Genomic DNA, 96,553 nt, shown 5'->3' on the forward strand with positions numbered 1-96,553 from the left:
TCCGTTATAGTCGATAGATACTAATGGCTCTTCGCTGTATCCAAGGATACCTTTTAATTCGCCTTCAGCTGCTGCTTTGAATGCTGCGTTTACATCTTCAACTGTTACTTCTTTGTCAAGTTCAACAACTAAGTCAACAAGAGAAACGTTAGCAGTTGGAACACGTACAGCGCCACCGTTTAATTTACCTTTAAGTTCTGGTAATACTAATGCTACAGCTTTAGCTGCACCAGTAGATGTTGGGATCATGTTTTCAGCTGCTGCACGAGCACGACGTAAATCTTTGTGTGGTAAGTCTAAGATTTGTTGGTCGTTAGTGTAAGAGTGAATTGTTGTCATCATTCCGCGTTTTACGCCGAATTTTTCGTTTAATACTTTAGCGAATGGAGCTAGACAGTTTGTAGTACAAGAAGCGTTAGATACTACGTTGTGGTTAGCTGCATCGTATTGTTCATGGTTAACACCCATAACTACAGTGATATCTTCGTCAGAAGCTGGAGCTGAGATGATAACTTTCTTAACTGATCCACCTAAGTGTTTTTCAGCGTCTGATTTTTTAGTGAAACGGCCAGTAGATTCTACTACTACTTCTACTCCGTAGTCGCTCCATGGTAATTGAGCTGGGTCACGCTCAGCGATAACTTTAATTTCTTTACCGTTAACAACGATGCTGTTTTCGTTAGCAGATACTTCTGCATTTAAAGTTCCGTGAACTGTGTCATATTTTAAAAGGTGAGCTAATGTTTTAGCATCTGTTAAGTCGTTGATTGCTACTACTTCTACCTCAGAGTTGTTAAGAGCTGCGCGGAATACGTTACGTCCGATACGTCCAAATCCATTAATACCAATTTTAGTCATTTGAATTTCCTCCTTGGGGGATTATATTAAAGGGTAAAACCCTTTGTTAATTGTTTTGCTGCACCTTCATCTGTAATTAGAATTGAAGTGTGCCCTTGCTTTATTACAGCCTGTATTGCTTTTGCCTTTGAAGAACCTCCAGCGACTGCAACAACGTGAGATACATTTTGTAAATCCTCAAGTTGCATACCAACTGTTCTTACTTTATGAACAACATTTCCTTCTTCATTAAAGTAGTAACCGAAAGCTTCGCCAACTGCTTCGCTTGCCTGAATCTTTAACCAATCTGCTTCTGAAGTACTTCTGCGACGTGCCATTGTTAACGCATCACCTATTCCATGAATGACGATATTGGAAGATCGAATCAACTCAAGAACTTCTTTCACGGAAGGCTCTGTCACAATAGACGCATATGCTTCGCTACTAACATGGTCTGGAACATACAATAAGCGATAATTACTCATCGTATTTTGCGCCATCTTGGCACAAATGGTATTGGCTTCTAATTCAACACCTTCTCCAATTCCACCACGTGCTGGGACAAATAGCATATGTAAATCTTTGCAATCAAGTTGCATCATGTCCGCAGCAGCAGCTAGCGTAGTTCCTCCAGCCACAGCAACGATATTATTCGCTGTCAGACGGTCTTTTATACAAGTCACACAAGCACGGCCCATCTCCAGTTTGACCCAAGGTGATTCATCACTATCACCAGGGACAACGAAAACTTCATCCAAGTCTAATGTTTCCTTAAGTTGCTTTTCTAAAACCTTTAACCCGGAAATTTCTTTCATAAAGTCTTCCAAAGCAAGAACTAAAGCTGTTCCTTCTTCTGTCAAAGTCATTCCAGAAGAAGCGACGTGAACTAAGTTTTGTTCTTTCAAAACTTGAACTTCACTTCGCAATACTCGTTCTGTCATACCGAGGCTTGCTGATAAGTTTCTTCTTCCAATCGGCTGCATGAGCCTAATGTATTGAAGAATTTGCATTCTCGTTTGCATAACAGGTAGCAGATCAGGTAATAATTTTTTTGTGTTCTGAATCCATGAGCGCATATCTTTTCTCCTCACTACATTGGTTCATTTTTCCTTAGTGGTCACTTTACGTCCCGTAGTGACATTTTGTGTCCCACATAGGTTAAAAAAATAATCCCTGCTACGTGTATTATTGTAACAGGAGATAGAAACTTATTCAACTCTTAACTGCATTCTTTATATAGTTTATTATGACACCTTTGTGAATGTTACCATATTCTACTTGTTTTCCGTCCATTTCTACAACCGGAATCATTAAGTGATATTTTTCTAAAAGGTCATTATCTTCATATATATCTATTTCCTCGATTTGAAAAGAATATTCACATTGTACTTCCTGTAAAACTTGTTTCGCCTTCACGCAAAGGCCACAATCTTTTTTAGTATACAGTACAACTTTCATCTTCTTCACCTATCCGATCGTTTTTCGTAATGACGAAGCTGGGATATGCATTTGTTCTCTATACTTCGCCACTGTTCTTCGAGAAATAACAATTTCATGCTCTTCTTCTAATAATTTTGAAATCTTTTGATCTGAAAGTGGCTTTTTCTTATCCTCTGCCCCAATTAGCGTTTGAATAAATTGTTTTACACGTTTTGTAGAAACTGCTTCATCTTCAGTCGTCGAAACGGCATTGCTAAAGAACGATTTCATCTCAAATAAACCGTGTGGTGTTTGCACATATTTATTTCGCGTCGCACGACTAATTGTTGATTCATGCACACTTAACTCTTCCGCTACCTCTTTTAAAGCGAGAGGTCTTAAATACTCTGGACCTTTCCAGAAGAAATCACGTTGTTTTTCCATAATAATATTCATCACTTGCAGCAGCGTCTGTTTTCTCTGCTTCAAACTGCGCATAATCCACTGCACATGCTGATACTTTTCTGATACGTAAGATGCTACTTCACTTTCACTATTATTAAGAAGCGCACTATATTCAGAATGAATTTCAATTCTCGGCATATTTCTCTCATTCATTTGTAAAACGAGGCGATTGCCATCTTTTTTCACCGCCATATCAGGCACAATATAAAGTGGTTTATCTGAAGAAAACGCAAGACCTGGTTTTGGTTGTAATGACGTTATACAATTTACCGCACTCTGTAATTCCTCATTACTACATTTCAACACTTGAACGAGCTTTCGCCAATCTTTCTTCACAAAATAAGCGAAATGATCTTCTACAACCTCTTCTGCTAATCCATTCCGTCTTTGTAAGCGCTTCAATTGCAAGGTTAGACATTCCTGAATATTACGCGCCCCTACCCCTGCTGGTTCCAGTGATTGGACAAGCTCTACAGAGCGGTCGACTACATGAATATGCGCAGAAAGGAGCTCTGCTAACTCTTCATTCGTTTCTTGTAAATATCCATTTCCATCCATGTTCATAATAATGAAAGAAGCTACTTTTCGCTCTTCTTCATCTATTTTATAATACTGTATTTGATTTAATAAATGTTGCTGAATCGTTGTAGAATCCACACTGTAGATCTCCATCTGATTCTCGACTTGTTTGCTGGTACTTTTACTGTTGTTAGAGCTCTTTTTCTTCTCCCTCTCAAAACCACCTAACTCAATAAGGGGATTCTCTAACGATTGCTCATACAAAAACTCCGATAATTCTTGTACATTATACTGGAGCATTGTAATCGCTTGCCTTAACTCTTGTGTCATTGCCAAACGTAAGCTTTGTTCTTGTAAAAGACTTGCCTTCAAACTAATCTCCCCCTTGTTTCTATTGTACAATAAGTTTGGTAAAAGGAGAATGCTATCACAGACACCCATTCCAAAATATTATTAATTTATATGTATTAATGAGATTTACAACTTACAACCTAAATTTGAATAATATTGAAAGAAAATAATAAACTCAATTATTTGTTACCACATACTAATAGTAACCCTTAATTTTATATATAACAACATTAAATTTATCTCTGTTCAATTCCAAAATAAAAAGAGCAGTTTAGGTATAGTGACACTTCACTATGCCTAACTACTCTTTTACGATTCTTAATTAAGAAAGAAACCTCTTATTTAAAGCTAAGGAACTTTGATTCCTAATTACATAGGAGTCATAGAGATAATCGTTCGATTCACTAGACGCTCCTTGAATTCCTCTCATCTCTTCCACAGACAACTCAACTATTTTTTTCACGCTTCTCTCGTTATTACTATCCATCATTTTTTGTTTTCTTTTCGAAAAAAATCCCATAATTTATTCCCCCCTGCAATTAATTATTTTTTAACAATTGAATGAATTTAAGGCTCTTACCACTTCTTAATACACCTTTCGGATAGACCTTCGCTGCGAACATAGCAATTAAGCTAATGCTAGCCAGTAATACAACCATAGATGTAATAATTTCTAAACTCCCAACGGATCCATTAATAATCCTAACTACCATACTAATTGGAGCTGTAAACGGAACATATGATGTCACCCTTGATACTAGCCCTTCAGGGTTATCAAGTACTACTAATAACTCCACCACTAAGCTTCCCATCAATATAAAAGTAATCGGCATCGTTGTTCCGGATAATTCTTCTGGCCTGCTTACCATAGAACCAAACACTGCGAAAAGTGCCGCATAAACGAAGTAACCGAGAACAAAATATAACAAGAAATATGCAGCATGCTCACCTGTAATCATATTTACATCAATATTCACTCCAAAAAACGAATCCGATACCTTAAAAATTCCAGATTTAATATATAGCGCCATACTAAGGAAGAAAATAAATAACTGTGTCAAACTAGCAAGACCGACTCCTAATATCTTCCCAAAGACCATGTGAACAGGCGACACCTTCGTTACCATCACTTCCATAACACGCGACGCCTTCTCTGACGCTACCGCTGTAGCAATCGCATTTCCATACGAAGTAATTGCTAAGTACATAATCGCTACTAATAAATACACCAGTAAGAATGAGCTTGTTTCTTCGTTATTTAAGTTTTGCTTTTTCGCTTGCACGTTCATCGTCAGTGATTTCACAACCTCTTCTGATAACTGTTGTTTAACTACCGCACTTTGAAAATACTGATTTTGTACAAATACCTGCGCACTTTGAATCAACTTAGGATTATCCACCTTCATAAAGTAATCTAATACTGGTTCAGCACCCGCACCCTCTTTTAATATAAAGAGCGCTTCGACTTTCTTATCTAACAAATGTTGCTTATATTGATTTAATTTTGTTTTATCACCTAAAGACCAATCCCATTCTGGAAGAGCTTTACTAAGATTAGATTGATCCAAAGTAACATTAGGTGCTTCGGAAATAAATACAACTTTTGCTTTTTCTTTCTCTCCAGAAAACTTTTGTACTAAAGTTGGAAAGGAGAATAAGAATATCCCTCCCCCTATTAATAACAATGTCATCCCAATAAATATTTTCGTCCTCACACGATCCCAATACGTTTGCCCTAAAACAATCCAGAAATTCCTCATTACTTATGCACCCGCCTTTTCAACAAAGATTTGATATAAAGAAGGTTCTTTAATAGAAACATCTCGGATATATTGTTTAGTTTTAATGTCTTCAAGCAGCGAAAATGCATCCTCTCCATCATTAACTTTAATCATGAACGTACGATTAACTTTTTCAAAATTGAAATTTTTCTTCTTAAGAATAGGTTCAATATCCCCTTCCGTTTGCAACGTCATATATTTGTATTGATAACTTTTCTTAATATCTGACAAGGCACCCGATAATACAAGTTGACCATTTTTCATAATACAAATTTCCTCACAGAACGTTTCTACACTGTCCATTTGATGACTACAGAAGATAATCGTTTTTCTTTGCGCGATTAACTCGAGCACAACATTTTTTAACATCTCTGCATTTACAGGATCCAAGCCACTAAATGGTTCATCTAGTATGATGAATTCTGGATTATGCAATATCGCTGAAATCAATTGAATTTTTTGTTGATTTCCCTTTGACAATTCCTCTGTTTTCTTCTTTAAATGTGGTGTCATTTCTAATTTTTCTAGCCACTGTAACGCATGCCTTTTTGCAAGATTAGCTGGCATTCCTTCTAACTTGCCGAAATACACCAATTGCTCCACTACATTCATTTTCGGGTATAATCCACGCTCTTCTGGTAAATAGCCAATAGATAGGTCTTTCTTTGAAAAAGGGCGATTATTCCATAGAATTTGGCCGCTATCCGGTTTGATTAAATCTAAGATCATACGAATCGTTGTCGTCTTACCAGCACCATTTCGGCCCAGCATCCCTAAAATTCCACCTTCTTCTACACGTATATTTAAATCATTAACGGCTTTATATTCACCAAATGTTTTATTTAATCCTTGAATTTCAAATGCCATATATAACATCCCCTTTTAGCTTTTTACGAAATAAATAACCGCCATTCCTAATGCAATCCCGCCTATCATCAAAAAAAACTTTTTCATCACTATTGCCTCCTTCATTTACTTGTTAAGTTGTATCTTTATCATAGACTTCTTTCTGATGCTATTGTCCGCAATCCGTACTGTATTTACCGTAAAAAAGGCGAACCACTCTTATGTGGTTCACCGCAATTTCAACAGATGACATTGATTGTATGAAAACTTCTTAAATGTTATTATAAAAATATTCAGAAATTAAACGATATACCTACAAAGAGAGGTGTCTAAACCGTTGCAGATACAACGTAACTTCGTTTTCATTTTATGTGTAACTATCCTGTATTTTTGTTTACAAGGCTATATCTTATATAAAATAAACCAACCATATAGTGGAGTTCTTATTTCTAAAACAGACTCAACTACATACACAATAGCAAAAATTAAATCCTCCGGTTGGGCTTTTCATACGGACTTAAAAGAAGGAGATATAATCTATTCGATAAATAAAGAAAAGCCTCATTTAGGAATACTTCCTGGATACCAAAACCAATCACTAAATGCATCTGAAATACAAATTAAAAAAGACGATATCACCCAAACTTATAAAGGAACACAACATTTTATTGATTCTCGTGACAAAATTATTTCTGTATACTTTCCCTTCCTACTCGCTTTTATTTGTTTAGGGTTATCTATTTTTCTTTATACAAAGAAGCCTTTGAACCGGGAAACATTCTTTTTGATCACGTTTCTATTCATGACTTCCTCAAGTCTTCTAATCGCAGTTGAATCTGGTAAAGGTGATTTTATCGCTCTCATTATTTTAAGTATTGTATTTCAAGGTACACCTATGTCTCTCATTTTATTGTTGAATGAATTATTCAAGAAAAAGCAACTATACGTTATTTCTATGAGATTTCTAAAAATCGATATTACAATCGGCATTATTTTACTATTACTCTCTATTTTAACGATGTTCATTCCATGTCCAATAGTTAATACCGATGGATTAGAACTAATTTACCTTTCAATAAATATTATCTTTTGTATATATTTTTTAATCCGTGCCTATATCAAATATCACAGTACAGTACATAAACCATTTTTAAAATTAATGCTCACGATTCATTCCATTGCCTTCTTTCCGTTCGTTACACTCTATGCTCTTCCAGATGCAATATTCAAAACACCTATTCTCTCAGCAGATATTGGCGCTATGTTCCTAATCGCTCTTCCAATCGGGTATTTTTATTTAGTAGCGACGAAGCAGATTTTTGATATAGAGTTTGTATTTGATCGTTTACGGTATTACGCATTTCTGTCACTAATTCCAACTCTATTAATTGCAATCATTACGAGCTGGAGCATTTATTACAAAGACAATTTTCTCTCTCGACTACTGCAAAGTTTTATTATTATTTTTCCGTTAAACATTCTATTTCTCATATTAAAAGAAAGATTAGATTTTACATTCCGTAATCACCTCTTTCGGACTAAAACAAACTTATACGTAAACATTGAACAGTTTACCGCACAGCTATCATCTATTATGAAAACAGAAGAGTTAGAGAAAAAATTCACTAATGAAATCGTTTCGATGTTGAAACCTTCTTTTATTCAATTTGTTCAATATGATATGAAAGACAACACATATACACTCTGTAACGGATATCGACAAACGAAAGATTTCACACTTTCTAAAAAGAAAAAATGGAGTATGGCAGCATTACTAATTAATGATTTATTAGAGGATGATGGATGCATTGGCATTTACTTATACTCTACTAAACATATAAAACACTACATCTGGATTGGAAGAAAATTGAATAATATTAAATATAATACGCATGAAAAATCATGGTTCATCACTGTCACGACATACGTCCGTCTTATTTACGAAAACTTGTATACTATTAATGAAATTATTCATTCTCTAGAGCAGGAGAGTTTAGAATCCAAAACAAATTCTGCAAGCTTATCACGCCTACTCTTTCAAATTTCTGAACAAGAAAGGCGCCGACTCGCTTCAGATTTACACGACTCTGCATTACAAGATCAAATCGTATGGTACCGCAAACTAGACTCTTTACTAAAAAACAAATCCGTTCCACTAGAATTAAAAAATGAACTAAAAAAAATCCACTTCGGTATGCACGATGTAATACAACAAATTCGCGACACATGCAATGAATTGCGTCCATCACTTTTATCAGATGCTGGTTTAATTGGTGCATTAAGAGAATTGCTAGCCCAAACACAATTACGTGTGCAGTTTCATATTCAATTTGATCATGAATCAATTCAAGAACATCATTACGATTTTGACAAAATTTTATCTTTATATCGTATCATTCAAGAACTACTAACAAACGCAGATAAACATTCCGAGGCAACCATCGTATCGATTTTTTTATGGGAAGAGAATAACTGCATTTTCCTAGACTACCGAGACAACGGCAAAGGTTTTGATATAGACACTCCCTACTCTCCTAAGCAGCATATGGGGATTTCCGGTATAAAAGGAAGGCTTCAATCAATTGGCGGAGAAATACATATAGTATCCGAAACTAAAAAAGGACTTCAAGTAAACATTACAGTTCCGAGGTGGTAAATAATGATTCGAGTATTAATCGTAGATGATCATCAAATTGTAGGCGAAGGAACAAAGAGCATGATTGAATTAGAAGAAGATATGCAAGCAGAATATATTTTAAATGAACAGGAAGCACTTATAAAAAGTGACGCTACACCTTTTGACGTATATCTCTTGGATATGAATATGCCCAATTGTAGTGGTATTGAACTCGCCCAGAAAATATTACATATTCAAACAGATGCAAAAATCATTTTATACACAGGTTTTGAATACGTATCCCAATTTAATTTATTAATAAACTCTGGTATCAGCGGAATTATTAGTAAATCAGCTTCTCAGCAAGAGCTATTAATGGCAATTCGTGCAGCTGTAAATGGATATACTTTACTTCCTATTTCTTTATTACGTCAACTACGTACAGACGATATAACGACTCAACAACTTGAAAATAAAACCGCTCTTCTTACACAAAAAGAATTAGAAATCTTAGAATCCGTCTCTAAAGGAAGTAGCAATAAACAAATTGCTGATGAACTGTACATGAGTTCAAGAGCTGTAGAATACAACCTAACAAAAATCTTCAAAAAATTAAAAGTAGGATCACGCTCCGAAGCTTTAACAGAAGCAATGAGACAAGGCATTTTGAAAGTACACATATAAAATGAAACTTCCATCAGTTTGTTTTGTTTAACCCTTAAATAATGAGATAAATAAAAAAAGTCCTAACCTACAAAACGTAAGTTAGGACTTTTTAACGCGCCCAGAGGGATTCGAACCCCCGGCAGACGTGGTACCGGAAACCACCGCTCTATCCGACTGAGCTATGGGCGCATGATTATAGAAAACACTTCATTTTCTTCTCATAATAATAGCAATAAAATCCATCTAAATCAATAAAAATATCCCCGTAATACCTTATGCATCTTAGCTAAAAGCATATAAAATCTATTTCACCCCTAAATTTTCCAATCATAAATTCACCCCAACTCACAAATTATAATCTTTGAATTGATATTCCAAAGGGGGCTTCATTCAATGACTGTAATTACAAAATTAAAGCAGACTGTTTCTGGATTAAAAAGTGCCCAAGCTAGCTTAGAGGGATTCGCTCTTGATACGGATAACCAACAAGCTAAGCAACTTTTCCAAACAGCTGCGCAGCAAACACAAACGATTATCGATTCTTTAAACCCACGTGTTGAAGAAGTCCAACAAGAAGAACCACAATACTCACAGCAATAACGAACCAATCTTGCTGTGAAATAGAAAAAGGATGATATGCAGTCATCCTTTTTCTATCACATTACATATTGCAATAGAAATGGAATGATAATTATGCGAAAACTCGGCCTCATAACCGCATTATTTGCACTTCTATTTAGCTCTTTTACCGGATGTGATAATAGTCCTTTAGATAAAAAAGTGAAAGAAGAAGCAAAACGAACGGAGAAAGAAAAAGGTCCAAAGTTAACAAAGACGAGTACGGAATCCTTTAATCAATCTATATCACAAGGAGCGAAGAAAAGAGCTCTCGCTATGGATGAAATTATAAAAAGCACAGCAGTGAATTCAAATTTAGATCTCTACATAGCAGTTACACCTGAGCATCACGAAAGGTTTGGATTAAAGCCGTTGCGCAGCAAACTTCAAAAGCAACTAAGTGATGAGCACCCTACTTTCGATGTTCGTGTCAGTACAGATAAAAAAATCTTTATGTTACTCGAAAAACTCGAAAGAAAAATTAAGGAAAAAGAAGTATCTAAAGATGAAATTAATAAACAATTAAAATTCATTGGTAAAAAAATGGAGTCTAACACTTAACGCTTTTTAAAAGAAAAGGAAGGATTGCAATGTCTAGTAAAGATAAAAACTTAACCCCTGTACAACAGGAGTATAAAAAATTCGAACAAGAACGCGAACCGAAACGACCTGTCTTAAAAAATTGTATAAAAGCCTTTTTCGTCGGTGGTTTTATTTGCTTCATCGGACAACTCATTTCTACTTTTTACATCACATATTTTGATTTCACTGAACGCTCAGCAGGCAATCCAACAGTCGCAACGCTCATTTTCATCTCCATGTTACTAACTGGATTTGGTATATACGATCGTTTTGGACAGTTTGCCGGTGCTGGTACAGCTGTACCTGTTACTGGATTTGGTAACTCTGTTATTGCCGCATGTATTGAGCATCGAACGGAAGGATTTGTCCTTGGCGTTGGCGGCAATATGTTTAAACTAGCTGGTTCTGTTATTTTATTTGGTGTATTTTCCGCTTTCGTCATCGCACTTATTAAAACTATTCTCGTTCAATGGGGAGGGCTATAAATGTTACAAGGACACCGAACGTGGGTATTTGAAAACAAACCAGTCATTATCTCAACAGGGGTTGTCGGTGGACCATTTGAAGCAAAGGGGAACATCCCAGAAGACTTCGATATCCTTCATGAAGATTTATGGCTCGGACAAGATTCTTATGAAAAAGCACATAAGATTTTATTCGAAGAAGCTTGTAGTCGCGCTACTGAAAAAGCAGAGCTTCGTAAAGATGATATTCAATTCGTACTCGCAGGAGATTTAATTAATCAAATTACTCCAACAAGCTTTGCTTGCCGCACACTTGGGACTCCTTATCTCGGATTATTCGGGGCTTGCTCTACTTCTATGGAAGGTTTAGCACTTGGGGCAAGTATCGTAAATGCAAAAGGTGCAAAATATTTATTAACTGGAGCTTCAAGCCATAATACAGCTGTAGAAAAACAGTTCCGCTACCCTACCGAATACGGTGGACAAAAGCCGCCTACTGCACAGTGGACAGTAACCGGAGCAGGAGCCGCTATTTTAAGCGATACTGGACACGGTCCAAGAGTAACCTCTGCAACAATCGGCCGAGTGGTTGATATGGGATTAACGGATCCATTTAATATGGGAGGCGCAATGGCTCCAGCTGCAGTTGATACAATTGAAGCCCATTTACGTGAACGTCAAATTGATGCCTCTTACTACGATTTAATCGTAACAGGCGATCTCGGACATGTAGGACGCGAAATTGCTTATGACTTACTACATAAACACGGAACGAAAGTAACGAGCGAACAATTTCAAGATTGCGGAATTATCATTTATAGAGAAGGACAACCTGTCATAGCTGGTGCTAGCGGACCTGGATGTTCCGCAACAGTCGTATACGGTCATTTATTAAACCGAATGAAAAGAGGAGAGTTCAAAAAAATACTTGTCGTTGCGACAGGCGCTTTACTATCTCCACTTACATTCCAACAAGAAGAAACGATTCCGTGTATCGCTCACGCCGTTTCGATTGAATTTGGAGGTGCAACGCAATGATTTTTTTCTGGGCTTTCGTCATTGGCGGACTTATATGTGTAATCGGCCAACTTATGTTTGATGTCGGCAAACTAACACCTGCTCATACAATGGCAACACTCGTTGTTGCTGGAGCTATATTAGATGGATTTAATTTGTATGAGCCATTAATTGATTTCGCTGGAGCCGGGGCAACTGTACCTATTACAAGCTTTGGTAATGCCCTCGTTCATGGCGCAATGGAAGAAGCTGCAAAACATGGCATCGTTGGCGTTATTACCGGCATGTTTAAAGTAACGAGCGCCGGTGTATCAGCGGCTATTATTTTCGGCTTCATTGGAGCATTGTTATTCAAACCGAAAGGATAAGAGGTGTTTATATGACTGTTATCGCTAGCGTAAAAACTTGCCTTGCTAGTGTAAGGGGCGCTCAAGCAAGTTTAAGCTCCCTTTCATTAAATTCACAAGACGAAGAATCAAAACGCGTATTTCATGAATGTATGTTAGAAATGGACAGCGTCATCGCTGATTTAAAGGATAGAATTTCAGTATTAGAACGTGAAGAACCTCAATATAAAGGGTTTTAAGTAGACTGGAGGAAACGACTATGTCTCACCTGCCGGAATGGACACTTGTCATTCTTCGCTCTGTATTCATATTAATTATTTTATTCGCTATTACGAAATGGTTAGGCAAAAGACAAATCTCTCAGCTTTCCTTTTTTGAATACATAGCCGGAATGACGATTGGTGACATCGCTGCCCAAGTATCTACAGGGCTCGATTCAAAATTTTTTCACGGCGTCTTTGCGATACTCATTTTCGCTGTGGTACCTTTTTTAACAGGAATCCTCTCTTTAAAGAACAAAACAGCTCGGGACTTCTTTGAAGGGAAATCTACCGTATTAATAAAAGACGGAAAGATACTCGAAGATAACTTAAAGAAAGAAAAATATACGAGTGACGAATTACTGGAACTTCTCCGCGGAAAAAGTGCGTTCAGCGTAGCTGAAGTCGAATTTGCTGTCTTAGAACCGAGCGGAGAATTAAATGTATTATTAAAGAAAGATTCCCAGCCACTTACAGCAAAAGACATCGGTTTAAAAGTACCAAACGAGAAAGAACCACAAACTGTTATTATGGATGGAAATGTACTAGATGAACCTCTTTCAGCAAGCGGACATAACCGCGCTTGGCTACATTCAGAATTAGAAAAACTCGGTGTTGTTATTGAAAATGTCTTCCTCGGTCAAGTGGATTCATACGGACAACTTACTATCGACATTTACAATGACAAACTCCAAATGCCTTCTCCTCAAAACAAACCTTTATTATTAGCATCTTTAAAAAAATGTCATGCTGATCTTGAACTATTTTCCCTAGAAACAAAGTCGAAATCAGCAAGCGAAATGTATAGTAAAAACGCGAAACAAATCGAAAAGATTTTAAATAAAGTAACCTATCTTTTAAAAGACTAATTATCGAAAGAACGCTTCAGTTAAAAGGCGTTCTTTTCTTTTTTCTCCAGTTTTTATAACGTTTAAATTTATGTAATTCGGTTATGATGTTGAAGATACATAAGCAGGGAATTTCGAAAACATAGCGAATATTTCATGGTACAACTACATATTTTTTTGATTTAAAGTGGTTTCGTTTGACCTTTATTGACCATAATTGTATTATAAGACTAAGAAAGCTTTATAAGGAGGAAATAACAGATGAATTTAATTCCTACAGTAATTGAACAAACAAATCGTGGAGAACGCGCTTACGATATTTACTCTCGACTATTAAAAGACCGCATCATTATGCTTGGTAGTGCAATTGATGACAACGTAGCTAACTCAATCGTTTCCCAGCTTTTATTCTTGGAATCTCAAGATCCAGAAAAAGATATTCACATCTACATCAACAGCCCTGGTGGTTCTATCACAGCAGGTATGGCAATCTATGATACAATGCAGTTTATTAAGCCACAAGTATCAACAATCTGTATCGGTATGGCTGCATCTATGGGTGCATTCTTACTTGCAGCAGGTGAAAAAGGAAAACGTTATGCACTTCCAAACAGTGAAGTAATGATTCACCAACCACTTGGTGGAGCACAAGGTCAAGCGACTGAAATCGAAATCGCTGCAAAACGTATCCTATTCTTACGTGAAAAACTAAACCAAATTCTTGCTGACCGCACTGGTCAACCACTTGAAGTACTACAACGCGACACAGACCGCGACAACTTCATGACAGCAGAAAAAGCTTTAGAATACGGTTTAATCGATAAGATTTTTACAAATCGTTAATACTTAAAAGCGAAAGTGGCTCGTTTAGAATCGCAGGGCGATGGAGCCCCTGATTCCGAGGCGCTTTTTGCCTCGAATGAAGGGGCGAAACAACCGGAGATTCTAGCCGCTGGAGCTAGATATAACTAAAAGTGGAAGCGCCCTATAATTGGGCGCTTCTTTTATATATTGTTCCCCGCTCACATACCCCATCCAGTATCCCTCTAAATATATCAACGATTTTTCAATTATATCGAACAAAACTCAAATTATATCAACGATTTTTTTAATATATCAACGGTTCGACACAACATATCGATTTACCGACAATCTCCGACAAGGACAAACCAGCTAAATACCCCTCCCCGCTAATCCGCACAAACAACAAAACAAAAAAACTATCGCATATACGCGATAGCTCTTTATTGTACATATGCAGCTAATGCTTCTAAAGCCTCTTCTGCATCTGAACCTTCTGTTGTAATTGTTATCATGCTTCCAGTTCCAATTGCTAAGCTCATAATCCCCATTATGCTCTTTGCATTTACTGTCTTTCCATCTTTCTCAATAAAGATATCTGCATGAAAGCGATTTGCCTCTTGTACAAACAACGCAGCCGGACGTGCTTGTAAACCGTTTTTTAATGAAACCTGAACTCGTTTTTGAACCACAGCTCCATTTCCCCTTTAACCTCTTATTTTTTTGCTACCGTTTCCCCCGCGCGTAATTTCTCTGCAATTTCATCGATTTTACGCAAACGATGATTAATACCCGATTTACTAATTTTCCCCCCGGATACCATCTCACCTAACTCTTTCAATGTTACATCTTGATAATCTCTTCGTAGTTGCGCAATCTCTTGTAGTTTATCTGGCAATATATCAAGACCAACCGTCTCATCAATATAGCGGATATTTTCAATCTGCCTTAGCGCTGCACCAATTGTTTTATTTAAATTAGCTGTTTCGCAGTTCACTAAACGATTTACGGAATTACGCATATCACGTACGATTCGAATATCTTCAAACCTTAAAAGTGCATTATGAGCACCAATAATATTTAAAAATTCCGTAATTTTCTCCGCTTCTTTCAAATACGTAATGTACCCTTTTCTTCTTTCCAACGTCTTACTATTTAAATCAAATCCGTTCATCAGTTCACATATAGCATCATTATGTTCCTTATATAACGAAAAGATCTCTAAATGATAAGATGATGTTTCTGGGTTATTTACTGAACCACCTGCTAAAAATGCACCGCGTAAATACGATCGTTTACAACACTTCTTCTCAATCAATTCTTGTGATATATTTCGAATAAATGAAAAGTCATCTCGAACGATATGAAGATCGGCTAATATTTCGCGAGACTTTTCAACAAGCCTTACGATATATACATTATTTTTCTTCAATCGCATTTTTTTACGAACAAGTAATTCTACCGTCACATCATATCCTTTTTTCAAAAGCGTATAAATCCTTCTTGCAATTGCCGCATTTTCTGTTTGAATATCGATAGATAGACGACGGTTTGAAAAAGAAAGCGATCCGTTCATTCGAAGTAACGCCGATAATTCTGCTTTCTCACAGCATTCTTTCACTTCAAGATTCGTCAACTCTTTCTTTGTTTCTGATGCAAATGACACAGTCAACACCTCCTTATACGATTATTATGGAACAAAATTCTTGTCCTATATGAATGAGGAGCGCCACCTCAAACGAGGCAACGCACATTTATAACAATGAATATAAAATCGAAGCTAACTTTAACGTATCATGCCTTACAACACGATCATCATACTTCGCTAATCCCTCTTGAATAACATCAATATTATTTTCAGCAAAACGTTCTTCATCCACTACAACTGGTGTAGACATTTCTTCCTCATATAACTTACGTAATTCACAAGGAATCTCACGGTTATTTACAATTGCAGTATTAATAAATGGTTGCCCTAAATGATCGTGTAACGCCTGCACATGATCAAAAGCAGTATATCCCATCGTTTCACCCGCTTGTGTCATAACGTTACATACATATACCTTCTTCGCTTTTGCAGCAAGAACAGCGTCCCCAATTTTGTTAACAACTAAGTTGGGTAATATACTCGTATACAAACTTCCTGGGCCGAAAACAAGTAAATCAGCTCGTTTAATCTCAGCCAACGTTTCATGCAATGGCTCTACATCTTCTGGAGTTAAAAAGACACGATTAATCTTCTTTCCGTAATAAGGAATCTTTGATTCACCTGTTACAATTTCCCCATCTTCAAGTTCCGCATGAAGTACCGCACTTTGATTCGCTGCTGGTAATACACGTCCTCTGACATTTAATACTTTACTTGTTTCCGTAATTGCATGGAAAAAGTCTCCTGTAATCGAGGTCATACCTGCCAACAATAGATTTCCTAACGCATGACCTTTCAGTCCGTCTCCTGTTGTGAAACGGTGCTGAAATAAAGCTTCCACCAGTGGCTCTACATCCGATAACGCAACAAGTACGTTACGGATGTCACCTGGAGGTGGAATTTCTAGCTCATCACGTAATCGACCCGAACTGCCACCATCATCAGCAATTGTAACAACTGCTGTAATATCAACAGGATATTGCTTTAATCCTCTTAATAAAACAGAAAGTCCAGTCCCGCCTCCCATAATGACAATTTTAGGCTTTCTCTCTTTTTTCATCCCTTAATGGCCCTTTCTCTTCTCCACATCACGATGAGATACATGAACACTATACTCTGGTTTCAAATGTTTCCCAAGGTATTCTGTAAGCGTAACAGAACGATGCTGTCCACCTGTACATCCAATTGCAATTACAAGTTGACTTTTGCCTTCTCTTTTATAATGAGGCAGCATGAAAGTAATCAGATCCGTCAACTTCTCTAAAAACTTATGTGTCTCATTAAATTTCAGTACATAGGAAGAAACTTCTTCATCTAGTCCTGTTAATGGCTTCATATGTGGAATGTAATATGGATTTGGTAAAAAACGAACATCAAATACTAAATCTGCATCAATTGGAATACCGTACTTAAATCCAAATGACATAACATTTACACGAAATGCTTGCTCAGTTTCTGTTGAGAACAAGTGAACAATTTTTTCACGTAATTCTTTCGGTTTTAAATCCGATGTATCAAGCACAATATTTGCTCGTGCCTTCATATCTGTTAATAAATTGCGCTCTGCTTCGATTCCCTTTAACGGCAAACCAGTTGGTGCAAGTGGATGCGAACGTCTCGTTTCTTTATAACGAGTTACAAGCGTACTATCTTTCGCATCTAAAAATAAAATATGAGGAATAATCCATGTACGTTCTGATAAATCATCAAGTGCTCCCCATAAATGCTCGAAAAACTCGCGGCCACGTAAATCAATACCAAGTGCCACTTTATTCATTTTCCCTTTTGAATCCGCCATAAGCTCAATAAACTTTGGCAATAACATCGGTGGTAAATTATCTACACAAAAATATCCTAAATCTTCAAAACTTTGTAAAGCTACTGTTTTTCCAGCTCCAGACATCCCTGTAATAATTACCATTTTTATATCATTATTCTCTGTCATCGTATCCTCTCCTTGACGGTTTAACTCGGATCTAATCGATATGAAAGCAACTCAAAATCTGGGGTATATACAAATGTACCGTAGATTATGCCATTTCCTTTAATTAAATAATCAATAATGTGATAATCTCCTGGCGCCATTGCTAAATCATCAATTTTATCAAATGTATGCCAACCAATGATGCCTTCTTCGCTCTCTAGTTTGTTTTCTCCTGCAAAATCTGTCGCTAAAAAGGAGAACATCATCCATTCAGAAACAACTTTATCACCTTCTTGGATGACAAAGGTGAAGACCCCCTTTAACGCTGGGTTTTTCAAATAAATACCTGTTTCTTCGCGATATTCGCGAACAACGGAATCTCTTACAGTCTCACCACGCTCCATTTTCCCGCCTGGTGCAACCCACCAATTTCGGCGAGGTTTTTGGAGTAAGAGTACTTCATTATCTCTAATTAACACACAGTTTGTCACTCTTTGCATGTTTCTTCACCTCAGCTACTTGCAGTAAAATTTCTCACTGCATACTTCTTTCATTATACTATCAAAAACAGTTTGCTACAACGAAGGAGCCAGTCCTCTTTCGCTAAGCATATGCTACTCAACAATTTTAAAAAAGCTTTCCATAACAAGCAATGTAAATGCTTAGACTTTTAATGAATAGCATGAAAAATCCCCTTAACGATTTTTATCGCCAAGGGGATTAAAGCCCTTATTTCTTACCGAAATAAGTAACAATCGCAAATCCTAAAATAAAGGTAATAATTGAACTTATAATTGAAAATCCGCCGGTTGGAATACCAGGGAACACAATTACAATCGAACCGATAACTAGTCCAATAATTGCCGCAAATGTCATACTTTTATAACGATCTAATAAAAAACTAATGCCTTTACTACTTACAACAAATCCAACCATAACACCAGCACCGATAACCACGATTAAAGGTAAGTTAAGTGTAGTTAAAGCGTTAATTGCTGTTGGATACACACCAATAATTAATAAAATAAACGATCCACTAATCCCAGGAAGTAGCATAGCCATACTAGCCATCCATCCTGCGAAAAATAAACCAATTGCATTTAAAATTGTTAACGTCGTAATTGGATCTGCTGCCTTATCTGGTTTAAAGAAAGCTGTGATCGCAACAAGAATTGCTGCAACTATTAATAAAACAATGTGCTTACCTTTAAACGACGACTTTGCATCAGCTTCTCTCATTAACATCGGTAATATACTAATAATTAAACCGAGGAAGAAAAATTGAGTCGGTTCATAATGATTTGCAAGTAAATATTTAATAACATGACTTAACGTTAAAAACGCTGCTGCCACACCAGCTGCAAGTGGAATTAAAAACCCTAAATGTTTTTTCCATTCACGACTAAAGAATCCACTAATTGCCGCAAGCAATTGTTCATAAATCCCTAACACAACAGCGATTGTACCGCCGCTCACACCAGGAATTAAATCACTAACGCCCATACAAAATCCACGATATATATTACGCCATTCCATACTGAATAAATTCCTCATTTCTTATAGTGATTTTTTCCGTAAAGTCCAGTATATCAATAAGAAAGCTTATAATCCTTATATTTTTTGACAATACTTTGACATTTTCACACAAAAAAAGAAGAAAGCTCCTGTCGGTAGCTTTCTTCTCACAAGGTATATTATCCCTTATTTTTCTGATACAGTTTTTAATTCCTCTAATAATTCTTCTACGTAATGTTGTGCACTTTGTGCTGCAATACTACCGTCACCTGTTGCTGTTACAATTTGACGAAGCATTTTTTCACGAACATCACCAGCTGCGAAAATACCAGGGATTTTAGTTTCCATACGTTCGTTCGTTTCAAGGTAACCATTTTCATTTGTAATACCTAGTTCAACAAATGGTTTTGATAATGGTAACATACCGATGTATACGAATACGCCGTCAGTTTTGACTTCTTTCTCTTCTCCACTGTTTACGTCTACAAGTGTTACACTTCCTACTTTACCGCTTGCTTCGTTAATTTCTTTTATAGTGTGGTTCCAAATGAAATCTACTTTTTCATTTTGGAAAGCACGGTCTTGTAAAATTTTCTGTGCACGAAGCGTGTCACGACGGTGAACGATCGTTACTTTTGATGCGAAGCGCGTTAAGAACACACCCTCTTCAACAGCAGAATCTCCACCGCCAATTACGATAAGTTCTTTTCCTTTAAAGAATGCCCCATCACATACTGCACAATATGATACACCACGGCCGCCAAGTTCTGTTTCACCCGGTACACCAATTTTTTTATACTCTGCACCGCTTGCAACGATAATTGCACGTGCTTTATATTCTTTTTTACCAGCAATAATTGTTTTGTATTCTTTACCATCGATGACTTCTTTCACATCACCGTATGCATATTCAGCACCAAATTTCTTCGCATGCTCGAACATTTTATTTGATAAGTCTGGTCCTAAAATAGACTCATAACCTGGGTAGTTTTCTACATCTTCCGTGTTTGCCATTTGGCCACCCGGAATACCACGCTCAAGCATTAATGTGCTTAAATTTGCACGAGATGTATATACTGCAGCTGTCATACCAGCTGGTCCTGCACCAATAATAACGACATCATAAATTTTTTCTTCTGACACACTATTCACTCCTATCCATTCCTACACAATTAAGTTACCCTCATTATACTGTTAGCATCATTTTTTTCCCAATGATTTGCTTATCTTATGTGTGCGTACGCTTAACAGCTTGCACATACTTTCGGACAGTCGCTACAGATACATTATATACATCTCCAAGCTCCGACTGTGTCATTTTATTTCCTTGTTCGCCGCGTACAATGTATTCAATCGCAGCTGACCAGCCGTACACATTTGTAAATATGTCTCCAGATGTATATAAACGTATGAACGTACAAAACCAAAAGTGTAAACACTCTTCAATTAATTCATCATCTTTTTTCGTATAATTGTATAAGGCATCCGCGATTCTCGCGCACTGCTCAAATTGTTGTAAATCAGCTGGAATACTCTTATGACTATTAAGTAAAAAGAAGTACTTTGCAAGTTGCGATACGATGGGAACACCGTTCTTCGCTTGCGTTATATCAAAGAAGAATCCAACCTTCTCCGGCGTTGACAATTCATTCATTAAATATAAAGCTAGCATTTGTTCTTCTAGCGTCGCACTTTGCTGAAATGATTTTCGTAATTCTTCAAATAACACGTTTTGTCCTTCATCTGCTAAATTCAGCGCATTCCACGGTTCTTTTCCCTTTTTATCAGGATGCAATTCCACGACATGTTGCCACATTTTTTCAGCTAGTTGCTGATCTTTCACCATATACGCAGAATATGCAAACCAATAATAAAAACTAACGTCTCCTTCGTATCCTTGACGCTTTAATAGTTTGAACCATTTATATGCATGCTCGAAATAACCAATTGTTGCAAGTGTAGTTCCCAGTTTCAAACGATGTTCAAATGAAATCGGATATACCGAAACTAGCTGTCCCGCTAACGCTTCTACTTGTTTATGCTCTCCAATTGAATATAGAAAAATAAGCGTATTACAAAGCGCATGTATATTACCAGGATTTTTTTCTAAAATCATTTCTGTTAACTTCAGTGCTTTGTCTACATTACCCGATTGAAAATGTGCAATGGCTAAATTATTATGACCTGACCAAAATTCCGGATAATCTTTCGTAACAATTTCTAATGTAGCAATTGCTTCTTCCAATTGTCCATTACGAATATAACGATTCGCTTCTTCCTGCATAACAATTAAATCATCTTCATCTTCAATCTCTTCCGCACCCATTGCTTCTTCTTCCATAATCTCAAGAAGTTCTAATGTATCTTCTACGAATTCCTTCTCTTTTGCAACTTCTAAATAACGATCCGCATATTTCTTCGCCTGTTGAAATAACCCCATATATGCATAATTATTTGCAATAAAATAATAGCACTGTTCAAGTTCTGGATTAGATCTAACTAACTTTAAGAAGATTTGGTTCGACTCTTGATATTCACCAGCCTCAGATAATACTGTTGCTAATTGACATAAAATAAACGGCTCCTTCTCACTTTGTGCCGCTCTTCGAAAATATTTAATTGCATCTTGCAATTTTTGCCCTTTGTAAGCTCTCATCCCTTTTTTATAAAAGAAGTCCGCTAATTGATTAAAAGAGATAACTTGTCCGTTCTCCTTATATATCCTTTGATTTTTCCCCATATATCCTCCAGTTTTTTGTTTTCTTCGCTCACACATTCTTCTATCTATAAGTATAAACGATTCCGTAAAAAACAAAACAGTATATTATACTCAATTATTTCCTTTTTATTCATAAAAAAAGAGGAGAAATGTTACATTTTCACCATGAACCTTCTCTTGCGGTCATTTGCTCTTTCGTATAAATAATACGCATTGGATTTCCACCTACGAAAGCACCGCTCGGTACATCTCTATGAACAAGTGTGCCAGCTGAGACAGTCGCACCGTCTCCAATTTTCACACCTGGTAATATTGTTACATTCGCTCCAATCATCACTTCATTTCCAATGACGATTTCCCCAAGTCGATATTCACGAATTAAATATTCATGCGCTAAAAGCGTTGTGTTATAGCCAATAATCGAATTCTCTCCCACAGTTATCTTTTCCGGGAACATAATATCCGGCATTACCATAAGCGCAAATGATGTTTTCTTTCCTACTTTCATCCGTAAAAAAGTGCGGTACAACCAATTCTTCACAGATAAAACTGGCGTGTAACGCGCAATTTGGATAATAATAAAGTTTTTCATTACCTTCCAAAAAGACACTGTTTTATACACATTCCATAATGAATTTTCTCCTGAAACAGGATAGCGCGTTGTCCGTCGCACTTAGCTCGCTCCTCTACTAACTTACTTGGACCTTTATGAACGGTTCATATTAGACAAAATCGGTAGCAAATCGCTCATTTTATCTAGCATAAAGTCCGGCTTGTAAGCCTCTAAATACGCTCTACCTTTCAGCGTCCATGAAACCGCAGCTGTTTTCGTCCCCGCATTTTGACCACCGACAATATCATGATGATTATCTCCAACCATCAATGCCTCTTCTGGTTTTGCATCTAATAATTCAAGCGCTTTTTGAAGTGGCTCTGGATGTGGTTTCACATGCTCTACATCATCAATTGTCACGACAACATCAAAAAATTCATCAAGCTTTGACAACTGTAATCCCATCTCAACGGTTTGTCTCGCTTTCGTTGTAACAATACCAACTTTATAACCTTGCTTCTTCAACTCTCGAACTGTTTCATATACAGTTTCATATTCTTCTACTAATTCATCATGATGATCATGGTTAAATTCGCGATAACTTGTAATCATCTCTTCAACCTTACTTTCATCAATCTTACTGAAAGTATCATGCAAAGATGGACCGATAAATGGCAACACATCTTCACGCTTATATTGATTTGGATAATACGTATTTAAAGTATGTAAAAAAGAAGAAATAATAAGTTCGTTTGTATTAATTAAAGTTCCATCTAAATCAAATAACACTGTATTTATTCTCATTGCCTTAGTCCTTTCGCCTTCCTGAATATGAAAGAAGCAGCATCTTATAATAAGATGCTACTTTTCTCTAATTTTCCGAATATCTTTTATCAGCTTGCCCCATTTTTCGTCTCACAATAATGAAAATAATAGAAATAACAACAAGTCCAATTGACATTACTTGTGCAATACGAAGTGGTCCTAGCATTAAACTATCTGTACGTAAGCCTTCTACGAAGAAGCGTCCTACTGAATACCAAATTAAATATGTGAAGAATAATTCCCCACGGCGTAAATTCACTTTTCTTAATGCAAGTAGTAAAATTACACCTGCAAAATTCCATAATGATTCATATAAAAACGTCGGATGATAGTACACACCCTCAATATACATTTGATTAATAATGAAATCTGGTAAATGAAGACCTTCTAAAAACTGTCTCGTTACTTCATCACCATGCGCCTCTTGGTTCATAAAGTTTCCCCATCGGCCAATTGCTTGTCCTAATAAAATACTTGGTGCAGCAATATCCGCCAACTTCCAGAATGAAACCCCGCGTCGCTTTGCAAAAAGAATCCCTGTTATAACCGCTCCGATTAAACCACCATGAATCGCCAAGCCACCTTGACGAATATTAATAATTTGACTCGGGTTTTGCGCGTAATATTCCCATTCAAAAATAACATAGTACATTCTCGCAAATAGAATAGCGATCGGTACTGCAATTAATACAAGGTCAACAAATGTATCTTTTGGAATACCTAGCCTTTCTCCCTCGCGAGTTGCTAGCCAAAGACCTAATAGCACACCTGTACCGATAATAATCCCGTACCAATAAACAGGAAACGGCCCAAGTTGGACAGCTACGCGGTCAAGCTGCGGTACAGAACCTAACAGCATATGTATGACCTCCCTCTCCAATGTTTACTCCTGATTCCCTAACTCAATCGCACTCATTAATCGTTCTGAGAACTGCTGTGCTGCATTGACTCCCATACGCTTTAAACGGAAGTTCATCGCTGCTACTTCAATAATAACAGCCAAGTTTCGACCAGGACGAACTGGAAGTGTAATCTTCGTAAGTTCTGTATCAATAATTTTCATCTTCTCTTCATCAAGACCTAAGCGATCATAGTTTTTCTTTTGATCCCAAATTTCAAGATTAATAACAAGTGTAATACGCTTATAATTTCGCACTGCCCCTGCACCGAATAACGTCATAACGTTAATGATACCTAGACCACGAATTTCTAATAAATGCTCAATTAAATCTGGTGAGCTTCCTACTAATGTGTCTTCATCTTCTTGGCGAATTTCTACACTATCATCCGCAACAAGGCGGTGACCACGCTTCACAAGTTCAAGAGCTGTCTCACTTTTACCAACACCACTTTGACCTGTAATTAAAACACCAACACCGTAAATATCTACTAATACACCATGAACAGCAGTTGTTGGTGCTAGCTTACCTTCTAAATAATTAGTTAAACGACTTGATAATCTCGTTGTCGTTTGAGAAGAACGTAATAAAGGCATGCCTGATTCACGTGATGCTTGTAATAACTCATCTGGTACATCTTGATTACGAGTTATAATAATACATGGCGTCTCCTCGGTACAAAGCGCTTTCATTCTCTCTTGTTTTTGCTCTGTTGTTAACGTATCAAAGAACGTGAGCTCCGTTTTTCCAAGAAGCTGCACGCGATCAGCTGGATAATATGTAAAGAATCCTGCCATTTCAATTCCAGGTCGTGATAAATCACTTGTATCAATCGGACGATGAATTCCTTCCTCACCACTTATTAACTCCAATTGAAATTGTTCAATTAAATCTTTTGTCCTTACTTTTGGCATATGTATAAACCTCCACTCCGCTGCGGGTTCAGTCTCGTTTGATGTAAAATTCCATTCTACCGGATATTGTACCATTTTTTTCTGGAAACAAGAAATACGGTTTCTAATAAATAGAAAAAAACATTTCATACGAATAATGAAATGTTTTTCTTTTTGTCATTTTCTCTTTTTTTCATATAGAGGTTCCACAATTGCCTTCTCAATAATCATATTAAAAATTGAAATACAAATTGCCGCAACAATCGCTACACCAAATCCTGATATATTAAAAGCATCTCCTAATAATGAATCTGCTATTTTTAACGTAATCGCATTAATAACAATTAAGAAGAAGCCGAAAGTTACAACAGTAATTGGTAGCGTAATTAAAATTAAAAACGGCTTTACGAACACATTTAAAACCGCCAATATAATACTCGCAATAATTGCAGTTTGTATATTTGCTACGTAAAATGCATCTGGTGCAATCCCTTTTAAAAGCCCCGATACAGCGATTAACACAACGCTATTTACAAGAAGTGATACAATCCATCTCATTTCGTTACACATCCTTTTAAACATATATATTTCATCATACGCTAATAGATAATAAACGCAAGTATGATACAAACACTTATATCAACTTATTCTATCTTTCATGCTTGTATACCTACTAACACTTCCTCGCAAAATAAGGACCACACCACCTATGTTCATGAGTTTTTACAAAGGTCCAAGTGAAATCTTTATCTACGATATAGATATCACCTTTATACGCATCTTCTGTCTCACACAATATATCATCCATATGTAACAAACTCGCATCCTTTATTAGCAGTACCTCATCACAGTGTTGGTAGAAAATGTAGCAATCCTTTTTCACTTCATCATGAAACTCGTTTTCCGCTTCTTTACCCTCTAAACACTTCTTTTTCTCATAACTAAATATGTGCCATAGATAACCACATGCATACCTATCTCCATGAAGAAAAATATCTTCTTTTTCTTTATCACTTAAATGATTTGCAAAGTGATCCTCCCAGCGCTTTCGAAAATATACACCCCAACTTTGAAATTCTCTTACCTTCATATTTTTCTTTCTTAACACCTCTAAAAACTCCATCTTCTCCCCCTATACAATAAAAACCGAGCGTCATTTCCACTCGGTTTTCATCAATAAACTTATTGCGACAACTCTACTTCTTTTATTTTCTCTTTCATTCTTGCTTTATCACGATTTAAAATCTCTTTTAAATACTTACCTGTATACGAGCGCTCTTCTTTCACTACTTGCTCTGGCGTTCCGGAAGCAACGATTTGTCCACCTTTGTCTCCGCCCTCTGGTCCAAGGTCAACGATATAATCCGCTGTTTTTATCACATCTAAATTATGTTCAATTACAAGTACCGTCTCACCACTCTCAACAAGACGTTGCAGCACTTCTAGAAGACGTGCAATATCATGCGCATGCAACCCAGTCGTTGGCTCATCTAAAATATATAACGTACGACCTGTAGAACGACGATGTAATTCAGAAGCTAATTTCACACGCTGTGCTTCCCCACCAGATAATGTTGTTGCTGGTTGACCTAATTTCATATAACCAAGCCCAACATCTACAAGCGTTTGAAGTTTACGCTTAATTTTAGGAATATTGGCGAAGAATTCTACTCCATCTTCAATTGTCATCCCTAACACTTCAGAAATATTCTTATCTTTATATTTCACTTCTAACGTTTCACGATTATATCGTTTACCGTGACAAACTTCACACGGAACATACACATCTGGTAAGAAATGCATTTCGATTTTAATAATTCCATCACCACGGCACGCTTCACAACGGCCACCTTTTACGTTAAAGCTGAAACGTCCTTTTTGATATCCGCGCACTTTAGCTTCGTTCGTTTGTGCAAACACATCACGAATATCATCGAATACACCTGTGTACGTCGCTGGATTAGAACGTGGTGTACGACCAATTGGCGATTGATCAATATCAATTACTTTATCTAAATGTTCAAGACCTTTAATCTCTTTATGAGTACCTGGCTTCGCTTTCGCTTTATATAACTTTTGCGCTAACGATTTATATAGTACTTCATTAATCATCGTACTTTTACCTGATCCAGATACACCTGTTACCGCTACAAACGTACCGAGTGGGAATGACATTTTTGCATTCTTTAAGTTATTCTCTTTTGCGCCGACAATCTCCACTTTACGTCCGTCACCTTTACGTCTTTCAAGTGGAACTGGAATAAACTCTTTACCGCTTAAATATTTTCCTGTTAACGAATTATCATCTTGCATCACTTCAGCTGGTGTCCCTGCCGATACAACTTGCCCACCGTGAATACCTGCACCTGGTCCGATATCAAGTAAATAATCAGCAGCCATCATCGTATCTTCATCATGCTCAACAACGATTAATGTATTACCTAAATCGCGCATTTCTTGCAATGTACGAATAAGACGATCGTTATCGCGCTGGTGTAAACCAATTGAAGGCTCATCAAGAATATAAAGTACGCCAGTTAGACGAGAACCAATTTGCGTCGCTAAGCGAATACGCTGCGCCTCACCACCTGATAACGTACCAGCCGCACGACTTAGCGTTAAATAATCTAAACCAACGTTCACTAAGAATCCAACGCGCTCCTGAATTTCTCTTAAAATTAAATGAGCTATTTTTTGTTGCTTCTCCGTTAGCTCTACATTCGAAAAAAATTCTTGTACTTCTTGAACTGAATACTTCGTTACGTCAGCAATCGTTTTATCACCAACAAAAACAGCTAAGCTTTCAGGCTTTAAGCGGCCGCCTTTACACTTCGGACAAGCTTGTTCTGCCATATACTTTTCCATTTGCTCACGAATGTAATCAGAACTCGTTTCACGATAACGACGTTCAATGTTTGGAATAACACCTTCAAATAAAATCTCATTTTCCTTTACTTGACCGAATTCATTTACATAGCGGAAATAAACCTTCTCTTCCCCGCTTCCGTACAACACTTTATCAAATAAATCTTTCGGTATATCTTTCACAGGCATATCCATATCAACGCCGTAGTGATTACATACAGATTGTAAAAGTTGTGGATAGTATTGTGAACTTGTCGGTTCCCAAGGTGCAATCGCATGTTCATTTAATGATAAATCCCAGTTCGGGATAACAAGCTCTAAATCTACCTCTAGCTTTGAACCAAGTCCATCACAAGAAGGACATGCTCCGAACGGACTGTTGAATGAGAACATACGCGGCTCTAATTCTCCGATTGAAAAACCACAATGCGGACAAGCATGATGTTCACTAAATAGAAGTTCCTCTTCTCCCATTACATCGATTAACACTCGGCCTCCGCCAAGCTTTAATGCACTTTCAAGTGAATCAGCAAGACGGCTTGCGATTCCTTCTTTTACAACAATACGGTCAATTACAACTTCAATAGAATGCTTCTTATTTTTATCTAACGTAATCTCTTCAGACACATCAAGCATTTCACCATCAACACGTACACGAACATATCCTTGCTTCTTAATATCTTCAAGTACTTTCACATGTGCACCTTTACGCCCAGAAACGATAGGAGCTAACACTTGTAATTTCGTACGTTCAGGATATTCAAGAACACGGTCTACCATCTGCTCTACTGTTTGTGATGTAATTTCAATCCCATGATTTGGACAAATTGGCGTACCAATTCGCGCAAATAATAAACGTAAATAATCATAAATCTCCGTTACCGTTCCGACAGTTGAACGTGGATTACGACTCGTCGTTTTTTGATCGATTGAAATCGCTGGTGACAATCCTTCAATCGTATCTACATCCGGCTTATCCATTTGTCCTAAAAACTGGCGCGCATACGCAGATAACGATTCTACGTATCTGCGCTGCCCTTCTGCATAAATCGTATCAAATGCTAATGATGATTTCCCCGAACCAGACAATCCCGTTACAACGACAAGCTGATTTCTCGGAATGGTTACATCAATATTTTTTAAGTTATGTGCTCTAGCACCTTTTACAACGATAAAATCCTTGCTCTTACTCACTCTTTTCACCCTTCCGCTTTTAATTCTAATAGTAAATCTCTTAGTTCAGCTGCACGCTCGAAGTCTAACGCTTTTGCTGCTTCTTTCATCTCTGCTTCCATCTTCGCAATTGTCTTTTCACGCTCTTTTTTCGTCATTTTCTTAGCAGGAGTTGCTTCGTATGTTTCTGTCTCTTCAGCAGTTGTCGTTGCACGGATTACATCACGTACGCCTTTTTGAATCGTTTTCGGCGTAATACCATGCTCTTTATTGTAGGCTTCTTGTATAGTACGACGACGCTGCGTTTCTTCAATTGCAATTCCCATTGATCTTGTTATACGATCTGCGTACATAATAACGCGGCCGTTTTCATTACGCGCGGCACGACCAATTGTTTGAATTAATGAGCGCTCTGAACGTAAGAACCCTTCCTTATCAGCATCTAAAATCGCTACAAGTGATACTTCTGGAATATCTAATCCTTCTCGTAATAAGTTAATACCGACCAGTACATCAAACTTACCGAGGCGAAGATCGCGGATAATTTCAATACGTTCTAACGTTTTAATTTCAGAGTGAAGATAGTTAACTTTAATTCCTACATCTTTTAAGTAGTCCGTTAAATCCTCTGACATTTTCTTCGTTAAAGTCGTAATTAATACACGTTCATTTTTTGCAATACGATCTTGAATCTCTCCTAATAAATCGTCAATTTGCCCTTCAATAGGTCGTATATCGATTGGTGGATCTAAAAGCCCTGTTGGACGAATAATTTGTTCTATTACTTCTGGTGACTGCTCTAACTCGTACGGTCCTGGCGTCGCCGAAACGTAAATAACTTGATTTGTTTTCTCCTCAAACTCATCAAACATGAGCGGTCTATTATCTAAAGCTGACGGCAGACGGAATCCATGATCCACAAGCACTTGCTTACGTGCTTGGTCCCCGTTATACATCGCTCTTACTTGTGGCACTGATACGTGCGACTCATCCATAACAATTAAGAAATCTTCCGGGAAATAGTCCAATAACGTATACGGTGTTGCACCCGCTGGACGAAGTGTTAAATGACGGGAATAGTTTTCAATCCCTGAACAAAAGCCCATCTCGCGCATCATTTCTAAATCATAACGTGTACGTTGCTCTATACGCTGTGCTTCTAGCAACTTACCGTTATCATTTAAATCCTTTAAACGCTCTTCTAATTCTTTTTCAATATTTTCAATAGCGACCTTCATTTTCTCTTCACGTGTAACGAAGTGAGATGCTGGGAAGATTGCTACATGATCACGTTCTGCTAATACTTCACCTGTTAACGCATTTACTTCACGGATACGATCAATTTCATCGCCGAAAAATTCAATTCGAATACAATGCTCATCAAGTGATGCTGGGAAGATTTCAACTACATCTCCGCGCACACGGAATGTACCACGCTTGAAATCAATATCATTACGTCCATACTGTACATCAACAAGTTCACGAAGCAATTGATTGCGGTCCTTCTCCATACCAACTCGAAGTGATACAACTAACTCGCGATATTCTTCAGGAGAACCTAAACCATATATACACGATACACTCGCAACGATAATTACATCGTCCCGTTCAAATAATGCAGACGTTGCCGAGTGACGCAATTTATCAATTTCATCATTAATCTGCGCGTCCTTTTCAATAAACGTATCTGTTTGTGGTACATACGCTTCCGGCTGATAATAATCGTAATAACTAACAAAATACTCAACTGCATTATTCGGGAAAAAGTCTTTCAACTCACTATATAACTGTCCTGCTAACGTTTTATTGTGAGCCATAACAAGTGTTGGCTTTTGCACTTCTTTAATGACATTTGAAATCGTAAATGTCTTACCCGTTCCTGTCGCTCCAAGCAACACTTGCTTTTTCTTTCCACTATTAATTCCCTCTACAAGCTTCTCTATAGCTACCGGCTGATCACCTTGCGGGGAATACGCTGATATAATTTCAAATTGATGTTCCAAGTAAAATCCGACCTCCTCATAAAAATCTGTATTATTATTTTACCACGAATGCCTATAAAAAACCTAAAAAAACGAACAGATATTCGGTAAAGTTTTCGACAATATACACATAGAAAAAGGAAGGAGTAAATACTTCCTTCCTCTACTAATTCTATTTTTTAGGTACATATACTAAGTCATATCCATTGCGCCCAGCTTCATTCGTACAATCTATTAACCGATAAGTACTTTCTGATTCGCGCTGCTCTTTAACAATACTTTTACAACTATCTTTATGTAACCCTTTATCCTTCCCAGCAAATTTGTCTTTTCTATTATCTGAAACATAAAATATATCGTTCCCACTATACTCTAACGTTTGAAAAATCGGGTCCCCTTCAAGGGTATACTGTACAATTCTTATTTTATCAACTTCCCTTTGTTCGACATTCAAAACGAAATTTTCAAATTTATCTAGATTGGAAATCCTGGTTCCCTTTACAATGACATCGTTCTTCTTATCAATTGTAGTGTTAGATGATGAGCATGCTACTAAACTAAAGAGAAATAGACATATAAAGCTGGTTCTTTTTTCTATTGTCATCCTCTCCTATAAAAATTATTTGTATACCAGAAAAGCTACTTTCAACTATGAAAGTAGCTTTTCTTTTCCTTTCTCCTTCTTCGGAAAAACCACATATGAAAATGAAATCGCTGTATCAACTAAAAATATAATTGCCCACACTTGGCTCACGCGACTTGCAGCTTTATTTAAAACGATTCCCGATTCTAACCAATTACCCCATTGTTCAAATGGAATAAATCCATACGCGAAGAAAAAGAATATGTGCACACCAACGAATAAAACAAGATGTAATACCCAATTTTTTATTTCCTGCTTTGCATAGGCCATACCTGTTGATTCTACCTGTTCTTCAATAATAGGCGCCGGTTCATTACGCCATTTCGCAACTAGCTTTTGCGCAAATATATCAAGCTTCTTCAAATCCTTTTTCCCGTAGAAAACCGCATACAGTAAAATAATTACAGTAATGATTTGAAAATTAGAGAACTTTCCTGTTTGATAATAGTCCACTGCCCCTAATGTTAAAATAAACACTTCATTTACGAGGAGTACAATCCCCATAATAAAGCTCGCCTTCTTCAAACGGAATCCGTAACGGAGTAAAAAGAAACCGATAGCCGATAACCAAAATACGATCTCTGCTCCAATTAAAAAATACCAACGATATTCTGCGAGTATGCTCATTTATCCTTCTCCCTTTCATCATAAATACGAAAAGCTTCATCCATATATAATAAAAACTCTTCTTCAATTGGATACATGCTCATTTTCTGTGAATCTTCCTTTGATTTTCTAACTTCCCATAACTTATCTAAAAACGCTTCGTCACCATTAGCCATTTCTAAACACTTCTGCATTAATCTCTTCATTGCCCTTTGTACTTCATCACTAGTGGCTTCTTTACCCTCTTTCATAAAAATACGTAATTGCTTTAATAAATCTACCCATTCTAAAACATTCGGATCTTCCTCACTCATATTCGGCAAATTATGAAGCAACTTTTGTTCTTCCTTTGAAAATACTTCATTTTGAAATATTTCACGTATACGAGGAGACTGTTTTGAAAGCTGAATAAGTTCAAACATAACTTTCCAATCAAGTTCTCCCTCTACATCTACCGAATAAACAACCGCTTGTAAAACACGCTCCATTCGATTGAACTTCTTTTGCTCTTCTTGTACAAATCGAAGTTGGTTTTCAAGTGATTTTTTCAAATCCAGCTCACCTTTTACTAACATATTCGCAACTTCTTTTAATGAAAATCCCATTTCTTTTAAAAATAAAATTTGTTGCAAACGAATAACGTCATTTTCACTATATAACCGATGCCCACCCTCTGTTTTTCCGCTCGGCTTTAATAAATCTATTTGATCATAATAACGTAGTGTACGTACTGTAACCCCTGTTTCTCTCGTCAATTCTTGTATTGAAATCACTACCATCACCTCTTCCCCCTCATTATAGAAGATAACGTTACGTAACTTTCAAGTGTTTTGTAAAAAAAATACAAAAAGCTGTTTATACAAAGTGTATAAACAGCTTTTATGGAAATAACCCCTTTTGTATGGCGCGCCCACAAAATAAAATAAGTGCTCCAACAACAACACTCGTTGCCGTTTTATGATAATGGGCTAATAATAATAAATAATACGATAAACCTACAGTACCAATCATAATACAAATACTCGGCACTGGATTACGAGAAAAATTTTGCATTCCCCAAAGAAGCGCAAATATAGCTGTAGCGACACATAACACCGGTAATCCCATCCCAGTTCCCCTTTTTCTATCTATTATTCTTTGTTGCTAACACGCTCGTTGATGCGATACTTATTAATACACCAAAAATAGCAATATATAATAGCTCAGTTACATGTACTGCTTGCCTATCTAAATACTTATTTACACAAAGATACATAATGAACAAGAAAACGAAGCTTGTAATACAAATCATAAAATATGACTTCATCTTGTTCACAACTCGCTCATCAATCGATGGTACTCCCTCTTCTTTCAAACGCTTCTGCTCTTTATATTCCGAAATTCCATATAAAATGACTAGCGCTACATTCGATATAAAAATAGTTCCCCACGAAATACTTAAAATCATTAAACTCGTATTTAAAAGAATTCCTGCTACAAGCAAACTCCCTACGAATCTCATGACCTCTCTCTTACTCATACATGATCAGCCTCTTTTCGATTTCTATATTTCCACTTCGGCCAATAGTTCACAAGAAAATACACCCACTGCCCTAGTACAAATAAAACAAACGGCATACCAGCATTTCCATCAACAATTAAATTATATAAACTCCATATCGCTAAACTAATCGTAAAAAATAACCCTACATATTTAAACGCTTTATCTGACTGAAATCTCTCAAACTCATCCTGCATTTTTTATTCCCCCTATCGCTATGCTCGTTTTCCTACCATTTCTCTCCCCTTACTCCAGCGTAAAGATTTCCTCCACCTTCACTCCAAAATACTTGGCGATTTTTAAGGATAACTCTAGACTCGGATTGTAATGATGATTTTCAATCGCCACTATCGTCTGCCGCGTCACCTGCATCGCCTTTGCCATTTCAACTTGTGTTATATGATTTTGCTTTCTTAACTCTTTTATTTTATTTTTCACACCCATAGGATCCACCTTCAAAAGTAAAGATATCTTTACTTAAATTATAAATATTTTCCAGTTACAAGTAAAGATATCTTTACAAATTTTAGAAAAACATTTCACTGCATATCTTCTCTAACAAAGTACAAGAGTAATTCAATTTATATCAGCGCAACTTAAAATATATCGGCGATTTTGCAAATATATCAGCGCAACTCCATTTATATCGGCGATTTCCCAAATATATCGACATCAGTAACACCATAAGCATAAGAAAGAAGCTGCCCCAAAATATCTTTTGGAACAGCTTCTTTCTTATGCTTATATAAATCCTAATCCCCATACAAGAACGTATCCAAGAACCGATAAGCAAACCGAGCCAATCAGCCCTGCCACGAATGCTTTACTTCCTAATTTACGAAAAGTTTTAAACTCTACATTTAAACCGAGCCCTGCCATCGCCATTGCGATTAGCATATAAGCAATGACAACAATGTATCCCGCAACAACTTCTGGAATAATCCCAAGCGAATGCACTGCACTCATTGCTAAAAACCCGAAGATGAACCACGGAATTGGAAGGTCGCGCCATGATCTTTTTTCCTCGCTACCTTCACTCTTACCAAACCATAATCCGATTAAAATCGCTACTGGTACAAGCATTGCAACGCGCGTTAGTTTCACGATAACTGCGATATCTACAGCCGTGCTTCCTCCTGGCGCCGCAGCCGCAATTACGTGAGCAATTTCATGCAGTGTCGCCCCTGAGAACACTCCATATCCGTATGGAGATAGGCCAAGCACTGGATATAATAACGTATAAATAAGCGTAAATATTGTACCTAAAATTGCAATGATCGCCGCTCCAACTGCTGTTTCGTCATCTTTTGCTTTCACTTGCGGTGCAATTGCCACGACCGCGGCCGCGCCGCAAATTGCCGTACCGCATGCTGTTAAAATCCCAAGTTTCTTTTCTACTTTAAATACTTTCGTTAGTCCGTATACAACAAAAATAGTAAATGTAATAACAACCGCCGCGATGACCAATACTTTCGGCCCCGCCTTCGCAATATCAACAAGATTTAATCGCATTCCAAGTAAGATGATCCCAAAGCGCAGTAACTTCTTACTCGCAAAGTTCGTTCCTGCAATCGCATCATGAGGAACTCCAATTGCAGCGCGCCAAACCATCCCAATTAGAATAGCAATTACTAATTGTCCCATAATATTTAAAAATGGAAGCTCCGCTAAATATTTCGCGGCAATTGCGATTAATAATGTAATCCCAATTCCTTGCGAAAATCCAAAGCCCTTCTTCTTTTGTATAACAAGTGTTTGTTCCACCTTGTACCACCCCAATAATCGTATTGGAACATGCATGTTCTTTCTACTTACATTATAAGAGAGTTTCTATAATAAGTTTAATACCAATACCGAATCTCTATCATCAGAAATACTTATGATAAGATGATAGAAAAGAAAGGAGCCCATTATATGAACGTAGACATTTTAAAAATTTTTGTTACTGTCGTTGAACAGAAACACTTCTCCCGTGCAGCAGAATTATTAAACCTTTCACAGCCCGGAGTAAGTATGCATATACGCAACTTAGAAAACGAATTTGGCACTACACTTATTCAACGCTCCCCGAAGCATGTCCAAGTTACGGAAGCTGGAAACATATTATATATACATGCAAAGCAAATGCTCTCTCTTTACGAAGATGCTAAGCAAGAAATTAATGAACTACATAACGTTGTAACAGGAACACTTCGCATCGGTGCTAGTTTTACAATTGGCGAATACTTACTTCCAAAAATACTCGCTAACTATGCGAATGAAAATCCACGCGTCGAAGTGCATACCTTTATCTCAAATACAGAAGAAGTTTTGCAAAGTCTTCGCTCTAATCAAATTGATATCGGCTTAGTGGAAGGGCAAGTCGTATACGCTGATGTTAACGTTGAAACATTTATGCAAGATGAAATGAAGCTCGTCGTTCCGCCAAATCATCCATTGCTCCGCACAAAGGAAATAAATGAAAGCACACTCCAAGATCAAGTATGGGTACTAAGAGAAAGTGGTTCTGGTACACGCGCTTATAGTGACCGCTTTATTCATCAACACCATTTAAAAATGAAACGATTCTTTACATTCAGTAGTATCCAAAGCGTAAAGGAAGCTGTTAGTGCCGGTCTTGGCATCGCTATACTTTCTGATTGGACTGTACGGAAAGAGCTACTAGCAAAAGAACTATTCCACGTCGAAGTTCCAAATGAACAACTAATCCGTCCGTTCTCTATCGTTCGCGGCAAATATTTCATTCCATCTAAAGCCATTCAAGTGTTCTTAAATCATGTAAATTCTTTTGCGAAAAAACAGCATTGACCTTCACATTAGTGTGAAGGTTTACAATACATGTAAAAGGAGTGAAACACATTGCGAATTGGAGAATTATCAAAAGAAACTGGCGTTAGTGAAAGATCACTAAGACATTACGAAGAAAAGGGATTACTCCCTTCTAAGCGCCTCGCAAATGGCTACCGTGATTTTGATGAAAGTGCCATCAGAAAAGTGGAGCTTATTCAAATGTACTTACAAATTGGCTTAAATTTAGAAGAGACGGCAAGGATGCTGCGCTGCCTTGAAATTGAACCGCACCTGTACGACAATCCGTGCAGCAGTATCCTTACGCTTTACGAAGATAAACTCAATGAAGTAACAAAGCAAATCACATTACTTTCCAACATCCAAACGAATTTGCAAAAACACGTTTCACTCCTAAAACAAGCAAAAGAAAAGGGATGATTACATGTTTGTTATACATGGCAGTTCAAGACAAAACGGAAATACGGAAGCTTTAACACATATGATGATTGATGGAATTGAAACAGAACAAATTTATTTACGTGATCACACAGTCTATCCTATTACAGATAAGCGTCATGATGCAGAAGGATTCCAACCTGTAAATGATGACTACGAGCAGTTAACGAAACGCATGTTAGCGCACGACACAATTATCTTTGCTACACCATTATATTGGTACGGAATGAGTGGACATATGAAAAACTTTGTTGATCGCTGGTCACAAAGCTTGCGCGATACATCTCTTCATTTCAAAGAGAAAATGAAAGATAAAAAGATGTATGTTGTCATCGTTGGCGGGGATAATCCAAAGCTAAAAGCATTACCGCTTATTGCTCAATTCCAATATATCTTTGATTTTGTTGGTTCTTCATTTGAAGGTTATGTTATTGGAGATGCGAATGGGTTAGATGAAATTCAAAATGATGCTGAGGCGATAGCTAAGGCACAAGTTTATAATAACGAATTCAAAAATCACAAGCTGAAATAAGTTTGACAAACTATTTAGACTTAGCGACGCAAGAAGAATTAGAAATCATGTTACAAGAATACCCTGGTACAATACTTTTCATTAGCCATGATCGTGCCTTTATTCGCTCTGTTGCAGACCATATTCTACAAGTAGACGAGAGTGAACCAAGGGTATTCCACGGTAATTACGAACAATACACAAAAAGAACAACGGGGGATTCTGTAAACGTTACTGAACAAGAACTATTACGATTACAAACAAAACTAACAGAAATCATTGGCCGAGTTTCCATACAAAATCATCACGATGACATCACATCTCTCAACCAAGAATACGAAACATTATTAGTTCAAATACGGAAATGTAAAGAAGCGCTCTAATGTCTTCCCTATATATCGACGGGACCTTCCGCATTTCCCAAGAAATATTGAAACTTCGACATATAAAGTAAAAAGCCATGCATCAGCACGGCTTTTTACTTTATCCCGCATTAACGGGCAGTAAGACTCCCACCTCAAAATTCGGTTAAGGCAAAGAAGGTAGATGGGAGACCAACTGCCCGTAAATGCCCGATTGGTTCAACTAATAATCAGTGGGGAACAAACACCCCCACTGATTAAAGTTTCACTTTATATACGAACAGCAGTCCCGCTCACAGCAACCATTAGCATCCCTTCGCGAACTACCTCGTAATCCACGTCGATACCAACAATTGCATTTGCATTTTTTTGTCTTGCGAAAGTTTTCATCTCTTCCATTGCGATGTCACGTGCTTCTTTTAATTTACTTTCATAAGCACCCGCACGACCGCCGACAACGTCACGGACAGAAGCGAAGAGGTCACGAACGATATTCGCGCCCATAATCGCTTCTCCATTGACGATATCGATATACTCAATAATTTCTTTTCCTTGAATTGTAGACGTTGTTGTTACAATCATACTCTATAGCCTCCCATATGAGATTTTTACCTACTTATGGTGCACTAATTCAGTACAAATTATATTTACGAACTAAACTGAGCTTCGTATAACCTACTGTATCCTCCGCCTTGCTCAATTAATTCATCATGTGAACCTTGTTCTGCAATACCGTCTTTATTTACAACGACAATTCGATCTGCATTTTTAATCGTTGCAAGTCTGTGAGCGATAACTAACGTTGTACGGCCAGCTGCTAATTCAGCAAGTGATTTTTGAATTGCAAGTTCCGTCTCAGTATCTAGTGCGGAAGTAGCTTCATCTAGTATTAAAATTGGCGGGTTTTTCAAGAACATACGAGCAATTGCTAGACGCTGCTTCTGTCCACCAGAAAGTTTTACACCACGCTCACCGATAACAGTATCTAAACCGTCTGGTTGTGAGTAAATTAAGTCTTCTAACTGCGCACGTTTTACTGCCTGCCAAATTTCAGCTTCTGACGCCTTTAAGTTCCCGTAAGCAATATTTTCACGAATTGTTCCTGAGAATAAGAACACATCTTGCTGCACAATTCCAATTTGCTTACGAAGTGAAGATAATGTCATATCTTTCGTATCAATACCATCAATTTGAATTGATCCAGATGATTGCTCATAAAAACGTGGTAACAGGCTACATAACGTCGTTTTCCCTGCTCCTGATGGTCCAACGAACGCAACCGTTTCACCTGCATGTATGTTCAAACTAATATCATTTAAAATCGGTTCTTTATTTTCATATCCGAACGTAATGTTGTTATATTGAATATCACCATGTACCTGTTTAACTTCCATTGCATCTTTAGAGTCTACAATGTCAGGCTCTGTTTCAAGAAGCTCTACATACCTTTTAAAACCAGCGATTCCTTTCGGATAGCTTTCGATTACCGCGTTAATTTTTTCAATTGGACGGAAGAAAATATTCGTTAATAGAACGAATCCGATAAATCCACCGTATGTTAATTCTCCTTGCAGAACAAACCATGTACCGCATATTAATACGAAGAGCGTTACGAGACGCATGAGCATATAACTAATCGATGAATTTAAAGACATAATTTTATACGCCATTAATTTCGTTGTACGGAAACGAGCGTTGTTCACAGCGAATTGCTCTTTCTCAAACTTTTCATTTCCGAATGCTTGTACAACGCGAATACCACCAACGTTGTTCTCAATACATGCATTGAAATCAGCAACGTCTGAGAATAAACGTCTAAATGTACCTGTCATTTTTTTATTGAAGTAAAGTGCTAACCATAATAGGAATGGAATGACGAAGAACGTTAATAACGCTAACTTCCAGTTGATCATCATCATAAATGAGAATGCCCCAACTAAAGTCATTACGGCGATAAATAAATCTTCTGGTCCATGGTGAGCAATTTCCCCAATTTCCATTAAATCGTTTGTAAGGCGCGAAATTAAATGACCTGTTTTATTATTATCAAAAAATCTGAATGATAGCTTTTGAATATGATCAAATAATTTCTGCCTCATATCTGTTTCAATGTTAACACCAAGCATATGTCCCCAATATGTAACGACATATTGTAAGCCTGCATTTAACATATAAACTGCGAGTAAACCGAAACAAGCCCATAAAATAAGCGTCCAGTTTTGCCCTGGCAATAACTTATCAATAAATTGATTTACGATAAGCGGGAAGCCGAGTTCTAATAATCCTGCGACAACCGCACAAGAAAAGTCGAGTATAAATAAACCTTTATACGGTTTATAATACGAGAAAAATTTACGCAGCATATCTTACCTCCATTTTCCAAAATTAAAAAGACTCCCTAAATGATAACCATTATCAAATAATTATTCAAGTTATCCGTCTATGAAACTGAAAATAAGCTTTGCGATAGCTGTCGTTTTTGGCCGGAAAGTCGATATATTCGAATAATCGCCGATATATTTCGAGTTACGCTGATATATTTGCAAAATCGCCGATATAAATTTCATTTACTAACTACCCTCCCCAAAAAAACAAAAAAAGGTACCACCACAAGGTGATACCATTCCTTCTATTACATCGCTTCTGAATCCCACTCATGCTCCTGTTCAACGAATACAATACCTAATTCGTGATGTCCACCAGCATATAATGCAGTTTGTGCAAGACGAAGCTCACCATTTGTATCTAATACTTCTAATTTACAAAATGCTCCTGTCGTCTTCGTTTGAAGCGCATCATAAAATTCCTCGGCGCTTTTTGGAATGACTCCATTTACTTTCGTAATAATTTCTCCAGGCAGTAATTTCAGCTCTGCTCCAATTGTATTTGGAATTGTATCTAGTACAACGAGCCCATCATTGCGTGCAGCAAAATACGCTGGTCTTGTTTCATCGGCAATTTTCTCTTGCATCGAAATTGTGAAACGCCCAAGCATCGCGACTCCCATCGCGATAATTGCAAGTACGTGCCACCAGTAACTTGCGATTCCTAAAACGAGCACAAGTCCTGCTAATCCATAAACACGTCTTCCTGTAAATAATAAAGCTTCCGTCGGCTCATAACTTTTAATCTTTCTCATAAATCCAATTAAAAATGGAACGAGGAATAGAGAATATGTATTTGAACCTATTGAAACGACAGGCCACCATGAAATAAACTGCGTTACCGCATCACCCGGTACAAGAATAAAAATAGGAACGATCCATAAACGCTTTGATTCGTGTAAACCAATCTTTAATCCACGCTTCCCCTTCCTAATCTTCGGTGTAGAGCATCCTACCGCGTTTTTAGAAATCAATAAGCCTTCTACAATAAGCATAACGCCTAGTAAAATAGCAAGGGATACGATGGTATTCTCTTCACCTTCTCGAAGCTGTAAGAAGGAAACTGGTAGCTTAGAAGATAATAGAACACATACAATCGCAATGCTAAATGTATAAGCTGCCGATAAATATCGATACATAGCCGTTAATCCAAATAGTAATGTCCAAATTAAAATAGCCCATAAGCTTGCTTTAGAAACAACAAGTCCAAGCCCAATCGTAATAATAGATACTACTAATCCGTATCCAATCCCTGCAAATAGAGAGGTTCGCAGTTCAAACCAAATATCATAAACTTTAAAAGAAAAATCTTTTCGTTCTCTTAACATACGTAAGTATCCAACGAAGATACTACTTATTACAAATATATAGACAGCAGGGTGTAAGAAAAAACGTCCAACTGCCCGCATTATTTCAAAAATCCACGCCTCCACGAACTCATTCACCACCATTTATATCATTCTTTCTTTTTATATTATCACAACTAAACAAACGTTTGTTTAACACAAAAAAATACAGGCAGCAAACTGCCTGTATTTCTTCTTATTTTGCCATTAACTTTAATGCTGACTGTAATTGTAAATCATTTTCTCCAGAACGGATTTTTTCGATAATTTTAGTTTGAATCGCTTCAGCTGTCTTTTTATCAAGCTGTCCTGTCGCTTCCATCTCATTCGCATTTTGGAATGCTTTCAGCGCCGATTCTGTCTCTTTACTAAAGTATCCATCTTCACGACCTGGTACATACCCTAAGCTCTTAAGCATTTCTTGAGCATGTTTTACTTGTACATCATTTGAATTGTATGAAAGTGTTTTTTCAATTTGAATTGGTGTCGCATGATAATAATTTGGTTGCTTCACTTCTACTGTTGGTGCGATTCCTTTTTTATGAATCCAGTTCCCATCCGGTGTTAACCATTTAAACATTGTTAATTTAATGTTGCTGCCGTCTTTAAATGGAACAGCTTGCTGGACAGTACCTTTACCAAATGTTTTTTCACCAATTAAATCGTATCCTTCTCCTTCTTTCAGCGCACCCGCTAAAATCTCTGAAGCAGAAGCACTTCCATTATCAATTAATACTGAAATTGGATATGGTTTTCTCTCTTTCAGTTCCGTAGAGAATTTCTTCTTCTCACCATTTCGCTGCTCTACTTGTAGCATTGGCTTTTTATTCGTCATAATTTCCCCTAGTATATCTTCTACACTATTTAAATAGCCACCAGGATTACCACGCACGTCAATAACTAAGCCTTTTATATTTTTCTTCTCTAACTCTTTTAACTGATCCTTAAATTCCTTCGCTGTATTCTCAGCAAAAGAAGTGATTTGCATATAACCGATATCTTTTCCACTCTCTTGCTTCACAGAACTAAACACTGTAAAGATTGGAATCTTTTCACGCTTAATTTTAAATACAATCGGATCAGTTACTCCCGCACGTTTAATTTCAATTGCGACAGTCGTTCCCTTTTTACCACGAATTTTTAATACCGCTTCTTCACGTGATAAGTCTTTCACACTGTTTCCATCTACAGATAAAATTTGGTCATTCGGTTTAATTCCTATCTTTTCTGCTGGTGAACCTTTAATTGGCGATACGATAATAAGCTTATCGTCCGTCTTGTTCACCTCAGCCCCAATCCCCTCTAATTCAGGATCAAGCGATTCACTAAACTGTTTGGCTGTTTCTTTATCCATATACGTGGAATAAGGGTCCTTCAGCGTAGACAACATACCTTGTATTGCACCTTCAACTAACTTTTCATCTTTCACGTCTTCCACATAACGTGAATCAATTAGTGCATACGCCTCATTAATTTTTGCCAAATTCCCTTGCGCAGTGCTAGCATTCCCACTCGAAATTGTTTGCGTTACTTCTGCTGGGGTAACCCCAAATACAGACATGCCTGCAAACATTCCGCCAGCACCAATTAAAAATGCAACAACCATTCCAATAATTGCAACTCTACGTTTCAATGCGGAATTCCCCTTTCCAAAACACACAGGTGGTGTAGCAAAAGGCATCACACAGTGTGTGATGCCTTTACCTATTTCTACTATATGATAAGCTTGTACGAATTATGTTTGCAACTTTTTATACTTTTAAGAAGCGACGAATTGACATTACACTTCCCCACATACCGATTAAAGCACCGATTAACACTAGTAAACCAGCTAATTGGAATACGAAAGGACTGTATGGTAGAAGCTCGAAAATTGTTCCGCCAAGTTTTTCGTTAAACACACCTTGCAACGAATTATACGTAACTAGAATTAGGCCAATTGGAATAATTGATCCTAATACTCCTAAGAATAATCCCTCTAGCAAGAATGGCCAACGAATAAACCAGTTTGTTGCACCAACAAGTTTCATAATTTCAATTTCTGTACTACGAGCATAAATTGTAATTTTAATTGTATTAGAGATTAAGAACATCGCTGTGAATAAAAGACCAGCAATTAACGCAATCCCAATGTTACGACCAGTTTTTACAGTATCAAATAATCGTTCAACTTGCCCTTTTCCGTACTGAACATTACTGACAAACTGCATTTTTTCAACTTTCTTCGCGATTGTCGCTGTATCTGTTGGTTCTTTTGCTTTTACAACGAATACGTTTTTAAGTGGGTTATCTTGTTCAAATAACTCAAACGTTTTTCCACTATCACCTAAACTTTTAATTAAACGTTTTAACTCTTCTTCTTTAGAAGAATATTTAATAGAATCTACTTTTGCAATCTTACTCATATCTTCTTCTAATTTCTTTTGATCCGCTTCTTTTGCAGCTGGATCAATGTGTACACGAATCTCTACATCTTGCTCTACTTTCGTCGCAAAATGGTTCATATTCATAATCGCTGTTAAAAAGACACCTACAAGTAATAATGTAACTGTTACTGCACTAACAGAAGCAAATGTCATCCATCCGTTACGTGATAGATTCTTTACACCTTCTCGCAAATGTCGACTAAGGGTCTTAGCCTTCATATCCGTATCCTCCCTCAATCTCATCTCGAACAATTTTTCCGCCTTCAATCGCGATTACACGATGACGGATTGTATTTACGATATCTGCATTATGCGTCGCCATAACGATCGTTGTGCCGCGCTCATTAATGCGAGTAAAAATATTCATAATATCAAGAGCTGTTTCAATATCTAAGTTACCTGTTGGCTCATCGGCAATTACAACCTTTGGTCTATTTACAATTGCTCTTGCAATAGCCACACGTTGTTGCTCCCCGCCCGAAAGCTCACTTGGAAGTGCGTCTGCACGATCTTCAAGGCCTACAAGACCTAGAACTTCTGTTACACGCTCACGAATTGCATCCGGTTCTTCTTCAATTACTTCTAAAGCAAACGCAACATTCTCATATACCGTTAATTTAGGTAGCAATTTAAAATCTTGGAAAATTACGCCTAATTGACGACGAAAATACGGAACGTCTCTTTCTGCCAATGTTTCGATAGTAAGTCCATTTACATTAATAGATCCTGTAGATGGTTTCTCTTCACGATACATCATTTTAATAAATGTAGATTTTCCGGCTCCACTCGGTCCAACTACGTATACGAATTCACCTTGTTTAATGTTAACTGTAAGACCAGCAATGGCTTTCATACCATTCGGGTACTCCTTATAAACATTCGTCATTTTTATCATTATTTATCACCCAATACTTAATGATTTTTTTCGAAATACTTTTCTGTACATCTGAAAATAAAAGACATCCTTCATTTTCACTTATTCATCCTTGTTGAAGGTAGTTTACTTATGCTTTCTCATAAGCAATACCACTCTATGTAATATATTTCAGCAAAATTCTACAAACCCCATTGTAACATCAAACGGTTTCCAATTTGGATACATTTTTGTTACAGTTATGTTACATTCCAGAAAAAGGAAAACGAGTTGAATATATTATCAACTCGTCCATTTCACCTTTTTTATTTATGTTCTGCTAACCATTCAGATACTTTTTTCGCATCTTCACCTTGAATAAGTCCTGGTGACATTGAACCGCGGCCTTTTTTAATAATCTCTTCGATATCTGCGGCGTCGTACTTACCGCCCACTTTTCTTAAATCAGGTCCAGTTGCCCCTGATAAATCTGTTGCGTGACATCCAGCACAACTTCTTTGGAAAATTTGTTCTGCGCTGTCTGTGCTTGCAGACTGTTTCGAAGACTTACTCTCTTCTTTATTTCCGCATGCTCCTAAAGTAAAAACAACCGATGTCCCTAGCGCAATAGCCAACAATTTCTTTTTCACTTCTATCGCTCCCCATTGTTGATATTCTTTTTATTCCTAACACACTCATTTTCATTATAAGCATTATCTTTATATAGAAAAACTAAGGTGTATTTCATATTCCTCAAAAATACAGTGAGAACCTTGATAAAATAAAGCTTTCATAAGTTGTTTCAATTCTGTGAACAACTTAAAAAACTTCTATAAAGAATCCTTTTTAAAAGGAAAATTAGAAAAGTTCTATATAAATCTTCACCCTATTACCGCTCTATTTTACTATTCTCTACTTTTTACAAAACAATATACAGCATTGTAATCTACATATAATCCCATCAAAAAGAGAAGTTGTCGTTTCCAACTTCTCTTCCTCTTTACTTCATCTATAAAAATAAAATCAAATGCCTTATATCCTCTATATCCTCAGCATGCGCCAACAATTTTGTTGGCTTTTTTTCGCTTATTAGATGCGAGAACGTAAGTAAGCATCAATAAATGGATCAATCTCTCCATCCATAACTGCTTGTACGTTACCAACCTCCGTATTTGTACGGTGGTCTTTTACAAGAGAATACGGGTGGAATACGTAAGAACGGATTTGGCTACCCCATCCGATTTCTTTTTGTTCCCCACGGATTTCATCTAATTGTGCCTGTTGCTCTTCTAGTTTCTTTTGATATAATTTCGCTTTTAACATCTTCATCGCATGCTCACGGTTTTTAATTTGTGAACGCTCTGACTGACACGTTACAACTGTATTTGTCGGTGTATGTGTAATACGAACTGCTGAATCTGTCGTATTTACGTGCTGCCCACCCGCTCCACTTGCACGGTACGTATCAATTTTTAAATCTTCTGTACGTACTTCGATTTCAACTTCATCATTGAACTCTGGTACAACTTCACAAGATACAAATGATGTATGACGACGACCTGAAGAATCGAATGGTGAAATACGTACAAGACGATGTACACCTTTCTCTGCTTTTAAGTAACCGTAAGCGTTATGACCTTTAATTAATAAAGTTACACTCTTAATACCAGCTTCATCACCTGGTAAATAGTCAACCGTTTCTACTTTAAATCCACGTTTTTCAGCCCAACGTGTATACATACGTAATAACATAGAACCCCAGTCTTGTGACTCAGTTCCACCTGCACCTGGATGTAATTCTAAAATCGCATTATTTTTATCATAAGGATCACTTAATAGTAACTGAAGCTCATACTCATTCATTTCTTGAATTAAGCCTTTTACTTCTGATTCTAATTCCTCATGTAAATCTTCATCATATTCTTCTTTTAAAAGCTCATGCGTTACTTCTAAATTTTCGAACGTCTCATCTAACTGACGGAAACTTCCAACCATATCTTTTAACGCATTCGCTTCATTAATTACAACTTGTGCGCCTTGTTGGTCATCCCAAAATCCTGCGCCCATCATTTTTTCTTCTAATTCTGCAATTTGATTCTCCTTAGTAGGGAGGTCAAAGAGACCCCCTAAAAGCCGCTAATCGCTTAGCCATTTTCTCTAATTCCTGTCTAATTTCTACTAATTCCATTTCCTTCACCTCTATGTAATTGCTGTTACTTTCGTATGAAAACAAGGGAAACTCTCTCCACTTATTACGGAGAGAGTTTAATTCTTCTTAATTATACATTTTTGATATAAAAGTTTGCAAAGCAGCCAAAGCTACCGCCCTATATTACTGAACAATACCACAGCAGTTTTTATATTTTTTACCGCTACCACATTTACATAAATCGTTGCGGCCCACTTGGTCACCTTTTACAACTGGCTTTTTCTTCGCTTCTTCGCCATCGCTAGATGGATGAACAGCTTCACCTTGAACAACTTCTTGACGTTCTAAGTTTTGTTCAATTTCAGCTTTCATAATGTAACGAGAAATTTCCTCTTCAATAGAAGCAACCATTGACTCGAACATCGCGAATCCTTCCATTTGGTACTCACGAAGTGGATCAATTTGACCGTAAGCACGTAAATGAATACCTTCACGAAGGTGATCCATCGCATCAATATGCTCTGTCCATTTCGTATCTACAACGCGGAATACAACAACCTTCTCAAACTCACGCATTTGCTCTTCTGGCATAAGCTTTTCTTTGTCATTATAACGCTCTATTAATTTCGCGATAATCGGTTCGCTCATTTCCTCAGGAGCAAGGCGACGTAATTCTTCTTCTTTTATGTCTCCTTCTTGAAGAAGGTTTGTATTTAAGTAGTCAACAAGACCTTTAATGTTCCAATCCTCTTCAATTTCCTCTTGTGTATGAAGCGCAACAGCACGTTCTACTGTAGATTTCATCATACCTTCAATAATGCCACGTAAGTTTTCCGATTCCATTACTTCTTGACGTTGCTTATAAATAACTTCACGTTGCTGACGAAGTACATCATCGTATTGTAATAACTGCTTACGTGCATCATAGTTATTTCCTTCAACACGTTTTTGTGCAGACTCTACCGCACGAGAAACCATTTTACTTTCAATTGGCTGAGAATCATCCATACCAAGACGATCCATCATTGCTTTCATATTATCTGAACCAAATCGGCGCATTAATTCATCTTCCATTGATAAGTAGAACTGCGTCACACCAGGGTCCCCTTGACGACCAGCACGACCACGTAACTGATTATCAATACGACGGCTTTCATGACGTTCTGTACCGATAACTGCTAGACCGAAGATTTTCACATCATCTCCAAGCTTAATATCTGTACCACGACCAGCCATATTCGTTGCAATCGTTACAGCACCTTTCATACCGGCTTCTGCAATGATATCTGCTTCACGCGCATGGTTTTTCGCATTTAAAATGTTATGACGTACACCTTTACGTGTTAACATTTTTGAAATAAGCTCTGAAGTTTCAATTGCAACTGTACCTACAAGAACAGGTTGCCCTTGTTTATGACGATTTACAATATCCTCAACAACAGCATTGAACTTACCTTCCATTGATTTAAAGATTAAATCAGCACGATCATCACGAATAATCGGTTTGTTTGTTGGAATTACAATAACGTTCATATTGTAAATGTTACGGAATTCCTCTTCCTCTGTTTTCGCTGTACCAGTCATACCAGATAATTTTTCATACATACGGAAGTAGTTCTGGAATGTAATTGTCGCAAGCGTCATACTCTCATTTTGAATTTCTACACCTTCTTTTGCTTCAATCGCTTGGTGTAATCCTTCGCTATAACGACGACCTTTCATAAGACGACCAGTAAATTGGTCTACAATTACGATTTCGCCTTCTTGTACAACATAATCTGTATCACGGTGCATAACAACGTGTGCACGAAGCGCCTGATTAATATGGTGAAGAAGTGCTACATGTTTTAAATCGAATAAGTTTTCAATATGGAAAGCTTTCTCTGCTTTCGTAATACCATCTTCTGTTAACATTACATTTTTCGTTTTCACATCAAATGAATACTCTTTTTCATTTTCTAACGTACGAACGAATGCATTTGCAAACATGTATAGCTCTGTTGATTTTTGAGCTTGTCCCGAAATAATAAGCGGCGTACGCGCTTCATCGACTAAAATAGAATCGACTTCATCGATAATAGCAAAGTGAAGTGGACGTTGAACGCACTGCTCTTTATATAAAACCATGTTGTCACGTAAGTAATCGAATCCAAGCTCATTATTTGTGCTATACGTAATATCAGCAGCATAAGCCTCTTGTTTCTCTTCGCGTGACATATGGTTTAAGTTAATTCCTACCGTTAAGCCAAGGAACTCATGAAGTTGTCCCATTTCGTTCGCATCACGTTGTGCTAAGTATTCATTGACTGTAACAACGTGAACACCTTTTCCTGTTAAAGCATTTAAATATACAGGTAATGTAGATGTTAACGTTTTACCTTCACCCGTTTTCATCTCAGAAATATTCCCTTCATGTAAGGCAATACCACCCATTAACTGTACGCCATATGGACGCATTCCAAGAACACGAGTTGCCGCTTCGCGAACAACTGCAAAAGCTTCAGGTAGTAGATCATCTACTGTTTCACCTTTTGTTAGACGTTCTTTAAATTCAAGCGTCTTTCCTTTTAATTGTTCATCAGTTAGTGGCTTAATAGATGACTCTAATGCATCAATTTGCTCAACTGTCTTTTGCATACGTTTAATTTGGCGTTGGTTTACATCAAACACCTTTTTTAAAATACCGATCATAGGAAATACGCTCCTCTTTTATTAAAATAAAACTTCCGATTGTTTTTCTTTTTCTCTATTACAATCAGTCGTTGTAAAAATCAAATGTATGTTATGCCAATTTTTCTCCTAATTAAAAAAACTAAAATGTATATACCTAATGATAATTGTAACACTTGTCTTATAACTATGACAACAATCGGCCGAATGTCAGGCCTTATATTCAAAAAAGTTTTCATTTCATTTGTTCCAACAAACTAATATGTCTTTTCTCTATCCCTCTATTGCAAATTCCGTATTAAATATCCCACTTTAAAAGAGGATAATCGAAGGAAATCTATTAGTTTTAAATGAACAATTACAAAAAGTCGGAAATTCCGCAGGTGCAGCATCCATAGATACTTACACCTGCGAAACAACTCCGACTTTAAACGATACTGTTATGTTGCAAAATCTACTCAACCACAGCAAAAAACACCCTTAAAATATATCTGGATCAATCACGAATTTTATTAATTTATTGGTATTTCTAATTCATGATATTTCCCTTTCTTATCCTTCATAAAAGAAATAAATTTCACCTTAGTTGATTCATTTGAAAAGTTTTTATAATTTTTATAAGGGTCATCTCCTATAAAATAATTTGTCCCTATATATCCTCGTACTGTTTTACCAGCAGGTATTACAGGATCAAACTGATATTGTTTAGGTAACTCCATTGCATACGGAATTACATTATAAAACTCGCCTATTTTAGAATAAAACAATGTATCGGAAATAGACTCATTACTAAGCAAGTTAATATCCAGATTTGTTGTATTTGTAATATTTAAAGGTAAAACATACGTCACTACTTCACGGTCTTCATAAGGATCATAAACTTTTGTAGGATCAAGAGGATCAAGAGCATGAAACGTAACTCCTTGTCCATCTTCAAAAGTTCTATTAGATAAAAATTCATCTTTTACCACTTTATAAGATTCATTATTTAGATTTAATGTTTTAAATCTAAATAAACTAGCAAATATACATAGCAACAGACACAATCCAATGATTATTAAGACATGATTTCTTGTCACTCTTAATCTACCAACTTTCCATTATTAACATGTACAATGCGATCTACTATACCATTATCCAGGACATGCACATCATGACTAGCTACTATAATAGTCGTTCCTTTAGATTTTTCTACTTCCAAAATATCTAAAACATCTTTTATCCCATCACTATCTAAAGCATTAGTTGGCTCGTCTAATAACAATAATTTTGGTTGTTCCATTAAAGCTTGCGCTATCCCTAAACGTTGTTTCATACCTAAAGAGTATCTTTTATACTTTCTCTTATCTGTTTTATCAAGTCCAACCCTCTGAATAATATTATAAATTTCCTCATCAGAAATTTTATTATTAATCGATGATAAAAATTTCAAGTTCTGAAAACCAGTATACGCTGGAATAAAACTTGGATATTCAATCAATATCCCCATAGAATCAGGGAATTGCCTTTGTTTTCCAATTATTTCATTATCTACATAAACAACTCCAGAATTCAAACGCATTAACCCTGATATAGCGCGTAAAATCATCGTTTTACCAGAGCCATTATGCCCCTTCAAAACTAAAAATTCGCCTTTTTTTACTGACAAATTAATATTATCTAACACAATATTTCCTTTTAATCTTTTCGTCATACATTCACATTTAATATAATTGTCCATAAATTATTCACCTATCACATCTAGTTTTTTAAAACAAAAACTACCTAATAAAATCATTACAACAACAATTACTACCCCTATTAGGAGTAAATCATTCCATTGAATAGATTGATTATTACCTAAAGTCAATTGAATTGAACTGTGATCAACAAAATACCAACGATTTGGCATAACAAAAGAGCCTAAAAAATAAATACTATGAAAGAAAATAGACAAAAACAGGTACAACAACATTAGTACAAAAACAATAGTTATTGGTATATAAAACGTTAAAAACTCAAAAATCAAAGCTAATAAAAAGCTTATAATTATTTGAATTAGCATAGTACCTAATATTTTATAAGAAAATTGACTATATAAAGAACTCTCGCCAAAAGTAAGCAAATAGTACACCGTAAACCAAATAAAATACATAACAACCCAAATACAAACTATGTAAAAAAACAAAGATAGCATTTTCGTTAACCACAGAAAATGCTTCTTCTTAACACGAGGAAATAAATAAACACCATTCTGTTGAATATCTGAAAAAGCAAAATTCCCTACAAGCAACAAAGGAGTGATTTGAAAGAATATCCAATAAAAAGGAATAGAAAATCGCCCCTCCTTATAAAAATAAGATAAATCCACAAAGTCTACTCCATGAAAAAATCGATAAAAGGTAACATCTACTAATACAGATTCTTTACCATTACTAAGAGGCTGATTGTATAAAAAAGCAATTGCAATAATAGCGTAAATTAAGAATAAAAAAGCCATTATCTTGATGGAATCTCGAAACCTTACATGTAAATCTCTTTTTAACAAATAATATAAGATCATAATGTAAACTAGATCACCTCTGTCTCATCATTCATAGAAATATAACTTTTTTTAGATAAAATCCATACACTTATAAAAAAGATAAAAAAACAGCCAAATAAGCGTATAAATAAACCAGTAGCATCTTCAAACACATTTATATAAAAAGCATTTGTAAATAAAAATCCATGTAATATAAATCTATCTAATAAAACAGCAGTAATCATACATATTATTACAAGTAAACTAGGTAAAAATAATTGCAATAAAGCACTTATCATACATATAAAAACACTCGCAAATAATTGAATGCAAAATAATAATGGATAATTTACATCAACACTAGTTATAGCCATCCTATTTGACATCAAAAACAACTGTAAAATCATACTCCCAGCAAAAAAGGAAACAAAAACGAATAACTTTATATAATATATGGAAACTAATTTCAATACATTATTCACTCTGTAAACAACATAAATACTAAAAAAATTCGACATAGAATATACAGAAAAAACAATTGTTAAAGGAATAAATATAGTCGACAAATTATAAAACGACATAACCTTATACAAAGTTTCCAATTCGTTCATTTTCTCTTTTACAATGCCCTGTTCAAAATAATTGAACAAGCAACCAATGATACTAACATTAAGTAAAAAGAGAATACTTAACCCAACATATTTCATCCTTATAGTTTCTTTCATTACATTATAAAAGAACATGCTTCCTACTCCCCCGTAAATAAAGAACTACAGAACAAAACCAAATACATAACAGGACACTAAGAAAAATTTGCAATTCAAAAAAGCCAAAATCTTTAATTAAATAATCTTTAGGATTGAGAATCCCTTTTCCAATACCAAGCCAAAAAATATGTAAAACAAATGGAACTAAATAAATAAAATAAACTCGTTTTATAAAAAACGAAATTGATAAAGCCAAACTCGAAAAAACCGCACCGTATAAACTATTTAAAAATACATACATTAGAAAATATAAAGTAGGATACTCATAATAAACCGTATTAAATTGAGCTGTTGGTGAAACAGTAGCCGCCATATAATTTAATATCGGATGCGGAGCAACTGTCGGATAAGTCATCGCATATAAATAAAAATGAAATAGTAAAGGGACACTTATAATAAAAAAAGATACTATAAAATTAATACAATAAAGTAATCTAAAATAATGACGCGTTCCCATCTTAGAAATGACAGGATAAATAAATCCATAATTTTTATCAATTCTATAAATCCCAGCTACAGCCATTGCAGAAATCATAGGAAATATAAGTAGATAAAATTCACTATAAAATGGTAGTCTATTAAAATGTAAAATGTTAGATAAATATGGAGATACCTTTATAATCCCAGCATCATTAAATCCTTTCGTTGTTACACACATAGCAATATATTGAGCAATGACAATTACTAACATAATAAATACAGACAACCAAAACATCCTACCTTTTAAAATCCTTCCTAAAAAGTAACTCATCTACAACTCCTCCATAAACCATTAATGAAATTTAAATCTTTTTTAATATGAAAAGTTGATCCGCAACACCATAACATTTATTTTCTTTATTTAACCAAATGTAACGAAAAGAAACATTTGCTCTCTCTCCTTCAAATTTAGGAAACTCAACTTCATACTGATAAACATCATTTGTACCTTTTCTTTTTACACTCTTAACTTCTTGTTTCCACTGAATTATTTTTCCATCAATTTGTTCAATCCGTCCCAAAAGATACGTTGGTTTTTTCTTATTCGTCACACCCGTTAAAAAAACATAATAATTTTCTGGTATAACTCCTGACTTTAATTTTTTATTTGAAAGCTTATCCTCTATTAAGCTATCATTTCTTTCTATTTGACCTTGAAAGAAATCATGACCATTTTCACTTTTTAAAAACACTTGTTCAACAATAGTATTTTTCTTAATTTCTTGTAACTGAATACTTTTCAAATTATCTTTTTCCGTTAAAGTATCTTCAATATTTACAATCGGTTCATCTACTTTCTTTTGACAAGAAACTAAGAAACTAATACTCAATATAAAAAAACAAACTAAAATATATCTTGAGATAAACCTCATTACAACTCCTCCTATTTTAAAAATGAAATAGCAGGAAAAGCCGTATAATCAAGACTCGGAACTATACGACTTTTTCTAGTACTACACAATAAATAATTTCAATTTATAATTTCTAAATCAATATTCAGTGTAAGGTCCACTCGGTCTTACACTATCAGGACTCCAAGCAGTAGGATAAGCATTATTTTCTCTAGAATAACCACCAAATCTCACAGGTACATTTTTCCCATAGTTTTCATATGCGTAATTTTGGAAAAGATACGTTTTACCTGGTTTCACCGTTCCTTCATGCTTACCCGACTCACCTGAAACATTTACCCAATCTCTATTACCTTTACCTTTATTTTTATCAGCTTCTGTCCAAACGTTAAAAGAACCACCGCCCTTCTCACTACTCTTTACACGCATATACATAGAAGTAGGTGTCTCTTTAGGACGTGCATTAGTAAAATCATATGCATTCCAAAGTCTAAAGGTAAATTCTACATGATCATCCTTTGTATCAGCCTTAGCAGGTTCGGTTAAAGCAAAAGTACTAGCTAAAATACCTAACGATAAAACAGATCCAAACATAAAACGACTTTTTTTCTTAATGCTCACTAAAAGCACCTCCGATAATTTGTAGCATTATATCGATTTTATTTTTTTACTAAAGAAACAAAGTAAATCTATATAATGCAATTTAAAGATAACAAAAGCAAAATACACTATCAATTGATTCCAGAAAACTTAATATTTTATTTACAATTATAAAATATTGTTAAATTAAACAAAATTAGTATACTCCTAACAAGTACATACTTATGGAGATAATCACATTCAAAATCTCAATACAAAAAAGCGCAGCCATTTCGGCTGCGCTTTTGAATTATTATTTAGTTTCGATTAAACCGTATTTCCCATCTTTACGGCCATATACAACATTAGTTTCATTTGTATCAGCATTTGTGAAGACGAAGAAATTATGTCCTAGCATATCCATTTGTAGGATCGCTTCTTCAACGTCCATCGGTTTTAAATCGAATCGTTTTGTACGTACAAGTTCTAATTCATCCTCTTCTACCGCATCCAGAACAGCTACTGCTTCTGGAAGGATAAAGTTCGTTTTCACAGAACCTTTCTCACGTAACTTACGATTTACCTTTGTTTTATGTTTACGAATTTGTCGCTCAAGTTTATCAACTACTAAATCGATAGCAGCGTACATATCGCTATTAGTTTCTTCTGCACGAAGTAATAAATCAGTAAATGGTATTGTTACCTCGACACGTTGCTTGTCAGAGTATACTTTTAAATTAACTTTAATCTCTGGGAATGTATCAAAATAACGCTCTAACTTACTTAGTTTTTTCTCTACATATTCCTTTAATGCTGGAGTTACTTCAATATTTTCACCACGAATGTTGAATTTCATAGATGAATTCCTCCTTTCAAGCCTATGTACTATAATTTCGACACTGGCTTAAAAACTCCTTCTAACTTTTTTAAAAAAATTAGTGGAATTGCGATTTTTTTATCGTTTTTTGTTGAAATGAAAAGATGCATCGTTTCTATCTTTATTTTATCCTATTAACATCGTGAATAACGAATATAACTGTGGACAATTCGTTACAGAAAAGAAACAACTTTTTGACAACTTACCCTATAACAAAAAACCCCTTGCGAAAAACAAGAGGTTCTACTACATATATATAACGTTGCCACAAACGCAGCTTTCTCTTCCCAAAACAATATCCCCTACAGTTTCACAACATTAGCTGCTTGTGGTCCACGTGCTCCATCTACAATGTCAAACTCTACTTGTTGCCCTTCTTCTAATGACTTATACCCATCTTGTTGAATAGCAGAAAAATGGACAAATACATCGTCACCATCTTCACGCTCAATAAACCCAAATCCCTTTTCTGCATTGAACCATTTCACTCTTCCTTGCATGTTCATTCCATTCCCTTCACTCTAAAAATCAGGGCATTCGCCCCATATTTTGACTATAACGAATGACAACATATGAAGTCAAAGAAGACTTATCGCCTTTTTATTATCCCTTTCGACACTGCCATATTAACTTCTACAAAGTGTCAAACTAGATACTTCCCTTGCCCCTCTTTCATATAACAAACTTCCGATTTGCCTAACTGTAATTCCAGTCGTATACACATCATCAACGAGTAAAATATGTTGCCCAGAAAACATCTCTTCTCCCTGAAAATAAAAAGGATTGCTTCCTGACACCCTTTCTTTACGTGTCTTCTTACTTTGCTTTTCTGTTTCCCTTCTTCTTAATGATGGATAAGAAATTTTGACAGGTAAACAAGTTGCTAATAACTCAGCTTGATTAAAACCACGTTCAACTGCCCTTTCCTTACTAAGCGGAACAGCGATAACGGTTGAAACATTAGCAAAATACTTTTGAAATAAACTTCGAAAAGGACGATAAAAAATGCGCACTAACTCTGCATCCCCCCGAAACTTAAACTGCGCTACTATTTCTTTCATCTCATCATCATACATATATAACGAACGGTTTTTAAAAGAACGATACTTCGCCTCTTTCATCCACCTTAGACAATCTATACAAATACCGTCTTCTTGAAATGAGGCAGGAACATATTCTAAAGGCCGCCCACACTCCATGCAAATTTCTCCTATAATATAGGAAAGTTTCTGCTCACATCTATCACATATATATTTTCTATGACACTTTACAAAAAAATTGTACCAACTAACCGTTTCTACAAAACACTCATCACAAAGTAAACAATGCATTAATCGATCAATCCTTGTTCTTTCGCATTTTTATTCATACCTTGAATATGTTTTTTCGCGCGCACCATCGCCTCTGTCTTACCATAGTGAAAATAAACGACCTCTCCATACGGTGCTTCAAAGCTCCGCCCTGCTCGGCCCGCAATTTGTACGAGTGCACTTTCTGAGAATATTTCTTCTTCCGCCCCTAAAACCGCTACTTGCAAATTTTTTACTGTTACGCCTCGCTCTAAAATTGTCGTTGTAACTAATAATGGGATTTCTCCTTTTCTGAAAGCCGCTACTTTTTCTTTTCTACCCGGATCTTCTGCATGTACACCTTCAATTCGCTTGTTTAATGACTTTAACAACAGGCTTATCTCTTCTATATATCGCACATGGGGAACAAATAAAAAAATAGGATATTTTTTATTTAAGTACGTTTGTAACCACTGTAGTAAAACTCGAGGAATTCTTTTATGAATGAGGCTTTTTTTCCAATTCCCGCACCAACAAAACAAAGGAACTGGCAAAGGATGACGGTGATATCGTCCAGAAACAATAACACCTTTTTGTTCACCTCTTCTAAATTTTCGCTTCCACGTTTCATCTGGAGTCGCAGTTAAATAAATACGCGCCGCTCTTTCTTTCATCGCTTGTTTTACCGCATACTGTAACATTTGATCTGCACAATATGGAAAAGCATCTATCTCATCTACAACCATGACATGAAACGCCCTATAATAACGCAATAATTGATGCGTGGTTGCAACGACTAGTACTGCATCTTTTTCTTTATCCACACTCCCTCCATATAAAGCCGCTACCTTTATATATGGAAATACTTCTTGTAATCTCGGTGCTAATTCCAGAACAACATCCGTTCGCGGCGTTGCGATACAAACTCTTTCTCCTTTTTGAAGCGCTTCGTTAATACCGTAAAACAACATCTCTGTTTTCCCAGCCCCGCATACAGCCCAAATAAAAAATGATTCTTTTCGCTTAATAGCCTCTATAACTCCTTGCGCCGCCAAATTCTGACCAGTAGACAACGTTCCGCTCCACCGTAACAAGTTTAAATTCTTTTCTCTCTTTCTTTCAGCAATCCCGCGAACAAGTAAAGCACATTCACTTACCCTCCCCATCGTTATACACTTCCGGCAATATGTGCACACTTTACTGCACCTTTTACATAAAAACGACGCAAATAGCCGCTGTTCTATATTTCCACAACGCTGACATACATATTTAGAAGCCTTCTTTTTTACACCTTGTACACACACGACCTCTCCCTTCTTTTTCAAATCATTTAATTCCCTCTGTAAATCTGAAGAAAGTTCGTCTAATAGCAACTGTTTCCCCGGTAGCATCGACAATCACCTCCAGCACTACTATAAACCCTTCTTCAAATCCCGTAAAAACTCAAAAAAGCCGATAACCTACTTATAAAATAGTAAGCTATCGACTTTATACACGTTTTTTATTCTTTTATAAATCCTAGAATCGACCGTAACCTAAGAAATGTTTTTGGTTATATGAGCTGTTAATATCACCGTACGCAATTCCTTTATCACTAGCATGAATCATTTGGCCATTACCAACGTAAATACCGATGTGAGATGGACCTGCTTTATAAGTACCTTGGAAGAATACTAAATCTCCTGGTTGTGGGCTACCTACTTTAGAAACTGAGTTCCAGTAACCTGCAACGTCTTGACGACCTACACCAAAAATGTAAGAAATGAATCCACTACAATCAAAACCACCGTTTGATGGAGATGCACTTCCCCAAACATATGGTAAACCTAAGTAGCTTTGCGCTTTACCAATTACGCCACCCACATTTGGAGCTGGCTTTTTCTCTTCTTGTTTAGGTGCTTCTTTCTTAGGCTCTTCTTTTTTTGGTTCCTCTTTTTTAGGTTCTTCTTTTTTAGGCTCTTCTTTTTGAGCTTGTCCACCATTGTTTGCTGGTGCAGCTTGCTCTGCAGGTGCTTGTGCTGGCTGAGCTTGCGCAGCTTTAGCAGCTTGCTCTGCTTGTTTTTGAGCAGCAGCTTCTTGTGCAGCTTTTGCTTGTGCTTCTTCTTCTGCAATACGTTGTAATTGTAACGCTTGTTTTTCAAGCTCTTTCAATTGACCTTCTGTACTTGTCATTGTAGTTACAACTGTATCCATTTTACCGCTTAAATCGTTTACCGCTGTTGCTTTTTTCTCTTTTTCAGCGTCAAGTTCTTTCTTAGCAGTTTCAATTTGAGTTTGTGCTTCTTTTAATTCTTTTTGTTTCTCTTTTACCGTTGCAACATCTTTTTTCACACTAGCTTGGTCTTCTTGCTGTGTTTTCATGATATCTTCATCAGACTCAAGAATTTTAGAGACAGAAGTTAAACGATCAACTAAATCTGCAACGTTTTTAGAGTTTACAAGAACTTCTGTTACAACGTTCGTATTTGGTTGTTCTTGAAGTGCAACTAAACGCTTTCTTAATAACTCTTCACGTTTTGCAATCTTCGTTTGTAATTCTGCAATATCTTTATTTTTCTTTTCAATTAATTGCTCAGTATCAGAAACTTTTTTCGTTGTTTCATCAAGCTTTGCAGCATTCTCTTGAACAGACTTATCTAAACCTTGAATTGTTTTGTTTAATTCATTCATTTGTTTTTGTAATTCATCACGTTCTTGTTGTTGTTTATGTAAAGTGTCATTTTGTGTATTAATTTGTGATTTCACGTCAGAAATTTTATCTTCTGCAAATACATTTGGTGTTAGCCCTGAAAACATTAACCCTGCAACTAATGCGCAAGATGCCATTTTTAGCTTTTTCATTTTATTTTTTACACCGCTTTCTTTTTTCTTTTTCCGTATATAACCTATAAAATTTATACCATAATTCGGGATTTTTTTTGCTAATGTTACGTTTTTGTAAAACAAATGTAATATTATATGTAGCTCTAGCGCAAAATTCGTATATTTTTGTATGTGTGTGTAGAAATTTATATACTTTTCTTAATTCTATAAACAAAGAAAAAACGTAAGGAATCCCTTACGTTTTATTAAATATACGAATACAAATGAAATGCTACTTCATCCATTTCTCAGCCCAATTTTGGACCTCATCCATAACACTTTCTAACGCTTTTCCCTTGTCAGTTAAGCCATACTCGATTCGAACTGGTACTTCTGGATAGACATTACGAACTACAATGCCCTCGCTTTCCAATTCCTTCAAACGCTCTGACAACATACGATCGCTCATATTTGGGATAATATCTGCGATTTCTCTAAAACGTTTCGACTCTTCAAGCAAAGATTTAATAATTAAGCCAGTCCACTTCTTACTAAGCAGAGTAAAAGCTGACTCAAACTTTGGACATAAACAAGAATTATGCTCCATATGTTTCACCTCTCTTCTATTATAATATAGTTTCTTGTAAAAAGTAAGTTATAAAACTTTCCTCATTATTTTATTTTACGTACATTTTACCATTTCCAAATATTAACTTGTCAACTAAACGTAACATACCCGTAAAAAAACCCTCTTAAAAAGAGAGCTTTTTATATCTTTATTACTTCGTATACCATCCAAGACCTAATGCACCTTCACCTAAGTGCGTACCAATTACAGCTCCAAAATAACCTGTACGAATTGTGACGTGAGGATATTTTGCTTCTAATTCTTTCTTCCATTCATTCGCTTCCTCTTCACGTTGCGCATGAATGATAACTGCTTCCATAGGTACACCTTTACTTGCTTGCTCATCAAAAATTTCAATGATACGTTTTAATGCTTTTTTACGTGTACGAATCTTTTCAAACGGAATAATGATTTTATCTCTAAAATATAAAACTGGCTTCACTTGTAACAGACTGCCGATGAAAGCTTGCGCGCTATTTAATCGACCACCACGTTGTAAATGATGTAAATCATCAACTACAAAATAGGCGTCCATCGTTTTCTTCATTTCATCAAAACGAGCAATAATCTCTTTTGGACTCTTTCCTTCACTTGCTAACCTTGCACCTTCACGCACATAAAATCCTTGTACTTCACAACTAATTTCAGAGTCATACGTGTATACATCAATACCCTCTACCATCTGTCCAGCTGTCGTTGATGTTTGATATGTACCACTAATTCCACTTGATAGGTGAATACTAATAACTGCATCATAATCTTTAGCTAGTTCTTCATATAGCTCAACAAACTTTCCGATTGCTGGTTGAGAAGTTTTTGGAAGTTCCTCTTGTTCACGTACTTTCACATAAAAATCATCTGCTGAAATTTCAGCTTCTTCTTGATAAGATTCTGTTCCAAACACAACGTTTAATGGAATCATATATATATTGAGTTCATCACGGATTTGCTTCGGTATATATGCTGTACTATCAGTAACAATAGCTATTTTCATTTTCGTACCTGCCTTATAAAAAGTTTTATTTCCTAATTTTACACGAAAACTACAAATGGTGCATCCATACAGGGAAATGCCGGTTGAAATTATACTCACCATCTCGACAAATTACAACAAAAAGATAAAATACTCACCAAAAACTTCAGCCTATTTAGAAAAAATGTTTGAATATAAAAAGGCTCGCTTTTAAAATGGAAAGTACTAGTCATTTTGATAGATAGGGGCGTATACAAGTGCTATTACAATATTTAACAATCAAAGACTACGGCGAACACGAAATCGTCATTCAAAAATCAAGATTTATTTGTTATATTAGCCGAGCAACGACTGAGGAAGAGGCTCAAGAATTTATACAAAAAATAAAAAAACAGCATTGGAATGCAACACATAATTGTTCCGCTTATTTAATTGGCGAACAAGATCATATTCAAAAAGCAAATGATGACGGCGAGCCTAGCGGTACAGCTGGCGTACCAATGCTAGAAGTACTAAAAAAACGTGGGCTAAAAGATACCGTCGTTGTCGTAACACGCTATTTTGGTGGCATTAAACTTGGCGCAGGTGGATTAATTCGTGCATATGGAAAGTGTACAAGCGAAGGCATTAATCATGTCGGTGTCGTCCAGCGAAAACTAATGCGTGTGATGCAAACCGAGATTGATTACACATTACTTGGCAAAGTAGAAAATGAATTACGTAATTCAAAATATGCCATTAAAGATATACATTATCTAGAAAATGTCACATTTGATACTTATGTAGAAGAAGACGGCAAACAAGCATTTACAAATTGGATGATTGAATTAACAAACGGGAAATGTACAATTACAGAAGGAGATATGTTGTACTTAGAACAAGATGTTATCTAAGCATAACTCTTTTATCACCTTCAAAGATTAATGTAGTGAATTACTTCCCTACAAATGAACTAACGAACTAAGGAGATTATATATGGAAGAACGTTATTATCATCTCCAAAATAGCAGAATAAAAAAGAAGCGAAGAAGGAAACTTTTCTTCTTCCTTATTTTCGCATTTTTATTTGGCAGCATAGGAGTTTATGTGTTAAATTCTTACTCTTCTCTTATGGGGATGTATAGTGGTTTTACTCGTGAAAAATCGGATTTAAGAAACAAAGATGTAGAAATTACAAAGGAACCTTTTACAATTCTCATTATGGGTATAGAAGATTATGCGACAGACGGTCAAAATGGTCGTACAGACTCATTAATGTTTGCAACAGTCAATCCGAAAACTCAAAAGATTTCACTTATGAGTATTCCTCGTGATTCTCGAGTTAAAATTGTTGGTAAAAATAAGGAAGACAAAATTAACGCTGCCCATGCTTACGGCGGAGAAGAAATGGCAATCAAAACTGTCGAAGGCTTTCTAAAAGTTCCTGTAGACCATTATCTTAAAATTGATTTCCAAGGCTTTAAAGGTATCGTTGATGCTGTCGGCGGCGTTACGGTTGACGTACCCTTCGATTTCTGGGAGCGCTCTGACGTAGATTACTACAAAAAAATTCAATTTAAGCAAGGACAGCAAAACTTAAACGGTGAAGAAGCACTTGCTTACGTCCGTATGCGAAAACAAGATCCAAATGGCGATTATGGTCGAGCTGCTAGACAAAGACAATTACTAGCCGCTGTTGCCCAAAAGCTAAACTCCACCTCTACTGTATTTAAAATTAAAGATTTAACAGCTGTCGTTGGAAAATATATAAAAACCGACATTCCTATTTCAGACGGACTTGCTCTTTACAATAAACTTTCTGCATTTGATCCTTCTACAATGCAAACGTTAAAGCTTGAAGGCGAAGACAAAAAGATAGGCGGTATTTATTACTTCCTTCCAGATCCAATCAGTGTAGAAACGGTGCGTAACGAAATTGAAAAAGAATTAGGAGAAAAAGCAAAAAATCCAACTACAAAAAACAACTCAAATCCTGATTCAAATTCAAGTTCTAACTCTAACGAACAAGCAAAAAAAGAAACAAACAAAAATAAAACACCAACTGATCCGCCACCTTCTACAAATGCTCATGCAGAGTGGATTATGCGCAATCAGCCGTAACAAAAAGGCCCAATCTATCCGATTGGGCCTTTTTTATTTACTTATTAAAGTGTTGTAAAATCGCTTCTACAATGCGCTCTGATGCACGACCATCACCGTAAGGGTTAGATGCTTTCGCCATCTTATCATGAGCTTCTTTATCTGATAACAACTCATCTGCAAGACCAAAGATTGTCTCTTCGTCTGTTCCTGCTAATTTCAGCGTACCTGCTTCAATACCTTCAGGGCGCTCTGTTGTATCACGAAGAACAAGAACTGGTACCCCAAGTGATGGAGCTTCTTCTTGTACACCACCAGAATCCGTTAACATTAAGTATGAACGAGCTGCAACATTGTGGAAATCAATTACATCTAGCGGCTCAATTAAATGAATACGATTATGTTCACCTAAAATTTCATTTGCTATTTCACGAACAACAGGGTTCATATGAACAGGATACACAACTTGTACATCTTCATGCTTATCAACAAGACGCTTAATTGCACGGAACATATTACGCATCGGTTCACCTAAGTTTTCACGACGGTGAGCTGTCATAAGTACAAGACGATCATTTCCAAGTTTCTCTAGTACAGGATGACTATATGTTTCTTTTACAGTCGTTTGCAGCGCGTCAATCGCTGTATTTCCTGTGATGAAAATACGTGACTCATCTTTATTTTCCTTCTGTAAGTTCGTTGCTGATTTTGCTGTTGGTGAGAAATGAAGATCCGCCATTACACCTGTTAATTGACGATTCATCTCTTCTGGGTATGGAGAATACTTATCCCACGTACGAAGACCCGCCTCAACATGGCCTACTGGAATTTGATTATAAAAAGCAGCTAAGCTTGCAATAAATGTTGTTGTTGTATCACCATGTACAAGTACAATATCCGGCTTCGCTTCTTTCATTACTTTATCCAAACCTTCTAAACCGCGCGTTGTAACATCAATTAAAGTTTGGCGGTCTTTCATGATATTTAAATCGAAATCTGGCGTAATTCCAAAGATATTTAATACTTGATCTAACATTTGGCGATGCTGTGCTGTTACAGTCACAATCGATTCAATTTTTTCTGGGTGTTTTTGCAACTCTAATACAAGAGGTGCCATTTTAATTGCTTCTGGACGTGTCCCGAAAATTGTCATTACTTTTAAACGTTCAGTCATGTGATTGCCTCTTTTCTTTCACTAATTACAGCTTCTATTATGACATATAAAAATATGCATGAGTACATCCCTTTTTAACGCATAACAGAAACTTTTCTATTACAAATACTTTTTCTTCCCACCGAGTAATAATCTATCTTTTGTTTCTTAACATCTTCATCAGTATAACAATTTCTCCCATCGAATAAAATAGGCTCTCTCATAAGTTGTACGTACTTTTCTAACGGGTACACTCGAATAGCTTCCCATTCTGTTACGATAAAAGCCGCACTCGCATCTCGAATCGATTCATCTATACATCTACTATATTGTATAGCATCTCCAAATATATTTTTCACATATTGAATTGCTTTTGGGTCGTACAGAACAATTTCTGCACCTATATTAAGTAATGCTTCTATTATAATAAGAGATGATGCCTCTCTAATATCATCCGTATTCGGTTTAAATGACGCGCCAAGAACTGCAATCCGCTTTTTATTCATGTTCATAACTTTTTTCGCTTTTCCAATCAATAGCAGCTGTTGCTTATTATTTACTTCAATAACCGCTTTTAACAAACGAAAATCATGAGCAACATTTCCCGCAATTTGCACCAGTGCTTTCGTATCTTTCGGGAAACACGATCCCCCGTATCCAATGCCCGCATTTAAAAAAGATGCACCAATTCTCTTATCCATTCCCATCCCTTTGGCAACATCCAATACATTTGCGCCTACCTTCTCACATATATTTGAAATTTCATTAATGAAACTAATCTTTGTAGCTAAAAAGGCATTCGATGCGTATTTAATCATCTCTGCACTTTTAATATCTGTAACATACGTTTCTAAGCATAATTGGCTATACAAACTCTCTACTCTTCTTGCTACTTCCTCACTATCCGCTCCAATTACAATACGATCTCCATGAAAGAAATCATAAATACCTGAACCTTCACGCAAAAACTCTGGATTCGATACGATATGTACTGTATGCCTCCCTTTTAAATTCCCCTCAATCCATCCCTTCATTACATCATTTGTACCTACTGGAACTGTACTTTTCGTAACAACAATAATATCGTTTGTCGCATATAATCCAATATCGTTACAAGCACTCTGAATATACGTTAAATCCGCCGTCCCATCTAATAAAGATGGTGTTCCAACTGCAATAAATATAAACTCTACATCATCAAATGCCTCTTCTTTATTTGATGTAAAAGTTAAAGCATTATTCTCATATGCATAATTTATTAATTCATGTAATCTAACCTCATAAATAGGTAAATCCCCTTGTTTTATCCGTTCAATTTTTTCATCATCTATATCAAAACATGTAACTGAATGCCCCAACTTTGCCAATCCTACTCCTGTAATCAATCCAACATATCCAGTACCTATTATCGTAATTTTCATTTCCTTTTCGCACAGGAATTTACAATAGAAAAGATATGAAATACAGAATTCTCCCTGTGCTTCCCCCTCTCACATTAAAAATGAGAAAACCCTTTTCCTTCTTCATTATATGAATTACTTCCCTCATTCTTTTTAAAGTTTTTGTAAAATTAAATGCACTATAATATAAAGTGAAACTTTAATCAGTGGGGCTTTTACGGGCAGTTGATCCCCACCTAACTTCTTTGCTTCGCTGAATTTTGAGGTGGGGGTCTTACTGCCCGTTAATGCGGGATAAAGTAAAACTTTAATTAGTAGGAATGGGGCTACTAGTTGACGCGAGATAAATTCCCACATTTTAACATGAAACTTACTCATTTCTACGTGTAACACTTATAATACTGAACTAAAAGTATTCACTATCGAAGAAAAAAGGAAATGTCATATTCCAAAGTCCAGTACGATTAACCTTCTCATATGATGCAACATTCTATATACAATTGTCATATATTCTATCCGCTTCCATTAACCGTAAAGAGAAAAAAAGATTGAATTCTAATCTTTTTGTGATACCATATGTTATGAGCCTGTAAATAAACATCATAATTTTCAGATAAATATATTTTCAAAAAAAAAATTACGTTAGAATATAAAGGGTGGGGTATTAATGGACTCACAAGTGATTTATGCCATTTTGGCATCTTTCATCACTGTACTCGTCGTTACTCCTTTAGTTATTAAATTAGCTTTTAAAATAGGAGCGACAGATAAGCCAAACGCACGTAAAGTGCACCAAAAGATTATGCCACGTCTTGGCGGGTTAGCAATATTTATTGGTGTAGCTGTAGGATTTGTTGTCGGCGGCTTATATGAGCAAAGAATGTTATCGATAACACTAGGTGCGATTATCATTGTAATCATCGGAATTTTAGATGATATGTACGAGTTATCTGCGAAAGTAAAATTCGGTGGACAACTGTTAGTTGCCATTATGATTGTAAAAAGTGGATTATTAGTGCAAGTATTATATATCCCATTCCTTGGGGATACTGAACTTGGATGGCTTGCTTATCCAATTACAGTATTTTGGCTTGTAGGTATTACGAATGCAATCAACTTAATTGACGGCTTAGATGGATTATCTGCTGGTATTTCATCTATCGTACTTGCAACGCTAGCATATATGGCCTTCACTAGCCCATGGGGTACTGGAACAGCTATTATCTTGCCACTCGCATTAATTATATTAGCAAGTACAATTGGATTTTTATTCTTCAACTTCCATCCAGCAAAAATTTTCATGGGAGATACAGGAGCACTATTTTTAGGATACTGTATTTCTGTTATATCGTTACTTGGATTATACAAAAGTGTAACGTTATTCAGTTTTATCGTTCCAATTATCATTTTAGGTGTACCTATATTTGATACGATATTTGCAATCATCCGTCGTATCGTAAATAAAAAACCTATTTCAGCACCAGATAAATCGCATTTACATCACCGCTTACTTGCAATGGGATTCTCTCATCGTAAAACGGTACTAATTATATACGCATTCGGTATTTTCTTTAGTGTAAATGCCATTATTTTCACTAGTGCAACGTTATGGTTATCCATTATTCTTCTTTTCGCTTTGATTTTCTTCACAGAAATCATTGCTGAAATAATCGGTCTTGTACATGAACGTTACAAACCACTTATTTCCTTTTATAAAAAAGTGAAAAAACGCGAAGACTAATTGTAGTATAGCCTTTACCATTATGAAATATTCAAATAGCATCCTTTAGGATGCTATTTTTTATTCCTTATTTTATATTTCCAAAATATAGATTGTTTGAGAGTTCCTCTATTGGAGAAAGATATACATAATAAGAAAAGTATCAAGTTTTTTTACATCTTGATTGTCAAACTGAGGGTGAATGTTATGATCAAGCGAGTATTTCAATGTATTATTTTATTCTTAACAATTACTATGTACGCATCATCTAATACTGAAGCAACAACCGTTATTCCTGCTGAACATCATCCAAATACTGAAACAACTTCTCCTACACAAAAAATTGCGTACTTAACATTTGATGACGGTCCAAACAAATATACTACACAAATTTTAAACATCTTAAAAGAAAAGAACGGAAAAGCAACTTTCTTTGTTATTGGCGGAAAAGTGCCGCATTACAGAAAAACGATGCAACGATTAATTAAAGAAGGACATTATATCGGGCTCCATAGCATGTCACATGATGTAAAACGCCTTTACACTGGTGACCCTTCCACTTTAATTGCAGAAATGGAACAAACACAAAGCATTGTCCAGCAAGTTACGAAATTAAATACACATCTCGTTCGCGTTCCATATGGTAGTATGCCTTACTTAAAAAAGAATTACCGTGACGCACTTGTATCAGCCCAGTATAAAATGTGGGATTGGACGATCGATACTTATGACTGGAAAAGCTATGATAATCCTTCTGCCATACTCGAAAGAGTGCGTAATCAAAGTGATGAACAAGTCGAAGTTATTTTAATGCATGATTCGAGTGTGACCGTACAAATACTGCCAAAAGTAATTGATTATTTACAGTCACAAGGATACAAACTTCTTCCCTATAATCCATCTTCTCATCTCGAGGTAAATTTTTGGAAAGACACAAGATTGTAACAGCTTTAGTACTTCTAGACTAAAGCTGTTTTATTTTTCTCTTCCCACCCTTCCCATTTTTGTGTAAACTTTTAAATAGTGATGAAGTTTCGAGGTGAATGGAAATGAAACGAATAGATCTCATTTTTAATGCAATACAAGAAGGAAATTATACAGAAGGTGTAACCGCATCAGAACTCGCTACATTTCTACAACTAGATCGCGCCAATGTAAGTAGCGACTTAAACAAACTTGTAAAAGATAAACGGTTATTAAAAACAAATACGCGACCTGTTCGTTTTTACATAGAAACGAACACTTCGTTGGAAACGCATTCAAAAGACATAACTTCATTAGATACATTTGCAATTGAAAATACGAGCCTTAAAATCGCAATTGAAAAAGCGAAAGCTTCTATTCTCTACCCTCCAAACGGTATGCATACTTTACTACTGGGAGAAACAGGGGTCGGAAAGTCTATGTTTGCTTCTTTAATGCACGAATATGCAATTGAAGTTGAACAGCTTCCCAAAAATGCACCATTTATCGTCTTTAACTGTGCTGATTACGCAAACAATCCACAACTACTACTTGGACAGTTATTTGGGATTAAAAAAGGAGCTTACACAGGAGCAAGTGATCAAAAAGGGTTAATTGAAAAAGCACATGAAGGAATTCTTTTCTTAGATGAAGTACATCGCCTACCTCCAGAGGGACAAGAAATGCTTTTCACCTTTATTGACCGCGGAGTGTACCGCCGCCTTGGAGAAACAGAGAACGAACGTAAAGCACAAGTATTAATCATTACTGCAACAACAGAAGAACCAAATTCCTTTTTATTAAAAACATTTACAAGACGTATACCGATGACTGTTACGCTGCCACCACTTCGTGAGCGTACACATAAAGAGCGCTTTGCTTTACTACAGCTATTTTTCACAAATGAAGCAATTCGTCTGCGAAAAGACATTCACGTTAGCCCAAATGCAATGCGTGCTTTCGTCTTTTACAATTGTCCCAATAACATTGGTCAATTAAAAACAGATGTTCAAATTGCCTGTGCGAAAGCCTATTCTGATTTGGTCACAAAGAAACGTGATTCTGTCTATGTTTCAAGTACAGATTTACCTTGGTATATGAAAGAAGGGTTGTTCATTGAAAGGAAGAGCCGTCACTTATACCAAATACCAAATGAAACATTTGTATTTACAGGTGAGGAAGGTTGGAGTAATCATAAAACAGAAGATGAAAAACGCTCTTCTATTTACGATTATATTGACTATAAATACGAAGAACTTCAAGCACGTGGTATTGAAGAGGAAGAATTAGAATTACTAATAGAAAATGATGTTCAAAGCTTTTTCGTACAATATTTTAACCAAATATCAAAAAAAACAAGCCATGAAAATGTTTTTAAAATTGTGGATCGTAATATCGTTTCCGTATGTGAAAAAATAGCGGAACTTGCTGAAAAGCATTTATCTAAGACGTTTGATGAAAAAGTATTTCTCGCTTTAAGTTTACATGTACAGACAACTCTACAACGTTTACAAAGCGGAAAACAAATACATCACCCACAATTAAATCAAATTCGTACGAAATATAAAGAAGCTTTTTCTGTATCTATGCAATGCATTCAACTACTGGAGGAAGAATTACAAATAACAATGCCTATTGATGAAGCTGGCTTTTTAACAATGTTCTTCGTTGTTGATCCAATTCCTGCCTCACAAACAGAAGTAAAAGTATTAATATTAGCACACGGTAATGGCATCGCAACTGAAATGGCAAACGTTGCAAACGAACTTCTCGGCATTGAGGAAGTAACCGGTATTGATATGCCGTTACACGAATCACCGAAAGATTTCTTGGAACGTGTGAAAGTGTATATGCAAACACTACAAAATGTAAATGGGCTTCTCTTACTTGTCGATATGGGGTCACTTGCTTATATCGGTGACATATTAGAAACGGAGTTCAAAATCCCTGTACGTGTTCTCTCGATGACGAGCACACCACATGCACTAGAAGCAGCTCGAAAAGCTCAGCTCGGTTATTCATTAGATGCGCTATATGAAACAGTAAAAAATTTAACACCATTTTACTTAAACGTACAAGAAGAAAAGAAAAAACCTCTCTCTCCAATGAAATCTGTTATTTTAACAGCTTGTTTAACTGGTGAAGGAAGTGCTTTAGCTATTCAAAAAATGTTAGAGAACTATTTACGATTTGATAAAGACTTAATTGAAATTATTCCGATTAGTATCGTCCATGAAAAAGATTTAACGAAAATGATCGAGAACATAAAAAAAGAGCGTAACATCATTTGTATCGTTACGAATTTCGATGTGCAAGTACCATGCTTAACATATCATTTCCAAGACATCGTAAACTACACAGCGATTCAGCCCATTCAAGAATTAATTACGTATGAAGAAACATATGCAAAAATGGCGGATATTCTTGAACAACAAATGCAGCGTAACGATGGGGCATTACTTATTAAAACAATTCGTTACGCATTAAATACAATTCAGGAATTAATTTCCTTACAGCTAACTCCTGATAGCTTAATGGGTGTTATTCTGCATATGAGCTGTATGGTTGACCGTCTTCAAAAAGGAGAAAGCCTTCTTCCTCACCCTGATAAAGAGAAAAGAAGACAAGATGAATACTGGATGTATATGAAAGTAAAAAAAGCATTGCAACCAATTGAAAATACATTTGAAATACAAATACCTGATGACGAAGTATTTTACGTTATGGACTTCTTTATTAAAAATCAACCTGTGAAAAATTAATCGAGGCAATTTTTAAAAATATCGACCGTAACGCAAGTTATATCAGCGATTATTGAAATATATCGGCGTAACGCGAGTTATATCAGCGATTTTCAAAATATATCGATTTACCGACAATAATCGCTAAAACTAGCACCTTATATAATGAGAAAAGGCTGTTCCAACATATGGACAGCCTTTTCCTCTACTTCTTTACTTTTCTAACTCGCCCTCTTATTTCTCCTCTTTTTTGTGATTTCGTATGAACATTAACATATACGTTTGCTTGAATAATTTCTTGAAGTAAATGTACAAATGATTTCCCTTGTAAAGGTCCCTCAAAATCCTCCACATTCACTACACCAGTAATACTTCCCTCGTTCAAGCTAATCCCTTGCTCCAGTGGACCATACAAATATAAAACAACAGGACCAATTTGAGTAGACTTCCCTAAATGAATTTGACACGATGTAACCTTTTCTATATTTTTTAGTATTACTCTGTAATGCAATTTCGTTAAATCATCACTAAAAATAAACTCTGCTACCCCAAAAGCTTCTGTATTTACAGGAGGCACTTCCCTCTTACCTGTTAACCTGGCAAAGAAATGTGTTGTCATAAGGCATTCTCCTTATATAAATTTCCCAGCACTACTTCTACTACTTTATGGTTTAGACATAATCATTTATGACTTTTTCAATTTTAATTACAAAGAAAAGATTCACAAAATCTTTACATTAGATTTGTTCCTTTTGCTTTACCACTTCTTGTATAATGCACATAGCAAAAACATTCTAGGAGGTTATTTTGAAAAAAAACAAACACACCTTTCACACATTATTAGAGATTTTTCTCGTCTCATTTAAATTAGGACTTACTTCATTCGGCGGTCCTGTCGCTCATCTCGGCTATTTTCACCACGAATACGTGCAAAAAAGAAAATGGATGGATGAACGAAGCTATGGAGATTTAGTAGCGCTATGTCAATTCCTTCCTGGTCCTGCCAGCAGTCAAGTCGGTATGGGGGTTGGATTATTAAGAGGTGGGCTTTTAGGAGCTATTATTTCATGGATTGGATTCACTTTACCGTCTGTACTTGTTTTAGTTTTCTTCGCCTCATTCCTTAATCAGTTCGATCTTGGGAGTGCTGGCTGGATTCATGGACTAAAACTTGTAGCAGTCGCTATTGTCGCTCACGCCATATGGGGAATGGCGCAAAAGTTAACTCCAGATCGCAACCGTGCGACGATTGCGATTGTAACTGCCGCAATCGCCTTATTATGGCCAAGTAGCTGGACGCAAGTGATCCTCATTATAATATGTGGCTTTATCGGCTGGTTTTTATATCGCAACCAACCAATTAGCCAATCTCAGCATATAAAAGTACCTATTTCAAAAAAGATAGCAGTTTCTTGTCTCGTCTTATTCTTTGGACTCTTACTACTGCTACCAATATTAAGACCTTTCTCTTATTACATCGCTTTATTTGATAGTTTCTATCGCTCTGGCGCACTTGTATTTGGAGGAGGACACGTCGTGCTGCCCCTTCTTGAAGGTGAGTTCGTACAAAACGGCATGATGACGAAAGAACAGTTCCTAGCTGGATACGGATTAACACAAGCAGTACCAGGACCACTATTTACATTCGCCTCGTATATAGGAGCAGTGTTAAACGGGACGCTTGGGGCAATACTCGCAACAATTGCGATTTTCCTCCCTGCTTTCTTACTCGTTATTGGTGTTTTACCATTTTGGAACAGTGTGAGAAAAATATCATTCATACAAGGCGCACTACTTGGTGTTAACGCCGCAGTTGTTGGTATTTTAATTGCCGCTTTTTACGATCCCATTTGGACGAGTACAATTATAAATGCTTCAGATTTCGTTTTCGCTTCGCTTCTTTTTTGCTTACTAGCTTTTTGGAAAACACCACCTTGGGTTATCGTTATACTCGGAGCCTTTGGCGGATATATTCTGTCCATTTTATAAATAGAAAAAACGACGGCATGATGTAGCCGTCGTTTTTCTATTAGAACTTCACAAGCTCTATTCCTTCTGGCAACTCACTCTCTGTTAAAATACGCAATTCCTTCACACGATCCATTACGTAAGAAGAACGCTTCACAAGCTCTGGATCAATATAAGCTGGATGAACCATAATTTCTACCGTTTGTTCACCTTGTACTCTTTCTTTTAACTTCACAAAGTAATCTTCCGTCACACCATCCGCATAAAAGTCACTGTAAAACACATCAGAAAATGGATGCACCGCTCTATCTTCCTCACAACGACGAATCGGAACATTATATTTAGCCGCTAATCTCTCAAGAACATCATGTAAAATCGGTAAACCATGCACATGATGATGACTATCTAAATGAGTTGGTGTTAATCCGTAAGATAAAAACTTCTCAATTTGAGCAGTCCATTCTCTCTCAACTTCTTCTGGATTTATATTCCCTTCCCTTACAACACTTTGTTTATGAAACGATCCGTCGCTACCTACAAGTGATGGTACGTCTCCAAGAAGTGGTTCCCCTGCTGTTAATACGAGATGTACGCCTACTCCGAGTAGGTTGTACTCTTTCGCTAAGCGTACGGCATGCTCTGTTCCTGGCATATTCATCATCATCGTCGTTGAATTTACAAGTCCATTTATATGCCCATCAATAATGCCGTAATTTGTACCTTCTGTAAGACCGAAATCATCTGCATTTACAATTAACTTAATCATCATAATACCTCCTAATAGAATAAAAAAAGCGGGCTAAATAGCGCCGCTTTTACTTCTCTACCTTTTTAAAGAACTGTGGAAGATACTCTTTATGTGCTTCCAACATTTCATCTAAAATTTGTTTTGCAACTTTATCTGATGGTACAAGTGGATTGATTGTCATAGCAAGCAGCGCCTTATGATAATCCCCTGTAACAGCAGCTTCAATTGTTGTGCGCTCGAATGATTTAATTTGTTGTACTAAACCGCGAACTGGTACTGGAAGGTCTCCAACTGCAATTGGTTTTGGGCCTTCTTTCGTAATAATACAGTTCACTTCAACAGCTGAATCATGTGGTAAGCTTGCAATTGTTCCGTTGTTTCGTGTATTAACAGGCTGGATATCACCTTTATTATTGTAAATAGACGTAATTAAGCTACATGCTGCATCACTATAATAAGCTCCGCCACGTTTTTCTAATTGTGGTGGTTTAATATCTAAGTTCGGGTCTTTATATAACTCAAATAAATCATTTTCTAATTGTTTTACTACTTCTGCACGTGTACCTTTTTCAACAGAAGCTTCTTTCTCTTCTTCTAACATTTCACGTGTTTTGTAGTAGTAACGATGGTATGGACATGGAATTGCACGAAGTCCGCGAATAAAGTCTGGTTCCCAGTTAAGCGCTGCGATATTTTCCATCGTAATTTGTTTTTCTGGATCTGTCACAAGCTCTAACACACGGTCCATTACACTTACACCATCTAAGTATACATCTAGTCCGTATACCATATGATTTAAACCTGCGAAATCAACGTGAACACGACTCGCATCTACTTCAAGTAATCTTGCAAGACCCATACGAATTCCGATTGGAACGTTACATAGACCAACTACTCTTTGAATATTTGTATAACGAAGGACAGCCTCTGTTACCATACCAGCTGGATTTGCAAAGTTAATTAACCATGCATTCGGACAGAGCTCCTCCATATCCTTACAAATATCTAAAATAACAGGAATCGTTCTCAACGCTTTGAATAAACCACCAGGACCATTCGTTTCCTGACCGATTACATCATACTTTAACGGAATTGCTTCATCTTTTGCACGTGCTTCTAATAAACCAACGCGAAGTTGTGTTGTTACGAAGTCAGCATCTTTTAATGCTTCACGGCGATCAAGTGTTAAATGTACCTCGATTGGTAAGCCTGATTTTTTCACCATACGTTTCGCTAAGTTACCAACGATTTCTAACTTTTCTTTTCCTGCCTCAATATCTACTAACCAAATTTCACGAACAGGAAGCTCATCATAACGCTTAATAAATCCTTCAATTAACTCTGGTGTATAACTAGATCCACCGCCGATTGTAGCAATTTTAATTCCAGTCATGCTTTATTCCCCTTTCGCTTCAAGCTTTTTATAAAGATCGATAAACTCTGCTGCTAATTCTTTCACTGTAATCGCATTCATTAAATGGTCTTGTGCGTGAATTAAAAGAACACTAATCTCTGTTTTTTCTCCTCTTGCTTCTGATTGTATGAGCTCTGTTTGGAAATGATGCGCTTCATTAATCGCTTCTTTCGCCTTTACCATCGCTTCATCTGCTTCTGCCATTTTCCCCTGTTTGGCAAATTGAAGTGCCTCCATCGCAAAGCTTCGTGCGTTACCACTATTTAAAATCAATTGGAATGGAATTTGTTCTGCTGTAGTCATCATAATTACCGCCCTCTCTATAAGGTTCAACCGATTTAAATACCCCTTCAGTTTGAACATCTCTATTAAAGTTTTAATTTATTAATGATAGTTTGGTGTTCTTGCAGATGTGTTTCATCTTTTTGAACATGATATAAAGGTGATTGTTCTCACAGACACCGTTGTCTGCGAGAACAATCTCTATGTTACATAGGTACAGAGTTGTTGTTTCCTTGCGCTGCTTCTTTTTCAGTACGAACAACTGAACGGTCACATAATACAACGAATGGATAATAGATTACCATCGCAATTACAAAGTTGAATAACTGTAGAATTGCACCTGAAAGATGTCCACCTGTTACAAGATAACCACTAATAATTGGTGGTGTTGCCCATGGGATCATCGCAACTGTTTTTGGTACCCAGCCAATAGATATAGCTGTATAAGAAGTGATTACTAATACAATTGGTGTTATGATAAACGGTAAGAATAAAACTGGATTTAAAATAATTGGTGTACCAAATATTACCGGTTCATTAATATTGAATGCACCTGGTCCAATCGATAAGCGAGATACACCGCGTAACTGTGCACTTTTTGCTACAAGTAATACCACTACCAAGAATGCTAATGTTGCACCAGAACCACCAAGATATACGAAAGTATCAAAGAATGGTTTTGTAATAATGTTTGGAACATCAAATGCAGATGTACCACCTTGGAATAACTTCATGTTTTTCTCTAATGCCGGTAAGTATAATGGCTCAATAATACCACCAACGATATTTGGACCATGTAAGCCGAAGAACCAAAGAAGATGAACAAGGAGTACAATGACAATTGCACTTGGTAATGTCCCTGCTAAACTTTGTAGTGGTGATTGAATCGTATTAAAGATAAATTCATGAACACTTGTACCAGCTAATTTCACTGCTAATTGAATACCTGCAACTACTGTTAAGATAACAAATGCTGGAACTATAGCTGCGAAAGATCTTAAAACTGCTGGTGGTACTCCATCAGGCATTTTAAAAGTAATGTTTCTTTGTACAAAGAAACGGAATACTTCAGTAACAAGGAGTGCCACGATAATTGCTACAAATAACCCTTGTGCACCTGTCCAAGCTAAGTTCAATCCGCCTTCTTTCGGTGTTGTTGGCGTAAGAATAATTAACGCACCAAATGAAATAATACCTGCTGACAAACCATCAACGCCGTAAGATTTTGCTAAGTTATAACTTGTTGTAAATGCTATGATTAGTGCTAGAATCGCGAAAGAACCAGTCCACATTCCACCGCCGACTTGTTTCCACGTTTCACCAAACATACCTTTCATGAAATCTTGGAAAGCTTCAGACGGAAAACCATTAATTAGTGATGCCAGTGCACCAACTAAAATAAGTGGCATAACTGCAATAAATCCGTCACGGATTGCAGCTAAGTGACGTTGCGATCCGATTTTACCAGCGACAGGAACAATATATTTCTCCATAAATGCAATAAACTTTTGCATTTCGCTTCCCCCCTAATTATTTTTTAAGTGTTAATGCGTGATCTAAAACTGCTTCCCCATTCATCATGCCGTAGTGCATTGGATTGATAACGTCGATTCCAACGTTTCTCTCGTCAGCAAGCGTTTTCATTGAAGAGAGCATGTAACGAACTTGTGGTCCTAGTAATAATACATCTGCTTGATCGATATTCGTTTTTACTGCATCCCCAGATACAGCCCAAATCTTGCCTTCTAAACCGCGAGCTTTTGCAGCCGCTTCCATTTTTGTAACTAGTAAACTTGTAGACATCCCTGCTGAGCAACATAATAAAATATTCATTTGAAAATCCCCCTTGTGTAGTATAAAAAATTTATGTTTATTTATTTTTCTTTACGCTATTTATTAATGCAATTAGCGTGCCAACTTTTTAAAACCACTAAAATCAGTGCTTTTTCGAGCATTTTCTTTGTGTGTTAACGCTTTCAATTAGTGTGTCGTCCAAAAAACACACAGTGTGTTATAAAACAACACGCTTTTAACACATAACTGTATGAAAATAGATTAGTGTTTAGTTGTCTAGTTATGTTTAATATGAAAAAAACACTAAAAAAATTTTTTTATCGTAGAAATCTAGTAAAAAACAACATTTTCTTGAGCTCAGTCTTCTATCTATTCTATTGTCCAAGCACACTCTACTAAATTACATAAAATAAAATAGAATAAAATAACACAATTCGAAAGGGGATTCCTATGCCAAAACATAGAAAACAAAGCAAAATAAAGATTTATAGAATAACAAGCTATAAAAAGGACAAGCGTTCTGAATTAGACTCTGACAAATTTGAACTAGAACAGCAGGACAAGCATGATACACAAGACAAACAAGACAAACAAGATAAACAGGACAAACAGAATGAGCAGAATAAGCAAGATAAGCAAGTACAATCGGAAAATGTAATTATAGTACCTACAGATTCACACAGCTTAGATGTGTGGGATGAAATTTCTCTAAAGGAAATACAAGCTGGTGAACATACGAACCTATTTGAAGAAAAGAGTAATTATCAAAATATTAATTTAGTCCAAGTTAACGATGTTCGCTTATACTTGGACAAGCAACTTCAATTTAGTTCCGTTGATGAGCAAATTTATCATGAAGCACTTGTACATCCAATTATGTCAAAAGTAATTGATCCAAAACGTGTTCTCATATTAGGTGGTGGCGATGGTCTTGCCTTACGAGAAGTTTTGAAATATGAAACTGTGCTACATGTAGACCTTGTTGATTTAGACGAGGCGATGATTAATATGGCACGTAATGTTCCAGAAATAGTATCTTTAAACAAAAATGCTTTTTTTGATAATCGAGTGAACGTGCACGTATGCGATGCAAAAGAATTTCTAAATTCACCTTCATCTTTATACGATGTAATCATTATTGATTTTCCAGACCCAGCGACAAAGTTGTTAAGTACTTTATATACAAGCGAACTATTTGCTCGTATAGCTACATTCTTAACAGAAGATGGTGCTTTCGTCTGTCAATCTAATTCACCTGCTGATGCACCTCTAGTATATTGGAGTATCGGTAATACAATTGAACACGCTGGATTAACTGTGAAAAGTTATCATACAATAGTTCCTTCTTTCGGAACTGACTGGGGATTTCATCTTGCTACTAATTCTGCACATATACTCGATCAAATTGAACAATTATATGTAGTACCAAATCCTCGAACATTGCCTTCTCTTCTTTTTCCTTTATTCCAATTTAAAGAAGAACATCTAGAACAACGTAACCTCGCTCTCTTAAATTCAGAATCAAATCTTATCTTACATCAATGCTACAAACAGGAAATGAAGTTTTGACGATATTAATAGTAAGGAGTGCTGCCCTATGGAATACTCTACCTTTGGCAAGCATATAATAGTAGATTTGTGGGGAGTGGACTTTTCCCTATTAGATGATATGCACTTTTTAGAATATCATCTAGTTACAGCTGCAGATTACTCTGGTGCCCATGTTTTAAACGTAAGTAAAAAAGAGTTCCAGCCATATGGTGTTACTGTATTAGTGCTATTATCAGAAAGCCATCTTTCCATTCACACTTACCCGGAACAAAATTTTGCAGCTATTGACTGTTATACTTGCGGTACAACCGTTGAACCACAAATAGCGATTGATTATATCGTAAATATATTAAAACCGGAACGGATGCATATAAAAAGATTAATTCGTGGTATAGGAGAAATTGTTACTGCCGATTAATTATAACTCTTACTCATCCGAAAAAAGGAGGATTGTAAAATACCATCAGTGGGATGAACATTCCACTGATGGTACAGGCACATACATAAAATGAAATTTTAATTAGTGGGAGTTTTACTGCCCGTTAATTCTAGATAAAAAAACCTTGCATAAGCAAGGTTCATTCATCCACCGACATCTTCCTATATAACTCTACAAACTCACTCGCTAATTCTTTCACCGTAATTGCATTCATTAAATGGTCTTGTGCGTGTACCATTAAAAGAGTAACTTCGGTCTTTTCACCACCAGCTTCTTTCTGGATAAGCTCCGTTTGTACACGGTGCGCCTCTTTTAATTCCTCTAGTGCTTCTTGTAATTTAGCTTCAGCTTCTGTAAACTCCCCACGCTTCGCACAATCAATTGCTTCCATTGAACAACTTCTCGCGTTTCCCCCATGCAAGATTAAATGAAAAGCTTTCGTCTCTATCGTATCCATTTTAGTTCTTTACTCCCCCTTTTCTTCCGCCAGTTTTTGTTTATCCCATATTTTTAAGAACGGTAAATAAATGAAGAATGCTAGCGCAAAGTTAACAAGTTGCAAAATAACACCTGAAATTTTCCCGCCCGATCCTAAATATCCACTAAAAAGAATAGGTGTCGTCCAAGGTACAGCGGCCCCACTCGGACGTGCGACCCATCCCCATTCCATTGCAAAGTAAGAAACAATTGTTAACACAACTGGAACTAATATAAATGGAATTAGTAAAAGTGGGTTCATTACAATCGGCATACCAAAAGTTACCATCTCATTAATATTAAATATACCAGGTGCAATTGACAATCTCCCTAAACTTTTTAATTGTTGACTTCGTGCAAATAGTAACATTCCGACAACTAGAGCAAGCGTTGCACCAGAACCGCCCATATAAATCCATAAGTCAAAAAACTGTGCCGTAATTGTATTTGGTACATCTTGCCCAGCTTGAAAAGCAACTCGGTTTTGATCCATTAACGACAACCAAACGGGGCTCATTACACCACCAACAATAGTAGCACCATGAATTCCACACGACCAAAGAACATGAACGAGAATAACTGCTATTATTGCGCCCCAAAGACTAGCACCAAGTACACTAAGTGGTTCCTGTAAAATTTGTCCTACGATATTATGGATACTGCCAAAAGAAGTATTTTCTATAATTAAGCGTAAAATCCAAATAACTGTTACAACAATAAATCCTGGAACAAGTGCGGCAAATGAACGCGTGACAGCTGGTGGAACTGTCTCTGGCATCTTTATAATTATCTTTTTTTGTACAATAAACCGATAAAGTTCAGTAGATATAAGTGCAATAATCATTGCTACAAATAACCCTTGGCTTCCCATTAATGCAGCTGGGATAGCGCCTTCTACAAGTACACTTTCTTTTGTACTTGGTATAATATATGCAACTTGAAATGGAGTCGCAAGTAAAAACGTCACAAGCGACAATGCCCCGGATGCTAAAGCATCTACTTTATAATACTCTCCAAGTCTGTAAGCGATTCCAAAAACAGCTATTAAAGCCATTATATTAAAAGTTGCACTAACTGGATACCCTAAAGCTCTCTGCCAATTCTCACCAAACAAACCTGCCATAAACTCGTTATATCCAGGTATCGGCAGTGCACTAATAATGAGGAAAAACGATCCAATAATTAAGAAAGGCATCGTTAAAATAATTCCATCTCGAATTGCTTGCAAATGCCTCTGCTCTGCAACCTTCCCTGCTACCGGCATCACGTACTTCTCTAAAAACCGTATCATCTATCCCACTCTCCTCATGGTTTCATTGACAAAGCTGCTTGCAAGATAGCTTCTCCATTACAAAGTCCGTAATGAACGGATTGAATGACATCAACAGGTATCCCTTTATCCTTACATAATTCTTTCATTTTCGGTAATAAATAACGTACTTGCGGTCCAAGTAAAAGGACATCAGCTTTATCAATATGACTATTCACTTCAGAACCTGATACTGCCCAGATTTTTACTTCTATCCCTCTTGCCTCTGCTGCTTTCTCCATCTTTGTAACAATCAAACTGGAAGACATTCCCGCTGCACAGCAAAGTAAAATATTCATTCCGCTTCCCTCCCCCTTTTTCTAAACCTAAGTTATGGTGCATCCCTTGCCACCACTAGGTTACAAATATATATGTCTAGATTTCCTGCTGTATGCCGAGCTTAAAAACAAAAATTTCTTGGTTTTCACGCTATTCCATTTATCCGTATTCTCCTAGTAAAGAGGACTCTAACTCGCTATAATGATTCAGTATGATTTTTTTAATTGATAGGAGGATATATTTATGAAGGCATATCGCTTTCCACTTATTTTATTATCTTCTATCCTAATTGGTGGTTTCATTGGTTATTTCATGGGTGCCGATGCAGTTGCTTTAAAGCCGCTTGGTGATATTTTCTTAAACTTAATGTTTACGATTGTTGTACCTCTAGTGTTCTTTAGCATCGCATCGTCTATTGCTAATATGGATGGATTAAAACGTTTCGGTAAAATTATGTCTAGTATGGCTGGGACTTTCTTATTTACAAGTATTTTAGCTGCTATTTTTATGATTATTGTCGTGAAAGTATTCCCGCCAGCACAAGGTGTTGTACTAGAACTAACACAACCTGACAAAGCCGGCAAAGCTGTTAGTGTTGCAGATCAAATCGTCGGTATTTTAACAGTATCTGACTTCTCGAAGTTACTATCTCGTGAAAATATGTTAGCTCTTATTTTCTTCTCTATCTTAATGGGAATTGCAACTTCAGCAGTTGGCGAAAAAGGAAAGCCATTCGCTACATTCCTACAAGCTGGTGCAGAGATTTCAATGAAGGTTGTATCTTTCATTATGTACTACGCTCCAATCGGACTTGCTGCTTACTTCGCAGCATTAGTTGGTGAATTCGGACCACAACTTCTTGGAACTTACTTCCGAGCGGCAATGGTATACTATCCAGCTTCTCTAATTTATTTCTTTGTATTCTTCACATTCTATGCATACCTTGCAGGTCGCAAGCAAGGTGTACAAGTATTTTGGAAGAACATGGTCTCCCCTACAGTTACATCACTTGCAACTTGTAGTAGTGCCGCAAGTATTCCAGCGAACTTAGAAGCAACGAAGAAAATGGGTATTTCTTCAGACGTTCGTGAAACAGTTGTCCTTCTTGGTTCTACACTTCATAAAGACGGATCTGTTTTAGGTGGCGTATTAAAAATTGCTTTCTTATTCGGTATTTTCAACATGGAATTCGAAGGACCGAAAACATTAGCAATCGCACTTGTTGTTTCTTTATTAGTAGGAACAGTAATGGGTGCTATTCCAGGCGGTGGTATGATTGGTGAAATGTTAATCGTATCTCTATACGGTTTCCCGCCAGAAGCACTGCCAATTATCGCAGCAATTAGTACAATCATTGATCCACCTGCAACGATGTTAAACGTAACAGCAGATAACGCTTGTGCGGTAATGACAGCTCGCCTTGTAGAAGGTAAGAATTGGATCAAAAACAAATTTGCTTAATAGCTAGAAAGAGGATGCTCTAAACGAGCATCCTCTTTTTGTCGTTATTTGTTGATAAGTTGATATTTCCTCTCGCCACAAATTTGTTAAAATCTTCACAAATATTCCACATTCATTATCCATTCTCCGTACTATAATCATGTATGGAAAAGGAGATGGAAATAATGACACAAAGCGCACCTGAATTTAAAGTTTTGCAAAGCATTGCATTTCTCGCTGTCGTTTTGCAAAGTTCCTTATTATATACAATGAAGCAAGGAAATGTCTTACTTGAGCAATCCCTCATTATGGGCATGCTATTTAATCTTGCAAAATTCTCAGCACCAGCATTCATATTTATCGTTGGATTTCACTTAATTCGTCACTATACGAAGCAATTAGTATATAAAGAATATATTTCTGAAAAAGCGACACACTTACTCATTCCTTATTTCTTTTGGTCTATTCTTTACTTATTAACAACAAATGATCTTATTACATTACAAGGCGGAATAAAAAGTTTATTACTCGGAACAGCCGCGCCCCATCTTTGGTACGTTATTATGATGTTCCAAATTCACTTATTGTTCCCTTTACTATGCACACTTTTTTATTGGTTTCAAAAACGAACAGAAAATAAAAAAGACATATATAAATATATGACCTTTTTCGCTTGCCTATATTTTCTATTAATGTGGTTCTCTTCTCACTATATTTTTAATGGAGAAAAATTAACAAGTTCAACAATTTTACATTATACAGATCGATCATTTCTATTCTACTCATTCTATTTCGTTATGGGTGGCATTGCCGCTGTAGCACTAAAAACTTGGCGTCTATTCGTCATGAAACATATCCCGCTTATAACAATATTATTTTTCATCTTATTTTTATTCATCAATTATGAGTTGTTTAGTTTTTACGGAGCAAACTCTATTCATTTAACTGTTTCTACCTATTTAAAACCATCTATGTTTTTATATATCGTATGCGAAATTATCATACTGTATGTGTTATCTATTATGATAGTACAGCGTCGTGGTTTCTTATATAAAACGTTACGTTTCATTGGAAATTACACGTATGGTGCTTATTTAGCTCACTTATTCTTCTTGCAACTATGCACAAAGTTTCTTTCTTTATTCACACTGCAAGAAAATACTATATTATATAGCCTATTACTATTTGTGTTAACGGCTATTATCTCTATTTCAACAATGTTCATTTGTAGCACAATACCATTTCATACTTGGATTACAGGTCCTTCTCCTACAACAAAGATGAAATGGACGAAGGTTGTATTCCGAAAAAATCATAAAAAACTATTCAAGCCATATATTTGATATAATGATACGCATATAAAAAGAAAGCGAGAGACACCTATGATTAATCAAGTTGGACAAATTATGCTATATGTAAATAATCAAGACGAAACAGTACAATTTTGGACAGAAAAAGTAGGGTTCCAAATCATTGCGGAAGAGAATAACGGAAACGGATTCCGCTGGATTGAAATTGCACCGGCGAAAGAAGCAGGAACAAGCATCGTCCTTCACGATAAAGCGTTAATCGCGAAGATGCAACCTGAACTAAACCTTAATACACCTTCACTTATGTTCTTCTCAAATGACTTAGACCGTCTATATAAAGATCTTTCTGAGAAAAATGTCACAGTTGGACAGGTTGTAGATTTACCTACTGGTAGAGCATTCAACTTTGCTGATAATGAAAATAATTACTTTGCAGTAATGGAACGTAAATAAAAAATAAGCTATCCGAAAAAATCGGATAGCTTATTTCATTTTAAGAAACTTGTTCTACATTCGTTTCTCTATGCTGTATATGGCTCGTGATCCAAGCAATTCCACCGGCAACAATGAGATAACATAACAATATTAAAATTTGTATTTTTAATTGCGACCAATCTCCTAAAGAGATAACATCTTGTAATCCTCTAAGAGAATGAGACATTGGGAGAAACTGCCCAATTTTGCTAAGAACAGCTATGTTTAATTCTCCTGGGAAAGTCCCCCCGCTTGTCGCTAATTGCAAGACAAGAAGCGTTACTGCTAAGAACTTTCCAACAAGACCAAATACTGTTACTAACATAAGAATAAATGTCATGAACGTAAAGGAAATCACAATACTTGATAAAACAAAAAGTGGTACACTGGCAACTTCTAATTTCATAACACCTAGCACAACTACATCTACGAGTAGCGCTTGAATAAGTCCAATTAAATATACCAATCCTAGTTTATTAATAAAATGTACCGTTCCACTTACCTTCATATTTTGTCTACGACCAAGCGGTAAAATATTCGATGCCATAATTCCGCCAACATAAAATGCAAGCGATAAGAAATATGGTGCAATGCCTGAACCGTAGTTAGGAACGTCAGAAACTGTTGACTTCACTAACTGAACTGGCTCTGAGAACATCGTATTGCGTGCATCATCATTACGAACATTCGCTATCTTCTCTGCACCCTCTCCCAATTTCGTAGAAAGTTCTTTCGCACCATCATCAAGTTTAACAAGTCCATTTGTTAATTTACCAGCACCGTTATTCAGCTCCGTTCCACCACTCGCAAGCTGGTTTACACCTTCTTGCAATGATGTAAATCCATTTCCCCACTTCGTAAATCCATCAGCCAAATTCGATGCACCATCTGCTATCTTTTGCGTTCCAGCAGTAGCTTCATTTAACTTAACTCCGAATGTATTTATGCCTTCTTCAATCTTATGTTGACCGTCAGTAAGCTTCTTCGCACCTTGTGTCAATTGTTGTTGGCTATTATTTAACGTACTTGTTGCTTTAGCTAGTCCATTAGACGTAGCAACAATTTTTTGAAAAGCGGGATCTTGCTGCACTTCTGGATGATTTTTCACGTACTCTTCTAATTGTTGTTTTACACTATTTGCCGCATTGTCCGCTTTCGCTTGCCCTTCAGCAAGTTTTTCATTTCCATTCACCCATTCATTTGTACCAGCACTTAATTCACTAATTCCTGATTGTAACGTTTTTTCACCTTGTACTAGTAATTCCATACCACTATGAAGTGATGTCGCTCCTTGACTCAGCTCATTTGCTCCCCCAGTTAAAGCAGATTGACTGGATGCAAGCTTGTCACTTCCTTCTTTCAATTTCGATGTCCCATCACTTAAACGATCAATACCATCCGCAAGCTGATTCGCTCCATTTTTTGCATCGGTCGTTCCTTCATGTAACTTCTCAGCACCATTACTTGCATCACTCAATCCTTGTGCCAAATCTTGGAACTTCGAAAAGACACCTTCTGTATAAGATTTCGTAATACTATTTGAGATTTTTGTTTTCATATTTTCAACAGCTGTCGTTCCAATTTGAGCTGCTACAAAGTTTTTACCTGGATTTACTTTGTACTGCAACTTTGCCGGCTCTGGTTTCTCATCCATAAGTGTACTTACCTTTTTAGAGAAATTCTCTGGAATCGTAACAACCATATAATATTTATCTTCTTTTAACCCTTCATCTGCATTTTTTTCTGATACGAAATGAAAAGCTAGTTCCTTATTCTCTTTTAAATTTTTAACAAAATCGTCTCCTGCATGAATTGTTTTTTCATCCATCATAGCACCCTTATCTAAGTTCACAACTGCAACAGGTAATTTATCTAATCTTCCGTACGGATCCCAATATCCAGCTAAAAAGAATCCTGAATAAATTAACGGAACGATTAATAAAAAAATTAAAGCGATACGTCCATGTTTATGGTGCCACATCGCTTTCCAATCTTTAAATATAAGTTGAATTCCCTTCATGAAACATACTCCTTCTCCGAATTTAACACCATTAGAATGGTTTAACAGATTTACTATACACGTCACTTTCCATACTGTATAATACATCTTTAATTATCAATTCATTCCTTTTGGTCTATAGAAAGGAGATTCGAAATGGAACTGCTCCAGTTAAAATACTTTCAGACAGTTGCACGACTAGAACATATGACAAAGGCAGCTGAAGAATTGCATATCGCGCAACCTTCACTCAGCAAAACAATCGCTAGACTCGAAAAGGATTTAGGAGTCCCTTTATTTGATCGCCAAGGCCGACAGATTACTTTAAATTCTTTCGGAAAAGTATTTTTAAAACGAGTAGAGCGTATTTTTCATGAATTAAGTGAAGGGGAACGAGAAATTAAAGATTTAGCCGAATTACAACAAAGCTCTATTACACTGGCCGTTTCTATTCCGAGAATATTACCAGAACTACTTGGCTCTTTTTTACTAGAACATCCTAACGTTCGGTTCCAACAATTTCTTGCATCCACTCCTTCTATGAAACGACAACTAGATAATATAGAAATTGACTTTTGTATCTCCTCTGTGCCAATTGAAGGTGAGGAGGTTGTTTGGGAATCACTTATTACAGAAGAAATTTTCTTAGTCGTCCCTTCAGGCCACCGTTTATCCGGCCGAGAAAATATCCACCTGCATGAAGTAAAAGACGAACCGTTTATTAGTATGAACACTGGCTACGGATTTCGGCACTTAACGGATGAATTTTGTAAAGAAGCTGGTTTCACTCCGCATATTGCTTTTGAAGTAGATGAACCGACCGTGATTAGCGACCTCATTAAGCAAGGTCTCGGCATCGCTTTTGTTCCAAGTTTAACTTTATTAAAAAACTCTACTTTAGCATCAAGCAAGTTGCGTATTATTGAACCCACTTGTCAGCGAACCATCGGATTAAGTTGGTCGAAGAAACGCTACTTATCGAAAACTGCTCAGCAATTTCGTGAATTTGTGATTGACTATTTCTCTAATATTAGGACGTAAAATTATATGAACAAATAAAAGGTGCCACCCTCATATGGTGGCACTTTTTATTGTTCACTCTTTTTTAATTCCATTTCAGCTAAAAGTGGTAGTACATTATCAAAAATATGCGTATTATTATTTTCACCTGTTACATATCCACCGTAATATCTACTAAATACGTTGTCATTTCGGAATGTGGACATATGATCATACAATTCCTTCGCAAACTTTGTATCACCTGTTTGTAGTACGTACAAAATCGTTAGTCCGTAAGCGGCTGGCGATTCATAATTCACAGTTTGTTTTCCCGTTTCTAAATTGTAACGACCGTATAGCTTTCCATCCGCTTGGAACTTCTTCTTTATAAATTCCAAATAAGCAGCTGATGAAAGACCTCCTAAACTCCGATGATATGCAACGTATGATTGGTCAATAAGATTCACTTCTTTATCGTACGTAAATGTACCATCTTCTTTATACTCTTTTGGGAATGCCCAGCCATGCCTTGGATAATCTGCTAAAAATTGAACAACTTCCTGATATTGCTGAGCAGAAACTTTGCCGTACTTCTTCATATAGGAGAATGCACGCGGATTTATGTATGATGTTGTTACAAAATTATTTTGTTTCCCTGCATCTGCATCATAATAATCAACATAATAATTATCTTTTTTATTATAACGAAGTACAGCATCACTTAATTGATCGGCAAGGTTTTTATAACGCTCTTCCTTATACATTTCATAAGCACGATATAATTGTTCTATAATACGAAGATCATCTATAAGTGCATTTGTAGCTGACTGCCTCTCTCCCTTTTCAGAGAGTTTCCATAAAACGATATGATTCTTATATATGAAATTATCTTGAATAACCTTTACTTGCTCATCAAATAACGCCTGATCATCTTTATCAAGTGTATACTGTAACCATAATCCCGCCGATTCTGATAAAGCTTCACGTCCCTTAGCTTCACCCGTACCTGCCTTAGTATCTACCAAACGATACGTGGCAAGTGTTCCATTGTCATTCACCATATGTCTTAAAATAAAATTTTCTGTACGGTTTCCTTGTAAAGCTGACCAAAATACAATTCCACCTAAAGCGATTAAGAAGATAACTCCAATCCCTATATATAAACGTTTCCGCAATCTTTTCACCTCCCTAGTAAGGCTAACCTTAATTTTATCAGAACATACATAAATTTAAAAAAGACAATCTATTAGATTGTCTCCCCCATTTCTATCCCCCGCAAACCTCTTTAGAAGGTTTATATAGCGATTGTACAAGTCGATCATATTCACGACGCGTAATTTCTTTATTATATAGCTTCAATAATAAATCTCTATGCTCTTTTGAAAATGCCATCTTTTTAATGACTTCAGGATACATAAAACACCCTCTCCATTTCACATAAACTTCTTGATTCCGAAAAACAGAACTTATGTTCGCATAAAAGATTATAAAAGATTCCTGAGCAAAAAACAAACAAAACATGACCAACTATTTATTTCTTTCTATTCAAAATATTACAACATTATATTATCATATTCACTTTTTAAATACATATATATTTTTGGTAGTTTTTTTGAATAAATCTTCCAATTCAATCAGAAAATAATGGCAAAAAAGAAGAGGAGTTTACATATGGATACGGTAACATTAGCAAGAGCATTTTTTGGTTCTTCATTAGCATTCCACATTATCTTTGCAACACTTGGCGTCGGACTTTCATTGATGATTTTTATAAGCGAAATACTCTATCACTGGAAGAAAGACTCCGACTATGCCATTATGGCGAAAAGATGGACAAAGGCGTTTGCTATTCTTCTCGGTGTAGCAATTCCAACTGGAACAATTGTTGGTGTGCAAATCTCACTTCTTTGGCCTGGTTTCGCCAAAATTGTTGGGCAAGTTATCTCTGTTCCCTTCCAAATTGAGATTTTCGCCTTCTTTTTGGAAGCTTTATTCATGTCGATTTACGTATATGCAGCCGATAAACTTCCTCCATTTATGAGATTAATCTCGCTATTTTTCGTCATGCTTGGTGCCACAGCATCCGCCGTGCTTATTACATCAGCAAATACATGGATGAATACACCAGCAGGCTTTTCAATGAATCCAGATGGATCTGTTTTTAACGTTGATCCGTGGAAAGCTTTCTTTAATCCAAGTTTTGGCACAAGTGCATTCCATGTTGTTATTACGGCTTATGCAACTGGTGCGGCTGTCATTGCTTCTATCGCTGGATTTAAATTATTGAAGAAAAATTTAAGTACACGTGAAATTGCTTATCATAAAAAAGGGCTACTATTAGGGCTTGTCGTTACATTTATTACAGGCGCTACGATGTGGCTTTCAGGACATGAATCAGCGATTGCCTTACATAAACACTCACCTGAAAAACTTGCATCTGCTGAAGCTTTATTTGAAACGACATCACACGCACCGCTATCCATTGGCGGAGTTGTGGATCCTAATACACTTGAACTAAACTATGCACTTGAAATTCCAAACATGCTTAGCTTATTAGTGGGACTAGACCCTAGCACTGTCGTAAAAGGTCTAAACGAATTCCCACAAGAAACATGGCCACCATTTTATACACATACACTATTCAACTTAATGGTCGGCACCGCTGCGTTCACCTTTGCAGTTGCAGCAATTGCGCTCTTATATTGGTACTTCGTTTACCGAAAAAAGGGAACAGAACTACCGAAGTGGCTACTTTGGGGAGCTGCTGCATGCGGACCAATTATGATGCTCGGTATTGAATTCGGCTGGATTTTCAGTTGTAGCGGTCGTCAACCATGGACAATTTATGGTATGCAACGTACCGTCGATGCATCTACACGCGCTGATTTCGTCGGTCCTTTATTTGTTTTGTTCATCATTTTATATATTGGACTCGCTATTTTAACAGTCTTTGTTCTACGTACATTCTTTAGAAGACATCCATTAAAGAATGATTTACAACACCAAGGAGGCGATTCTCATGCATGAGGAAAGTATTGCAATCATCATCTTATGGGCCCTTATTTTCGTATACAGTATATTAGGGTCCATCGATTTTGGCGCTGGTTTTTGGGGCATGGTATACGCAAAACATCCAACGCTCGCTGCCAAACTTGCGAATCGGTACTTATCCCCAACTTGGGAAGTAACAAATACGTTTCTCGTCTTCGTCGTTGTCGCATTTCTCGGCTTCTTTCCGAAAGCGGCCTTTACCCTTGCGACAGTAATGTTCGTACCAGTTATGTTAATTTTAGTGCTCGTTGCAGTACGTAGTACATTTATGGTGTTTGCTTACTCCTTGCCGAAATATCAGTACCTTCTTCGGGTTATTTCAGGTATTACTGGTCTCTTAATTCCAGCACTATTAATTACCGTTTTACCCGTTACAGAGGGAGCCTATATTACAATGTCTGAAGGGAAAGAAGTACTCCTGTATGGAAAACTTCTTTCTAGCCCGGTTATCTATTGCTATATGCTCTTCGGAATAACGTCTGAACTATTTCTCTCCTCTCTCTTTCTTGCTGATTTTGCGAGAGAACAAAGTTCAGAAGATACGTATAGAATTTATAGAAGAAATGCCATCATCCTTGGTCCTGCAACGCTCGTTACGGCAATCATCGCCCTCGTTGTAATGGATCCTGAAACACATTGGCTTATGCAAGGATTAATAAAGCAATTCCCGTGGTTTACAGTTTCTATTGTTTTATTCGTTATCGGATACTCGTCCCTTTGGTGGACAAACAAAAAGTACAATACACTAGGATATCCTCGCATTGCCGTTTTAGCTGTCGTCGCTCAATATGCATTTGCAAGCTACGCTTACGGCGTCGCGCATTTACCTTATATTATTTATCCTGACGTAACTGTATTTACAAGCTTTACAACGACAGAAACGTTCTATGCACTGCTCATTCTATACGCAATTGGGATTGCAATTTTATTACCAGGATTTATTTTCTTCTGGAATTTATTCTTGAAGGATCGTACTTTTTTGAAGGAAAAATAATATAGTCTTGGGGTCTGTTCCAAAAGGCATTTTGGGATGGGCTCCTTTTGTCATGTTTTGTCGATAAGTCGATATATTTTAAAAATCGCTGATATATTTTCAGTTGCGCCGATATATTTCAATGATCGCTGATATATTTTGAGTTACGCCGATATATTTCAATAATCGCTGATATATTTTCAGTTACGCTGATATAAATCTCATTTACTACCTTACTGCCCAATCAATTAATAGACTCCTATCACAATAGTTATTTCACTACGAGTGACACTTGTCCTTTAGCATGAAAAACACATATTCGCTTCATCTCGTTATACGTCTAGTTCTTCTTATTTTTTGCTGAATATACTACCAATATAACCTTGAGACAAGCTACATCTATTCAAGGGAAAATAGAAAGGTAGGCAAAATATGAGCATTGAAATATGGATTACTATTATTGTATTCTTCTTAACGATGATTGTTATCTTTTGGCGGCCTCGAGGTTTAAATGAGGCGTGGCCAGCAGCAATCGGAGCTGGTATCATCATAATTACTGGACTTGTATCAAAACCAGACGTCATGGATATTATAAGTAAAATTGGCGGTGCTTCCATAACAATATTAGCGACCATCGTCATGGCAGTTATATTAGAAAGCTTCGGTTTTTTCCATTGGTCCGCAGCGAAACTAGCAAATTTAGCAAAGGGTTCTGGACGCCGCTTATACTGGTATATTCAATTATTATGTTTTCTTATGACTCTTTTATTTAATAACGACGGTAGTATTTTAATTACAACTCCCATTTTAATTCTTCTTCTAAAAAATCTTCAATTAAAACCTCATCAGCAAATTCCTTATTTATTAAGTGGTGCTTTAATCGCTACGGCATCTAGTGCACCAATTGGTGTAAGTAATATCGTAAATTTAATCGCATTAAATATCGTTAATATGACTCTTTATATGCATACTGCTATGATGTTTGTACCTGCAACATTAGGCTTATTATTTATGTCATGGCTCATGTATACAGTTTTGAAGAAAAAACTTCCGAAAAAATTACCTGTTTCTTCATATGATATTGAAGAAATTTTCTTCACGAAAAACTTCCATCCACTAAAAGGAAATAATTCTGTTGATACGAAACAAAAACGGACAAGATTCATGTTAAAAGTATTAGGTTTCGTCTTCCTTATGCGCTGTCTTCTATTCGTTGCATCCTTCTTATCCATCCCAATTGAAATCGTTGCAGTACTTGGTTCACTCGTTCTTCTCATTTGGAGATGGTACTACTTACGAACAAATCCTGTCGATATTTTGAAAAAGACACCGTGGCACATTTTAATTTTCGCTTTCTCTATGTACGTCATTATTTACGGGCTTCACAACGCAGGATTAACAGCGGCGCTTGTAAATTGGCTTGAACCAGTTGTAAGTCAACATCTACTCTATGCTAGCTTTGCAATGGGTGGACTCGTCTCCCTCCTCTCTAACGTCTTCAATAACCATCCTGCACTTATGATTGGTACAATTACATTAACAGAAATGGGACTAGATCCAGTCACATTAAAAACAATCTATCTTGCAAACATCATTGGTAGTGACATCGGTTCACTATTACTACCAATTGGTACACTAGCTTCACTCATTTGGATGTATATTCTGAAACAAAACAAAATTAAAGTAAAATGGAAAGACTATTTAAGTGTATCCCTTATCGTTATCCCGCTCACAACAGTCGTCACACTATTCCTCTTATTCTACTGGGTACATCTCTTCTTCGCCTTATAAACAACAGAAGCCCCATTTGCTACCGTCTTAGCAAATGGGGCTTCTTCTATAATAAAGTTAGGTACTACAGTGTGATCAATCAAGTAAAGAGGTGTAACATATTATTGATATAAATGACTACCAGCTTCTTTAAATTCTTCTGCTTTCTCTTTCATTCCTTTTTCAATTGCTTCTGTCGTTTCTAAATCATTTTCTTTTGCATACTCACGAATATCATGTGAAATTCTCATACTACAAAACTTCGGTCCACACATTGAACAGAAGTGAGCTGTCTTTGCCCCTTCTGCCGGCAACGTTTCATCATGATATTCCATCGCACGTTCAGGATCTAAAGATAAATTAAATTGATCGCGCCAACGGAATTCGAAGCGTGCTTTTGAAAGTGCATCATCACGCTGATGAGCCGTTTTATGTCCTTTCGCAAGATCAGCCGCATGCGCTGCAATTTTATACGTAATAACACCCGTGCGTACATCATCTTTGTTTGGCAAACCTAAATGTTCTTTCGGCGTTACATAACAAAGCATCGCTGTTCCAAACCAGCCAATCATAGCAGCTCCAATTGCAGATGTAATATGGTCATAACCTGGTGCAATATCTGTCGTTAGCGGCCCAAGTGTGTAAAACGGCGCGCCCTGACAAATATCAAGCTCTTTCTCCATATTCTCTTTAATTAAGTGCATCGGTACGTGTCCAGGTCCTTCAATCATAACTTGCACATCATGTTTCCAAGCAATTTTGGTTAATTCGCCAAGTGTTTCAAGCTCAGAAAACTGTGCTTCGTCATTTGCATCTGCAATAGACCCTGGACGTAATCCATCTCCAAGAGAGAACGAAACATCGTACTGCTTCATAATTTCACAAATCTCTTCAAAGTGAGTATATAGGAAGTTTTCTTTATGATGGAATAGACACCACTGCGCCATAATCGAACCACCGCGCGAAACGATACCTGTCGTACGCTTTGCCGTGATTGGAATGTAACGAAGCAATACACCAGCGTGAATTGTAAAGTAATCAACGCCTTGCTCCGCCTGCTCAATTAACGTATCACGATATACTTCCCACGTTAAATCTTCTGCAATTCCGTTTACTTTTTCCAGCGCTTGATAAATCGGTACAGTTCCAACTGGTACAGGCGCGTTACGAATAATCCACTCACGCGTCGTATGAATATTTTTACCTGTAGATAAATCCATAATCGTATCTGCACCCCAGCGCGTTGCCCATGTCATCTTCTCTACTTCTTCTGCAATCGAAGAAGATACAGCTGAGTTTCCGATATTCGCGTTTACCTTCACATGGAAATTACGCCCGATGATCATCGGTTCAGCTTCTGGATGATTAATATTCGCTGGTAAAATAGCGCGGCCTTCTGCGATTTCCTTACGAACAAACTCCGGCTCTACCCCTTCACGAATCGCAACATACTCCATCTCAGACGTAATAATGCCATTACGTGCATAGTGCATTTGCGTAACGTTTGCACCTTGCTTTGCTCTAAGTGGCTTGCGATCCATCTGCGGGAAAACAGGTGTATGTTTCGAAGCCACTTTCACACCGTCATCCTCTGGTTTCACTTCACGCCCTTCGTATGCTTCTACATCACCACGCCCCAGAATCCAAGAATGGCGCGGCGTTGGAATCCCCTTTTCTAACTCCACTTTATACTCAGGATCCGTATAAGGTCCGCTCGTATCATACACACGAATTGGCGGATTTGGAACGCCATTTGTTTCGCTTTGTTTAATCTCACGCATCGGTACTTTCATGCCTTCTCGTGGTCCATCCACATATACTTTCTTACTCCCTGGTAAACTCGATTTCAATTCAATTTGCTCAGCTGAAACAGATTGTTTCATAAATTTTATTGCCCCCCTGTTCGTGACAAGGACGAGATATGGCCAGCGCATGCCAAAATAAAAAGAGCCAGGTCCATAAAAAAATAAGGACCTGGCTCATAAAGACATCATTATGTAAAGCCGTTAACTTCCCTACGCTGGTACGAGCCAGATCAGGTCCAAAGGGTTAAGAAGTTCACGCGCTTCTCTCTCAGCCTACGCATACGTTAGGCACCCCTAGTTTATCACTGATTTAATTTTCAATACTTTCCCATCATACACGATAATCTGAAAAATGCAAAGGTTATTTCTTTTTCTCTTTATGGAATCATCCACGTTAAATAATATGCTTGAACATACGTCATAATACCAACAATAATTACGAAGAACACCCTATTGTAAAAATAGTTTATGACTTAACATGGGAGTTTAAAAACAT

Annotated in this window: 99 protein-coding genes, 1 tRNA gene and 1 riboswitch (1 of these 101 running past the window's edge); of the genes, 29 read left to right on the top strand and 71 right to left on the bottom strand. The window is 36.5% G+C overall.

What is annotated here, in order from left to right; genetic code table 11:
• From gap to BM089_RS22230, 7 genes are all read right to left on the bottom strand, one after another.
• Positions 1-858: the 5' portion of a type I glyceraldehyde-3-phosphate dehydrogenase gene (gene gap / locus BM089_RS22200; protein WP_000161234.1), read on the bottom strand. 147 nt of this gene lie to the left of the window's left edge; only the first 858 of its 1,005 coding nucleotides appear in the window; the start codon lies at positions 856-858; its stop codon lies beyond the left edge, outside the window.
• A gap of 26 nt (positions 859-884) precedes the next feature.
• Positions 885-1,913, bottom strand: coding sequence for a gapA transcriptional regulator CggR (cggR, locus tag BM089_RS22205; RefSeq protein ID WP_001258185.1), 1,029 nt, complete (start codon positions 1,911-1,913; stop codon positions 885-887).
• Positions 1,914-2,049: 136 nt separating this feature from the next.
• A complete protein-coding gene (locus BM089_RS22210; protein WP_000869730.1) occupies positions 2,050-2,295 on the bottom strand; it encodes a glutaredoxin family protein in 246 nt (81 codons plus the stop codon).
• 9 nt (positions 2,296-2,304) lie between these two features.
• The gene (rpoN, locus tag BM089_RS22215; protein WP_000647956.1) at positions 2,305-3,612 is read right to left on the bottom strand and encodes an RNA polymerase factor sigma-54; all 1,308 of its coding nucleotides are present in this window, start codon (positions 3,610-3,612) and stop codon (positions 2,305-2,307) included.
• Between the two features lie 301 nt (positions 3,613-3,913).
• Positions 3,914-4,111 (bottom strand): hypothetical protein, encoded by a 198-nt coding sequence (locus BM089_RS22220; protein WP_000505575.1) that lies wholly within the window; start codon positions 4,109-4,111, stop codon positions 3,914-3,916.
• A gap of 19 nt (positions 4,112-4,130) precedes the next feature.
• A complete protein-coding gene (locus BM089_RS22225) occupies positions 4,131-5,351 on the bottom strand; it encodes an ABC transporter permease (RefSeq protein WP_090978113.1) in 1,221 nt (406 codons plus the stop codon).
• A gap of 3 nt (positions 5,352-5,354) precedes the next feature.
• Positions 5,355-6,239, bottom strand: coding sequence for an ABC transporter ATP-binding protein (locus tag BM089_RS22230; RefSeq protein ID WP_000863494.1), 885 nt, complete (start codon positions 6,237-6,239; stop codon positions 5,355-5,357).
• Positions 6,240-6,555: 316 nt separating this feature from the next.
• On the opposite strand from BM089_RS22230, the gene BM089_RS22235 reads away from it, so the two are divergent.
• Positions 6,556-8,874, top strand: a complete 2,319-nt coding sequence (locus tag BM089_RS22235; protein WP_001166936.1) for a sensor histidine kinase — start codon at positions 6,556-6,558, stop codon at positions 8,872-8,874.
• A 3-nt stretch (positions 8,875-8,877) separates the two neighbouring features.
• A complete protein-coding gene (locus tag BM089_RS22240) occupies positions 8,878-9,519 on the top strand; it encodes a response regulator (RefSeq protein ID WP_000621765.1) in 642 nt (213 codons plus the stop codon).
• A gap of 95 nt (positions 9,520-9,614) precedes the next feature.
• On the opposite strand, the gene BM089_RS22245 is transcribed toward BM089_RS22240, so the two are convergent.
• A tRNA-Arg gene (locus BM089_RS22245) sits at positions 9,615-9,690 on the bottom strand.
• Between the two features lie 204 nt (positions 9,691-9,894).
• On the opposite strand from BM089_RS22245, the gene BM089_RS22250 reads away from it, so the two are divergent.
• The 8 genes from BM089_RS22250 (at position 9,895) to clpP (ending at position 14,480) form a co-directional block, all read left to right on the top strand.
• A complete protein-coding gene (locus BM089_RS22250) occupies positions 9,895-10,101 on the top strand; it encodes a DUF1657 domain-containing protein (protein ID WP_000216166.1) in 207 nt (68 codons plus the stop codon).
• A 93-nt stretch (positions 10,102-10,194) separates the two neighbouring features.
• Positions 10,195-10,680 carry a YhcN/YlaJ family sporulation lipoprotein gene (locus BM089_RS22255; RefSeq protein WP_001228546.1) on the top strand — a complete coding sequence of 162 codons (486 nt, stop codon included), beginning with the start codon at positions 10,195-10,197 and terminating at the stop codon, positions 10,678-10,680.
• A gap of 29 nt (positions 10,681-10,709) precedes the next feature.
• Positions 10,710-11,186: a stage V sporulation protein AC gene (gene spoVAC, locus BM089_RS22260; RefSeq protein WP_000095399.1), complete on the top strand. Its 477-nt coding sequence runs from the start codon at positions 10,710-10,712 to the stop codon at positions 11,184-11,186.
• Positions 11,187-12,203 (top strand): stage V sporulation protein AD, encoded by a 1,017-nt coding sequence (gene spoVAD / locus BM089_RS22265; protein ID WP_000938972.1) that lies wholly within the window; start codon positions 11,187-11,189, stop codon positions 12,201-12,203.
• The gene (gene spoVAE, locus BM089_RS22270; RefSeq protein WP_000575919.1) at positions 12,200-12,550 is read left to right on the top strand and encodes a stage V sporulation protein AE; all 351 of its coding nucleotides are present in this window, start codon (positions 12,200-12,202) and stop codon (positions 12,548-12,550) included. Before spoVAD ends, spoVAE begins: the two co-directional genes overlap by 4 nt.
• A gap of 11 nt (positions 12,551-12,561) precedes the next feature.
• Positions 12,562-12,768: a DUF1657 domain-containing protein gene (locus tag BM089_RS22275; RefSeq protein ID WP_000215909.1), complete on the top strand. Its 207-nt coding sequence runs from the start codon at positions 12,562-12,564 to the stop codon at positions 12,766-12,768.
• A 20-nt stretch (positions 12,769-12,788) separates the two neighbouring features.
• Complete coding sequence (locus BM089_RS22280; protein ID WP_000018924.1) at positions 12,789-13,658, top strand: DUF421 domain-containing protein; 870 nt, start codon at positions 12,789-12,791, stop codon at positions 13,656-13,658.
• A 240-nt stretch (positions 13,659-13,898) separates the two neighbouring features.
• Positions 13,899-14,480, top strand: coding sequence for an ATP-dependent Clp endopeptidase proteolytic subunit ClpP (gene clpP / locus BM089_RS22285; protein WP_001049162.1), 582 nt, complete (start codon positions 13,899-13,901; stop codon positions 14,478-14,480).
• Positions 14,481-14,881: 401 nt separating this feature from the next.
• On the opposite strand, the gene BM089_RS22295 is transcribed toward clpP, so the two are convergent.
• The 24 genes from BM089_RS22295 to BM089_RS22410 all read right to left on the bottom strand — a co-directional run bounded on the left by BM089_RS22295 (position 14,882) and on the right by BM089_RS22410 (position 35,987).
• Positions 14,882-15,130, bottom strand: coding sequence for an HPr family phosphocarrier protein (locus tag BM089_RS22295; RefSeq protein WP_000250307.1), 249 nt, complete (start codon positions 15,128-15,130; stop codon positions 14,882-14,884).
• A gap of 23 nt (positions 15,131-15,153) precedes the next feature.
• Positions 15,154-16,104, bottom strand: a complete 951-nt coding sequence (gene whiA, locus BM089_RS22300; protein WP_000006566.1) for a DNA-binding protein WhiA — start codon at positions 16,102-16,104, stop codon at positions 15,154-15,156.
• Between the two features lie 88 nt (positions 16,105-16,192).
• Positions 16,193-17,146, bottom strand: a complete 954-nt coding sequence (locus BM089_RS22305; protein WP_000712187.1) for a gluconeogenesis factor YvcK family protein — start codon at positions 17,144-17,146, stop codon at positions 16,193-16,195.
• Between the two features lie 3 nt (positions 17,147-17,149).
• Positions 17,150-18,031, bottom strand: coding sequence for an RNase adapter RapZ (rapZ, locus tag BM089_RS22310; protein WP_000138459.1), 882 nt, complete (start codon positions 18,029-18,031; stop codon positions 17,150-17,152).
• Positions 18,032-18,051: 20 nt separating this feature from the next.
• Positions 18,052-18,510, bottom strand: coding sequence for an NUDIX hydrolase (locus BM089_RS22315; RefSeq protein WP_001190080.1), 459 nt, complete (start codon positions 18,508-18,510; stop codon positions 18,052-18,054).
• A 229-nt stretch (positions 18,511-18,739) separates the two neighbouring features.
• On the bottom strand, positions 18,740-19,546 hold the full coding sequence (locus BM089_RS22320; RefSeq protein ID WP_000455196.1) for a DUF368 domain-containing protein: 807 nt from the start codon (positions 19,544-19,546) through the stop codon (positions 18,740-18,742).
• Between the two features lie 165 nt (positions 19,547-19,711).
• A complete protein-coding gene (trxB, locus tag BM089_RS22325) occupies positions 19,712-20,668 on the bottom strand; it encodes a thioredoxin-disulfide reductase (protein ID WP_001288078.1) in 957 nt (318 codons plus the stop codon).
• Between the two features lie 85 nt (positions 20,669-20,753).
• On the bottom strand, positions 20,754-22,265 hold the full coding sequence (locus BM089_RS22330) for a tetratricopeptide repeat protein (protein WP_000517723.1): 1,512 nt from the start codon (positions 22,263-22,265) through the stop codon (positions 20,754-20,756).
• Positions 22,266-22,404: 139 nt separating this feature from the next.
• Positions 22,405-22,917, bottom strand: coding sequence for an acyltransferase (locus BM089_RS22335; RefSeq protein WP_075717075.1), 513 nt, complete (start codon positions 22,915-22,917; stop codon positions 22,405-22,407).
• 33 nt (positions 22,918-22,950) lie between these two features.
• A complete protein-coding gene (gene ppaX / locus BM089_RS22340; protein WP_001222403.1) occupies positions 22,951-23,601 on the bottom strand; it encodes a pyrophosphatase PpaX in 651 nt (216 codons plus the stop codon).
• A gap of 67 nt (positions 23,602-23,668) precedes the next feature.
• Entirely contained in the window at positions 23,669-24,481 is an 813-nt protein-coding gene (gene lgt / locus BM089_RS22345; protein WP_000924240.1) for a prolipoprotein diacylglyceryl transferase, read from the bottom strand.
• A 24-nt stretch (positions 24,482-24,505) separates the two neighbouring features.
• Positions 24,506-25,435 carry an HPr(Ser) kinase/phosphatase gene (gene hprK / locus BM089_RS22350; protein WP_001127251.1) on the bottom strand — a complete coding sequence of 310 codons (930 nt, stop codon included), beginning with the start codon at positions 25,433-25,435 and terminating at the stop codon, positions 24,506-24,508.
• Positions 25,436-25,591: 156 nt separating this feature from the next.
• Entirely contained in the window at positions 25,592-25,972 is a 381-nt protein-coding gene (locus BM089_RS22355) for a phage holin family protein (protein ID WP_001267308.1), read from the bottom strand.
• A gap of 115 nt (positions 25,973-26,087) precedes the next feature.
• Positions 26,088-26,537: a DUF4275 family protein gene (locus tag BM089_RS22360; protein ID WP_090978117.1), complete on the bottom strand. Its 450-nt coding sequence runs from the start codon at positions 26,535-26,537 to the stop codon at positions 26,088-26,090.
• A 59-nt stretch (positions 26,538-26,596) separates the two neighbouring features.
• Positions 26,597-29,473, bottom strand: a complete 2,877-nt coding sequence (gene uvrA / locus BM089_RS22365; protein WP_000045587.1) for an excinuclease ABC subunit UvrA — start codon at positions 29,471-29,473, stop codon at positions 26,597-26,599.
• A 5-nt stretch (positions 29,474-29,478) separates the two neighbouring features.
• A complete protein-coding gene (gene uvrB / locus BM089_RS22370) occupies positions 29,479-31,455 on the bottom strand; it encodes an excinuclease ABC subunit B (RefSeq protein WP_000400987.1) in 1,977 nt (658 codons plus the stop codon).
• Positions 31,456-31,606: 151 nt separating this feature from the next.
• The gene (locus tag BM089_RS22375; protein ID WP_000151278.1) at positions 31,607-32,038 is read right to left on the bottom strand and encodes a DUF4362 domain-containing protein; all 432 of its coding nucleotides are present in this window, start codon (positions 32,036-32,038) and stop codon (positions 31,607-31,609) included.
• Between the two features lie 45 nt (positions 32,039-32,083).
• Positions 32,084-32,704 carry a hypothetical protein gene (locus tag BM089_RS22380; RefSeq protein ID WP_090978119.1) on the bottom strand — a complete coding sequence of 207 codons (621 nt, stop codon included), beginning with the start codon at positions 32,702-32,704 and terminating at the stop codon, positions 32,084-32,086.
• Complete coding sequence (locus BM089_RS22385) at positions 32,701-33,462, bottom strand: MerR family transcriptional regulator (RefSeq protein WP_139213317.1); 762 nt, start codon at positions 33,460-33,462, stop codon at positions 32,701-32,703. Before BM089_RS22385 ends, BM089_RS22380 begins: the two co-directional genes overlap by 4 nt.
• A gap of 100 nt (positions 33,463-33,562) precedes the next feature.
• Positions 33,563-33,790, bottom strand: a complete 228-nt coding sequence (locus tag BM089_RS22390) for a hypothetical protein (RefSeq protein WP_000524131.1) — start codon at positions 33,788-33,790, stop codon at positions 33,563-33,565.
• 16 nt (positions 33,791-33,806) lie between these two features.
• On the bottom strand, positions 33,807-34,202 hold the full coding sequence (locus tag BM089_RS22395; protein ID WP_025710206.1) for a hypothetical protein: 396 nt from the start codon (positions 34,200-34,202) through the stop codon (positions 33,807-33,809).
• On the bottom strand, positions 34,199-34,420 hold the full coding sequence (locus tag BM089_RS22400) for a hypothetical protein (RefSeq protein ID WP_001150199.1): 222 nt from the start codon (positions 34,418-34,420) through the stop codon (positions 34,199-34,201). Before BM089_RS22400 ends, BM089_RS22395 begins: the two co-directional genes overlap by 4 nt.
• 49 nt (positions 34,421-34,469) lie before the next feature.
• Positions 34,470-34,667 (bottom strand): helix-turn-helix transcriptional regulator, encoded by a 198-nt coding sequence (locus BM089_RS22405; protein WP_000538364.1) that lies wholly within the window; start codon positions 34,665-34,667, stop codon positions 34,470-34,472.
• Positions 34,668-34,964: 297 nt separating this feature from the next.
• The gene (locus BM089_RS22410; protein WP_000438413.1) at positions 34,965-35,987 is read right to left on the bottom strand and encodes a YeiH family protein; all 1,023 of its coding nucleotides are present in this window, start codon (positions 35,985-35,987) and stop codon (positions 34,965-34,967) included.
• 150 nt (positions 35,988-36,137) lie between these two features.
• Here BM089_RS22410 and BM089_RS22415 point away from each other — a divergent pair, with 150 nt between their 5' ends.
• From BM089_RS22415 to BM089_RS22430, 4 genes are read left to right on the top strand one after another with little or no spacing between them, the layout of a single operon-like run.
• Positions 36,138-37,031 carry a LysR family transcriptional regulator gene (locus BM089_RS22415; RefSeq protein WP_053563369.1) on the top strand — a complete coding sequence of 298 codons (894 nt, stop codon included), beginning with the start codon at positions 36,138-36,140 and terminating at the stop codon, positions 37,029-37,031.
• A 51-nt stretch (positions 37,032-37,082) separates the two neighbouring features.
• A complete protein-coding gene (locus tag BM089_RS22420) occupies positions 37,083-37,451 on the top strand; it encodes a MerR family transcriptional regulator (RefSeq protein WP_090978121.1) in 369 nt (122 codons plus the stop codon).
• A 4-nt stretch (positions 37,452-37,455) separates the two neighbouring features.
• Positions 37,456-38,001 (top strand): flavodoxin family protein, encoded by a 546-nt coding sequence (locus tag BM089_RS22425; protein ID WP_090978123.1) that lies wholly within the window; start codon positions 37,456-37,458, stop codon positions 37,999-38,001.
• 2 nt (positions 38,002-38,003) lie between these two features.
• Complete coding sequence (locus BM089_RS22430; RefSeq protein WP_090978125.1) at positions 38,004-38,363, top strand: macrolide transporter; 360 nt, start codon at positions 38,004-38,006, stop codon at positions 38,361-38,363.
• Between the two features lie 249 nt (positions 38,364-38,612).
• On the opposite strand, the gene BM089_RS22435 is transcribed toward BM089_RS22430, so the two are convergent.
• The 24 genes from BM089_RS22435 to BM089_RS22565 form a co-directional block, all read right to left on the bottom strand.
• Positions 38,613-38,924: a heavy metal-binding domain-containing protein gene (locus BM089_RS22435; RefSeq protein WP_000637523.1), complete on the bottom strand. Its 312-nt coding sequence runs from the start codon at positions 38,922-38,924 to the stop codon at positions 38,613-38,615.
• A 65-nt stretch (positions 38,925-38,989) separates the two neighbouring features.
• The gene (locus BM089_RS22440; RefSeq protein WP_090978127.1) at positions 38,990-40,705 is read right to left on the bottom strand and encodes an ABC transporter ATP-binding protein; all 1,716 of its coding nucleotides are present in this window, start codon (positions 40,703-40,705) and stop codon (positions 38,990-38,992) included.
• A 69-nt stretch (positions 40,706-40,774) separates the two neighbouring features.
• A complete protein-coding gene (locus BM089_RS31795) occupies positions 40,775-40,909 on the bottom strand; it encodes a hypothetical protein (protein WP_254906602.1) in 135 nt (44 codons plus the stop codon).
• A gap of 65 nt (positions 40,910-40,974) precedes the next feature.
• Positions 40,975-42,177, bottom strand: coding sequence for a PDZ domain-containing protein (locus BM089_RS22450; protein WP_090978129.1), 1,203 nt, complete (start codon positions 42,175-42,177; stop codon positions 40,975-40,977).
• A gap of 91 nt (positions 42,178-42,268) precedes the next feature.
• Positions 42,269-43,753, bottom strand: coding sequence for a S41 family peptidase (locus BM089_RS22455; protein WP_002094199.1), 1,485 nt, complete (start codon positions 43,751-43,753; stop codon positions 42,269-42,271).
• Positions 43,754-43,823: 70 nt separating this feature from the next.
• Positions 43,824-44,717, bottom strand: coding sequence for a permease-like cell division protein FtsX (gene ftsX / locus BM089_RS22460; protein ID WP_000645028.1), 894 nt, complete (start codon positions 44,715-44,717; stop codon positions 43,824-43,826).
• Positions 44,707-45,393 (bottom strand): cell division ATP-binding protein FtsE, encoded by a 687-nt coding sequence (ftsE, locus tag BM089_RS22465; RefSeq protein ID WP_000594319.1) that lies wholly within the window; start codon positions 45,391-45,393, stop codon positions 44,707-44,709. Before ftsE ends, ftsX begins: the two co-directional genes overlap by 11 nt.
• A 284-nt stretch (positions 45,394-45,677) precedes the next feature.
• Positions 45,678-46,001, bottom strand: coding sequence for a cytochrome c551 (gene cccB / locus BM089_RS22470; RefSeq protein WP_000727975.1), 324 nt, complete (start codon positions 45,999-46,001; stop codon positions 45,678-45,680).
• A gap of 439 nt (positions 46,002-46,440) precedes the next feature.
• Positions 46,441-47,539 (bottom strand): peptide chain release factor 2 gene (gene prfB / locus BM089_RS22480; RefSeq protein WP_096001455.1). Its coding sequence is split into 2 segments (ribosomal slippage): positions 46,441-47,466 and positions 47,468-47,539, totalling 1,098 coding nucleotides; the frame shifts between segments, so codons are not numbered across the junction.
• Between the two features lie 144 nt (positions 47,540-47,683).
• Positions 47,684-50,191 (bottom strand): preprotein translocase subunit SecA, encoded by a 2,508-nt coding sequence (gene secA, locus BM089_RS22490; RefSeq protein WP_078400870.1) that lies wholly within the window; start codon positions 50,189-50,191, stop codon positions 47,684-47,686.
• A gap of 491 nt (positions 50,192-50,682) precedes the next feature.
• Positions 50,683-51,210 carry a hypothetical protein gene (locus BM089_RS22495; RefSeq protein ID WP_090978155.1) on the bottom strand — a complete coding sequence of 176 codons (528 nt, stop codon included), beginning with the start codon at positions 51,208-51,210 and terminating at the stop codon, positions 50,683-50,685.
• 41 nt (positions 51,211-51,251) lie between these two features.
• Positions 51,252-51,890 carry an ATP-binding cassette domain-containing protein gene (locus BM089_RS22500; protein ID WP_029443606.1) on the bottom strand — a complete coding sequence of 213 codons (639 nt, stop codon included), beginning with the start codon at positions 51,888-51,890 and terminating at the stop codon, positions 51,252-51,254.
• A gap of 3 nt (positions 51,891-51,893) precedes the next feature.
• The gene (locus BM089_RS22505) at positions 51,894-52,649 is read right to left on the bottom strand and encodes a hypothetical protein (RefSeq protein ID WP_002094202.1); all 756 of its coding nucleotides are present in this window, start codon (positions 52,647-52,649) and stop codon (positions 51,894-51,896) included.
• A gap of 71 nt (positions 52,650-52,720) precedes the next feature.
• Complete coding sequence (locus BM089_RS22510) at positions 52,721-53,416, bottom strand: hypothetical protein (RefSeq protein WP_016513226.1); 696 nt, start codon at positions 53,414-53,416, stop codon at positions 52,721-52,723.
• A complete protein-coding gene (locus BM089_RS22515) occupies positions 53,403-54,191 on the bottom strand; it encodes a hypothetical protein (protein ID WP_000120050.1) in 789 nt (262 codons plus the stop codon). The genes BM089_RS22510 and BM089_RS22515 overlap by 14 nt, the downstream gene beginning before the upstream one ends.
• 31 nt (positions 54,192-54,222) lie before the next feature.
• Entirely contained in the window at positions 54,223-54,792 is a 570-nt protein-coding gene (locus BM089_RS22520) for a hypothetical protein (protein WP_001211060.1), read from the bottom strand.
• 117 nt (positions 54,793-54,909) lie between these two features.
• Entirely contained in the window at positions 54,910-55,392 is a 483-nt protein-coding gene (locus BM089_RS22525; RefSeq protein WP_000023374.1) for a hypothetical protein, read from the bottom strand.
• A 271-nt stretch (positions 55,393-55,663) separates the two neighbouring features.
• Positions 55,664-56,206, bottom strand: a complete 543-nt coding sequence (raiA, locus tag BM089_RS22530) for a ribosome hibernation-promoting factor, HPF/YfiA family (protein WP_000671193.1) — start codon at positions 56,204-56,206, stop codon at positions 55,664-55,666.
• Positions 56,207-56,529: 323 nt separating this feature from the next.
• Positions 56,530-56,727, bottom strand: a complete 198-nt coding sequence (cspC, locus tag BM089_RS22535; protein WP_001990088.1) for a cold shock protein CspC — start codon at positions 56,725-56,727, stop codon at positions 56,530-56,532.
• A 126-nt stretch (positions 56,728-56,853) separates the two neighbouring features.
• A complete protein-coding gene (locus BM089_RS22540) occupies positions 56,854-57,558 on the bottom strand; it encodes a ComF family protein (protein WP_090978131.1) in 705 nt (234 codons plus the stop codon).
• On the bottom strand, positions 57,558-58,907 hold the full coding sequence (comFA, locus tag BM089_RS22545; RefSeq protein ID WP_090978133.1) for an ATP-dependent helicase ComFA: 1,350 nt from the start codon (positions 58,905-58,907) through the stop codon (positions 57,558-57,560). Before comFA ends, BM089_RS22540 begins: the two co-directional genes overlap by 1 nt.
• 127 nt (positions 58,908-59,034) lie before the next feature.
• Positions 59,035-60,462, bottom strand: coding sequence for a C40 family peptidase (locus tag BM089_RS22550; protein WP_000499491.1), 1,428 nt, complete (start codon positions 60,460-60,462; stop codon positions 59,035-59,037).
• Positions 60,463-60,610: 148 nt separating this feature from the next.
• Positions 60,611-60,925, bottom strand: coding sequence for a winged helix-turn-helix transcriptional regulator (locus tag BM089_RS22555; RefSeq protein ID WP_000400857.1), 315 nt, complete (start codon positions 60,923-60,925; stop codon positions 60,611-60,613).
• Between the two features lie 172 nt (positions 60,926-61,097).
• A complete protein-coding gene (locus BM089_RS22565) occupies positions 61,098-61,940 on the bottom strand; it encodes a DegV family protein (RefSeq protein WP_000684727.1) in 843 nt (280 codons plus the stop codon).
• 236 nt (positions 61,941-62,176) lie between these two features.
• On the opposite strand from BM089_RS22565, the gene BM089_RS22570 reads away from it, so the two are divergent.
• Complete coding sequence (locus BM089_RS22570) at positions 62,177-62,812, top strand: YigZ family protein (protein WP_000926670.1); 636 nt, start codon at positions 62,177-62,179, stop codon at positions 62,810-62,812.
• An 82-nt stretch (positions 62,813-62,894) separates the two neighbouring features.
• The gene (locus BM089_RS22575; protein WP_090978135.1) at positions 62,895-64,019 is read left to right on the top strand and encodes an LCP family protein; all 1,125 of its coding nucleotides are present in this window, start codon (positions 62,895-62,897) and stop codon (positions 64,017-64,019) included.
• Between the two features lie 37 nt (positions 64,020-64,056).
• Here the strand turns inward: BM089_RS22575 and wecB are convergent, their stop codons facing one another.
• Positions 64,057-65,172: a non-hydrolyzing UDP-N-acetylglucosamine 2-epimerase gene (gene wecB / locus BM089_RS22580; RefSeq protein ID WP_000140121.1), complete on the bottom strand. Its 1,116-nt coding sequence runs from the start codon at positions 65,170-65,172 to the stop codon at positions 64,057-64,059.
• A 74-nt stretch (positions 65,173-65,246) separates the two neighbouring features.
• Positions 65,247-66,572: a UDP-glucose dehydrogenase family protein gene (locus BM089_RS22585; RefSeq protein ID WP_090978137.1), complete on the bottom strand. Its 1,326-nt coding sequence runs from the start codon at positions 66,570-66,572 to the stop codon at positions 65,247-65,249.
• Positions 66,573-67,218: 646 nt separating this feature from the next.
• Here BM089_RS22585 and BM089_RS22595 point away from each other — a divergent pair.
• The 3 genes from BM089_RS22595 to BM089_RS22605 all read left to right on the top strand — a co-directional run bounded on the left by BM089_RS22595 (position 67,219) and on the right by BM089_RS22605 (position 71,996).
• A complete protein-coding gene (locus BM089_RS22595) occupies positions 67,219-68,292 on the top strand; it encodes a glycosyltransferase family 4 protein (protein ID WP_000378306.1) in 1,074 nt (357 codons plus the stop codon).
• 186 nt (positions 68,293-68,478) lie between these two features.
• The gene (locus BM089_RS22600; protein WP_016513232.1) at positions 68,479-69,216 is read left to right on the top strand and encodes a polysaccharide deacetylase family protein; all 738 of its coding nucleotides are present in this window, start codon (positions 68,479-68,481) and stop codon (positions 69,214-69,216) included.
• Positions 69,217-69,320: 104 nt separating this feature from the next.
• Positions 69,321-71,996, top strand: coding sequence for a sigma-54-dependent transcriptional regulator (locus tag BM089_RS22605; RefSeq protein WP_090978139.1), 2,676 nt, complete (start codon positions 69,321-69,323; stop codon positions 71,994-71,996).
• A 184-nt stretch (positions 71,997-72,180) separates the two neighbouring features.
• Here the strand turns inward: BM089_RS22605 and exsM are convergent, their stop codons facing one another.
• Positions 72,181-72,594 carry an exosporium regulatory protein ExsM gene (gene exsM / locus BM089_RS22610; RefSeq protein ID WP_000207046.1) on the bottom strand — a complete coding sequence of 138 codons (414 nt, stop codon included), beginning with the start codon at positions 72,592-72,594 and terminating at the stop codon, positions 72,181-72,183.
• Between the two features lie 188 nt (positions 72,595-72,782).
• On the opposite strand from exsM, the gene BM089_RS22615 reads away from it, so the two are divergent.
• A complete protein-coding gene (locus tag BM089_RS22615) occupies positions 72,783-73,964 on the top strand; it encodes a chromate transporter (RefSeq protein WP_090978141.1) in 1,182 nt (393 codons plus the stop codon).
• 40 nt (positions 73,965-74,004) lie between these two features.
• Here the strand turns inward: BM089_RS22615 and chbG are convergent, their stop codons facing one another.
• The 5 genes from chbG to BM089_RS22640 all read right to left on the bottom strand — a co-directional run bounded on the left by chbG (position 74,005) and on the right by BM089_RS22640 (position 78,220).
• Entirely contained in the window at positions 74,005-74,709 is a 705-nt protein-coding gene (gene chbG, locus BM089_RS22620) for a chitin disaccharide deacetylase (RefSeq protein ID WP_016079721.1), read from the bottom strand.
• 49 nt (positions 74,710-74,758) lie between these two features.
• Positions 74,759-76,084 carry a 6-phospho-beta-glucosidase gene (gene celF / locus BM089_RS22625; RefSeq protein WP_000145762.1) on the bottom strand — a complete coding sequence of 442 codons (1,326 nt, stop codon included), beginning with the start codon at positions 76,082-76,084 and terminating at the stop codon, positions 74,759-74,761.
• A gap of 3 nt (positions 76,085-76,087) precedes the next feature.
• Entirely contained in the window at positions 76,088-76,411 is a 324-nt protein-coding gene (locus tag BM089_RS22630; protein ID WP_000989050.1) for a PTS lactose/cellobiose transporter subunit IIA, read from the bottom strand.
• Positions 76,412-76,593: 182 nt separating this feature from the next.
• On the bottom strand, positions 76,594-77,901 hold the full coding sequence (gene celB / locus BM089_RS22635; protein ID WP_065229567.1) for a PTS cellobiose transporter subunit IIC: 1,308 nt from the start codon (positions 77,899-77,901) through the stop codon (positions 76,594-76,596).
• Positions 77,902-77,917: 16 nt separating this feature from the next.
• Positions 77,918-78,220 carry a PTS sugar transporter subunit IIB gene (locus BM089_RS22640; RefSeq protein WP_001023569.1) on the bottom strand — a complete coding sequence of 101 codons (303 nt, stop codon included), beginning with the start codon at positions 78,218-78,220 and terminating at the stop codon, positions 77,918-77,920.
• Between the two features lie 411 nt (positions 78,221-78,631).
• Here BM089_RS22640 and BM089_RS22645 point away from each other — a divergent pair, with 411 nt between their 5' ends.
• Together BM089_RS22645 and speD are read left to right on the top strand one after the other, a co-directional pair.
• Complete coding sequence (locus BM089_RS22645; RefSeq protein ID WP_090978143.1) at positions 78,632-79,750, top strand: polyamine aminopropyltransferase; 1,119 nt, start codon at positions 78,632-78,634, stop codon at positions 79,748-79,750.
• A gap of 28 nt (positions 79,751-79,778) precedes the next feature.
• Positions 79,779-80,150 (top strand): adenosylmethionine decarboxylase, encoded by a 372-nt coding sequence (speD, locus tag BM089_RS22650; protein WP_000456821.1) that lies wholly within the window; start codon positions 79,779-79,781, stop codon positions 80,148-80,150.
• 160 nt (positions 80,151-80,310) lie between these two features.
• On the opposite strand, the gene BM089_RS22655 is transcribed toward speD, so the two are convergent.
• The 3 genes from BM089_RS22655 to BM089_RS22665 are packed head-to-tail and all read right to left on the bottom strand — an operon-like array spanning position 80,311 to position 82,256.
• Entirely contained in the window at positions 80,311-80,628 is a 318-nt protein-coding gene (locus BM089_RS22655; protein ID WP_000379645.1) for a PTS sugar transporter subunit IIA, read from the bottom strand.
• Positions 80,629-80,637: 9 nt separating this feature from the next.
• Complete coding sequence (gene celB, locus BM089_RS22660) at positions 80,638-81,939, bottom strand: PTS cellobiose transporter subunit IIC (RefSeq protein WP_000617789.1); 1,302 nt, start codon at positions 81,937-81,939, stop codon at positions 80,638-80,640.
• Between the two features lie 14 nt (positions 81,940-81,953).
• The gene (locus tag BM089_RS22665; RefSeq protein ID WP_001023543.1) at positions 81,954-82,256 is read right to left on the bottom strand and encodes a PTS sugar transporter subunit IIB; all 303 of its coding nucleotides are present in this window, start codon (positions 82,254-82,256) and stop codon (positions 81,954-81,956) included.
• A 223-nt stretch (positions 82,257-82,479) separates the two neighbouring features.
• On the opposite strand from BM089_RS22665, the gene BM089_RS22670 reads away from it, so the two are divergent.
• From BM089_RS22670 to BM089_RS22680, 3 genes are all read left to right on the top strand, one after another.
• Complete coding sequence (locus BM089_RS22670; RefSeq protein ID WP_000649376.1) at positions 82,480-83,697, top strand: dicarboxylate/amino acid:cation symporter; 1,218 nt, start codon at positions 82,480-82,482, stop codon at positions 83,695-83,697.
• 164 nt (positions 83,698-83,861) lie between these two features.
• Complete coding sequence (locus BM089_RS22675) at positions 83,862-85,019, top strand: acyltransferase (RefSeq protein ID WP_053563355.1); 1,158 nt, start codon at positions 83,862-83,864, stop codon at positions 85,017-85,019.
• Positions 85,020-85,058: 39 nt separating this feature from the next.
• Entirely contained in the window at positions 85,059-85,439 is a 381-nt protein-coding gene (locus BM089_RS22680; RefSeq protein WP_000610162.1) for a VOC family protein, read from the top strand.
• A gap of 40 nt (positions 85,440-85,479) precedes the next feature.
• Here BM089_RS22680 and BM089_RS22685 read toward each other — a convergent pair whose 3' ends face one another.
• Positions 85,480-87,480, bottom strand: coding sequence for a YhgE/Pip domain-containing protein (locus tag BM089_RS22685; RefSeq protein WP_090978145.1), 2,001 nt, complete (start codon positions 87,478-87,480; stop codon positions 85,480-85,482).
• Positions 87,481-87,615: 135 nt separating this feature from the next.
• Between BM089_RS22685 and BM089_RS22690 the strand changes: the two genes are divergently transcribed.
• The gene (locus BM089_RS22690) at positions 87,616-88,500 is read left to right on the top strand and encodes a LysR family transcriptional regulator (protein ID WP_090978147.1); all 885 of its coding nucleotides are present in this window, start codon (positions 87,616-87,618) and stop codon (positions 88,498-88,500) included.
• 47 nt (positions 88,501-88,547) lie between these two features.
• Here BM089_RS22690 and BM089_RS22695 read toward each other — a convergent pair whose 3' ends face one another.
• Together BM089_RS22695 and BM089_RS31195 are read right to left on the bottom strand one after the other, a co-directional pair.
• Positions 88,548-89,633 carry a transcriptional regulator gene (locus BM089_RS22695; protein ID WP_065229573.1) on the bottom strand — a complete coding sequence of 362 codons (1,086 nt, stop codon included), beginning with the start codon at positions 89,631-89,633 and terminating at the stop codon, positions 88,548-88,550.
• A 91-nt stretch (positions 89,634-89,724) separates the two neighbouring features.
• A complete protein-coding gene (locus BM089_RS31195) occupies positions 89,725-89,874 on the bottom strand; it encodes a hypothetical protein (RefSeq protein ID WP_000283180.1) in 150 nt (49 codons plus the stop codon).
• A gap of 255 nt (positions 89,875-90,129) precedes the next feature.
• On the opposite strand from BM089_RS31195, the gene cydA reads away from it, so the two are divergent.
• The 3 genes from cydA (at position 90,130) to BM089_RS22715 (ending at position 94,273) form a co-directional block, all read left to right on the top strand.
• Positions 90,130-91,485 (top strand): cytochrome ubiquinol oxidase subunit I, encoded by a 1,356-nt coding sequence (gene cydA, locus BM089_RS22705; protein ID WP_075717055.1) that lies wholly within the window; start codon positions 90,130-90,132, stop codon positions 91,483-91,485.
• Positions 91,478-92,503: a cytochrome d ubiquinol oxidase subunit II gene (locus BM089_RS22710; protein WP_000544183.1), complete on the top strand. Its 1,026-nt coding sequence runs from the start codon at positions 91,478-91,480 to the stop codon at positions 92,501-92,503. Before cydA ends, BM089_RS22710 begins: the two co-directional genes overlap by 8 nt.
• A gap of 411 nt (positions 92,504-92,914) precedes the next feature.
• Entirely contained in the window at positions 92,915-94,273 is a 1,359-nt protein-coding gene (locus BM089_RS22715; protein WP_090978149.1) for an arsenic transporter, read from the top strand.
• A 101-nt stretch (positions 94,274-94,374) separates the two neighbouring features.
• Here the strand turns inward: BM089_RS22715 and thiC are convergent, their stop codons facing one another.
• Positions 94,375-96,135: a phosphomethylpyrimidine synthase ThiC gene (gene thiC, locus BM089_RS22720; protein WP_061660730.1), complete on the bottom strand. Its 1,761-nt coding sequence runs from the start codon at positions 96,133-96,135 to the stop codon at positions 94,375-94,377.
• A 112-nt stretch (positions 96,136-96,247) separates the two neighbouring features.
• Positions 96,248-96,363, bottom strand: a riboswitch (TPP riboswitch).
• Positions 96,364-96,553 lie beyond the last annotated feature (190 nt).

It is taken from the genome of Bacillus sp. 5mfcol3.1, assembly GCF_900114335.1.
GTDB lineage: Bacteria > Bacillota > Bacilli > Bacillales > Bacillaceae_G > Bacillus_A > Bacillus_A thuringiensis_S.

Bases quoted from the DNA above. Each gene is read 5' to 3' on its own strand.
- cggR (WP_001258185.1), bottom strand. From the start codon at position 1,913: ATGCGCTCATGGATTCAGAACACAAAAAAATTATTACCTGATCTGCTA.
- BM089_RS22210 (WP_000869730.1), bottom strand. From the start codon at position 2,295: ATGAAAGTTGTACTGTATACTAAAAAAGATTGTGGCCTTTGCGTGAAG.
- BM089_RS22220 (WP_000505575.1), bottom strand. From the start codon at position 4,111: ATGGGATTTTTTTCGAAAAGAAAACAAAAAATGATGGATAGTAATAAC.
- BM089_RS22225 (WP_090978113.1), bottom strand. From the start codon at position 5,351: ATGAGGAATTTCTGGATTGTTTTAGGGCAAACGTATTGGGATCGTGTG.
- BM089_RS22230 (WP_000863494.1), bottom strand. From the start codon at position 6,239: ATGGCATTTGAAATTCAAGGATTAAATAAAACATTTGGTGAATATAAA.
- BM089_RS22240 (WP_000621765.1), top strand. From the start codon at position 8,878: ATGATTCGAGTATTAATCGTAGATGATCATCAAATTGTAGGCGAAGGA.
- BM089_RS22250 (WP_000216166.1), top strand. From the start codon at position 9,895: ATGACTGTAATTACAAAATTAAAGCAGACTGTTTCTGGATTAAAAAGT.
- BM089_RS22255 (WP_001228546.1), top strand. From the start codon at position 10,195: ATGCGAAAACTCGGCCTCATAACCGCATTATTTGCACTTCTATTTAGC.
- spoVAC (WP_000095399.1), top strand. From the start codon at position 10,710: ATGTCTAGTAAAGATAAAAACTTAACCCCTGTACAACAGGAGTATAAA.
- spoVAD (WP_000938972.1), top strand. From the start codon at position 11,187: ATGTTACAAGGACACCGAACGTGGGTATTTGAAAACAAACCAGTCATT.
- spoVAE (WP_000575919.1), top strand. From the start codon at position 12,200: ATGATTTTTTTCTGGGCTTTCGTCATTGGCGGACTTATATGTGTAATC.
- BM089_RS22275 (WP_000215909.1), top strand. From the start codon at position 12,562: ATGACTGTTATCGCTAGCGTAAAAACTTGCCTTGCTAGTGTAAGGGGC.
- BM089_RS22280 (WP_000018924.1), top strand. From the start codon at position 12,789: ATGTCTCACCTGCCGGAATGGACACTTGTCATTCTTCGCTCTGTATTC.
- clpP (WP_001049162.1), top strand. From the start codon at position 13,899: ATGAATTTAATTCCTACAGTAATTGAACAAACAAATCGTGGAGAACGC.
- BM089_RS22305 (WP_000712187.1), bottom strand. From the start codon at position 17,146: ATGAAAAAAGAGAGAAAGCCTAAAATTGTCATTATGGGAGGCGGGACT.
- rapZ (WP_000138459.1), bottom strand. From the start codon at position 18,031: ATGACAGAGAATAATGATATAAAAATGGTAATTATTACAGGGATGTCT.
- BM089_RS22315 (WP_001190080.1), bottom strand. From the start codon at position 18,510: ATGCAAAGAGTGACAAACTGTGTGTTAATTAGAGATAATGAAGTACTC.
- BM089_RS22320 (WP_000455196.1), bottom strand. From the start codon at position 19,546: ATGGAATGGCGTAATATATATCGTGGATTTTGTATGGGCGTTAGTGAT.
- BM089_RS22330 (WP_000517723.1), bottom strand. From the start codon at position 22,265: ATGGGGAAAAATCAAAGGATATATAAGGAGAACGGACAAGTTATCTCT.
- ppaX (WP_001222403.1), bottom strand. From the start codon at position 23,601: ATGAGAATAAATACAGTGTTATTTGATTTAGATGGAACTTTAATTAAT.
- lgt (WP_000924240.1), bottom strand. From the start codon at position 24,481: ATGCTGTTAGGTTCTGTACCGCAGCTTGACCGCGTAGCTGTCCAACTT.
- hprK (WP_001127251.1), bottom strand. From the start codon at position 25,435: ATGCCAAAAGTAAGGACAAAAGATTTAATTGAACAATTTCAATTGGAG.
- BM089_RS22355 (WP_001267308.1), bottom strand. From the start codon at position 25,972: ATGAGATGGATTGTATCACTTCTTGTAAATAGCGTTGTGTTAATCGCT.
- BM089_RS22360 (WP_090978117.1), bottom strand. From the start codon at position 26,537: ATGGAGTTTTTAGAGGTGTTAAGAAAGAAAAATATGAAGGTAAGAGAA.
- BM089_RS22375 (WP_000151278.1), bottom strand. From the start codon at position 32,038: ATGACAATAGAAAAAAGAACCAGCTTTATATGTCTATTTCTCTTTAGT.
- BM089_RS22380 (WP_090978119.1), bottom strand. From the start codon at position 32,704: ATGAGCATACTCGCAGAATATCGTTGGTATTTTTTAATTGGAGCAGAG.
- BM089_RS22385 (WP_139213317.1), bottom strand. From the start codon at position 33,462: ATGGTAGTGATTTCAATACAAGAATTGACGAGAGAAACAGGGGTTACA.
- BM089_RS22390 (WP_000524131.1), bottom strand. From the start codon at position 33,790: ATGGGATTACCGGTGTTATGTGTCGCTACAGCTATATTTGCGCTTCTT.
- BM089_RS22395 (WP_025710206.1), bottom strand. From the start codon at position 34,202: ATGAGTAAGAGAGAGGTCATGAGATTCGTAGGGAGTTTGCTTGTAGCA.
- BM089_RS22400 (WP_001150199.1), bottom strand. From the start codon at position 34,420: ATGCAGGATGAGTTTGAGAGATTTCAGTCAGATAAAGCGTTTAAATAT.
- BM089_RS22405 (WP_000538364.1), bottom strand. From the start codon at position 34,667: ATGGGTGTGAAAAATAAAATAAAAGAGTTAAGAAAGCAAAATCATATA.
- BM089_RS22415 (WP_053563369.1), top strand. From the start codon at position 36,138: ATGAACGTAGACATTTTAAAAATTTTTGTTACTGTCGTTGAACAGAAA.
- BM089_RS22425 (WP_090978123.1), top strand. From the start codon at position 37,456: ATGTTTGTTATACATGGCAGTTCAAGACAAAACGGAAATACGGAAGCT.
- BM089_RS22435 (WP_000637523.1), bottom strand. From the start codon at position 38,924: ATGATTGTAACAACAACGTCTACAATTCAAGGAAAAGAAATTATTGAG.
- BM089_RS22440 (WP_090978127.1), bottom strand. From the start codon at position 40,705: ATGCTGCGTAAATTTTTCTCGTATTATAAACCGTATAAAGGTTTATTT.
- BM089_RS31795 (WP_254906602.1), bottom strand. From the start codon at position 40,909: ATGAAATTTATATCGGCGATTTTGCAAATATATCAGCGTAACTCGAAA.
- BM089_RS22450 (WP_090978129.1), bottom strand. From the start codon at position 42,177: ATGGTGGTGAATGAGTTCGTGGAGGCGTGGATTTTTGAAATAATGCGG.
- BM089_RS22455 (WP_002094199.1), bottom strand. From the start codon at position 43,753: ATGCCTTTTGCTACACCACCTGTGTGTTTTGGAAAGGGGAATTCCGCA.
- ftsX (WP_000645028.1), bottom strand. From the start codon at position 44,717: ATGAAGGCTAAGACCCTTAGTCGACATTTGCGAGAAGGTGTAAAGAAT.
- ftsE (WP_000594319.1), bottom strand. From the start codon at position 45,393: ATGATAAAAATGACGAATGTTTATAAGGAGTACCCGAATGGTATGAAA.
- secA (WP_078400870.1), bottom strand. From the start codon at position 50,191: ATGATCGGTATTTTAAAAAAGGTGTTTGATGTAAACCAACGCCAAATT.
- BM089_RS22500 (WP_029443606.1), bottom strand. From the start codon at position 51,890: ATGGACAATTATATTAAATGTGAATGTATGACGAAAAGATTAAAAGGA.
- BM089_RS22505 (WP_002094202.1), bottom strand. From the start codon at position 52,649: ATGGCTTTTTTATTCTTAATTTACGCTATTATTGCAATTGCTTTTTTA.
- BM089_RS22510 (WP_016513226.1), bottom strand. From the start codon at position 53,416: ATGTTCTTTTATAATGTAATGAAAGAAACTATAAGGATGAAATATGTT.
- BM089_RS22515 (WP_000120050.1), bottom strand. From the start codon at position 54,191: ATGAGTTACTTTTTAGGAAGGATTTTAAAAGGTAGGATGTTTTGGTTG.
- BM089_RS22520 (WP_001211060.1), bottom strand. From the start codon at position 54,792: ATGAGGTTTATCTCAAGATATATTTTAGTTTGTTTTTTTATATTGAGT.
- raiA (WP_000671193.1), bottom strand. From the start codon at position 56,206: ATGAAATTCAACATTCGTGGTGAAAATATTGAAGTAACTCCAGCATTA.
- cspC (WP_001990088.1), bottom strand. From the start codon at position 56,727: ATGCAAGGAAGAGTGAAATGGTTCAATGCAGAAAAGGGATTTGGGTTT.
- BM089_RS22540 (WP_090978131.1), bottom strand. From the start codon at position 57,558: ATGCATTGTTTACTTTGTGATGAGTGTTTTGTAGAAACGGTTAGTTGG.
- comFA (WP_090978133.1), bottom strand. From the start codon at position 58,907: ATGCTACCGGGGAAACAGTTGCTATTAGACGAACTTTCTTCAGATTTA.
- BM089_RS22555 (WP_000400857.1), bottom strand. From the start codon at position 60,925: ATGGAGCATAATTCTTGTTTATGTCCAAAGTTTGAGTCAGCTTTTACT.
- BM089_RS22565 (WP_000684727.1), bottom strand. From the start codon at position 61,940: ATGAAAATAGCTATTGTTACTGATAGTACAGCATATATACCGAAGCAA.
- BM089_RS22575 (WP_090978135.1), top strand. From the start codon at position 62,895: ATGGAAGAACGTTATTATCATCTCCAAAATAGCAGAATAAAAAAGAAG.
- wecB (WP_000140121.1), bottom strand. From the start codon at position 65,172: ATGACTGAACGTTTAAAAGTAATGACAATTTTCGGGACACGTCCAGAA.
- BM089_RS22585 (WP_090978137.1), bottom strand. From the start codon at position 66,572: ATGAAAATTACGATAATAGGTACTGGATATGTTGGATTGATTACAGGA.
- BM089_RS22595 (WP_000378306.1), top strand. From the start codon at position 67,219: ATGGACTCACAAGTGATTTATGCCATTTTGGCATCTTTCATCACTGTA.
- BM089_RS22600 (WP_016513232.1), top strand. From the start codon at position 68,479: ATGATCAAGCGAGTATTTCAATGTATTATTTTATTCTTAACAATTACT.
- BM089_RS22605 (WP_090978139.1), top strand. From the start codon at position 69,321: ATGAAACGAATAGATCTCATTTTTAATGCAATACAAGAAGGAAATTAT.
- exsM (WP_000207046.1), bottom strand. From the start codon at position 72,594: ATGACAACACATTTCTTTGCCAGGTTAACAGGTAAGAGGGAAGTGCCT.
- chbG (WP_016079721.1), bottom strand. From the start codon at position 74,709: ATGATTAAGTTAATTGTAAATGCAGATGATTTCGGTCTTACAGAAGGT.
- celF (WP_000145762.1), bottom strand. From the start codon at position 76,084: ATGACTGGAATTAAAATTGCTACAATCGGCGGTGGATCTAGTTATACA.
- BM089_RS22630 (WP_000989050.1), bottom strand. From the start codon at position 76,411: ATGATGACTACAGCAGAACAAATTCCATTCCAATTGATTTTAAATAGT.
- celB (WP_065229567.1), bottom strand. From the start codon at position 77,901: ATGCAAAAGTTTATTGCATTTATGGAGAAATATATTGTTCCTGTCGCT.
- BM089_RS22640 (WP_001023569.1), bottom strand. From the start codon at position 78,220: ATGAATATTTTATTATGTTGCTCAGCAGGGATGTCTACAAGTTTACTA.
- BM089_RS22645 (WP_090978143.1), top strand. From the start codon at position 78,632: ATGCCAAAACATAGAAAACAAAGCAAAATAAAGATTTATAGAATAACA.
- speD (WP_000456821.1), top strand. From the start codon at position 79,779: ATGGAATACTCTACCTTTGGCAAGCATATAATAGTAGATTTGTGGGGA.
- BM089_RS22655 (WP_000379645.1), bottom strand. From the start codon at position 80,628: ATGGATACGATAGAGACGAAAGCTTTTCATTTAATCTTGCATGGGGGA.
- celB (WP_000617789.1), bottom strand. From the start codon at position 81,939: ATGATACGGTTTTTAGAGAAGTACGTGATGCCGGTAGCAGGGAAGGTT.
- BM089_RS22665 (WP_001023543.1), bottom strand. From the start codon at position 82,256: ATGAATATTTTACTTTGCTGTGCAGCGGGAATGTCTTCCAGTTTGATT.
- BM089_RS22670 (WP_000649376.1), top strand. From the start codon at position 82,480: ATGAAGGCATATCGCTTTCCACTTATTTTATTATCTTCTATCCTAATT.
- BM089_RS22675 (WP_053563355.1), top strand. From the start codon at position 83,862: ATGACACAAAGCGCACCTGAATTTAAAGTTTTGCAAAGCATTGCATTT.
- BM089_RS22680 (WP_000610162.1), top strand. From the start codon at position 85,059: ATGATTAATCAAGTTGGACAAATTATGCTATATGTAAATAATCAAGAC.
- BM089_RS22685 (WP_090978145.1), bottom strand. From the start codon at position 87,480: ATGAAGGGAATTCAACTTATATTTAAAGATTGGAAAGCGATGTGGCAC.
- BM089_RS22690 (WP_090978147.1), top strand. From the start codon at position 87,616: ATGGAACTGCTCCAGTTAAAATACTTTCAGACAGTTGCACGACTAGAA.
- BM089_RS31195 (WP_000283180.1), bottom strand. From the start codon at position 89,874: ATGTATCCTGAAGTCATTAAAAAGATGGCATTTTCAAAAGAGCATAGA.
- cydA (WP_075717055.1), top strand. From the start codon at position 90,130: ATGGATACGGTAACATTAGCAAGAGCATTTTTTGGTTCTTCATTAGCA.
- BM089_RS22710 (WP_000544183.1), top strand. From the start codon at position 91,478: ATGCATGAGGAAAGTATTGCAATCATCATCTTATGGGCCCTTATTTTC.
- BM089_RS22715 (WP_090978149.1), top strand. From the start codon at position 92,915: ATGAGCATTGAAATATGGATTACTATTATTGTATTCTTCTTAACGATG.
- thiC (WP_061660730.1), bottom strand. From the start codon at position 96,135: ATGAAACAATCTGTTTCAGCTGAGCAAATTGAATTGAAATCGAGTTTA.